This window comes from Nonomuraea sp. CA-141351 (assembly GCF_050944675.1).
Lineage (GTDB): Bacteria > Actinomycetota > Actinomycetes > Streptosporangiales > Streptosporangiaceae > Nonomuraea.
In genome coordinates this window covers 1,051,028-1,163,379 of sequence record NZ_CP191982.1, presented here as the reverse complement: position 1 = coordinate 1,163,379, position 112,352 = coordinate 1,051,028, and the positions used below count along the sequence as shown (strand labels likewise).

112 protein-coding genes (1 of these 112 cut by a window edge) are annotated in these 112,352 nt (G+C 69.5%); 41 read left to right on the top strand and 71 right to left on the bottom strand.

The features are described 5' to 3' along the window. The 5 genes from ACQPWU_RS06045 to ACQPWU_RS06025 form a co-directional block, all read left to right on the top strand. Positions 1-2,061 carry the 3' portion of a xanthine dehydrogenase family protein molybdopterin-binding subunit gene (locus tag ACQPWU_RS06045; RefSeq protein ID WP_433445165.1) on the top strand. Its footprint begins 348 nt before the window's first position, so the window shows 2,061 of its 2,409 coding nt (coding positions 349-2,409); its start codon lies off the left edge, out of view; the stop codon is at positions 2,059-2,061. Next, the gene (locus ACQPWU_RS06040; protein ID WP_433437479.1) at positions 2,058-2,912 is read left to right on the top strand and encodes an FAD binding domain-containing protein; all 855 of its coding nucleotides are present in this window, start codon (positions 2,058-2,060) and stop codon (positions 2,910-2,912) included. The genes ACQPWU_RS06045 and ACQPWU_RS06040 overlap by 4 nt, the downstream gene beginning before the upstream one ends. A 77-nt stretch (positions 2,913-2,989) precedes the next feature. After that, entirely contained in the window at positions 2,990-3,694 is a 705-nt protein-coding gene (locus tag ACQPWU_RS06035; RefSeq protein ID WP_433437477.1) for an SRPBCC family protein, read from the top strand. A 92-nt stretch (positions 3,695-3,786) separates the two neighbouring features. Beyond that, positions 3,787-6,402, top strand: coding sequence for a bifunctional glycosyltransferase/CDP-glycerol:glycerophosphate glycerophosphotransferase (locus ACQPWU_RS06030; RefSeq protein ID WP_433437476.1), 2,616 nt, complete (start codon positions 3,787-3,789; stop codon positions 6,400-6,402). 64 nt (positions 6,403-6,466) lie between these two features. Then, complete coding sequence (locus ACQPWU_RS06025) at positions 6,467-7,489, top strand: glycosyltransferase (protein ID WP_433437474.1); 1,023 nt, start codon at positions 6,467-6,469, stop codon at positions 7,487-7,489. On the opposite strand, the gene ACQPWU_RS06020 is transcribed toward ACQPWU_RS06025, so the two are convergent. Genes ACQPWU_RS06020 through ACQPWU_RS06010 form a run of 3 tightly spaced genes read right to left on the bottom strand, consistent with a single transcriptional unit; the run spans position 7,486 to position 10,857 of the window. Continuing rightward, positions 7,486-8,523 carry a sulfotransferase family protein gene (locus ACQPWU_RS06020; protein ID WP_433437472.1) on the bottom strand — a complete coding sequence of 346 codons (1,038 nt, stop codon included), beginning with the start codon at positions 8,521-8,523 and terminating at the stop codon, positions 7,486-7,488. The two genes, ACQPWU_RS06025 and ACQPWU_RS06020, sit on opposite strands and share 4 nt — an antisense overlap. A 21-nt stretch (positions 8,524-8,544) precedes the next feature. Beyond that, positions 8,545-9,363, bottom strand: a complete 819-nt coding sequence (locus ACQPWU_RS06015) for a CDP-alcohol phosphatidyltransferase family protein (RefSeq protein WP_433437470.1) — start codon at positions 9,361-9,363, stop codon at positions 8,545-8,547. A 48-nt stretch (positions 9,364-9,411) separates the two neighbouring features. After that, the gene (locus tag ACQPWU_RS06010; protein WP_433437467.1) at positions 9,412-10,857 is read right to left on the bottom strand and encodes a glycosyltransferase family 2 protein; all 1,446 of its coding nucleotides are present in this window, start codon (positions 10,855-10,857) and stop codon (positions 9,412-9,414) included. A gap of 147 nt (positions 10,858-11,004) precedes the next feature. On the opposite strand from ACQPWU_RS06010, the gene ACQPWU_RS06005 reads away from it, so the two are divergent. Continuing rightward, positions 11,005-11,496 carry a GNAT family N-acetyltransferase gene (locus ACQPWU_RS06005; protein WP_433437465.1) on the top strand — a complete coding sequence of 164 codons (492 nt, stop codon included), beginning with the start codon at positions 11,005-11,007 and terminating at the stop codon, positions 11,494-11,496. After that, entirely contained in the window at positions 11,493-12,536 is a 1,044-nt protein-coding gene (gene pseI, locus ACQPWU_RS06000) for a pseudaminic acid synthase (protein ID WP_433437463.1), read from the top strand. Before ACQPWU_RS06005 ends, pseI begins: the two co-directional genes overlap by 4 nt. Here pseI and ACQPWU_RS05995 read toward each other — a convergent pair. Next, a complete protein-coding gene (locus ACQPWU_RS05995; RefSeq protein WP_433437461.1) occupies positions 12,517-13,482 on the bottom strand; it encodes a PseG/SpsG family protein in 966 nt (321 codons plus the stop codon). The two genes, pseI and ACQPWU_RS05995, sit on opposite strands and share 20 nt — an antisense overlap. Beyond that, a complete protein-coding gene (locus ACQPWU_RS05990; protein WP_433437459.1) occupies positions 13,479-14,207 on the bottom strand; it encodes a cytidylyltransferase domain-containing protein in 729 nt (242 codons plus the stop codon). Before ACQPWU_RS05990 ends, ACQPWU_RS05995 begins: the two co-directional genes overlap by 4 nt. Positions 14,208-14,310: 103 nt before the next feature. Here ACQPWU_RS05990 and pseB point away from each other — a divergent pair, with 103 nt between their 5' ends. Both pseB and ACQPWU_RS05980 read left to right on the top strand, forming a co-directional pair. Further along, positions 14,311-15,285, top strand: coding sequence for a UDP-N-acetylglucosamine 4,6-dehydratase (inverting) (pseB, locus tag ACQPWU_RS05985; protein WP_433437457.1), 975 nt, complete (start codon positions 14,311-14,313; stop codon positions 15,283-15,285). Continuing rightward, positions 15,285-16,409 (top strand): DegT/DnrJ/EryC1/StrS family aminotransferase, encoded by a 1,125-nt coding sequence (locus ACQPWU_RS05980; RefSeq protein ID WP_433437456.1) that lies wholly within the window; start codon positions 15,285-15,287, stop codon positions 16,407-16,409. Before pseB ends, ACQPWU_RS05980 begins: the two co-directional genes overlap by 1 nt. Here the strand turns inward: ACQPWU_RS05980 and ACQPWU_RS05975 are convergent, their stop codons facing one another. From ACQPWU_RS05975 to ACQPWU_RS05965, 3 genes are read right to left on the bottom strand one after another with little or no spacing between them, the layout of a single operon-like run. Then, positions 16,410-18,296: a glycosyltransferase family 2 protein gene (locus ACQPWU_RS05975; RefSeq protein ID WP_433437453.1), complete on the bottom strand. Its 1,887-nt coding sequence runs from the start codon at positions 18,294-18,296 to the stop codon at positions 16,410-16,412. Between the two features lie 40 nt (positions 18,297-18,336). Continuing rightward, the gene (locus tag ACQPWU_RS05970; protein ID WP_433437452.1) at positions 18,337-19,935 is read right to left on the bottom strand and encodes a hypothetical protein; all 1,599 of its coding nucleotides are present in this window, start codon (positions 19,933-19,935) and stop codon (positions 18,337-18,339) included. Then, entirely contained in the window at positions 19,932-20,585 is a 654-nt protein-coding gene (locus tag ACQPWU_RS05965) for a hypothetical protein (RefSeq protein ID WP_433437450.1), read from the bottom strand. The genes ACQPWU_RS05970 and ACQPWU_RS05965 overlap by 4 nt, the downstream gene beginning before the upstream one ends. Positions 20,586-20,929: 344 nt before the next feature. On the opposite strand from ACQPWU_RS05965, the gene ACQPWU_RS05960 reads away from it, so the two are divergent. The 7 genes from ACQPWU_RS05960 to ACQPWU_RS05930 all read left to right on the top strand — a co-directional run bounded on the left by ACQPWU_RS05960 (position 20,930) and on the right by ACQPWU_RS05930 (position 27,812). Beyond that, positions 20,930-21,178, top strand: coding sequence for an acyl carrier protein (locus tag ACQPWU_RS05960; protein ID WP_360686195.1), 249 nt, complete (start codon positions 20,930-20,932; stop codon positions 21,176-21,178). Then, a complete protein-coding gene (locus tag ACQPWU_RS05955) occupies positions 21,153-21,911 on the top strand; it encodes an SDR family NAD(P)-dependent oxidoreductase (protein WP_433437448.1) in 759 nt (252 codons plus the stop codon). The genes ACQPWU_RS05960 and ACQPWU_RS05955 overlap by 26 nt, the downstream gene beginning before the upstream one ends. Further along, positions 21,911-23,227, top strand: coding sequence for an AMP-binding protein (locus tag ACQPWU_RS05950; protein WP_433437447.1), 1,317 nt, complete (start codon positions 21,911-21,913; stop codon positions 23,225-23,227). Before ACQPWU_RS05955 ends, ACQPWU_RS05950 begins: the two co-directional genes overlap by 1 nt. A gap of 34 nt (positions 23,228-23,261) precedes the next feature. Beyond that, a complete protein-coding gene (locus ACQPWU_RS05945; protein ID WP_360686186.1) occupies positions 23,262-24,287 on the top strand; it encodes an acyl-protein synthetase in 1,026 nt (341 codons plus the stop codon). Continuing rightward, positions 24,287-25,507, top strand: a complete 1,221-nt coding sequence (locus tag ACQPWU_RS05940) for an acyl-CoA reductase (RefSeq protein WP_433437446.1) — start codon at positions 24,287-24,289, stop codon at positions 25,505-25,507. Before ACQPWU_RS05945 ends, ACQPWU_RS05940 begins: the two co-directional genes overlap by 1 nt. Positions 25,508-25,593: 86 nt before the next feature. Next, positions 25,594-26,265 carry a polysaccharide deacetylase family protein gene (locus ACQPWU_RS05935; protein WP_433437444.1) on the top strand — a complete coding sequence of 224 codons (672 nt, stop codon included), beginning with the start codon at positions 25,594-25,596 and terminating at the stop codon, positions 26,263-26,265. A gap of 8 nt (positions 26,266-26,273) precedes the next feature. After that, positions 26,274-27,812, top strand: a complete 1,539-nt coding sequence (locus ACQPWU_RS05930) for a hypothetical protein (RefSeq protein ID WP_433437443.1) — start codon at positions 26,274-26,276, stop codon at positions 27,810-27,812. A 128-nt stretch (positions 27,813-27,940) separates the two neighbouring features. Here the strand turns inward: ACQPWU_RS05930 and ACQPWU_RS05925 are convergent, their stop codons facing one another. From ACQPWU_RS05925 to ACQPWU_RS05905, 5 genes are all read right to left on the bottom strand, one after another. Next, complete coding sequence (locus ACQPWU_RS05925) at positions 27,941-28,351, bottom strand: ATP-binding protein (RefSeq protein ID WP_433437440.1); 411 nt, start codon at positions 28,349-28,351, stop codon at positions 27,941-27,943. Between the two features lie 388 nt (positions 28,352-28,739). Continuing rightward, positions 28,740-29,294 carry a PIN domain-containing protein gene (locus ACQPWU_RS05920; RefSeq protein WP_433437438.1) on the bottom strand — a complete coding sequence of 185 codons (555 nt, stop codon included), beginning with the start codon at positions 29,292-29,294 and terminating at the stop codon, positions 28,740-28,742. A 3-nt stretch (positions 29,295-29,297) separates the two neighbouring features. Next, positions 29,298-29,753 (bottom strand): excisionase family DNA-binding protein, encoded by a 456-nt coding sequence (locus tag ACQPWU_RS05915; RefSeq protein WP_433437436.1) that lies wholly within the window; start codon positions 29,751-29,753, stop codon positions 29,298-29,300. A gap of 196 nt (positions 29,754-29,949) precedes the next feature. Next, positions 29,950-30,426: an ATP-binding protein gene (locus ACQPWU_RS05910; RefSeq protein ID WP_433437434.1), complete on the bottom strand. Its 477-nt coding sequence runs from the start codon at positions 30,424-30,426 to the stop codon at positions 29,950-29,952. A gap of 728 nt (positions 30,427-31,154) precedes the next feature. Then, the gene (locus tag ACQPWU_RS05905) at positions 31,155-32,060 is read right to left on the bottom strand and encodes a CHRD domain-containing protein (protein ID WP_433437433.1); all 906 of its coding nucleotides are present in this window, start codon (positions 32,058-32,060) and stop codon (positions 31,155-31,157) included. 471 nt (positions 32,061-32,531) lie between these two features. On the opposite strand from ACQPWU_RS05905, the gene ACQPWU_RS05900 reads away from it, so the two are divergent. Then, positions 32,532-33,182, top strand: coding sequence for a protein-L-isoaspartate(D-aspartate) O-methyltransferase (locus ACQPWU_RS05900; protein WP_433437431.1), 651 nt, complete (start codon positions 32,532-32,534; stop codon positions 33,180-33,182). A gap of 243 nt (positions 33,183-33,425) precedes the next feature. Here ACQPWU_RS05900 and ACQPWU_RS05895 read toward each other — a convergent pair whose 3' ends face one another. Beyond that, positions 33,426-34,328 carry a hypothetical protein gene (locus ACQPWU_RS05895; RefSeq protein WP_433437430.1) on the bottom strand — a complete coding sequence of 301 codons (903 nt, stop codon included), beginning with the start codon at positions 34,326-34,328 and terminating at the stop codon, positions 33,426-33,428. A 1,101-nt stretch (positions 34,329-35,429) separates the two neighbouring features. After that, positions 35,430-37,034, bottom strand: coding sequence for a glutamine-hydrolyzing GMP synthase (gene guaA, locus ACQPWU_RS05890; protein WP_433437428.1), 1,605 nt, complete (start codon positions 37,032-37,034; stop codon positions 35,430-35,432). A gap of 41 nt (positions 37,035-37,075) precedes the next feature. Between guaA and ACQPWU_RS05885 the strand changes: the two genes are divergently transcribed. After that, the gene (locus tag ACQPWU_RS05885) at positions 37,076-38,026 is read left to right on the top strand and encodes a hypothetical protein (protein ID WP_433437426.1); all 951 of its coding nucleotides are present in this window, start codon (positions 37,076-37,078) and stop codon (positions 38,024-38,026) included. Here the strand turns inward: ACQPWU_RS05885 and ACQPWU_RS05880 are convergent. Together ACQPWU_RS05880 and ACQPWU_RS05875 are read right to left on the bottom strand one after the other, a co-directional pair. After that, positions 38,017-38,838: an SDR family NAD(P)-dependent oxidoreductase gene (locus tag ACQPWU_RS05880; protein WP_433437424.1), complete on the bottom strand. Its 822-nt coding sequence runs from the start codon at positions 38,836-38,838 to the stop codon at positions 38,017-38,019. The genes ACQPWU_RS05885 and ACQPWU_RS05880 overlap by 10 nt on opposite strands. Positions 38,839-39,063: 225 nt before the next feature. Next, a complete protein-coding gene (locus ACQPWU_RS05875; protein ID WP_433437422.1) occupies positions 39,064-40,557 on the bottom strand; it encodes a DUF885 family protein in 1,494 nt (497 codons plus the stop codon). Between the two features lie 79 nt (positions 40,558-40,636). Between ACQPWU_RS05875 and ACQPWU_RS05870 the strand changes: the two genes are divergently transcribed. After that, on the top strand, positions 40,637-41,380 hold the full coding sequence (locus ACQPWU_RS05870) for an N-acetyltransferase (RefSeq protein WP_433437421.1): 744 nt from the start codon (positions 40,637-40,639) through the stop codon (positions 41,378-41,380). Between the two features lie 6 nt (positions 41,381-41,386). Here ACQPWU_RS05870 and ACQPWU_RS05865 read toward each other — a convergent pair whose 3' ends face one another. The 4 genes from ACQPWU_RS05865 to ACQPWU_RS05850 form a co-directional block, all read right to left on the bottom strand. Then, positions 41,387-42,364, bottom strand: a complete 978-nt coding sequence (locus ACQPWU_RS05865; RefSeq protein ID WP_433437419.1) for a PLP-dependent cysteine synthase family protein — start codon at positions 42,362-42,364, stop codon at positions 41,387-41,389. A 138-nt stretch (positions 42,365-42,502) separates the two neighbouring features. Continuing rightward, on the bottom strand, positions 42,503-43,246 hold the full coding sequence (locus ACQPWU_RS05860) for an MBL fold metallo-hydrolase (protein WP_433437418.1): 744 nt from the start codon (positions 43,244-43,246) through the stop codon (positions 42,503-42,505). Between the two features lie 20 nt (positions 43,247-43,266). Continuing rightward, the gene (locus ACQPWU_RS05855; protein WP_433437416.1) at positions 43,267-43,851 is read right to left on the bottom strand and encodes a TetR/AcrR family transcriptional regulator; all 585 of its coding nucleotides are present in this window, start codon (positions 43,849-43,851) and stop codon (positions 43,267-43,269) included. Positions 43,852-43,867: 16 nt separating this feature from the next. Beyond that, a complete protein-coding gene (locus ACQPWU_RS05850) occupies positions 43,868-45,373 on the bottom strand; it encodes a succinic semialdehyde dehydrogenase (RefSeq protein WP_433437414.1) in 1,506 nt (501 codons plus the stop codon). A 73-nt stretch (positions 45,374-45,446) separates the two neighbouring features. On the opposite strand from ACQPWU_RS05850, the gene ACQPWU_RS05845 reads away from it, so the two are divergent. The 3 genes from ACQPWU_RS05845 to ACQPWU_RS05835 all read left to right on the top strand — a co-directional run bounded on the left by ACQPWU_RS05845 (position 45,447) and on the right by ACQPWU_RS05835 (position 51,190). Beyond that, positions 45,447-47,675, top strand: coding sequence for a protein kinase domain-containing protein (locus ACQPWU_RS05845; RefSeq protein ID WP_433437412.1), 2,229 nt, complete (start codon positions 45,447-45,449; stop codon positions 47,673-47,675). A 32-nt stretch (positions 47,676-47,707) separates the two neighbouring features. Further along, positions 47,708-49,783, top strand: a complete 2,076-nt coding sequence (locus ACQPWU_RS05840; protein WP_433437410.1) for a beta-propeller domain-containing protein — start codon at positions 47,708-47,710, stop codon at positions 49,781-49,783. 159 nt (positions 49,784-49,942) lie between these two features. After that, the gene (locus tag ACQPWU_RS05835; protein WP_433437408.1) at positions 49,943-51,190 is read left to right on the top strand and encodes a S8 family serine peptidase; all 1,248 of its coding nucleotides are present in this window, start codon (positions 49,943-49,945) and stop codon (positions 51,188-51,190) included. Positions 51,191-51,251: 61 nt separating this feature from the next. Here the strand turns inward: ACQPWU_RS05835 and ACQPWU_RS05830 are convergent, their stop codons facing one another. From ACQPWU_RS05830 to ACQPWU_RS05820, 3 genes are all read right to left on the bottom strand, one after another. Beyond that, positions 51,252-51,731 carry a DinB family protein gene (locus ACQPWU_RS05830; protein WP_433437407.1) on the bottom strand — a complete coding sequence of 160 codons (480 nt, stop codon included), beginning with the start codon at positions 51,729-51,731 and terminating at the stop codon, positions 51,252-51,254. Then, positions 51,728-53,404 (bottom strand): glycerol-3-phosphate dehydrogenase/oxidase, encoded by a 1,677-nt coding sequence (locus ACQPWU_RS05825; protein WP_433445164.1) that lies wholly within the window; start codon positions 53,402-53,404, stop codon positions 51,728-51,730. The genes ACQPWU_RS05830 and ACQPWU_RS05825 overlap by 4 nt, the downstream gene beginning before the upstream one ends. A gap of 363 nt (positions 53,405-53,767) precedes the next feature. Beyond that, positions 53,768-54,538, bottom strand: coding sequence for a DeoR/GlpR family DNA-binding transcription regulator (locus tag ACQPWU_RS05820; RefSeq protein WP_433437405.1), 771 nt, complete (start codon positions 54,536-54,538; stop codon positions 53,768-53,770). Between the two features lie 130 nt (positions 54,539-54,668). Between ACQPWU_RS05820 and ACQPWU_RS05815 the strand changes: the two genes are divergently transcribed. From ACQPWU_RS05815 to ACQPWU_RS05800, 4 genes are read left to right on the top strand one after another with little or no spacing between them, the layout of a single operon-like run. After that, a complete protein-coding gene (locus tag ACQPWU_RS05815; RefSeq protein WP_433437403.1) occupies positions 54,669-55,541 on the top strand; it encodes an SIS domain-containing protein in 873 nt (290 codons plus the stop codon). Further along, positions 55,538-56,674 carry an N-acetylglucosamine-6-phosphate deacetylase gene (nagA, locus tag ACQPWU_RS05810; RefSeq protein ID WP_433437402.1) on the top strand — a complete coding sequence of 379 codons (1,137 nt, stop codon included), beginning with the start codon at positions 55,538-55,540 and terminating at the stop codon, positions 56,672-56,674. The genes ACQPWU_RS05815 and nagA overlap by 4 nt, the downstream gene beginning before the upstream one ends. Further along, positions 56,671-57,579 carry a 1-phosphofructokinase family hexose kinase gene (locus ACQPWU_RS05805; protein ID WP_433437400.1) on the top strand — a complete coding sequence of 303 codons (909 nt, stop codon included), beginning with the start codon at positions 56,671-56,673 and terminating at the stop codon, positions 57,577-57,579. Before nagA ends, ACQPWU_RS05805 begins: the two co-directional genes overlap by 4 nt. Positions 57,580-57,589: 10 nt before the next feature. Further along, positions 57,590-58,414, top strand: coding sequence for a class II fructose-bisphosphate aldolase (locus tag ACQPWU_RS05800; protein ID WP_360686111.1), 825 nt, complete (start codon positions 57,590-57,592; stop codon positions 58,412-58,414). Here the strand turns inward: ACQPWU_RS05800 and ACQPWU_RS05795 are convergent. The 6 genes from ACQPWU_RS05795 to guaB are packed head-to-tail and all read right to left on the bottom strand — an operon-like array spanning position 58,404 to position 64,124. Further along, positions 58,404-58,838 carry a GNAT family N-acetyltransferase gene (locus ACQPWU_RS05795; RefSeq protein ID WP_433437398.1) on the bottom strand — a complete coding sequence of 145 codons (435 nt, stop codon included), beginning with the start codon at positions 58,836-58,838 and terminating at the stop codon, positions 58,404-58,406. The genes ACQPWU_RS05800 and ACQPWU_RS05795 overlap by 11 nt on opposite strands. Next, entirely contained in the window at positions 58,835-59,611 is a 777-nt protein-coding gene (locus ACQPWU_RS05790) for a phosphotransferase family protein (protein WP_433437396.1), read from the bottom strand. The genes ACQPWU_RS05795 and ACQPWU_RS05790 overlap by 4 nt, the downstream gene beginning before the upstream one ends. Positions 59,612-59,637: 26 nt before the next feature. Continuing rightward, on the bottom strand, positions 59,638-60,318 hold the full coding sequence (locus ACQPWU_RS05785; RefSeq protein ID WP_433437394.1) for an SDR family oxidoreductase: 681 nt from the start codon (positions 60,316-60,318) through the stop codon (positions 59,638-59,640). Next, a complete protein-coding gene (locus tag ACQPWU_RS05780) occupies positions 60,315-61,511 on the bottom strand; it encodes an RNA polymerase sigma factor (protein WP_433437392.1) in 1,197 nt (398 codons plus the stop codon). Before ACQPWU_RS05780 ends, ACQPWU_RS05785 begins: the two co-directional genes overlap by 4 nt. Before the next feature lie 5 nt (positions 61,512-61,516). After that, on the bottom strand, positions 61,517-62,638 hold the full coding sequence (locus ACQPWU_RS05775; protein ID WP_433437390.1) for a GuaB3 family IMP dehydrogenase-related protein: 1,122 nt from the start codon (positions 62,636-62,638) through the stop codon (positions 61,517-61,519). 4 nt (positions 62,639-62,642) lie between these two features. Continuing rightward, positions 62,643-64,124: an IMP dehydrogenase gene (gene guaB / locus ACQPWU_RS05770; RefSeq protein WP_360686095.1), complete on the bottom strand. Its 1,482-nt coding sequence runs from the start codon at positions 64,122-64,124 to the stop codon at positions 62,643-62,645. Positions 64,125-64,730: 606 nt separating this feature from the next. Between guaB and ACQPWU_RS05765 the strand changes: the two genes are divergently transcribed. Together ACQPWU_RS05765 and ACQPWU_RS05760 are read left to right on the top strand one after the other, a co-directional pair. Beyond that, positions 64,731-65,741, top strand: coding sequence for a LuxR C-terminal-related transcriptional regulator (locus tag ACQPWU_RS05765; RefSeq protein ID WP_433437387.1), 1,011 nt, complete (start codon positions 64,731-64,733; stop codon positions 65,739-65,741). Positions 65,742-65,780: 39 nt separating this feature from the next. After that, positions 65,781-66,158, top strand: a complete 378-nt coding sequence (locus ACQPWU_RS05760) for a DUF5319 domain-containing protein (protein WP_090930411.1) — start codon at positions 65,781-65,783, stop codon at positions 66,156-66,158. 109 nt (positions 66,159-66,267) lie between these two features. Here the strand turns inward: ACQPWU_RS05760 and ACQPWU_RS05755 are convergent, their stop codons facing one another. Further along, positions 66,268-66,903, bottom strand: coding sequence for a sigma-70 family RNA polymerase sigma factor (locus tag ACQPWU_RS05755; protein WP_091102327.1), 636 nt, complete (start codon positions 66,901-66,903; stop codon positions 66,268-66,270). 611 nt (positions 66,904-67,514) lie between these two features. Here ACQPWU_RS05755 and ACQPWU_RS05750 point away from each other — a divergent pair. Beyond that, positions 67,515-68,222 carry a type IV toxin-antitoxin system AbiEi family antitoxin domain-containing protein gene (locus ACQPWU_RS05750; protein ID WP_433437385.1) on the top strand — a complete coding sequence of 236 codons (708 nt, stop codon included), beginning with the start codon at positions 67,515-67,517 and terminating at the stop codon, positions 68,220-68,222. A 137-nt stretch (positions 68,223-68,359) separates the two neighbouring features. Continuing rightward, a complete protein-coding gene (locus ACQPWU_RS05745) occupies positions 68,360-69,103 on the top strand; it encodes a nucleotidyl transferase AbiEii/AbiGii toxin family protein (protein ID WP_433437384.1) in 744 nt (247 codons plus the stop codon). Between the two features lie 923 nt (positions 69,104-70,026). On the opposite strand, the gene groL is transcribed toward ACQPWU_RS05745, so the two are convergent. Further along, positions 70,027-71,646, bottom strand: coding sequence for a chaperonin GroEL (groL, locus tag ACQPWU_RS05740; protein WP_433437382.1), 1,620 nt, complete (start codon positions 71,644-71,646; stop codon positions 70,027-70,029). Positions 71,647-71,717: 71 nt separating this feature from the next. Next, positions 71,718-72,029 carry a co-chaperone GroES gene (groES, locus tag ACQPWU_RS05735; protein ID WP_113700125.1) on the bottom strand — a complete coding sequence of 104 codons (312 nt, stop codon included), beginning with the start codon at positions 72,027-72,029 and terminating at the stop codon, positions 71,718-71,720. A 251-nt stretch (positions 72,030-72,280) separates the two neighbouring features. Here groES and ACQPWU_RS05730 point away from each other — a divergent pair, with 251 nt between their 5' ends. After that, on the top strand, positions 72,281-73,456 hold the full coding sequence (locus tag ACQPWU_RS05730; protein ID WP_433437380.1) for a class I SAM-dependent methyltransferase: 1,176 nt from the start codon (positions 72,281-72,283) through the stop codon (positions 73,454-73,456). Between the two features lie 189 nt (positions 73,457-73,645). Beyond that, complete coding sequence (locus ACQPWU_RS05725) at positions 73,646-75,502, top strand: hypothetical protein (RefSeq protein ID WP_433437378.1); 1,857 nt, start codon at positions 73,646-73,648, stop codon at positions 75,500-75,502. Between the two features lie 141 nt (positions 75,503-75,643). On the opposite strand, the gene tsaD is transcribed toward ACQPWU_RS05725, so the two are convergent. The 12 genes from tsaD to ACQPWU_RS05665 form a co-directional block, all read right to left on the bottom strand. Next, entirely contained in the window at positions 75,644-76,675 is a 1,032-nt protein-coding gene (gene tsaD, locus ACQPWU_RS05720) for a tRNA (adenosine(37)-N6)-threonylcarbamoyltransferase complex transferase subunit TsaD (protein WP_433437376.1), read from the bottom strand. Beyond that, positions 76,668-77,099: a ribosomal protein S18-alanine N-acetyltransferase gene (rimI, locus tag ACQPWU_RS05715; RefSeq protein WP_433445163.1), complete on the bottom strand. Its 432-nt coding sequence runs from the start codon at positions 77,097-77,099 to the stop codon at positions 76,668-76,670. Before rimI ends, tsaD begins: the two co-directional genes overlap by 8 nt. An 11-nt stretch (positions 77,100-77,110) precedes the next feature. Continuing rightward, a complete protein-coding gene (gene tsaB, locus ACQPWU_RS05710) occupies positions 77,111-77,755 on the bottom strand; it encodes a tRNA (adenosine(37)-N6)-threonylcarbamoyltransferase complex dimerization subunit type 1 TsaB (RefSeq protein ID WP_433437374.1) in 645 nt (214 codons plus the stop codon). 48 nt (positions 77,756-77,803) lie between these two features. Beyond that, entirely contained in the window at positions 77,804-78,733 is a 930-nt protein-coding gene (locus tag ACQPWU_RS05705; protein ID WP_433437373.1) for a phosphotransferase family protein, read from the bottom strand. A 33-nt stretch (positions 78,734-78,766) separates the two neighbouring features. Then, positions 78,767-79,306 (bottom strand): class F sortase, encoded by a 540-nt coding sequence (locus ACQPWU_RS05700; RefSeq protein WP_433437372.1) that lies wholly within the window; start codon positions 79,304-79,306, stop codon positions 78,767-78,769. Between the two features lie 3 nt (positions 79,307-79,309). Continuing rightward, entirely contained in the window at positions 79,310-79,948 is a 639-nt protein-coding gene (locus ACQPWU_RS05695; protein WP_433437371.1) for a hypothetical protein, read from the bottom strand. Between the two features lie 210 nt (positions 79,949-80,158). After that, the gene (gene tsaE, locus ACQPWU_RS05690) at positions 80,159-80,617 is read right to left on the bottom strand and encodes a tRNA (adenosine(37)-N6)-threonylcarbamoyltransferase complex ATPase subunit type 1 TsaE (protein WP_433437370.1); all 459 of its coding nucleotides are present in this window, start codon (positions 80,615-80,617) and stop codon (positions 80,159-80,161) included. Further along, positions 80,614-81,744, bottom strand: a complete 1,131-nt coding sequence (locus ACQPWU_RS05685; protein WP_433437369.1) for an alpha/beta fold hydrolase — start codon at positions 81,742-81,744, stop codon at positions 80,614-80,616. Before ACQPWU_RS05685 ends, tsaE begins: the two co-directional genes overlap by 4 nt. 45 nt (positions 81,745-81,789) lie before the next feature. Continuing rightward, entirely contained in the window at positions 81,790-82,923 is a 1,134-nt protein-coding gene (gene alr, locus ACQPWU_RS05680) for an alanine racemase (protein WP_433437367.1), read from the bottom strand. Between the two features lie 29 nt (positions 82,924-82,952). Then, positions 82,953-84,464 (bottom strand): NAD(P)H-hydrate dehydratase, encoded by a 1,512-nt coding sequence (locus ACQPWU_RS05675; protein ID WP_433437366.1) that lies wholly within the window; start codon positions 84,462-84,464, stop codon positions 82,953-82,955. 9 nt (positions 84,465-84,473) lie between these two features. After that, the gene (locus ACQPWU_RS05670) at positions 84,474-84,824 is read right to left on the bottom strand and encodes a holo-ACP synthase (protein ID WP_433437365.1); all 351 of its coding nucleotides are present in this window, start codon (positions 84,822-84,824) and stop codon (positions 84,474-84,476) included. A gap of 13 nt (positions 84,825-84,837) precedes the next feature. Further along, positions 84,838-86,241, bottom strand: a complete 1,404-nt coding sequence (locus tag ACQPWU_RS05665; protein ID WP_433437364.1) for an alkaline phosphatase PhoX — start codon at positions 86,239-86,241, stop codon at positions 84,838-84,840. Between the two features lie 195 nt (positions 86,242-86,436). On the opposite strand from ACQPWU_RS05665, the gene coaA reads away from it, so the two are divergent. From coaA to ACQPWU_RS05635, 6 genes are all read left to right on the top strand, one after another. After that, a complete protein-coding gene (coaA, locus tag ACQPWU_RS05660; RefSeq protein WP_433445162.1) occupies positions 86,437-87,339 on the top strand; it encodes a type I pantothenate kinase in 903 nt (300 codons plus the stop codon). Positions 87,340-87,493: 154 nt separating this feature from the next. Then, the gene (locus ACQPWU_RS05655; RefSeq protein ID WP_433437363.1) at positions 87,494-88,420 is read left to right on the top strand and encodes a DUF389 domain-containing protein; all 927 of its coding nucleotides are present in this window, start codon (positions 87,494-87,496) and stop codon (positions 88,418-88,420) included. Between the two features lie 39 nt (positions 88,421-88,459). Next, entirely contained in the window at positions 88,460-89,368 is a 909-nt protein-coding gene (locus tag ACQPWU_RS05650; protein ID WP_360687355.1) for an ABC transporter ATP-binding protein, read from the top strand. After that, positions 89,361-90,221, top strand: coding sequence for an ABC transporter permease (locus ACQPWU_RS05645; protein ID WP_433437362.1), 861 nt, complete (start codon positions 89,361-89,363; stop codon positions 90,219-90,221). The genes ACQPWU_RS05650 and ACQPWU_RS05645 overlap by 8 nt, the downstream gene beginning before the upstream one ends. Further along, positions 90,218-91,132: an ABC transporter ATP-binding protein gene (locus ACQPWU_RS05640; RefSeq protein ID WP_433437361.1), complete on the top strand. Its 915-nt coding sequence runs from the start codon at positions 90,218-90,220 to the stop codon at positions 91,130-91,132. The genes ACQPWU_RS05645 and ACQPWU_RS05640 overlap by 4 nt, the downstream gene beginning before the upstream one ends. Beyond that, the gene (locus ACQPWU_RS05635) at positions 91,132-91,848 is read left to right on the top strand and encodes an ABC transporter permease (RefSeq protein WP_433437359.1); all 717 of its coding nucleotides are present in this window, start codon (positions 91,132-91,134) and stop codon (positions 91,846-91,848) included. The genes ACQPWU_RS05640 and ACQPWU_RS05635 overlap by 1 nt, the downstream gene beginning before the upstream one ends. A 45-nt stretch (positions 91,849-91,893) precedes the next feature. Here the strand turns inward: ACQPWU_RS05635 and glmM are convergent, their stop codons facing one another. The 3 genes from glmM to rplM are packed head-to-tail and all read right to left on the bottom strand — an operon-like array spanning position 91,894 to position 94,237. Next, positions 91,894-93,240 (bottom strand): phosphoglucosamine mutase, encoded by a 1,347-nt coding sequence (glmM, locus tag ACQPWU_RS05630; protein ID WP_433437358.1) that lies wholly within the window; start codon positions 93,238-93,240, stop codon positions 91,894-91,896. Positions 93,241-93,242: 2 nt separating this feature from the next. Next, positions 93,243-93,767: a 30S ribosomal protein S9 gene (gene rpsI / locus ACQPWU_RS05625; RefSeq protein ID WP_433437356.1), complete on the bottom strand. Its 525-nt coding sequence runs from the start codon at positions 93,765-93,767 to the stop codon at positions 93,243-93,245. A gap of 26 nt (positions 93,768-93,793) precedes the next feature. After that, complete coding sequence (gene rplM / locus ACQPWU_RS05620; protein ID WP_360687334.1) at positions 93,794-94,237, bottom strand: 50S ribosomal protein L13; 444 nt, start codon at positions 94,235-94,237, stop codon at positions 93,794-93,796. A gap of 306 nt (positions 94,238-94,543) precedes the next feature. On the opposite strand from rplM, the gene ACQPWU_RS05615 reads away from it, so the two are divergent. The 3 genes from ACQPWU_RS05615 (at position 94,544) to ACQPWU_RS05605 (ending at position 98,905) form a co-directional block, all read left to right on the top strand. Then, entirely contained in the window at positions 94,544-95,302 is a 759-nt protein-coding gene (locus ACQPWU_RS05615; RefSeq protein WP_433437353.1) for a CAP domain-containing protein, read from the top strand. A gap of 75 nt (positions 95,303-95,377) precedes the next feature. Further along, positions 95,378-96,517, top strand: coding sequence for a hypothetical protein (locus ACQPWU_RS05610; protein ID WP_433437351.1), 1,140 nt, complete (start codon positions 95,378-95,380; stop codon positions 96,515-96,517). 105 nt (positions 96,518-96,622) lie between these two features. After that, the gene (locus tag ACQPWU_RS05605) at positions 96,623-98,905 is read left to right on the top strand and encodes a hypothetical protein (RefSeq protein ID WP_433437350.1); all 2,283 of its coding nucleotides are present in this window, start codon (positions 96,623-96,625) and stop codon (positions 98,903-98,905) included. Here the strand turns inward: ACQPWU_RS05605 and truA are convergent. The 23 genes from truA to rplN all read right to left on the bottom strand — a co-directional run bounded on the left by truA (position 98,870) and on the right by rplN (position 112,291). After that, on the bottom strand, positions 98,870-99,769 hold the full coding sequence (gene truA / locus ACQPWU_RS05600; protein ID WP_433437348.1) for a tRNA pseudouridine(38-40) synthase TruA: 900 nt from the start codon (positions 99,767-99,769) through the stop codon (positions 98,870-98,872). The genes ACQPWU_RS05605 and truA overlap by 36 nt on opposite strands. Positions 99,770-99,842: 73 nt before the next feature. Then, positions 99,843-100,385: a 50S ribosomal protein L17 gene (rplQ, locus tag ACQPWU_RS05595; protein WP_433437346.1), complete on the bottom strand. Its 543-nt coding sequence runs from the start codon at positions 100,383-100,385 to the stop codon at positions 99,843-99,845. A 156-nt stretch (positions 100,386-100,541) separates the two neighbouring features. Further along, positions 100,542-101,558 carry a DNA-directed RNA polymerase subunit alpha gene (locus ACQPWU_RS05590; RefSeq protein WP_138670590.1) on the bottom strand — a complete coding sequence of 339 codons (1,017 nt, stop codon included), beginning with the start codon at positions 101,556-101,558 and terminating at the stop codon, positions 100,542-100,544. Between the two features lie 97 nt (positions 101,559-101,655). Then, positions 101,656-102,282: a 30S ribosomal protein S4 gene (gene rpsD, locus ACQPWU_RS05585; RefSeq protein ID WP_360687316.1), complete on the bottom strand. Its 627-nt coding sequence runs from the start codon at positions 102,280-102,282 to the stop codon at positions 101,656-101,658. A 23-nt stretch (positions 102,283-102,305) separates the two neighbouring features. Next, a complete protein-coding gene (gene rpsK / locus ACQPWU_RS05580) occupies positions 102,306-102,710 on the bottom strand; it encodes a 30S ribosomal protein S11 (RefSeq protein WP_020542285.1) in 405 nt (134 codons plus the stop codon). A gap of 42 nt (positions 102,711-102,752) precedes the next feature. Next, entirely contained in the window at positions 102,753-103,133 is a 381-nt protein-coding gene (gene rpsM, locus ACQPWU_RS05575) for a 30S ribosomal protein S13 (RefSeq protein WP_043623489.1), read from the bottom strand. Positions 103,134-103,355: 222 nt separating this feature from the next. Next, positions 103,356-103,469 carry a 50S ribosomal protein L36 gene (rpmJ, locus tag ACQPWU_RS05570; RefSeq protein ID WP_003956441.1) on the bottom strand — a complete coding sequence of 38 codons (114 nt, stop codon included), beginning with the start codon at positions 103,467-103,469 and terminating at the stop codon, positions 103,356-103,358. A 25-nt stretch (positions 103,470-103,494) separates the two neighbouring features. Then, complete coding sequence (infA, locus tag ACQPWU_RS05565; protein WP_012887858.1) at positions 103,495-103,716, bottom strand: translation initiation factor IF-1; 222 nt, start codon at positions 103,714-103,716, stop codon at positions 103,495-103,497. A gap of 285 nt (positions 103,717-104,001) precedes the next feature. Next, positions 104,002-104,397, bottom strand: a complete 396-nt coding sequence (locus tag ACQPWU_RS05560; RefSeq protein ID WP_433437343.1) for a hypothetical protein — start codon at positions 104,395-104,397, stop codon at positions 104,002-104,004. 103 nt (positions 104,398-104,500) lie between these two features. Beyond that, a complete protein-coding gene (locus tag ACQPWU_RS05555) occupies positions 104,501-104,932 on the bottom strand; it encodes a DUF1707 SHOCT-like domain-containing protein (protein WP_433437341.1) in 432 nt (143 codons plus the stop codon). 18 nt (positions 104,933-104,950) lie between these two features. Next, entirely contained in the window at positions 104,951-105,760 is an 810-nt protein-coding gene (map, locus tag ACQPWU_RS05550) for a type I methionyl aminopeptidase (RefSeq protein ID WP_433445160.1), read from the bottom strand. A gap of 112 nt (positions 105,761-105,872) precedes the next feature. Further along, positions 105,873-106,523 (bottom strand): adenylate kinase, encoded by a 651-nt coding sequence (locus ACQPWU_RS05545; protein ID WP_360687306.1) that lies wholly within the window; start codon positions 106,521-106,523, stop codon positions 105,873-105,875. After that, positions 106,523-107,827 carry a preprotein translocase subunit SecY gene (gene secY, locus ACQPWU_RS05540; RefSeq protein ID WP_433437339.1) on the bottom strand — a complete coding sequence of 435 codons (1,305 nt, stop codon included), beginning with the start codon at positions 107,825-107,827 and terminating at the stop codon, positions 106,523-106,525. Before secY ends, ACQPWU_RS05545 begins: the two co-directional genes overlap by 1 nt. Before the next feature lie 167 nt (positions 107,828-107,994). Then, positions 107,995-108,450 carry a 50S ribosomal protein L15 gene (gene rplO, locus ACQPWU_RS05535; RefSeq protein ID WP_357616913.1) on the bottom strand — a complete coding sequence of 152 codons (456 nt, stop codon included), beginning with the start codon at positions 108,448-108,450 and terminating at the stop codon, positions 107,995-107,997. A gap of 2 nt (positions 108,451-108,452) precedes the next feature. Next, a complete protein-coding gene (gene rpmD, locus ACQPWU_RS05530; RefSeq protein ID WP_080043226.1) occupies positions 108,453-108,635 on the bottom strand; it encodes a 50S ribosomal protein L30 in 183 nt (60 codons plus the stop codon). A gap of 2 nt (positions 108,636-108,637) precedes the next feature. Further along, positions 108,638-109,267, bottom strand: a complete 630-nt coding sequence (rpsE, locus tag ACQPWU_RS05525) for a 30S ribosomal protein S5 (protein ID WP_091090115.1) — start codon at positions 109,265-109,267, stop codon at positions 108,638-108,640. A gap of 25 nt (positions 109,268-109,292) precedes the next feature. Then, positions 109,293-109,676 (bottom strand): 50S ribosomal protein L18, encoded by a 384-nt coding sequence (rplR, locus tag ACQPWU_RS05520; protein WP_185070632.1) that lies wholly within the window; start codon positions 109,674-109,676, stop codon positions 109,293-109,295. Positions 109,677-109,678: 2 nt separating this feature from the next. Next, entirely contained in the window at positions 109,679-110,221 is a 543-nt protein-coding gene (gene rplF / locus ACQPWU_RS05515) for a 50S ribosomal protein L6 (protein ID WP_433437336.1), read from the bottom strand. 16 nt (positions 110,222-110,237) lie between these two features. Continuing rightward, positions 110,238-110,636: a 30S ribosomal protein S8 gene (gene rpsH, locus ACQPWU_RS05510; protein WP_113700182.1), complete on the bottom strand. Its 399-nt coding sequence runs from the start codon at positions 110,634-110,636 to the stop codon at positions 110,238-110,240. A 216-nt stretch (positions 110,637-110,852) separates the two neighbouring features. Then, positions 110,853-111,038, bottom strand: coding sequence for a type Z 30S ribosomal protein S14 (locus ACQPWU_RS05505; protein WP_020542298.1), 186 nt, complete (start codon positions 111,036-111,038; stop codon positions 110,853-110,855). Positions 111,039-111,042: 4 nt separating this feature from the next. Next, positions 111,043-111,618, bottom strand: coding sequence for a 50S ribosomal protein L5 (rplE, locus tag ACQPWU_RS05500; protein ID WP_433437334.1), 576 nt, complete (start codon positions 111,616-111,618; stop codon positions 111,043-111,045). Then, positions 111,618-111,911, bottom strand: coding sequence for a 50S ribosomal protein L24 (rplX, locus tag ACQPWU_RS05495; RefSeq protein ID WP_360687383.1), 294 nt, complete (start codon positions 111,909-111,911; stop codon positions 111,618-111,620). Before rplX ends, rplE begins: the two co-directional genes overlap by 1 nt. 8 nt (positions 111,912-111,919) lie before the next feature. Further along, positions 111,920-112,291, bottom strand: a complete 372-nt coding sequence (gene rplN, locus ACQPWU_RS05490) for a 50S ribosomal protein L14 (protein ID WP_043623452.1) — start codon at positions 112,289-112,291, stop codon at positions 111,920-111,922. Between the last annotated feature and the right edge of the window lie 61 nt (positions 112,292-112,352).

Genomic DNA, 112,352 nt, shown 5'->3' with positions numbered 1-112,352 from the left:
GTCCGGTACGTCGGCGAGGCCGTGGCCTGCGTGGTCGCCACCGACCGCTACCGCGCGGCCGACGCCCTCGAGGCGATCGACGTCGAGTACGAGCCGTTGCCCGCGGTCCTCGACATGAACGAGGCGCTGGCGGCCGGCAGCCCGAAGGTGCACGAGGCGGGCAACAAGGCGTTCAGCGTCAAGATCAACTCTGGTGACATCGAGGCCGCGTTCAGGGACGCTCCCGTCGTCATCGACCGGACGTACCGGCAGCAGCGGCTCATCCCCAGCGCGATGGAGCCGCGGGCGGTGCTGGCCGACACCGACGGCGAGGCGTTCACCATCTGGTCGTCCACGCAGATCCCCCACGTCCTGCGGGTCATGCTGGCGGTGGTGACCGGCATCCCCGAGCACAAGATCCGCGTGATCGCCCCCGACGTGGGCGGCGGGTTCGGCTCGAAGCTGCAGGTCACCGCGGAAGAGGTGCTCTGCCTGCTGCTCGCACGCAAGCTCGGCAAGCCGGTCAAGTGGACCGAGTCCCGCTCCGAGGGCAACCTGACCGTGCACCACGGCCGCGACCAGATCCAGCACATCCGGCTGGCCGCCGACGCCGACGGGCGCATCCGCGGGCTCCAGGTCGATCTGCTGGCCGACATGGGCGCGTACCTGATGCTGGTGACGCCTGGCATCCCGATGCTCGGCGCGTCGATGTTCAACGCGATCTACAAGATGGACGCGTACGAGTTCGGCTGCACGGGCGTGTTCACCACCAAGATGCCCACGGACGCCTACCGGGGCGCGGGGCGTCCCGAGGCCACGTTCGGCATCGAGCGCGTGATGGACGAGCTGGCCGCCGAGCTGAAGATGGACCCGGTGGAGGTGCGCAGGCGCAACTGGATCAAGCACGACGAGTTCCCCTACACCACGATCTCGGGCCTGACGTACGACTCGGGCAATTACGAGGCGGCCACGGAGAAGGCACTGGCGCTGTTCGGCTACGACAAGCTGCGCGCGGAGCAGGCCGACCGGCGTGACAGGGGCGACCCGGTGCAGCTCGGCATCGGGGTCAGCACGTACACGGAGATGTGCGGCCTGGCGCCGTCGAGGATGCTGGGCGAGGCCAACTACGGCGCGGGCGGCTGGGAGCACGGCGCGGTGCGCATGCTGCCCACCGGCAAGGTCGAGGTCATCACCGGCACCTCGCCGCACGGGCAGGGGCACGTGACGTCGTGGAGCCAGATCGTGGCGGACGCGCTCGGCGTGCCGTTCGAGGACGTCACGGTGCTGCACGGCGACACGGCCATCGCGCACAAGGGCATGGACACGTACGGCTCCCGCTCGCTGGTCGTCGGCGGCGTGGCCATCGTGAAGGCCTGCGACAAGGTCAAGGAAAAGGCCCGCAAGCTGGCCGCGCACGTGCTGGAGTGCTCGCCCGACGACCTGGAGTTCCGGGCCGGGGCGTTCAAGGTGCGGGGCACGGACCAGCAGAAGACGATCCAGGAGCTGGCCTACGCCGCGTTCACGGCCCATGACCTGCCGGAGGGCGTGGAGGCGAGGCTCGACTCCGACGCCACGTTCGACCCGGAGAACTACTCCTTCCCGCACGGCACCCACCTGTGCGCGGCGGAGGTGGACACCGAGACGGGCATGGTCAAGATCCGCTCGTACGTGGCGGTGGACGACGTCGGCAAGGTCGTCAACCCGCTGATCGTCGAGGGCCAGGTGCACGGCGGCATCGCGCAGGGCATCGCGCAGGCGCTGTTCGAGGAGGCCGTCTACGACGCCGAGGGCAACCTGCTGACCACGACGATGGCCGACTACCTGCTGCCGTCGGCGGCGGACCTGCCGACGTTCAACCTCGACAGGACCGAGTCCCCGGCGACCAGCAACCCCTTGGGCGCCAAGGGTGTGGGCGAGGCGGGCACCATCGCCTCGACTCCGGCGGTCGTGAACGCCATCGTGGACGCCCTGCGCCCGCACGGCATCCACGACATCGAGATGCCGTGCACGCCCGAACGCGTCTGGCGGGCCCTAAAGGAACGGGCGCTGGAAGAACGGGCGCAGGAAGGAGTGCGGCCATGATCCCCGCGCAGTTCGACTACGTGCGTCCGGAATCGCTGGACGAGGCCTGCCAGGCACTCGCCTCCGACGAGGACGCCAAGGTGCTGGCGGGCGGGCAGTCGCTGCTGCCGCTGCTGCGGTTGCGGCTGGCCTACCCGTCGACGCTGGTCGACGTGGGCCGGCTGCCCGATCTGAAGGGCGTGCACGATCGCGGCGACCACGTCTTCATCGGCGCGATGACCACGCACGACGAGGTCGTGCGCTCGGGCGTCGTGCGCGCCGACTGCCCGCTGGTGGCGCTGGCCACCGCCACGGTGGCGGATCCGGCGATCAGGCACCGGGGCACGTTCGGCGGCTCGCTGGCCCACGCGGACCCGGCAGGCGACCTGCCCGCCGTGGTGCTGGCGCTGGACGGCGTGTTCGTGGCCAGGTCGGCGCAGGGCGAGCGGGAGATCCCGGCCGCGGAGTTCTTCGTCGACTACCTGGAGTCGTCGCTGGACGCCGGCGAGATCCTGGTCGGGGTGAAGATCCCGAAGCTGGGCGCGGAGTGGGGCTTCCACTACGAGAAGTTCCACAGGACCGCGCAGGCGTGGGCCATCGTCGGCGTGGCCGCCGCCGTCAAGCGCTCCAACGGGTCGATCGCCGAGGCCAGGATCGGGCTGACGAACATGGGCCCGACGCCGCTGCGCGCCCGCGCCACGGAGTCCGCCCTGGAGGGCGTGGAGCTGGGCGACCAGGTACGCCAGGCGTGCGAGGAGGCGGCGGCCGGCACCTCGCCCCCGGCCGACCTGCACGCCCAGCCCGACTACCGAAGACATCTGGCCAAGGTCCTGACCCACCGAGCGGTACGCACGGCGGCCGGATCACCCTGAGCCGGTAAGAGGGGGCGCCTCTTCCGGGGCGCCCCCGTCCAGACGTAGTGTCGCAAGCACCGGGAAGGAGCGTATCGATGGCGATGCGGTTCGAGCACGAGTTCACTGTTCCAGTCCCGATCGAGCAGGCGTGGGCGGTGCTGCTCGACGTCGAGCGGGTTGCGCCGTGCCTGCCGGGGGCGACGCTGGACATCTTCGAGGGCGACGAGTTCACCGGCAGGATGAAGGTCAAGGTCGGCCCGATCGTGGTGACCTACAAGGGCTCGGCCAGGTTCGAGGACGTGGACAAGGACTCCTGCTCGCTCACCATCCAGGCGTCGGGCAAGGAGGCCAGGGGCTCGGGCACGGCCTCGGCCACGGTCAAGGCACGGATGACGCCGAGCGATGAAGCCACGACGGTGAACGTGGAGACGACGTTCAACGTGACCGGGCGGCCGGCCCAGTTCGGGCGCGGCGTGATGGCCGAGGTCGGCGGCAAGCTCATTGACAAGTTCGCGGCCAACCTGGCCGAGCTGCTCTCCGAACCCACGGTCGAGCCCGTCCCGGCGCCCGCCCTCGCGGCGAGCCACGAGGAGGAGCGGCACCTGAGCGCGGTGCCGGCGCCGCTCGAGCAGGAGGTGCGGCCCGCGGGCACGACACGCACCTCGCGCACACCTGAAGAGGAGGCACTCGACCTGCTGGAGATCGCGGGTCAGCCGCTGCTGAAGCGCCTGGCGCCCATCGCAGGCGCACTGGCCGCCCTGTTTGTCATCGCTTGGGTGATTCGTCGGCTTATGCGCTGATTTTCCAGCAAACACTCCATCAAGTCCGGACACTTCCCCCGGCCTGGGGGAAGTGCCATTCCCGCAGGTGATTGGACCAGCGGGGGGTTGGGATGCCGGACTGCACCGTTGTCGTGATCTCGTACAACGACGCGGCCCGCCTGCCCAGGGCCGTGCGTTCCGTGCTCGGCCAGTCGCTGCGCGACCTCGAGGTGATCGTCGTCGACGACGCCAGCACGGACGGCACGCCGGACGTGGCCGCCCGTCTCATGGAGCACGATCGCCGGGTGCGGTACCTGCGCAGGCCCGTCAACAGCGGGGGCTGCGGCGCGCCCAGGAACGACGGGATCGACGCGGCGACCTCGCCGTACGTGATGTTCCTCGACAGCGACGACGAGCTGCCCAGGCACGCGTGCAAGAGCCTGCTCGCCGAGATCGAGCGGACCGGGGCCGAGTTCGTGTCGGGGCAGATCTCGCGGCTGTTCGAGCCGAGCGGGCGGCTGAAGCCGTACTATCCCTCGCTCTTCGCCGGGCGGCGGGTGGTGGAGGGGATCCGCCGGGAGCCCGAGCTCTTCCTGGACTGCTTCAGCACGAACAAGCTCTACGACATGCGCCGGCTGCGGGAGCGCGCCGTGCACTTCCCCGAGGACATCCTCTACGAGGACCACGTCTTCGCGGCCGAGTTGTACGCGGTCTCGCGCAGGTTCGCGATCGTGCCGTGGGTGGTCTACCACTGGCACCGGGCACTGACGAACGACTCGATCTCGCAGCGCATCGGCGACATGGACAACGTGCGGCAGCGGATCGTCGCGGCCCGGCTGAGCGACGACATCCTGCGGGAGCGCGGCGCCGAGGACCTGGTGCCGCACAGGCAGCGCCGGTTCCTCCGGCAGGACCTGCGGGTCTACCTCAATCCGCTGCCCGCGCGGGATCTGGTGTGGGTCAAGGAGTTCGCCTCGGTCGTGCGGCCGTACCTGGAGGAGATCCCCGGCTGGGTGCTGGACGGGATCGAGCCGCTGGACCGGGTCTGCTGCGAGCTCATCCTCGACGACAGGCCCGAGGAGCTTCGCGTGGCCGCGGGCTCGCTCACCGGAGTGAGGGCCGCGCCGCGGGCGGCCGTGCAGCTCGACGGGCACACGTACTGGGGGACGTCGGTCTCGCCCGGCATGGACATCACGAAGCTCCGCCTGGCCGAGCTGCCCTTCTCCGAGTCCAGGCTGCGGCACGAGGTGTCGGACCTCTCCTCGGAAGGCGAGCGGGTGCGGATGGTCGTGCGTACGTACGACCCGTTCGGGGCGCTGCCGCTGGACTGGACGGCGTTCCTGCAGCTCGGAGCCCGAAAAATCCCGATAAAACCAGAGCCGTCAGGCGAGGGTGGGTACGTCAGCGAGGTCACCTTCACGCCCACGGGCAAGTGCGAGCCGCGCATCGGCTTCACCAGGACCTGCGACGGGCACACCACGACGGACCGGCTCATCGCCGACCCGCGTACCAAGCCCATCGAGCTGCCCGGGTGCACGGTGACGGTCGAGGGCTACGCCGCCTACCTGTGCGTACGGCCCGGCCCCCGGCCGGTCTTGTGGCGGGCCGCGTGGGCGCTGGTGAGGCGGCTCAGCACGCCGGAGAACAAGCTGCGTGCCTACAAGCTGCTCATCAAGGTGCTGCCGCCGCGGCGGAACCTCGCGCTGTTCGAGTCGGACGTCGGCAAGGGCTGCGGCGGCAGCCCGCGGGCCATCTACGACGAGCTTCGGCGGCGCGATCTGCCGATCGACGTGGTCTGGTCGGTGGCCAGGGGGCGCGGAAACTTCCCGCCCGGCACGCGGCTCGTACGCAGGGGAAGCTGGGCCTACATCTGGACGATGGCCAGGGCCGGGATCTGGGTGGACAGCCACGGCTTCCCGCTGGACTACCCGAAGCCGCGTGGCACCCGTTACCTGCAGACCTGGCACGGGCAGGGCATCAAGTCGATCGGGTTCGACGCGCCCGACCTGCGTGGCGACTTCGACCGGCCGCGCGCGCAGTGGCGGGCCGCGGTCGCGCGGTGGGACGCGCTGGTCTCGCCGAGCGCGGAGTTCTCACGGCTCTTCCTGCCCTCCAACGGGTACACGGGCAAGGTCTACCGGTACGGGACGCCGCGCTGCGACGCGCTGGTCAGGGGTGAGGCGGCCGGGGACGTGCGGGAGCGGCTGGAGATCCCGCGCGGGCGGAAGATCCTGCTCTACGCGCCCACCTACCGGGACCGGGAGAAGGGCAGCGGCAAGTCCGTACGGGTCGATCTGGAGCTGCTGGCCGCCGAACTGGCCGACGAATGGGTGCTGGTGCTGCGTACGCATCCGATCGAGCGCTACTGCCCGCCCGAGCACCTCAAGCACTTCGTACGGGACGCCGGGTCGTACCCCGAGATCAACGACCTGATGCTGGCCTCGGACGCGCTGCTGACCGACTACTCGTCGGTGATGTGCGACTACGCGATCACCGGTAAGCCGATGGTGTTCTTCATCGACGACTGGGACGCCTACCGGCTGTCGGAGCGCGGCGTCTACCACGACCTGCCCGCCATCGCACCTGGCCCGTGCGTCACGACCACCGAGGAGCTGGTGGCCGTGATCAGGCGGCTGCCCGAGGCCCACGCGGCCTTCGCCGGACGGTACGCGGCCTTCCGCGCCCTGTGGTGCGCCGACGAGCGCGGCGACGCGGCCGCGCGCATAGTGGAGGATTTCTTCAAGTGAGCGAGCGCAGCGAGGGAACCAATGGACACAGCAGTTTGCTCACAGGACCGACGGAGGAGGGCCTGTGAGTGTCGTCTTCGCCTGCCTCGACGCCGACACCCTGGGCGGCGTCCAGCAGGTGACCCATACGCTCGCCCAGGGGCTGGCCGGGCGCGGGCACGAGGTGCACGTGATCGGGCTGGAGCGGTCCCGCTCCCCGTTCCGGTACGTGGACCGGCCGCTGTACCACCGCTACGTGATCGGGGCGGGGCGGCGGCTGAGGAGGCTGCTCGGCGCCATCGAGCCCGGCTACGCCGTCATGACCTCGCCGTCCGTGGTGGCCCGGCTGTCGGAGCTGCTCCCTCCGGAGTTCCGGCCGATCGGGCAGTACCACGGCTCGTACGACCACGCCCGCGGCTGCTGGCACCTCGCCTCGATCAGGCGCCACTACCTCCAGCTGGACCAGGCGGTCTTCCTCAGCGAGGACGACGCCCGGCTGTTCTCCGAGCACGCGCTGCTGCCCAACACCTGGACGCTGCCCAACCCCCTGCCCTACTGGCCGGATCAGCTCTCCTCGCTCACCGCGCCCCGCGTGCTCGGCGTGGGCCGTTTGGAAGGGGTCAAGCGGTTCGACCGGCTGATCAGCGCGTTCGCCCGCTCGGGCCTGCCGCCGCCGTGGGAGCTGCACCTGATCGGCGACGGCGCGGAGCTGGAGCGGCTGCGCGAGCACGCGCGCGGGGAGGGTGTCGGGGATCGTGTGGTCTTCAGAGGGCGGGTGCCGGCTGCGCGGATGCCCGCCGAATACCTGAACGCGTCCATCCTGGGCCTGACCAGCGAGCACGAGGGCCTGCCCATCGTGCTGCTGGAGTCGGCCGCGCACGGAGTGCCGTCGGTGGCGTTCGACGTGTCAGGCGGCGTGCGCCGCGCAGGACCCGTGCCGGTGCCGCCGGGAGACGTGGACGCGTTCGCCGGCGTGCTGGGCGAGCTGGCCGGTTCCCACGATGAGCGGCGGCGGCTGGGGTCCGACGCGCGCGCACGGGCCGAGGCTTTCCGCCTCGACCACGTGCTGGATGGCTGGGAGCGGCTTTTCGCCCACATCGAGCGTTAGACGGGCTCGGCCATCTCCGTGCGCTGCTGGGGCACGCCCGCCAGGGACCGCTGACCCGAGGTGAGCATCGCGGCCACGGGGCTGGGCTCGCGCAACCGGTTGAGCCGGTCGCGCACGTGCTTGCGCATGCGACTGGCCTTGCGCTTCTGCATCGTCCTCTGGCCGGCCGTCACGTGCTCCTTGGACGGCTTGGGCGCGCCGCTCAGCTCGTACCCCATGGACTCGAGGCGATCGCCGAGCATGTGCTCTGCCAGCGCGATCTCCCAGTCGTCCAGCCGCTTGGCCCAGCTCCCGACGCGGCTCCTGGTGACCTCGCCGTGGGTGTTGCTGTGCCAGACCTTGTGCTGCGGCACCGCCACGCTGGCCGCCTCGCGCGGGGAGACCATCGCCGGCGAGAAGTCCTCGTCCAGGAAGTGGCAGAGCTTCTTCAGCTCGGTCGAGGGGTCGTCGGTGAGGTCCTCGTAGCGCAGCTCGTAGTAGGTGTCCTCGCTCAGCGTCCGCCTGAGCCGGCCGCCCGCGTCGATGGCCTCGGCCCAGGTGGAGATGGCGTGGAAGGAGTCGAGCGTGTACCAGGGCATCTCCTTCAGCGAGGCCACGCAGTCGCGGCCGTCCCTGATGAGGTGGATGAACTGGGCGTCGGGGAAGAGCCTGAGCAGCAGGTCCACCTGCTTGACGTAGCTGGGCCGCTTGTCGCCCCATCGGGCCTTGTCGAACCGGTCGGCGTACATGCGGAAGGCCGTCCCGAACACCGATCCCAGCGAACCGGGACCCTCCACGACCTGCCTGACGAACTCGTCCTTGTCGATCTTGAGCTCGCGGAACTTCGTGCTGCGGTCGGTCGCGATCCACTGCGCCAGCGCGCGGCGGCGGGAGGCGATCCGCAGGTCCCCCCACGTGCGGCGCCGGTAATAAGCGGGAATGAGGAAGCGCGTCTCCGGAGGCACCGCCATGCGGGGGTGCGAGTGGAGCATGAGCTGGAGCATCGTGGTGCCGGACCGCGGACATCCAATGACGAAGACTGGCCGGTCGGACATTTCGTAGTAACCCCCGAAAACTTAGACGAGAACGTGCTCTCGGCTCTCCTGAGAGGAGGGCACGCCGTGCCTGCGCGTGAAGCGCCACATCCGGTAGACAAGGAAGATCTCGTTGACCAGCAGCAGCACCCCCGCCAGCGCGGCGAGCGGGATCAGCGCCCATGCCCCCGCAAGGGGCGCGACCACGAACACCGCCGCGTGGAACTCGATGCCGCTGATCAGGTGCGAGCGGACCCGGTGCCGGGCCAGGAACCTGTTGAACCGCCTGGAGAAGCTGCGCGGCCGCCGAGTCCTCTCGGCGAGCGACACCCGGTCCAGGGGATCGATGAGGTCCTCGTCGGGCTCCCGCTCCCCCCGCTCCTCCCTGACCGCCTCGCGTACGCGCTTCATCTGCGGGGCGTTGACGTACCTGAACAGGTCCAGCACGGCCACCGCCGCCCCGAGGAGGATGTAGCGCACATCCGATGTGAGGGCGTACTGCCCGTATGCCAGCCCCCCGGCACACAGGACCACCCTGACCCGGTCCCCCACGTAGTCGAGCCAGAGGCCGAACGGCGTGCCCGTGCCCTTGAGCCGGGCGATTTTGCCGTCCACGCAGTCGATCATGAAGCTCAGATAGAAGACGATGGCGCCCGCTATGAGCTGGTTCGTCGCAAAACAGATGGCCGACACCGCGCCGAGGACCAGCGAGAAAACGGTGAGACCGTTGGGCGTCAGCTGGGTGTGGTTGGCGACGGGGAGGGCGACCCGGCAGGCGACCGGGTCCACGAAATACACGGTCCACCAGGAGTCTCTCCGCTTGCGTGTCTCGTAGACGTCATCGAGCGAATAGGTCCTCATGGACTCCAGCATGACGACGCGACGCGCCCGAGCGATTACTCTCTGGAACTACTGGGGCATGTCCATGCCGCTTCTTGACCATCCCGGCACGGTGAACCGCCACGCGGAGTTCGCCTCGCCGTCCCTGGCCCAGGCCTTGAGCACCAGGCCGCGGGCCTCGGCGCGCACCTGGAGGCGCCAGCTCGGCCCCCCTCCCTCGAGCCGCTCGGGGTCGATGGCCGCTGCCATGCCGTAGCGGCCCGTGCGGCGCACCTCCAGCGGCACCCGGCGACGGCCGTCACTGAGCCACAGGTTGACCTTGTCCACCTTGCGGTCGACCCGGTGGATCGCGACCTCGCCGCTCAGGCGGTACTCGGCGCCGGTCCAGTCGCACTCCTCGACCCTGGCGATCAGCTTGAGCTCGTCACGGGCGTCGAACACCTCGTCGGGGATGCGGAGCCGGCGGCGTTTGCGGAAGAAGGGGTAGTCGCCGTACCAGTTGGTGTTGCGCCACCCGCGCGGCACGACGCGGGTGCCGTCCTCGCGGGTACGCCGGAACTCACGCACCTCACACAGCTCGCTCACCATGCCGTGCCTGAGCAGGTGCAGCTCCAGGCGGCGCAGCGATGGCGCGGTGGCCAGCGACTTCGGGCTCAGCTCGGCCAGCCACACGTGGGCCAGCTCCAGCAGCGGCCCGCTCCCCTCGCACTCCTCCAGAGCCTGGAACAGGAACACGATGTCCTTCTCCAGCACCAGCGCGTCGAAGCCGTCGAGCAACTCGGGCGCCCGCTCGTCGAGGAAGGCGCGCACCGCGCGGATGGCGGCCAGCCGTTCGTACAGGTTGGACAGCTCGGCCCGGCGCTGCGTGATCGAGGCCTCCCCCACGTCGCGCTTGCGCCAGTGGTAGACCACGTCGCCGATCATGTCCACGCTGGTGGCCAGGACGTGTGCCTGCATGGCGACGGGCACGTCCTCGTAGATCCCCGCGGAGAACGCCAGGCCGCAGCGCTCCCAGAAGTCGCGCCGGTAGACCTTGTTCCAGACCGTGCGATCCCTGATGAGCACCTGTTTGTCGGTGATGTGGGTGCACAGCTGCGGCCGCCTGAACGCCTTCTCGTGCAGGATCGAATCCTCCAGCACGCCGTCCACGAGCCGCCCCACCGCGCCGCACGCGAGGTCGGAGCCGGTCTCCGCGAGCGCGCCGACGAGCAGCCGGTACGCCTCGGGCGGCACGACGTCGTCGCTGTCGGCGAAGGCGAGATACATGCCGCGGGCCTGCCGGATCCCCAGGTTGCGCGCCGGCCCCGGCCCCATGTTCCGCTGGCCGACGAGGACGAAGCGGCCGTCCATCGCGGCGAAGTCCTCGGCGATGCGCCGGCTGCCGTCGGAGGAACCGTCGTCCACCAGGACGACCTCGATGTCGTCCAGCGTCTGCGCGGCCAGCGACTTCAGGCATTCCGTGATGTACGGCTCCACGTTGTAGACCGGGACGACCACACTGAGCAGGGGGATCATTCCGATTTGCTCCTTGGCTCTCGGGACGGGTTCCAGGGGCAGCATGCCCCGGCCGCCGGGCGGATTCCGCAGCCCTGATCAGCTCTTTACCGGACGCATAATCCGCTACGTTGGGCAATGAGGCGAGCACGAGCAGTAGGGGGAGCGGTGCTGAGAAGAGTCCAGGACGACGATCTGCCGGTCATGCGCCGATGGCGCAACCATCCACGCGTGCGGGCGGCCAGCTTCACCACGCACGAGATCTCCGAGTACGAGCACGCCCGCTGGTGGGAGGCCACCCGCGCCGACACGCGCAAGCGGGTGCTGATCTACGACCACGAGGAGACCGCCGCGGGCGTGGTGACCTATTCGGGCCTGTCGCCCGAGAGCGGCACCTGGAGCTTCTACCTCGACCTGGACGGGCTGGAGCAGTCGGGCGCGCTGCTACGGGCGTGGATCGGCCTGGAGCAGGAGGCCATCGAGTACGCCTTCGGGCCGCTCGGGCTGACGACGCTGCGCGGCGAGGTGCTGGCCTGCAACGAGCCGGTCAGGCGGCTGCACAGGCGGTTCGGGTTCGTGGAGGTCGGGGCCTACCTGCGGGACGTCGACGGCGTGCCGCGAGATGTTGTGACCATCCGGCTCAGGAAGGAGCACGCATGATCTCCATCGCGGGGCGGGCGATCGGGGCGGACCATCCGCCGTTCGTCGTCGCCGAGATGTCCGGCAACCACAACGGGAGCCTGGATCAGGCGCTGGCCATCGTGGACGCGGTGGCGGCGAGCGGGGCGCACGCGCTGAAGCTTCAGACGTACCGGCCCGACACGCTGACCATCGACTGCAACGGGCCCGCGTTCCGCATGGGCGACGGGCACGAGCTGTGGGGCGGCGAGACCCTCTACCGGCTCTTCGAGCGCGCCCACACGCCCTGGGAGTGGCACGAGCCGATCTTCGAGCGGGCCCGCGAGCACGGGCTCATCGCGTTCTCCTCGCCCTTCGATCCCACGGCCGTCGAGTTCCTGGAGAAGCTGGGCGTGCCCGCGTACAAGATCGCCTCTTCGGAGATCGTGGACCTGCCGCTGATCCGGCTCGCGGCCGCCACCGGGAAGCCGCTCGTCATCTCCACGGGGATGGCGTCGATCGGCGAGATCCACGCCGCGCTGGCGGCCGCCCGCGAGGCGGGCTGCACCGAGCTCGCCGTGCTGTCCTGCACGGCCTCCTACCCCGCCTCCCCCGCCGAGAGCAACCTGCGGTCGCTGCCGCTGCTGGCGGCGCTCACGGGCGAGGTGGCCGGGGTCTCCGACCACACGCCGGGCATCGGGGTGCCGCTGGCGGCGGTGGCGTTGGGGGCGTGCCTGATCGAGAAGCACGTCACCATGTCCCGTGCCGAGGGCGGGGTCGACGCGGCCTTCTCGCTGGAGCCCGCCGAGCTCGCGGCGCTCGTGGTGGAGAGCGGGCGGGCGTGGCAGTCGCTGGGGAGCGTGACCATCGGGCCGCGGCCGTCCGAGCGGGAGGGGCTGCGGTTCCGCCGATCCCTTTACGTGGTGCGGGACGTGCGCGCGGGCGAGGCGGTGACCCCGGAGAACGTACGCTCGATCCGGCCCGCGGGCGGCCTGTCCCCCGACGCGGCCGGAGAGGTGATGGGGCGGCGCTTCACCCGCGATGTGCCGTTCGGCACGCCGCTCAGCTGGGATCTGATCTGAGGAGGGCGTCGGCGACGCGTTCCCTGCCCCTGCCGTCCACGAGGCCGCTGCCCCGCCGCCCGTGCTCCTCTCTGGCGGTGGGGTCGGTGAGCAGGCGGGCCAGCACGCCGACGGCCTGGGCGTCGGCCGCGCGCCCGAGCCCGGCCGCGACGCCCCGGCCCACGAGCTCCTCATAGCCGATGAGCTGGTTGTCGGCCACCCAGCTCAGGGCGGTGGGGACACCGAGGTAGAGCAGCTCCCAGATGGCCGATCCGGCGGCGGTGACCACGAGGTCGGCCTCGGCCATGAGGTCCGGCAGCCGGTCGGTCGGCGGGATCACGGTGATCGGCCCGTCCGCCTCGAACGGCGCCGGGCTGACGACCGTGGCCTCGAACTCCGCCCCGGTCGCTCGCAGGGCCTCGGCCCAGGCGGGGGCCACACCGGCGCTGTCGGTGCCGCCGAAGAAGCACAGCACGCGCGGCACCGGCCCCGGTCGCCGCGTCCGCCTGCGCCGCCGGACGCTGTCCCGCAGGAGCACGTAACCCGCCCCGGCCAGGCGCCGGGCGGGCTGGGGGAAAGGGCGGCGCTCGGCGCCGAGGTTCTGGTCGAGGTAGAGATCGGCCTCCTGGCCCCGCGGGTCGCCGTCCACGATCGCCAGCACGGCCAGGCCCGCTCCCCTGAGCGCCGCCCCCGTGCCGTCCGGCAGTTCGTACGAGTCGAGGACCACGGCGTCAAGGCGGAGCTCGCGGGCCAGCGCCGCCAGACGTGCCGGCTGCCCGGGAGCGGGCACCAGCGGTAGCCCACGCTCCCGGAGCTGCGCCCGCGCCCAGTCCGAGCCGCGCACCTCACCGAGGAACACCACCGGCACGCCCCGCGCGCACAGCTCCTCGGCCAGCGCCACGCACCTCACCAGGTGGCCGACGCCGCTCCTGACACCGGCGTCGCACCGGAAGCCGACGCCGCTCACGCGTCCTGGAGGGCCTTCTGCCGTACGTGGGCGTTGAGCCCGCACACCTCTGGCCGCTCGCGCAGCCAGCCGACCACCGTCCCGAACGGCAGGCACCGGTCGCCCAGCGCGTCCACCACCCGGGAGATGAGCCGCCAGTCGTCCTCCGTGTCGAGCGTGACCCGCAGGTCGTCGGCGACCGGCTGGTAGGCGAGCCCGAGCAGCCGCGCGTCGCCCGGGTGCGAGTAGACGTAGGAGGTCACGTGCGTGCGGTGGAACCCGGCGGCCTCGGCGTCGGCCCGCTCGAGCGCGGCCCTGCTCACGATCTCCACGTCGAGCCCGCGCGGCAACGTGCGCGCCAGGCCCGTGCTCAGATAGCCGAGCCCGCGCACGGCGCGGAACACCATCGCCGCCTCCCTGATCACGGCGGGATCCAGCAGCGGGCAATCCGCCGTGAACCTCATCACCGCGTCCCCGCGCCGCCCGGCCAGCGCCTCCATGAACCTCGTCAGCACGTCGTCCACGGGCCCCCGATGCCACGCCACGCCGAGGCGGCGGCACTCGGCGACCACCGCGTCGTCGGCCTCCTCGGTCGTGGTGGCCACCACGAGATCGTCGAGCACGCCGGCCTCGCGTACGGCCCGGACCACCCACCCCAGCACCGACCGGCCGCCCAGGTCCCGCAGCACCTTGCCCGGCAGGCGCGTCGACCCCATGCGCGCCTGAACAATCCCGACAATACGCACCGAAGCCCCATTCCCCCGTGTGACCCTGTGTGGTTAGTCGATCGCGCTATGCTACCGCCTGCTCAAACGACTACAGCGCGTAAACGCGATTTCAGGGGGCCACGTGAGCATTCTCAGCGGATCGTCGATTCTGATCACCGGAGGCACGGGGTCCTTCGGCAAGGCGTTCATCCGCCACGCGCTCGACTCGCTGGGTGTGCGGCGCCTGGTGGTCTTCTCACGCGACGAGCTCAAGCAGTACGAGCTCAGGCAGCTCTTCAGCGACGACGACCGCCTGCGCTGGTTCATCGGCGACGTCAGGGACCGCGACCGGCTGACCCGCGCCATGCACGGCGTCGACCACGTGGTCCACGCGGCGGCGCTCAAGCAGGTGGACACGGCCGAGTACAACCCGTTCGAGTACGTCCGCACCAACGTCGCCGGATCCCAGAACGTCGTCGAGGCCGCCATCGACTGCGGCGTGCGCAAGGTGGTCGCGCTCTCCACCGACAAGGCCTCCAGCCCGATCAACCTGTACGGGGCCACGAAGCTGGTCGCCGACAAGCTCTTCGTCTCGGCCAACCACTACGCCGCCGCCCACGAGACCCGCTTCTCCGTCGTCCGCTACGGCAACGTGGTCGGCAGCAGGGGCTCGGTGGTGCCGTTCTTCCTGCGCCTGGCCGAGCAGGGCGCCAGCCTGCCGATCACCGACAAGCGCATGACCAGGTTCTGGATCACGCTCGACCAGGCCGTCAGGTTCGTGGTGGACTCGTTCGACCAGATGCGGGGCGGCGAGCTCTACGTGCCGCGCATCCCCAGCATGCGCGTCACCGACCTGGCCGAGGCGCTGGCGCCGGACAGCCCGATCTACGAGATCGGCATCCGGCCGGGCGAGAAGCTGCACGAGGAGATGATCGCGCCCGACGACGGCCGCAGGACGCTGCGCCTGGCCGACCGGTACATCGTCCAGCCCACGATCGCCACGTGGGGCTACACGCCGCCGGGCGGAGAGCTGCTGCCGGAGGGCTTCACCTACCGCTCCGACACCAACGACCAGTGGCTCTCGGTCGACGACCTGCGCGCCATGGCGGCAGGCTGATGCTCCCCTACGGGCGGCAGTCGATCGCCGAGTCCGACGTCGAAGCGGTCGCCGAGGTGCTGCGCGGCGACTGGCTGACCACCGGACCCGCCGTGGGCCGGTTCGAGGCCGAGCTGGCCCGCTGGACGGGCGGCGTGCCGTGCGTGTCCGTCACGTCGGGGACGGCCGCGCTGCACGTCGCCTACGTAGCCGCCGGGGTGCGGGCGGGCGACGAGGTGGTCACCTCGCCGCTGACGTTCGTGGCCACGGCGGCCACGGCCGCGCTGCTGGGCGCGCGGGTGCTCTTCGCCGATGTGCAGCCCGACACGGGCAACCTCGACCCCGACGCCGTCACCGCGCTGGCCGGCCCCAGGACGCGGGCGGTCACGGCGGTGGACTACGCGGGCCATCCCGCCGACTACGACGAGCTGCGCACGGCCGCCGACTCGGCCGGGGCGGTGCTGGTGAGCGACGCGGCGCATTCGATCGGGGCCGCGTACAAGGACCGGCCCGTGGGCGCGCTCGCGGACCTGACCACGTTCTCCTTCTTCCCGACCAAGACCGTGACGACGGCGGAGGGCGGCGCGGTCGCGGCGGCCGACCCCTCGCTGCTGCTGCGGGCCGACCGCTTCAGGAACCACGGCCTCGTCAGGGACCCGGCCGAGCAGCGAGAGCCGGACGTGGGCGGGTGGCATCAGGAGGTGCACGAGTTCGGGCTGAACTACCGGCTGCCCGACGTGCTGTGCGCGCTCGGGCTCAGCCAGCTCAGGCGTCTCGGGAGCTTCCGTGAGCGGCGGTCGGAGCTGGTCGCGCGCTACAACACGCTGCTGCGCGACGTGCCAGGGCTGACGTTGCCGGCCCAGCGCGCGTACGTGCGGCCGAGCTGGCACCTCTACCCGGTCAGGGTCCGCGACGGCCGCCGGCGCGAGGTCTACGAGCGCATGCGGGCCGCCGGGATCGGCGTGCAGGTCAACTACGTGCCGGCGTACTGGCACCCGGTGTTCGAGGACCTCGGCTACCGGCGCGGGCTCTGTCCGCTGGCCGAGGCCTACTACGCCGAGGAGCTGTCGCTGCCGCTGTTCCCCGACCTGACCGACGCCCAGCAGGACCGGGTCGTGGAGACGCTCACGGGCATCCTGGCCTGACTAGCGTTCGGCCAGCAGCAGGCAGCCGTCCTCTCCCCGGTCGATGAGGAAGCGCCGGTCCGCGACGGTCGCGACCGGCCGCTCCTTGGTCCGTACGAGCGGCCGGATGGGTTTGCCCTGGTCGATGACGACCTCCCACCACGACTCGTGACCGACGCTCTCGTCGATGTCGGCCAGCGGCACCCGCGCGTGGAAGTCCTGGCCCGCCAGCGTCACCGGGAAGTACATCTCCTCGCCGTCGCTCCTGCGCTGCAGCCTGACCACCGGCTCCCCATCGCCCAAGTCGGACAGCTGTCCCGAGAACACCAGGTCGCCGCCGTCCACCCGGCACTCGCCGATGACCGCCTTCGCCGTGCGGAGACGCATGCCCCACGCGCCCCTGGGGCTGCGTACGGGCACCAGCCACACGCCCTCCCTGCGCCGCGGCGCGGGGATCAGGGGCGGCAACCAGCGCGGACCCGCGACCCGGCCGTCGAGCCGCAGCCCGTGTCCCCTGAGCCGCACGCACAGGTCCCAGCGGCCATGCCTGGCGAGCTGCGCGGCCGTCAGCGCGGCCGGGTCGAACGCGAACCTGAACGGGAACGCGTGCTCCGGCAGCGCGCCGCCGTCCTCCTGCTCGACGCTCTCCCAGGTGGGCACGCTCTCCTCGTCGCAGAGCAGCACGCTCTCGCCGGTCCTGCGCTCCTCCAGCCGGACCTGGACCCGCATCCGGCGCAGCTCTCTCACGTCGAACCTGCCCAGCCCCACACGTCCCACGCCGTGGAGCACGCCGTCGCGCCAGTCGAGACTCACCAGCCTGGCGACCGGGCCCAGCTCGCCGGAGACCTCCGACAGCTGCTCCGGCATCGACGGGTGCCTGCCGTACCAGCGCTTGCGCAGGAGCCCGGCCGAGCCCACCCGGGGCTGCAGCTGTCCGCAGCGGTCCTGGGCGAAGACGTAGGCCAGCTCGGACAGGCGGCGCTGGTGCAGCAGGTGAACCTGGAGGCGCAGCGCGTACGGGATGCCCTGCCAGGCCTCGCGCGACACGCCGTCGAGGTAGCGGACGGCCAGGTCCACCAGGGCCGGGTCCGCCGCCGCGCCCATGGTGGCCATGGCCTCCACGGCGACGGACATGTCGATGTCCAGCGTGTCGCGGTCGAAGTCCGTCTTGAGGCCAGGCGCCCCTCGGCTCAGCACGGCCGCGGTCTCCAGCACGGACAGGAGGCGGTCACGCAGGTTGTCCGGCTCCAGGCTGCGCTGGGTGATCGAGGAGCCCGGCTCGTCTCGTTGCCGCCAGTGGTAGACGATCGCGGCCAGCACGTCCACCGAGCCCGCTCCCACGTGCGCCGCCATGGCGACGGGCTGGTCCTCGTACATCCGCTCGGGGAAGCTCAGGCCGAGGCGGTCCCAGAAGGAGCGGCGGTAGACCTTGTTCCACAACATGCGGTCGCGGATCAGCAGCGGGTGGCGGGTGATGTGCGTGCCCTTGACGGGCCTGGCGAACGCCTCCCTGTGGGCCCACGACGGTATGAGCAGGTTGCGGTAGAGACGCATGACGTTTCCGCAGGCCAGGTCGGAGCCCGTGGATTCGAGCGAGGACACCAGGCGTTTGAACGCGTCACGCGGCACGGTGTCGTCGCCGTCCACGAACGCCAGATAACGGCCGGTCGCCCGGCGCACGCCGACGTTGCGGGCGCGGCCCACACCCTGGTTGTCCTGCCTGATGAGGCTGATTCGGCGGTCATCGGCCCGCCTGGACTCGACGACCGCCGAGCCGCCGTCGGCACTGCCGTCGTCGACGCAGATGACCTCCAGGTCGTCCAGCGTCTGGGCGGCGATGGAGTCCAGGCAGGGCCCGATGTACTTCTCGACGTTGTAGAACGGGACGATCACCGAAAGAACCGGCACACGCTTTCCTCTTTCTGGGTGGTTATCCGTTTCTCTGTGGTTATCCGGACAGCAGGCGGATGACCCTGCGGGCGACCTTGCGGGGACGGGCCAGGCGGCGGGAAAGGCGGTATCCGAGCGTCTTGCGGTAGGCGGAGGCCTTGCGCTGGCTCCTGCGCAGCTTGGCCTTCGCCCTGACCAGCTCGCGCTCCCGGTAGGAGAGCTTGGTCTCCAGTCGGGAGATCCTGGCCAGGGCCGCGGTGAGCTGGTCCGCCAGGCGGTCGCGGGCCCCGAGCAGGTCCCTGTACGTGGGCACGTGCTCCTCGCCGGCGCAGCCCAGCTCCGCGTCCAGCTTGCGGGCGCAGTCGAGGTCGCCCTGGTCGCAGGGGCGGTCGGCCATGCCGCACAGGGTCAGCGTGAGCTGGTCGGCCTCCAGCGGCCACGGCCACGGGTGGTGATGGCCGGCCGCCAGCAGCCTTACCGCGAACCGCCACAGGATCCTGCACAGGACGACTCTTGGCACCGGCGGCGAGGACGGGCCCGCCAAGGGGTTGATGGCCGCGAACCGCTCGCCGTCGTACACCAGGCTGTCGGTCGCGGCCGACACGTCGCCACCCGCCTCCAGCCATTCGGCCAGCTCTTTCAGCAGCTCGCGCACGGTCTTGACGTCCTCGCGGGCGCACGCCTCGACGAGGATCTCCTCCACGACCCTGCCCGCCGGGATCTGGCGCTCCTCGCCATCCGGGAGGCGTCTGGCGCCGTCGTGGGTGAGCTCGTACAGCGCGGTGCCCTCCTCGACGAGCCCGAGCGGCAACTCCACCCCATCGTCGTGCGGCGGGCGTGTCGCCACCGCCAGCCACAGCGGCGCCAGCTCCTCCCCCAGGCGGTGCCTGAACACCAGGCGGGTCAGCCGGAGCGGGTCGGCCACCAGCATGCGGTCGCCGCCCCGCGCGCTCAGCGGGAACGTGAGCGCGTCCGGCAGGTCGGCGGCCAGCGCCTCGCGGGACAGCAGCGCCCGGGGGGCCTGCCTGACCGGATACGCCGCGTAGCACCGTCCCACGCTCAGTCCCGCCGACTCCAGCCCTCGGTCGAGAGCCGCGGGACCGCTGGGGTAGGTCGGGTCGAAGCCGTGTGGCGCCCACTGGTCGTCGCTGCCCTCCCGGTCCGCGGGCCTGGCCTCCAGGAACCGGTCGACGCCCAGATCGTTGCGTACGCCGAGCACCAGCCGCCCCCCGGGCGCCATCAGCCCGGCCAGCGCCCCGAGCGACTCGCTCCAGGCCGCCGCGGGCGCCTCCGCGGAGTGCGTGCGCAGCAGCCCGTCCAGCGCCAGCACCAGGTCGTACGGCTCCTCCGCGGCGAACACCTCCAGCCGCCCGCAGAAGACCGCCAGCCCCGGATGCCGTTCGCCGAGAGCGCAGGCGTCAGGGTAGGAGCGCAGCAGCACGGCGGCCGATGAGGCCCGCGCGACCACCTCGTCCACCAGTCCCTGTGGATGCGGCCCGACCAGCAGCACCCGGCCGCTCGCCGGGACGAGCCGCCTGATCAGCTCGAGTGCCGCGCCCCGCCAGTCCGCGATGCCGCCCATGTTGGACATGTCGGACCACAGCAGCATCTCCCCGCCGATCAACCGGACGTTCTCGGGCGCCTCATTCGCGTTCATACAGACCGCACCCGCTTCCATCCGAACATTCGCAGTAGCTCCTCCGGTGTCGCCTGATATTCGAATCCCAGCTCGCGCCGCGCCACCTCCGCCGCCAGCTCACGGTCGACGTGGGTGCCGTGCAGCTCGGGCCAGAGCCGCATGCGGCGCGCCGTCCCGCCGTACTCGGGACGCTCGTCCTCGAACTGCATCGGATCCCCGTACACGGCCACCTCGCATCCCACCGAGGCGCCGTAGAACAGCGCGCTGCCGAGCCGGTTGGAGGCCACCCTGCGGTGGCGCCGCAACTGGACCAGCTGCTTGCGCAGGAAGTCGCGACCCTTTCCCTCCCAGCGGGAGCCGCGCTCGCCATGGCAGATGACCCGGAACCCCCTCGATTCGTACGCCCGCCGAATGTCCGGATTCGCGAATTCCAGCCAATAAAGGCAGACCGTGACCCGCCCGTCCTCGACATTTCGGATTTCGTCGGCCAGGCGGGCGTGGTCGCCGCTGACGGAATGCTTTTCCCAGCCATGAAAGGGATACCAGATCGTACCCTTGCGCTCGGGGACCACGCCCAGCTCAGGCTCCAGGCAAAGAAGGTAAATCCAGGGCGCGCCGATGAGGTAGTGTCCTCTGCGGCCCATGGACCAGCCGCGGCGGCGCAGCACGTCGGACCAGACGAAACGAGGATATCCGGGGCTGCACCAGTGGTCGTTGGGCGGAAATCCGTGGAGATAGTTCCAGCCGTGCTGGAGGAACCCCTGGATGCGTTTCGGCGACTCCTCCGGCAGGCCGCAGTATCTGCTGAGAATACGCGAATGCCCATACCAGTGATTGGATTCGTCCATCATTCCCCCCGTACGGTGGACCGTGTCCCGTCCGACATTCCCAGCCCACAACGAGCGCCACGCGCCGTTATACGGTTCCATTACTGGAGACGGGGTCTTGGTTTTTCCTCGCCCTCAGATCCCGCTACACTGTGTCGCGCCTTGAAGACAGAGAGTGAGTGATCATGAGTCATCTCGGTCGCCTGCGGACCGTCTTCCGCAGCGCGCTCAACCTCCCGGCCGACGCCGACGTCGACGGGCTCGAATACCGCGCCATCCCCCAGTGGGACTCCCTGGCCCACATGGCGTTGATCGCCGCGATGGAGGACGAGTTCACCATCATGATCGACACCGACGAGATGATCGACATGAGCTCGTTCGCCAAGGCGTCCGAGCTGCTGGAGAAGCATGGCATCGGCGTCGCCGCCGTCTGAGGCCAGGGTCGTCCTGGTCACCGGCTCGACGACGGGCATCGGCCGGGCCGTCGCGGTCACGCTGGCCGCGACCGGCCACGGCGTCGTGCTCCACGGGCGCGACGAGGAGCGGGCCGCGAAGGCCGCCGCCGAGGTCGCGGAGGAGACCAGCGGACTCACCGACTCGGTCGCCTGCGACGTGGCCGACTCCGGGGCCGTCTCGGCCGTGATGCGGCAGATCTACCAGCGGCACGGCCGCCTCGACGCGCTCGTGATCAACGCCGGTGTCCACGCCGCCGGCCCGCTCGGCATGACCCGCCACGACACGGTCGATCGGCTCTTCCAGGTCAACGCCGTGGGCGCGACGTACACCCTGCAGTCCTCGCTCAGGCTCCTGCGCCGCGGCACCTATCCCGCCGTGGTGCTGGTCTCCTCGATGATGGGCCGCATGGGCGGCGCCGGCCAGGCGCTCTACTCCGCCACCAAGGCGTCCATGATCGGCCTCACCCTGGCCGCGGCCAAGGAGCTGGGGCCGACCGGGATCAGGGTCAACGCCGTGGCCCCCGGCTACATCAAGACCGACATGCTCGCCACGCTCGACGAGAACGCCCGCACGGCCACGGTCGCCGCGACCCCGCTCAGGCGGCTCGGCACGCCCGCCGACGTCGCCGGCGCCGTCGCGTTCCTGCTCTCGCCGGCCGCCGCTTTCATAACCGGCCAGGTCATCGGCGTGGACGGCGGGCTGGTGCTGTGATGTTCCCGCACCCACAGGCCCGCCTCGTCGTCGCGGGAGAGCCGGCGAGCCTCAGCGGCGACGAGCTGCTCCACCACGTCAACCGCACCGCGGAGGCCCTGGCCCGGCTGCAGCCCGGGCCGCTCTTCTGCGGCATGCGCAACAACCTCACGTCGGTCCTGCGCTATCTCGCCGCGTGGAGGTCGGGCCGGCCGGTCGCGCTGCTCGATCCCGACCTCTCCCCGGCGGCGCTGGCCGAGCTGGTGGGCCGGTTCAGGCCGACGGCGCTGCTCGGGTTCACGCACGCGGCCGACGGCGCACGACCGCCGCGCCTCGACGGAGCCCACGCGCCGGAGCCGCATCCCGACCTGGCCGTTCTCCTCGCCACCTCGGGCTCGACGGGCAACCCCAAGCTCGTACGCCTGTCGCGCCAGGCCGTGCTGGCCAACGCCGCCGCCATCGCCGCGGCGCTGTCCATCACCCCCGACGAGATCGCGCCCACCAGCCTGCCGCTGCACTACAGCTACGGGCTGTCGGTGCTCAACAGCCATCTGGCGGCGGGGGCGACCGTGATGCTGACGGAGGCGGGGCTGCTCGAGCGGTCGTTCTGGACGCATCTTGACGCGCACCGATGCACGTCGCTGGCCGCCGTCCCGTACCAGTACGAGATGCTGCGGCGGCTGCGCTACGACCGCTCCGAGCACCCGACGCTGGCCACGCTCACCCAGGCCGGGGGGCGGCTCAGCCCGGAGCTGGTCAAGGAGTTCTCCGGCCAGGCCGATCGGTTCTTCGTGATGTACGGGCAGACCGAGGCCACGGCCCGCATCGCCGTCCTGCCCCCCGACCGGCTGGACGACAAGCCCGGCTCCGCCGGGCCGGCCATCCCCGGGGGCCGGTTGGCCGTCGACGAGGGCGAGATCGTCTACCACGGGCCCAACGTCATGATGGGCTACGCGGAGACGGCCGCCGACCTCGCCCGGGGCGACGACCTGGGCGGCGTCCTGCGTACGGGCGACCTGGGGCGGCTCGACTCCGAGGGGTTCCTCTACATCACCGGGCGGCTGAAGCGGATCGCCAAGGTCTTCGGCGTGCGGGTCAATCTCGATGACGTCGAGCGGCTGCTGCGCGGCTCGGTCCCGGTGGCGGCCACCAGCGGCGACGACCGGGTGACGGTGTGGGCCGAGGGCCTCGACGCGGCCGGCTGCGCGGGGCTGGCGCGGCGGCTGGGGGCCGAGCTGCGGGTCCATTGGAGCGGGTTCGACGTGCGCGGCATCGACAGCCTGCCCCTGCTGTCCACCGGCAAGGTGGACTACCGGGCCCTGGAGTCGCGCACATGACGGCCGGGCTGCGCATCGAGGCGGGGGGTGGCGGGTGAGCGTTTTCGGCCTGGCCGAGCCCGAGCGGGAGGCGGTGCTGGTGAGCGAGCTGGCGGCGCTCACCGAGCGGCACAGGGAGGCGTGCCTGCCGTACCGGAGGATTCTCGACGCCATCGGCGCGCAACCCCCGTACGAGCGGCTCGTCGACCTCCCCTGGCTGCCCGTGCGGCTGTTCAAGACGCACGAGCTGCGCAGCGTGCGCGAAGATCAGGTGTTCAGGGTGCTGACCTCCAGCGGGACCACCGGGCAGCAGCCCAGCCGGGTCTATCTCGATCGTGAGGCGGCCGCCGCGCAGACGCGGATGCTGGCGGCCACGCTCAGAGAAGTGCTCGGCGAGCGGCGGCTGCCGATGCTGGTCGTGGACAGCCGCTCCGTCGTGCGTGATCCCACGCTGAGCGCCCGGGGCGCCGGCGTGCTCGGGATGATGAACTTCGGCAGGGACCACACGTTCGTGCTCGACGAGAAGGGGCGGGTGGACGCGGAGGCGGTCAAGGCGTTCCTGGCGCGCCACGGGAGCGAGCGGTTCCTGGTCTTCGGGTTCACGTTCATGGTCTGGCTCCATCTGCGCGGTCTCGGGGCGGACCTTTCGCAGGGGGTGCTGATCCACTCCGGCGGGTGGAAGCGGCTGGCCGAGCAGGCGGTGGACAACGCCGAGTTCCGACGGCGGCTGGCGGCCGAGTGCGGGCTCACCCGAATCCACAACTTCTACGGGATGGTCGAGCAGATCGGCACGGTCTTCCTGGAAGGTCCCGACGGCGATGGGCTTTACTGCCCCGATTTCGCCGATGTCGTGATCCGTGATCCGGAGACCTGGCAGGAGGCGCCCGTCGGCGAGCCGGGGCTGATCGAGGTAGTCAGCACGCTCCCCACGTCATACCCCGGTCATGTCCTGATGACCGAGGACCTGGGCGTGGTCCGCGGCGTCGATGACGGGTGCTGGCCGGGCAAGCGGTTCGAGGTCCTGGGCAGGCTGCCCAGGGCGGAGGCACGCGGCTGCAGCGACACCATGGGGCAGGGCTGATGCTGGACGACCCGAAGCTCGATGTCCGCTTCCCCGCCGTGGGCCACGTGCCGGTCGAGGGGCTGCTCGGGGAGCTGGGCAGCGGTCTGGACGTGGGCGACGAGCGCGTGCGCGAGTTCCTCGCGGCCTTCGGGAGGCGGCTGCTGCGGCCCGCGCTGGCGCGGCGCCACCCCGAGCTGGGCTCGCTCGGCTTCTTCCTGCGGCCCAGCGAGCTCGCCCGCACCGTGGACGGGCTGGGAACCGAGCACGTCCGCGTGCCGCGCGGCCTGGTCTTCCACATCCCGCCCGCCAACGTCGACACCGTCTTCGTCTACTCCTGGGCCCTGTCGGCCCTGATGGGAAACCGCAACATCGTCCGCCTCTCCCCCCGCTCCGGCGCGGTCGCCGAGGTCATCCTGGAGACCCTGCACGAGGCGCTGGCCGACGCCGATCCCGTCATAGCGGCCACCCAGCGCATCGTCTCCTACGGCCGCAGCGACGGCATCACCGCCGCGCTCTCCGCCGCCTGCGACCTGCGGGTGGTGTGGGGCGGCGACGGCACCGTACGGGAGATGCGGCGGCATCTGCTCGCCCCGCACGCCCGCGACCTGGTCTTCCCCGACCGCTCCTCGTTCGCCGTCGTGCGCGCGGCGGCCTGGCTGTGCGCGCCCAGGGCCACGCGGGTCACCGTGGCCGAGGGGTTCGTGAACGACACCTACTGGTTCGACCAGGCCGCCTGTTCCTCGCCCAGGACCGTGTTCTGGGTGGGTGCGGAGGGCGACTGTGACGCGGCGCGGGCCGACTTCTGCGAGCACGTGGCGCGGGTGGTCGCCGTACGCGGGTGGGGGGTCGACGCGGCGATGGCCGTGGAGAAGCGGGTCTCCACCTACGGGCTGGCCGCCGACGGGCTGGCGGAGAGCATCGAGTTCCGGGGCAACGCGCTGGCCAACGTGACGCTGGCGGCGGCGGCCGCGGCACCGAGGCGGTGGCTGGGAGCGGGAACGTTCGCGCACGCCAGGCTCGGCTCGCTGGCGGAGCTGGTCCCGCTGGTCGAGCGGCGGGATCAGACGATGACGCACTTCGGGTTCGGCAAGGACGAGTTGGAGGGCCTGGCCAGAGAGCTGGCCGGGCGCGGGGTCGATCGCATGGTGCCGGTCGGGAGCGCGTTGAGCTTCCATCGAGTGTGGGACGGGTTCGATCTCCCGGCCGAGTTCACGCGACTGGTGACCGTCGTCAGGTGACGCTGTTCCTCCGTACCGGCAGCGTATTCAGAACGAGACGTACTGGTGTGCCACGGTCTGGGGACATTGGCCCTAGGCTGTGACCCGTGGTGATTCATGCCCTGCTCGCGGTCACGCTGGCCATGACCTCGCTGCCCGCTCAGGCGACTACGGTCGACTGCGCCCGGGTCAAGTGCCTGGCGCTGACGTTCGACGACGGCCCGGGCGTCAAGACGCCCACCCTGCTCAAGACGCTCAAGAAGGCGGGGGTCAAGGCGACGTTCTTCCTGGTGGGCAAGCAGGTGGAGCTGCGGCCGGAGATCGCCAGACAGGCGCTCGCGCAGGGGCACGCGATCGGCAACCACACCTACTCCCACAACTCGCTGCCGGCCCTGTCCGACAACGAGATCCTCGAAGAGCTCAAGACCACCCAGGACGCGATCGAGCAGGCCACCAAGCTGCGGCCGAAGATGTTCCGCCCGCCCTACGGGCACACCGACGACCGTGTGCTCGGACTGGCCGACCAGGTGGACCTGGCCCAGGTGCTGTGGACGGGCACGACGCTCGACTGGAAGCTGCGTGACACCAAGAAGATCAAGGCCGCCGTGCTCAGGCTGGCCAAACGGGACGGCGTGATCCTCATGCACGACACGGTCCCGGAGACCGTGAAAGTCATGCCCGAGATCCTCAAGGAGCTCAAGAAACGCGGCTACCACCTGGTCACGGTCCCGACGCTGCTACGCGGCAAGGGGCCGGAGCCTGGAGTCAGCTACCCCTGATCAGGACCATGGGAAAGCGGAGGCCGTGGGTCGCACTCGCGACCTTCCTCATCGTGCAGGCCGTCCTCGGATGCTGGTGGGCGGCCTTCTACCCCGGCCTGTTCAGCCGCGACTCGGTCCTGTATCTCAGCCACACCGTCGTCGGGCCCTGGGTGGGCGACCACTCGGTGCTCTACGACTCGCTGCTGTGGCTGAGCTTCACCAAGACCGGTGACCTGGGCGCCGTCACGTTCGCGCAGACCACCGCCATGGCGGCGGCGCTGACGTACCTGGCGCAGTCCTTGAAGGCACTCGGCGCTCCCCGCCTGCCGACCACTCTCGTCGCGATGCTGATGCCGCTGGCGCCGCCCGTGGGCGCGTTCTCGGTGACGTTGTGGAAGGACGTGCCGTTCACGATCTGCGCGATCGCCATCGCCGGAGTGTGCGCGCGAATCGCGGCCAGGCGCGCTGTCACCGTGCCGGGGCTGGTCGGGCTCGGGGTGCTGTTCACGCTGCTCGGGCTGTTCCGTGCGAACGGCTTCCTCGTCGTGGGCGTCGCCGTCGTCGCGCTGCTGTTGATCGTCAAGACCATGCGCGTACGGCTGCTGCTGGCCGGCACCTTCGCCGCCGCCCTCCCGCTCGTGCTCACGAACCTGGTGTTTCCGCAGTTCGGCATCGTCGCCCCGTCCAAGACGTACGTGTACCACACGGCCTTCGGCGACATCGCGGTGGCGTACCGGGACCACCCCCAGCTCTTCACCGAACAGGACAAGGCGCTCATGGCTTCCGTGGCGCCCCTGACGCGGTGGTGGGAGGGCGGCACCTGCTACACGATCAACCCGCTGATCTGGCGGCGGGACTTCAGCTGGCAGCAGGCCGACGCACACGCCTCCCAACTCCTCGGCCTGTGGAAACGGCTGCTGACCTCCGACCCCGGCATGATCGTGGACGCCCGCCTGTGCCGGGGGGCGATCGCGTGGAGGCCCGTGCAGGACGATCTCGCGATCGGGGGGATGACGTACCGGTTCTCGCGGCGGCCCAATGCCGACACTTACGTGGGGCCGAACAAGGTGCCCGACTTCCCCGGGCGGTGGGTCTACTCGCTGCGGCCGCTGTCGTCGGAGCTGAACCGGGTGGCCGACCCCTGGCTGACCGACACGCTGGCGCCGCAGTACGACTGGCTGCTGTGGCGGGGGGCTCTGTGGGCCTACGTGTCCTATCTGGCCGTGGGGCTGGCGGCCTGGGCGCTCCGGAACCGGTACGTGCTGGGGGTGGGGGCCGTGGTTGCCGGGCAGCAGCTGGCCATTCTGGCCAACATCTCGGCGCAGGACTTCCGGTACATGGCCTCGCCCATCTTCATCGGGGTGCTGCTGGTGCCGCTGCTGCTGGGGAGTGTGGGGCGGTTGGCGGTCGCCTCGGTGCGGCGGGTCGGGCGCGCGCCGCTCCCCGTACCGGCGGAACCTGAGACGGTTGAGTCCTCAACGAGCGAGCCCGCGCCGAGTGAACGTTCGTCGAGTGAGCCCCCCGCGCAGGACGAGCCGGACGTTCCTGGACACGGGCCCGGCTAGACGCCGGCGGCGACACCAGGACGTCATGGCCCCTGATAGTCGCCGCCTGTGACAGGACAAGTGTCCAGGGAGTACTCGCGGTCGGTGATGATCTGCTGGAGGGATGCTTCCATCAGGAATGCCAGGGTTCAGGCGGCGACCGCGAGGGCGTCCGGGGAGTCGGCTTCGGCGTGGGCGAATGCCGGTAGTTCGAACCAGATCGCCTTGCCACGGCGCGTGTGGACACTGCCCCAGGAGCCGGAGAGCACGTCGACCAGGAACAGTCCACGTCCGCGCTCGGCATCCACATCGACGGTGCGCATGGTCGGCAGTTCGGGGTTGGCGTCCTCGACCTCGCAACGCAGCAGACCGTCCTCGGCGAAGAAGCTGAGGCGGACCTGTCCGTACGCGTGATCCAGCGCGTTGGCGACCAACTCGCTGACAAGCAGTTCCGCGACCTCCACCTGCTCATCAAAACCCCAGTCGGCGAGCTTCTCACGCGTCAGCCGGCGCGCACCGCGCACCGAGCTGAGGTCAGGCGACAGCCACCACGAGGCCATCCGACACGCCTGCGAGCGACGGCCGGTCACCGCGGTCGAGATCCTGCTCCACAAAACCCTGCTCATTGCCCTACATCCCGAGCGGCAGCTGACGTGCTGCCCGTCCGGTCCCCCCGGTCCTCTCTTCAAGTGAGCCTGGATCCGCTCACACCACGAGAATGCCCCAGCGAACCACCCGGAGGTGAGGTGAGAAATCCCTATATAGGTACCTAATCCGGACTACGTAGGTATGACAGGGAAGGAGTCTCGCCTCAGGCCCGTTCGACAGGCGACTCCCCGTTGACCGCACCATGCCACCGTCCCGCACACCAGGACGGGCGTCGGCCAGCGTGGGCCGCTGCGTCGCGCCTCAGCTCGGTGAACACATTAGGGCTGCGACTACGGGCGGCTAGCCGGCACGTAGGGCCGCGACCGACTCCACAAGGCCCGCGGTCTCCAGAGCGTCGAGTATGTCCTCGACCGTTTCGGGCGGATTGACCCGTGAATCCGCTATTTGCTGGACGCAAGCCCACACGACCCGATCGTCAAGGTCGATCTGATCCAGTACGAAGTCATCCGGAGATTTAGCCTCAATACCCCAGTCAGCCAAAGTATCGGCGGGAAAGTCCTTGAGGTTGGAAGTGACGATCACCTGCGCGCCCACCTTGATCGCGGCAGCCAACACATGCCGATCATCTGGATCGGGCAGTTTCAGCCCTTCGACCAGCGGCTCATAGCCTTCCACCAGACTGTCGCGGACAGCGGAGTTCATGAGAAGGCGTAGCTTGCCCAGCTTCTCCGGTGCGATGTCCGGCCGGTTGACAGCGAGATTACGCTGCATCTCGTCAAGGATCTTGTTCGTCCATTTGGCCTGCATCCGGCCCGTCATGGCGAGGCGGATAAGCAGATCACGGAGTGTGTTGCCGTACAACACATTGGCGTCATAGACCACCACGAAGGTCATGCTTCAGATGCCCAGCTCTTGGCCCAGCGCCGCGAGTTCGTCGGCGGCGGTCCGGCGCTTGGCGTCGTCATGACGCTTGTAGTCCTGTAGTGCCTCATACGTGACGCGGCGGTGTTTGCCCACCAACCGGAAGGGGATCTCGCCCGACTCGAGAAGCTTGATCAGGTAAGGACGGGAGACGTTCAGCATGTCCGCCGCCTGCTGGGTGGTCAACTCGGCATGAGACGGGATGACGGTCACGCCCCGCCCTTCCGCCGCCTGGGCGAGGATGAAGACGAGCAGGCTCACCGCCTGACGAGGCAAGATCAACGCATCTTCCCCGCCATGCTCTCCCGCGACAGGGATGGACGTCTGCTCAGGATGCCGCATGAGATAGTCCTTGATCCGGCGCACGGCACGCCCGGCTATCTCAGCATCGATGGTTCCGGGTTCGACTCGCTTGGCCTGGACGTCTGCCATCGTTCACCCCCTATCGCAGTATCCGCAACGAACGAAGCAAATGCAAGCAGGGCAGCCCTTTGCCATTTCGCTGACGCTCCAGGTGTAGGCGACTCTCCATGACGTAATCAGCCCGGGAGCTGCGTTCCGCCTGCCAGCGACGACCAGTCCAGGTGAGCCACACAGCGGTACAAAGGGGGGTCGGGGATGTCAGGGTTCAGGCGGCGACCGCGAGGGCGTCCGGGGAGTCGGCTTCGGCGTGGGCGAATGCCGGTAGTTCGAACCAGATCGCCTTGCCACGGCGCGTGCGGACACTGCCCCAGGAGCCGGAGAGCACATCGACCAGGAACAGTCCACGTCCACGCTCGGCATCCACATCGACGGTGCGCATGGTCGGCAGTTCGGGGTTGGCGTCCTCGACCTCGCAACGCAGCAGACCGTCCTCGGCGAAGAAGCTGAGGCGGACCTGTCCGTACGCGTGATCCAGCGCATTGGCGACCAACTCGCTGACAAGCAGTTCCGCGACCTCCACCTGCTCATCAAAACCCCAGTCGGCGAGCTTCTCACGCGTCAGCCGACGCGCACCGCGCACCGAGCTGAGGTCAGGCGACAGCCACCACGAGGCCATCCGACACGCCTGCGAGCGACGGCCGATCACCGCGGTCGAGATCCTGCTCCACAAAACCCTGCTCATTGCCCTACATCCCGAGCGGCAGCTGACGTGCAGCCCGTCCGGTCCCCCCGGTCCTCTCTTCAAGTGAGCCTGGATCCGCTCACACCACGAGAATGCCCCAGCGAACCACCCGGAGGTGAGGTGAGAAATCCCTATATAGGTACCTAATCCGGACTACGTAGGTACGTAGCTCAGGGACGCCAGTGCAAGGTGGGGTTGTGGGTAAGTGCGGGGACCATTCCGCCTTTCCAGGCCAGCCACATACAGGCGCACGCCGGTAGATGATCATCCTTGATCCTGAGTCCCCTGCTGGAGGCATGCTGTTGGGTGTCGCCAACACCCCAAGCGATCTTGACTGAGGTGGGCATTGCCGTGCCATGCTGAGGTATGGAGGCACTCATCGTCGGTCTGGTGGTACTGGTCATCGTCTGGTGGGTCCGCCGTCCGCGAGGGCACGCGTTCGAGTGCAACCACTGTCACGGCACGGGCAAATGGCTCACGATGCCAGATGACCCGAACGTACTGGAACGCTGGGTCACGTGCGACATCTGCCAGGGGCGGGGTCGGGTTTGGCACTAGGTTCTGATACCTCCCATGCCGGAGGCATCTTCTAGGCCGGCGGTCGGCAGGCGATCAAGCTGGTTGCAGTGCGAAGGGGTCGAACTCGCGGCACTGGTCGTCGCCTGAGCCGTCACACACGGACTCGCCGCACGGGGCGGAACGCCGCACGGCGAATCCGTGTCTGTTCGCTACCAGCCGCTCCGGTGGAGCTGGCCGCGCACCGCGCCGCCGGGGAACTCGCTCGTGTGCAGGTTGACGTACCAGCCCTTGGGGTTGTGCTTGATGCCACTGGCGACCTTGGCCGTGGTGGTGCCGGTGCCGGCGATGCCGTTGATGCCGGCGGGGAGGCCGCTCTTGGCGGCGAAGAAGTCAACGACCACCGGGCCGTTCTTGCCCTTCACGCCGCGGTGGATGTGGCCGTTGGTCGGCTGGGCGATCCGCTTCCAGGCGGTGGCGAAGTGCACCTGGGTGCCGTTCACCCAGACGAGCCACGCGGCCCGCCCGTCCTTGTCGCCGACCTTCGTACCGGGCGCCGGCACCTCCTGGCGGCCGTCGGCCAGCGCGGTAAGCGTGGTGTGCGAGCCGCCGGCCAGCACCGACTCGAGCGACACGGGACGGATCCGGTGCAACTGCGCGCGGACGGCGCCGCCGGGGAACTCGCCGGTGTGCAGGTTGGCGTACCAGCCCTTCGGGTTGTTCGTGATCCTGCCGAGCAGGCCCGAGTCCTTGACCGCGACGGTGCCCTTGACGGCAGTGAGCGAGCCGGGCAGCGCCACGCCGAAGAACGGGATCTTGACGTCGCCGTTCTTGCCGGCCTTGCCCTGGTGGATGTGGAACGCGGTCGGGGCGGCCACCTTCTGCCACCGGATCGCGTAGTCGACCTCCTGCCCATGGATGCGGAACACGGCGATCGCGCTGCCGTTCCCGTCACCGACCTTCGCCCCCGGGGCGGGCACTTCGTTCTCGCCCAGCAGCGTCGCCGCGAGGTACACGTCGGTGCTCGTCTCCGCCTGCGCCATGGCGGGGCTGAAGGAGGCGGCGACCAGCGCGGTGGCGAGCGCGAGGCCGGGGACGGTGAGGATGCGCTTCGTCATGATTGACCCTTTCAGTTACCTCAGATGTGGTTCGACGCACGGTTGTACGACCCGCCTCTGGCGCCGGGTTCAATCCTGGAATGTGTATAAATACGCATTCGGGCTGGTCAGGAGTGGCCCGGCCGCCCCTTCTGGCTGGGATCCACGCGGGATTGAACGGCCGCGGATGAACCCTCTGGTTCGGACTCGCGTACCTCTCGAAGATCGGACTTCTTGCCCACGTCACGTGAACCGGAGGGAGTGGTCGCATGCGAAGTCCATCGGGGGAAGACGATTCAGACCGTGGTTGGGAGCCGTTTCCCTAGGTGGGAGCATCGCAGTCGTTCTGTGGGGCTCTCCGTTGACGGCGCAGGCCGACACGGTGAACGTCTACCTCGGTACGGTAGGCGGTATCGAACCTGACCTGCGGGGAAGCAGGTGGGCATGGCTCGGAGAAGCGCGCCGGCGGGGATCCGCGAGCGGTGACCGCCGATGGAGTACGACACGCTGGTGGAGGCCGCCCAGTGGGCCGGGGTGGAAGATCCGCGGCTGCTGGCCGCCATCGCCGCCACGCCACGTGACCGGTTCGTGCCGCCGCGCTACGCCTCACGGGCTCCGCACGACGAGCCGATCCCGATCGGCCACGGCCAGCCCACCTCGCAGCCGTCCCTGATCGCGCAGATGATCGACGCCCTGGCACTGTCGGGTACGGAGACGGTCCTGGAGATCGGCACCGGGTACGGCTACCAGACCGCCCTGCTGGCGTGCCTGGCCCGCCAGGTGTATTCGATGGAGCGCCACGCCGACCTGGCCGAGCACGCGCTGGCCAACCTCGCCGCGGCAGGGATGACCAACGCCGAGGTGGTGGTCGGCGACGGCACCGCCGGCCTCCCGGAACACGCGCCCTTCGACGCCATCGTCGTGTCCGCCACAGCCCGGACGGTGCCCGCCCCGCTCGCCGGGCAACTGGCCGAGGGCGGGCGCCTGGTCATGCCGATCCAGGAGGATCTGAACGAGATCGTCACGCTCTTCGCCAAGCGGTACGGCCGCCTGGTCCAGGAGCGCCTGCTGACCCCTGCCCGTTTCGTCCCCCTGATCGGCGAGCACGCGGACGACCCGGGCATGGAGCCGCCCGAACGCTAGGCGCCCGCGTGCCCGGGTTCCATCATGAGGTCCCTGCGCCCTACCCCCTTAGATGGTCAAGGAGGCGCCGTTGCGGCGGCCGGCCACGTGCGGGTCAGCGGGCGTCACCCTGGAGGCGCCGGCCACGTGCGGCGGTAGGCGCCCACCGTGCGCCGCCGTACAGGATGGGGATTTTGTGCCGCGAACGGACCCGCACAAGATGGGTCTGCGCCACGAACGACCCGGCACCTGGATGACGTCCGATCACTGACCCTTCTTGGCGCCCTCGGCGAGGGAGCCGCAGGTGAATCCCTTCTCCCGGTCGGGCTGGAGCTGGATGTCGACCAGGATCGTGCTCTCCGAGAACTTCCGGAAGGTCTGCATCTTGTCGCAGTCGTAGAACGCGTAGCCGCCCTCGAACTCGCCCAGCAGCATCATCCAGCGCCCGTCGTAGAGCGTCTTGCCGCTGCTGTCCTGGAGCTTGGCCCACTGGTCCTGGAAGCCAAGGGTGTTGAGGAGGGTGTTGGACTGGCCGGTATTCTGCACTTCCACCGCACCGAAGACCATCTGGATGATGAGCAGGTATCCCAGCCCGACACCCGTGAAGGCGCCGATCATCACCTTCATGCCGGCGCGGCCCATCGACTTACGGCGCAGCAGGCGGAAGGGCACCACGTAGGCCAGAACGCCCAGCGCGACCGCGAAGATGACGTCTCCGCTGTCCAGTGACTCTGACTCCCCCACTGACACGTACGAGAAGAAGCCCAGGTAGGACAGGCCGGCCCACACTCCGGCGATCACCGCGACGATCCATGGGCGTTCCCTGAGGGCCCTGAAGAGGCGCCCTGCCCGGCCCCGGGTGATCAGGTTGAGCAACCAGCCGAGTCCGACGAGGAAGCCAACGCCCGCGGCGAGGAGCAGGAGCAGCGGAAGCAGGGTGCCCAGGAGCCGTCCGAGCAGCACGGACTGGTCGAGTCCGGCCTGCTCGGGCGTGATGCCGAAGACGGCGTACATCTCCTGGAAGCCCATGTACAGCACCGCGTACAGCGTGACGCCGGCCGGAACCACCACCGAGCCGATCTTCTCGAGGACGTCAAGGATGCCACCCTTGTCCGTTTCCTCTTCTCCTTCGGCCTCTTTGGCCGGGGCAGTGTCCTCCCTCTCCACCAAAGCCGAGTCAGGAGGAATCGGACGATCTAACGGATAAGACTGATAAGTCATGATAATTCGGAATTCCTGTGTGTATGCCAAATACGCCTAAAAGCCGCACAATCGGACAAGTGGCGATCCCGCCAAGAGTAGGGGATGAAGCCTCCCCTAAGGCAACACTTCAACTAACTTCCGACGAACCCTATGACCTTCCGGCCCACGTCACGCGGGCGCGGACCCCCTCGCATGCCCCCTCCCCAAAAGGAATGATCATAATTTACTCCCACCTTTTCGGGACCCGTCCCGAAGTAAGCCCGGCCATTGACGGCATTACGGATTCGTTGGGGCTAGCAGTTCCCAGCCATCCGTCAGGTCTGCTCCCGAAAGCCAGGTGCGCATGGCCGTTTCCCACAGTCGAGCCTCGTTTCGCTGATCGACGCGCTCATCCGCGTGAAACGCGGTCCCAAAGACACGTCAGACTAGCGCCGGCCGATCCTGATCTTGGAGGGGGTCGGCGGCCCCGGCTCTACGACGGACACGGCCCCCTCCCGTCCCGTCCGACCGTCCGGGGTGGGGCCGCAGGACGTAGGCAGGCCCGCCCTCGGGTGTGGGTCCTGCCGGAGGCAGCCTCTGGGAGCGACGGATGGACTCGTCTTCTGCGAGGAAAGCGTATGATCACCATCAACCGCGACCGGGGAGAGCTCCCACGCCGCGTCGTCGGCGAAGACCGTGAACTTCGAGCCGACCAGGTCCAGCGTCGAAACACCCTCCGACACCCGCAGGTGCGGCAGGCATGACCCCACCGAGCCGTCCAGGCAGGCGGCCACGTCCTCCGTCGACACGTCGGCCGGGCGGCGGCCGAGCTGGTCACGTGATTGAGCCGCCGCACGTAGCCGGCTCGAACCCCATCATCCGGTACGGCTGCGCACGGTGGGCGCCACCCGCCACACGTGGCTGAGGGCCTCCAGGGTGACGCCTGCTGACCCGCACATGGCCGGCCGCCGCAACGGCGCATTCTTGAGCGGCCGGGTGGCAAAGTGCCGGCCGCCCGGCGAAGCCGCCGCTCGGCAGCCCACCGTAGGGGCTGGAGGGCTTAACCCGCGTGCCCAGGAAAGGGAGTCACTCCCACTCGATGGTGCCGGGGGGCTTGCTCGTCACGTCGACCACCACGCGGTTGACCTCGCGGACCTCGTTGGTGATCCGGGTCGAGATGCGCGACAGCACGTCGTAAGGCACGCGCGCCCAGTCCGCCGTCATCGCGTCCTCAGACGTCACCGGCCGCAGCACCACGGGGTGCCCGTACGTGCGCCCGTCCCCCTGCACGCCCACCGAGCGCACATCCGCCAGCAGCACCACCGGGCACTGCCAGATCTGCCGGTCCAGCCCGGCCCGGGACAGCTCCTCGCGGGCGATCGCGTCGGCCTCGCGCAGCAGGTCGAGGCGCTCGCGCGTGACCTCGCCGATGATGCGGATGCCGAGGCCGGGGCCGGGGAACGGCTGGCGCCAGACCATGGCGGCCGGCAGCCCGAGCTCCTCGCCCGCCCGGCGGACCTCGTCCTTGAACAGCGCCCGCAACGGCTCCACCAGCTTGAACTGCAGGTCGTCGGGGAGGCCGCCGACGTTGTGGTGCGACTTGATGTTGGCGGTGCCGGTGCCGCCGCCCGACTCCACCACATCGGGGTAGAGCGTGCCCTGGACCAGGAACTCGACCGGCCCGTCGGCCATGATGGCGCGCTGCTCGTCCTCGAAGACGCGGATGAACTCGCGGCCGATGATCTTCCGCTTCTCCTCCGGGTCGGAGACGCCCTCGAGGGCCTTGAGGAAGCGGTCGGCGGCGTCGACCACGCGGAGCTTCACGCCCGTGGCGGCCACGAAGTCGCGCTCGACCTGCTCGGCCTCGCCCTTGCGCAGCAGGCCGTGGTCGACGAAGACGCAGGTCAGCCGGTCGCCGATGGCCCGCTGAACGATCGCGCCCGCCACCGCGGAGTCGACGCCGCCCGACAGCGCGCAGATCGCGCGGCCGTCGCCGACCTGGCGGCGCACGGCCTCGATGGAGTCTTCGACGATGTTGAGCATGGTCCACGACGGGCGGCAGCCGGCCGCGTCGAGGAAGTGCTTGAGCACCGTCTGGCCGTGCTCGGAGTGGAGCACCTCGGGGTGGAACTGCACGCCGTAGAGGCCGCGCCCAGGATGCTCGAAGGCGGCGACCGGCGTCTCGCGCGTCGAGGCGGTCACCGTGAAGCCCGCGGGGGCGGCCGCGACGCTGTCGCCGTGTGACATCCAGACCGTCTGGGCGGCCGGCAGGCCGGCGAAGATGATGCCCTCGCTGAGCACCTCCAGCGCGGTGCCGCCGTATTCGGCGACGCCCGTGCGGGCCACCTCGCCGCCCAGCGCCTGCGCCATGGCCTGGAAGCCGTAGCAGATGCCGAACGTGGGCACGCCCGTGTCGAACAGCCCGTGAGGCACCGGCGGCGCACCTTCGGCGTAGACCGAGGAGGGGCCGCCGGACAGGATGATCGCCTTGGGCTTCTTCGCCAACATCTCCTCGACAGACATCGTCGAGGGCACGATCTCGGAGTAGACGTGGCACTCGCGTACGCGTCTGGCGATCAGCTGCGCGTATTGTGCGCCGAAGTCGACCACCAGCACTGTGTCGAATTCAGACACCGTGAGAAACCCCCCAAAGGCGAAATGCGGTAACCACAGTCTATCGGCCCTGTGCATTACACCTGGCCTGCCAACGACACTCGTGCTAACACAGAACGATGGATCTTGCCTGGCCGGTGACCGCGTGGGCCCTGTGGGTGACCGCGCTGGCCGCCGCCTTCAAGGTGTCCAGCCGCGAACGGCTCCTGGAGGCACCCCGGTACGAGGTGCCAGCGCCCGTGGTCGAGCTTTTACGCGGGATGCGGTCTCAGGACGTGTTCCAAGCGGCGCTGTTCGACCTGGCGGGCCGCGGGTGGGTGACGATCGAGGGCGACCGCCTCTCATCGACGCCCCCGAGGCAGGCGCCGCTCCGGCCATATGAGCGATGGGTCCTGGAAAGGGTGGCCACCCGGCTGGGAGGCAAGCCGTATGCGCCGGTGACAGCGCTCATGCCTGAAGGGTCCGATCTGGACAGCGATCTTGTCCCGCTCGTCCGGCAGACAGCCATCGAGCTCGGGCTGGCGCGGAGGCGCTGGCAGACCATGATCGTGCCGCTGCTGCTGGCCATGGGGCTCGTGGTCCCCTGGTACGCCACCATTTCGGCGGCCGGGCTCTCGTGGCCGGGGATGATCGCGACAATGGTGTCGTTCGTGGCCGGGGGAAGCCTGCTCATGGCCGGAAGGGGTTTCCTGCCGACCGAGGCCGGGCGGGAGATCGCCGGGTCCGATCGCGCGCCGCTGGACCCGCGGCAGCAGTGGATCTACACCGGCAGCGGATGGCGCGGCGCCGAGATCGAGCCGCCCGGTTCCTCCGCTCCCGTCCCCAAACAGCAGGAGGTCTCCGGTTACATCGTCAAGCGCTGGGCCGTCAACGACATGGACCCCGACTCGATGAGCAGCAGGCGCGCCTACTACGTCGCCCTCCACGACGGCAGCTCGGAAAAGGCCACGTCATACCTGGTCAAAGAGGGTGTCTACCATGACGTGCTGCCGGGCGACTTCGTCCGGCTGCTGGTCAAGCCGCGCACCGGCAGGGTGGTGCGGATGCTCGGCCACGAACGTCACTGGTAGGGCGGCAGGTCGCCGGTGAGCAGGCTCTCGGTCTGCTGCCGCAGCCAGGCGGCGTACCTGGGATCGGTCAGCACCAGGAACCGCTCCTCCCGGATGGCCTCCACGACCAGGTCGGCCACCTGGGACGGCTCGATGCCACGCTCCGCCGCCCTGCTGACGGACTCCTGAACCTCCACCTCGTCCTGGGTGGGGGTGTTGACCAGCGTGGGAGGGCGCAGGCGGGCCGAGTCGGCGATGCGCGTCCTGACCGCGCCGGGGCAGAGCGCGGTCACGCGGAGCTTGGAGCCCGTGGCGGCCAGGTCTTCGGCGAGGGCCTGGGACGCGGCCAGGGCGGCGTGCTTGGTGACCGCGTACCCGCCGGCCCCGGGCGTGGCGAACAGCCCCGCCACCGACACCGTGTTGACGATGTGCCCCTCGGTGTCCTGCTCGATCATGCGCGGCACGAACTCTCGGATGGCGTGCAGCACGCCCCACAGGTTCACGCCGAGCAGCCAGGCGAAGTCCTCCTCACCCCTGGTCCACATGTGGCCGCCCTGGAAGACGCCGGCGTTGTTGCAGAGCACGTGCACGGCGCCGAACTCGCCGAAGCAGCGGTTGGCCAGGTGTTGTACGGCCGCCGCGTCGGAGACGTCGGTGACCTGCGTGAGCACCTTGCCGTCGCCCGCCTGGGCGGCCGTCTCCGCGAGGCCGCCGGGATCGACGTCGGCGAGCATCAGCGTCATGCCCTCGGCCGCGAACCTGAGCGCCAGCGCCCGCCCGATTCCGCTGGCCGCGCCGGTCACCACGGCGATCTTTCCGGAGAGCTCCTGCACAGGCCCAACCTCCTCGCTCGCGCCCGACGCTACCGGAGGTGTCGTCGCCGCCCTAGAGCACGCCCTGGAGAATGCGTCCCCCACCATGTGGGACCAACACCCCCTCCGCACTTCGGTTGAGGCCCTTTGGGGGACGGAAGGAGGCGGGCGCCCCCGCTACCTCCGCACTTCGGGGAGGGGAGGGAGGCGGCACTGGCCGGCGCTCCCTCTCCGCTCCCGGCGGTTCTAAAGGATGCGGTCGATCAGGCCGAGGGGCGGCGAGCCGAGGTCGAGCAGGGCCTTGTGGAAGCGCTGCAGGGTGAAGCCCGCGCCCCACTCCTTGCGCGCCCGCTCCCGCAGGTCGAGGATGAGCAACTTGCCCCAGGTGTAACGCCCGTACGTCGGGTCGAACGACGCCCGCCTGGCCTCCGACAGCGCCGCGGGCCCCGCCAGATGCGTGTCGGACTCGAAACGCCTGGCCCCCTCCTCGACCGTCATCTGCCCGGTGTGCACGCCGATCGCGCAGGCGAGCCGGGTGACGCGGATCAGCGCCTCCACCCACACCCCGATCTCGAACCGCGGGTCGTCCGCCTCGAAGCCCTCCTCCACGCACAGCTCCTCGGCGTAATGGGCCCACCCCTCGATGAACGCCATCGACTGCAGCAGCCTGCGCACGTCCGACTTCGCCCGCCGCAGCGCGCGGGCGTGCGAGAAGTGCCCGGGCGCGACCTCGTGCACGTTGATCGCCGGCAGCGTCGTCCGGCTGAAGACCTCCAGCCACTCCTCCTGGTCCCGCTCCGGCCAGGACGGCTCCGGCGGCGTGATGTAGTACCAGGACGGGCCCTCGGGCTCGCCGGGCGAGTTCCACGCCATCATGGCCATCGCCCAGCGCCGCGACTCGGGCGCCAGCCCCACCTGGCATTCGCCGTCGTGGTAGGGCACGAGGTCCTTCTCGCGGGTGAACGCGATGGCCTTCTCCGTGCCGATCCGCGCCGCCTCGATCACGCCGTCCGCGTCGGGGTGGTCCTTGACCAGCTCACGTACGACGTCCAGCGGCGCCCTGCCCTTCTCCCCCAGCTTGGCGCAGGACTCGGCGAGCAGCGCCATCAGCCGGTCCCGCTCGGCGTCCGCCCGCTCGGCCAGCCTGCCCAGATCGACCGGCAGGCCCTCGGCCGTGCCCATGAGCCTGGCCAGCGCCTCACCGCCGAGCGCGGCGTCGGGGTCGCCCTCGGCCGCGGCCCGCTCGACGTGGGCCACGAGCCGTCCGTGGGCCTCGAGCGCGGCCTCGTCCGTGACCCCGGCGGCCAGCCCCTTGACCGCCGCCAGCAGGGACGTCGCGACGGGTGCCGGGACCTGGTCGAGCGAGGCGATCGCCTGGTCCACGGCCTCGGGCCAGAGCGCGAGGTGGGCCGCCTTGGCCGCGGCGCGCTCCTCCTCGGGGGCGTAGTCGCGGTCGTAGCAGGCGAGGTCGAGGTTCGAGAGGTGGATCAGCGGGTTCTTGCGATGCAGCTCCAGCTCGCCGAGCTGGGTACGCAGGCTCTCCTCGAACACCTGTAGGTGCTCGGCGTCATGCGCGTCCGCGGGCGCGGGCCCCTCACCGAGCCGCGCCAGCCCGGATCGCACGCCCTCGGGTGAGAGGTCCTGGATCCGGCCGTCGTACTCGTGCCTGCCGCCGCCCTCGCGCGCCTCTGCCACGATCAGGTCGGTGATGGCTCGCAGCCTGGCGTCAAGTTCTGTCATGCGGCCGACGGTAGCGCACGCTTTCTGCCCCGGATTATTCGCGCGCATACCGGTCGGCCGTAATGTGAGAATGATCCACATGGCTGTCAAGATCACGACGCTCGCGGAGCGTCCGGAGTTCGCGCCGTCGTTGTTCGAGATGGTCCATACGTGGCAGGAGTTCGTGCTGCAGGACCCGATCGCGGACCTGTTCTACCCCTTCGCCACCACTACCCATGCCGAGCACGTGCTGGTGGCCGAGGACGAGGCGGACCCCGGGCGGCTGGTGGCGCGCGGCAGCATGACCCCGTTCCTCATGGAGGGCTCCGAGCTGCCCGACGACGGGTGGGACGGTGTGATCAGGTCCGGCTGGCTGGCCCGCGAGCGCGGCAAGCGGCCCGACGGCATCTCCGCTCTGGAGATCAGCGTCCGCCGCGACCTGCAGGGGACGGGCCTCTCCTCGGTGATGCTGGCGGCCATGCGCGACCACGCCGCCCGCCTCGGCTACCCCGAGCTGGTGGCGCCCGTCAGGCCCAACAGGAAGCACCTCGAACCGCACACCCCCATGTCCGAGTACGCCTTCAGGACCCGCGCCGACGGCCTGCCCCATGACGACTGGTTGCGGGTGCACGTGCGGGCGGGCGGGAAGATCGTCAAGGTGGCGCCCCGGTCGATGGTGGTGGCGGGCACGCTGGCGGAGTGGCGTGCGTGGACGGGCCTGCCGTTCGACCGCTCGGGCCCGCTGGAGGTGCCGGGCGCGCTCACCCCGGTGCACTGCGACGTGGAGCACGACCACGCGGTGTACGTGGAGCCGAACGTCTGGGTCACCCATCCCCTGAGCTGAGCGATGTCAGACGCCGGTACGGCTCCGCAGCTCGTCCGTGTACTGGCCGGCGTCCAGCCCCTTTCCGGCGGCCCACGCCTCATCGTGGTACGTCGCCAGATGGCGGTCGGCGGCGTCTCCGAGCAGCGACACCACCGTGCCGGTCTCGCCCCTGGCCCGCATGCGCTCGACCAGCTCCAGCGCCGCCCAGAGCGCCGTGCCCGACGAGCCGCCCACCGGCAGCCCCGTGACCTCTCTGATGTGCCTGGCCGCCGCCACGCTCGCCGCGTCGGGCACGGGGATGACCAGGTCGACGAGGTCAGGCCGGAACCCGGGCTCCATGCGGGGCCGCCCGATGCCCTCGATCCGCGACGGCATCCCCGTCGCGTAGTCGGGCACGTCGAGGGTCCATCCCGGGAAATATGCCGAATTATCGGGATCCGCCACCGCGACCCGGCAGGGCACATCGTGGGCGCGGATCCAGCGGCCGAGCGTGGCGGACGTGGCTCCCGTGCCCGCCCCCGTCACCACCCAGTCGGGCCGCACCTGGGCGAACAGCTCCTCCCCCAGGTCGTGCTCGGCCGCGCCCCCGAACTGGTCGAGGAAATGGCCCGGGATCTCGCGCGCCGCGTCGTAGATCGCCGGCGGCGGCGTCACGAACCTGCACTCCCCGCCCAGCGCCTCCACCGCCCGGGCGCGCGCCTCGCTCCGCTCGCCCGGCATGACCACGATGTACGGCAGCCCGAGCCGCCGGGCGAACCAGGCCTGCGCCACGGCCGCGTTGCCGCCCGTCGCCTCCACCACGGTCGTGCCCTCGGTGACCAGCCCGTCGAGGATCGCCCGTCGGAGCAGCGCCCTGGCATGCCGGTGCCGCAGGCTCCCGGTGGGCTGCGCGGACTCGTCCTTCAGCAGCAGCCTGATCCCGGGCGCCTGCACCGGGAAGTCGATCAGCGGGGTGGGCTCCCCCGCCGCCAGTACGTCGAGCGCTCGCGCGTTCCAGCTCACCGCTTCACCCTGCCAGACGTGGGCCGGGAAGGCCGCGCCCGTTCGCCACGAGCCGATCCGCACGGGCGGTCAGGCCGGCCGCGCACAGCCGGGCAGAGGAGCCTCGCGCGCCGCTCGGGAGCTAACGGCGGAAGCAGGTCAGGGGAGCTGTGTGCGCTCGCCGGGAGCAAGCAGGCGCAGCCGGTCGCCGAACCCGGCGAACGCCTTCTCCACCGTCTCCCGCCCCTGCGTGAAGTGCGCCCAGTGCTCGAAGTGCAGCGGCACCACGTACCGGGCGCCCAGGATCTCGGCGGCCGCGACCGCGTCGTCGCTGGTCAGCGTCAGGTATCCGTCCACCAGCGGCGTGCGGGCCCCGCCCGCGAACAGCAGCGCCACGTCCACCGGGCCGACCCGCCCGGCGACCTCCCGCACGACGTCGAGCGAGGCGTTGTCCCCGCTCACGTAGACGGTCGGCAGCCCCTCGCCGCTGAGCACGAACCCGGTGACCTCGCCCACCAGGTGCTCGGTCCCGTCCGGTCCGTGCTGCGCCGGGACCCCGGTCACCTCGAGCCCGTCGCCCACCGTGACAGACGTCCAGTTGGGCAGCGCACGCACCGAGCCGCCCAGCCGCGAGGCCGCCGACCCCGTGGAAAGGATCAGTGGCACGGACGCCAGGTAGTCCCGTCCGGCCTTGTCGAGGTTGTCCGGGTGCTGGTCGTGCGAGAGCAGCACGGCGTCCACCGGCCCCAGCGAAGAGACCTCGACGGCAGGCCCCGTGGTCTTGGTGAGCGCCCGGTTCCCGATCGGGTAGTCGCCGGGCGCGTCGAACGTGGGGTCGGTCAGCAGGCGTACCCCGCCGATCTCCAGGACCGCCGTCGGCCCTCCGACATAACGAATATCCATGGGCACCAAGGTACGACCGGTCATTTCGCCACGAGCCCGCGGATGACCCGCCACGTCGACCGGTGGCAGAGCGCGCGGAAGTCGGCCTCCTCCATCCCGATGCGCCCGCTCAGGTACTGCTGGACCAGCCCCTGCGCGCTCGACGTGACCGTCATCGCGGTCTCCAGCGGGTCGTCCTCGCGCAGCCGCCCCGAACGCATGCCCTCCTCGACGAGCCCCGTGACGACGCTGAAGGGCGGGCCCTGACCGTCGCGGAAGTCCTCGGGGAAGCGCCGCGCTCCCGCCCAGGCGTCCAGGATCAGGAACTCGTACAGATGCGGGCTTCCGAGCGCGAAGTCGAGGAAGTCGTCGAGGGCGGCCGAGACCCGCTCGTCCCAGTCCCCCGAGGAAGAGCGCCGCGTCCACATCGCGGCCAGCTCTCCGGCGCTGCGGTCGGCGACGGCGCGCAGCAGGGCGTCCCTGTTCGGGTAGTGCCGGTAGATGGCCATGGCCGTGATGCCCACGGCGTCGCCCACACGCCGCATGCTGACCGCGCCGGCGCCCTCCTCCAGGAGGATCCGCTGCGCGACGGCCACGATGCGCCCGGCCGTGCCCTGATCGTTCATGTTTACAGCGTAGACGTCACTTCAGGCGGAGCCGCCGCATCGCCTTGAGCGTGGTGGCCAGGGTGGCGGCCCACTTCTCGTACGGCAGCCCGAAGGGCGGCTCGAAGCCCAGCCAGCCGGCCTGCGAGGCCACGGTCTTGGACTCGGTGTAACGCAGCAGACCCTCCGCGCCGTGCCGGCGGCCCAGGCCGGACGCCTTCATGCCGCCCATGGGGGCGTCGTAGGAGGCGTAGGCGGAGGCGTACCCCTCGTTGATGTTGACCGTGCCGGCCTTGACGCGGGCGGCGAGCGCGCGGCCGCGCGGGAGGCTGGAGGTCCAGATGGAGGCGTTCAGGCCGTAGATGGTGTCGTTGGCCAGCTCGACCACCTCGTCGTCGGAGGAGAACGGGTAGAGCGCGACCACCGGCCCGAACGTCTCGTTGCGGCACAACTCCATGTCCTCGCCAACGCCGGTGAGCACGGTCGGCTCGTAGAACAGCGGGCCCAGGTCGGGCCTGGCCTTGCCGCCGGTCAGCAGGGTCGCGCCCTTGGCCAGGGCGTCGTCGACGTGGGCGCTGACCGTGTCGAGCTGGCGCTGCGAGGTGAGCGAGCCCATCTGCACCGACCAGTCGTGCCCCGCGCCGAGTTTGAGGCCCCTGACCTGGGCGACGAAGCGCTCGGCGAACGCGTCGAAGACGGACGCGTGCACGTACAGGCGCTCGATGGACAGGCAGAGTTGCCCGGCGTTCGCGAAGCAGGCCCGGATGGCCCCCTGCACGGCCATGTCCAGGTCCGCGTCGCCGAGCACCACCATCGGGTTCTTGCCGCCGAGCTCCAGCGAGCAGCCGATGAGCCGCTTGGCCGCCTCCTCGGCGATCTTCCTGCCGCCGCGCGTGGAGCCCGTGAACCCCACATAGTCGGCGTGGTCGAGCAGCGCGTCGCCGATCTCGGCCGGCTCGCCGAGCACCACCTGCCAGATCTCCCGCGGCATGCCCAGCTCGGCCAGCAGGTCGATGGTCCACAGCGTGGACAGGGCGGTCTGCGTGTCCGGCTTGTGCACGATCGCGTTGCCGGCCAGCAGCGCGGGCACCGCGTCGGTGACGCCGAGCGCGAGCGGGTAGTTCCACGGGGAGATCAGCGCGACCACGCCCTTGGGCCGGCGCAGCTCCGCCACCCGGGTGGCGACGGGGAAGATGCCCTTGCGGGCGCGCGGGGCGAGCAGGCCGGGCGCCCGGCGGGCGTAGTAGAGGCTGCAGCCCGCGACGTCGAGCACCTCCTCGAAGGCGTGCTTGCGGGCCTTGCCGGTCTCGTTCTGGACGATGTCGAGGATCTCGTCTCTACGGTCGAGAATCGCGTCGTGCAGCAGCAGGAACGGTTTCGCCCGCTCCGCCGCGGGCCTGCGCGCCCATTCGGCCTGGGCCGCCCTGGCCTTCTCGTACGCCCTGCGGACGTCGTCGACGTCCGATACAGGCAGCTCGACGAGGGTTTCGCCGGTAAATGGGGCGATGATGTGCCGTGTCCTACCGCTGGACGTCACGTGCATGCCAGAAGGATATTCCGCCTGGCTACCGGCGGGTAGTTTTTGCGGATGCGCGGCATAGGGACAGAATCCCTTCATGGCTACCTTCGCTCCGCTACGCCCCGGAGATCCACAGCGGTTAGGGGGCCTGGATCTCCTCGGCCGGCTCGGTGAGGGCGGTCAAGGCGTCGTCTACCTCGCCAAAGGCCACAATGACTCGCGCGTGGCCGTCAAGTGGCTGCGGCCCGACCTGTCGGGCGACCAGGTGAGCGTCGAGAGGTTCCTGCGCGAGGTCCAGGTGGCCCAGCAGGTGGCGCCGTTCTGCACCGCGGCGGTCCTCGGCACCGGGGTCGAGCAGGATCGGCCGTACATCGTCAGCGAGTTCATCGAGGGCCCCTCGTTGCAACGGGTCGTGCAGGAGGAGGGGCCGCGCACGGGCTCGGTCCTGCACCGGCTGGCCATCGGCACCGCCACCGCGCTGGCCGCGATCCACCAGGCCGGGATCGTGCACCGCGACTTCAAGCCGGCCAATGTGATCATCGGCGCCGACGGGCCCAGGGTGATCGACTTCGGCATCGCGCGGGCCCTGAACGCCACCGCGACGATCAGCAGCATGGTCGTGGGCACGCCGGCGTACATGTCGCCCGAGCAGGTCATGGGTCATACGGTCGGGCCGGCCTCCGACATGTTCGCGTGGGCCAGCGCGATGATCTTCGCCGCCTCCGGCCAGGCGCCGTTCGGCAGCGACACGATGCCCGCGGTGATCAACCGCGTCCTCAACCACCATCCCGACCTGAGCGTGCTCGACGGTCAGCTGCGTGACGTGGCGGCCGCGTGCCTGGCCAAGGATCCGGCGCAGCGGCCGACGGCCGAGCAGGTCATCATGCGGCTGCTGCGGCATCCCGCGCCCGGCTCCGCACCGGCCTCCGCGCCGGACCCGGGCATCCTCGCGCAGGCCGCCGCCGAGGCCGCCCCCACGCCTGCGCCCGCCTCCCCCTTCGCATCGCCGTCGGGGCCGTACACGGGTCCGCCGTCAGGCCCGTACGCGGGCCCGCCGTCAGGGCCGGCCCCACAGGGCCCGCCGTCCGGCCCCGCCCCGTACTCGGGCCCGGTCCCGCGCACGGGCTCCGTCGCCCCGTCCCCGCAGCAGCCGTGGCCTCCTCCGGGCCCTTACGGGCAGCAGCCCACCCATCCGAGCTGGGTGGACCAGTCGCGCCCGCCGCAGAGGAAGAGCAGGGCCCCGCTCATCGCCGGCATCACGGTGGCGGTCGCGCTGCTGATCCTGGCCGGCGTGGTCGTGATCATCCAGGTCGACAAGCGCTCACTGGCCGGCCCCGCCGAAACTCCGACGCCCGGCCCGGCCAGGTCCAAGACGACCACCAGCCGGCCCTCCAGCCAGTCGTCCGTGCCGACGACGGGCGACAGGTTGTCGATCCCCGGCGCGGACGACATGTTCCTCTTCGAGAACCCGCACGACGCGGTCGTCCTGACGTCCTACGAGGTCTACGACAAGAAGAAGGACGACTGGATCGACTACGCCAGAACCTCGCTGCACGGCTCGTACACGAAGTACGCCGCCAACTGGGAGTCCATGGTCTCCCCTGACGGCCGCTACCTCGCGACCAGGGGCAGGAGCTACAGCTCGGACGACTTCGACTTCCTCGTGATCACCGACAGACGGTCCGGCCAGCGTACGACGATCAAGACCGTCAAGGAGCCGCTGATCAGCAGCATCAGGGCCTGGTCGAAGGACGGCTCCAAGATCCTGCTCAACACCGAGAAGAAGAGCGGCAAGGACTGGCTCTATCTCGGGTTCGTGCTGGTGGACGTGGCCAAGAAACAAGCCACCACCGTCAGCGTCTCCGACACCTCAGTGCGCCAGACGGCCTTCGGCTTCGACGGCGACGACGAGGGCACGGTGAACGTCTACGGCGACGAGAAGAACCGCGGCCTGCGCTTCTTCAACGACGAAGGCAAGGCCACGCGCTCCGCGACGAACATCGGCACGCTGTCCGCCGGCACGCAGGACATCTTCTCGCCCTCGGGCAAGACGTTCGTCACCAACTGCCCCAACGGCGGCGACGGTGACCACTGCATCTGGGACTCCGCCTCGGGCGATCGCATGCGCAAGTTCTCCTCCGACTGCGACAAGGTCCTCGGCTTCTACGACGAGACCCACCTCTACTGCTGGGAGCAGGACAACGGCGCCAACGACGAGATCCAGGTCGTCGACTTCAACGGAAAGCTGGTGCGCAAGCTGGTGGAGGTGCCCGACGAGGTCGACTTCAGCCCGGTCTTCACCGTCAACCCCAACAGGGGCTCCTGAACCATCCGGCCGGGACAGCCGTCAATGAGGGCATGAAGACGCTGATCCGTACGGCCGCGACCGCCGCGGCGCTCGCGACGGTAACGGTCGCCTGCACCTCCACGGCCGGAGGCCCGCCTCCGAGGCTGAAGACGAGCCCGCTCGGTGCGATCCGCCTAGTGGCCTACTCCAGCTGCGACGACCTGCTGTCCGGGCTGCGCGAGCACGCCGCCCAGAATGTCTCCGCGTACGGCTTCGGCAACGTCATGCCCTTCGCGGCCCTGGCGGAGGACGCCCGCTCGGCCATCCCCAACGCGAAGGCGGACGTCCCCGAGCACTCCACGACGAACGTGCACGAAGCCGGCGTGGACGAGCCCGACATGGTCAAGACCGACGGCAACCGGGTCATCACCGTCTCGAACGGCATCCTGCGGATCATCGACACGGCCACCAGGAAGGTCACCGGATCGCTCAAGCTGACGGAGGGCGACCAGCCCGGCCCGCCCGCCGACCTGCTGGTCTCTGGCGACCGCGCGCTGGTGCTGATGCGCGGCGGCGACATCATGTACAAGGCGAGGGACTTCGTCCGGCCAGGCGAGACGAAATACGTGCTGGTCGACCTCTCGGGGCAACCCAAGGTGCTGAGCACGATCAAGCCGCAGGGCTCGTACGTGGACGCCAGGATGGTCGGCTCCACGGTCAGGCTGGTCACCCGCAGTCAGCCGGACATCGCGTTCCCCGAGATCAAGGAGGACGCCTCGGAGGCCGAGCGCGTCAAGCGCAACCAGGAGGCGGTCCGCAAGGCCCCGGCCGACGCCTGGCTCCCCAAGATCGAGATCACGGACGCGTCAGGAACCGTCAAGAAGGACACCGTGAAGTGCGAGCGGATCAGTCACCCCGCCGACTACACCGGCACGTCGCTGCTCACCGTGCACACCATCGACCTCGCGCAGGGCGTCACCGCGGCCGGCACCGACCCGATCGGCCTCGCGGCCGACGGCGACACCGTGTACGGCACCGGCGGCAGCCTCTACGTGGCCAGCAACCCGCGCTGGTGGATGCCGGTGCTCCGGCCGGTGGAGGACACCCCGGCGACCACGCAGACCTCGTCGGGCGTCGCCCCGGCCGAGGAGCCCACGCCCACGGAGCCCAGGCCCAGCACGGACCCCGCGCCCACGGATGCCCCTTCTGAGTCCAGCCCCACTGAGTCCAGCCCCACTGAGTCCAGCCCCACTGAGTCCAGCCCCACTGAGTCCAGCCCCACTGAGTCCAGCCCCACGGTGTCCGCTCTTCCCGAGCCCACCCCGACGGTTCCGCCGGAGGAGACGGAGGTCCACCGGTTCGACATCTCCTCGCCCGGCGCGCCCTCCTACGTGGCCTCGGGCAAGGTCCCCGGGCGCCTGCTGAACCAGTACTCGCTGTCGGAGTACGACGGCCACCTCCGCGTCGCGACCACGCTCACCTCTCAGGACGGCCAGAACAGCTCCAGCACCGTGTACGTGCTCAAGGCCGACACCATGGCCAAGACGGGCGAGGTCGGCGGCCTCGGCGAGGGCGAGCGCATCTACTCCGTCAGGTTCATCGGCCCGGTGGGCTACTGCGTCACGTTCAAGCAGGTAGACCCGCTCTACACGCTGGACCTGCGTGACCCGGCGGCGCCCAAGGTGACGGGCGAGCTGAAGATCACCGGCTACTCCGCGTACCTGCACCCCGGCGCCGAGGGCCGGCTGATCGGCATCGGCCAGGAGGCCAGCGAGAAGGGCAGGACGCTGGGCACGCAGATCTCGCTGTTCGACGTCAGCGACCCGGCCAACCCGCGCAGGCTGTCGCAGCTGTTCCAGAAGGACTCGGGCTCGACGGCCGAGTGGGACCCGCACGCGTTCCTGTACTGGCCCAAGACCGGCCTGGCGGTGATCCCGCTGTTCCAGCAGACCGAGTCGGGTGCCCTGGTGCTGAAGATCGACGACTCCGGCGTGTCGAAGCTCGGCATGATCAAGCATTCGGTGAACCAGGCCGGGATCGAGCGCGCGATGGTCATCGGCGACTCGCTCTGGACGCTCTCGTACGACGGCGTCCAGGTCAACGACGCCGCCACGCTGGCACAACAGGCCTGGATCCCGCTGCGTTAAGCAAGAAAAGGTGCTGATTTCGTACGAAATTGGCACCTTTTTCCATGGACAGCCCTTCACAGGTGATGAAAACTTTACTAACCACGTAATGTCGGATTGGTCGGTCTTGTCATCTCACAGGACCCTCCACTCCCTTCACCAGGAAGGGCTCCCGCTGCCATGCGATCACGCACCCCCCTGCTCGCATTGCTCGTCAGCGCGCTGGCGTTAACCATGACGCCGCTGCCCGTCTTCGCCGCGGCGCAAGAGGCCGCGCAGGAGACGTACATCGTCCAGCTCAAGCCGACCATGCGGGCGGCACCCCGCTCCGCCGCCCAGGACCAGGTGTCCCAGTACGGCGGCGAGCTCGTCGGCGTCTACGAGCACGCGTTCAAGGGCTACACCGCCCGCCTGAGCGCGACCGCCGCCGAGCGGCTCAAGCAGAACCCGAACGTGCTCAGCGTCGAGCCGGATGCCGTGGTGACGACATTCGCACAGACCACGCCCACGGGTGTCAGGCGCATCTTCGGCCCCAGCAACCCGAACCTGGACATCGACGGCGTCGATGACGTACGCATCGACGTGGACGTCGCGGTCGTCGACACCGGCGTGGACTACACCCACCCCGACCTGAACGTGGTCGCCCGCGCCAACTGCGTGACCGGCCTCTGCCTGAACAACTCAGGCACCGACGACAACGGCCACGGCTCGCACGTCGCGGGCATCATCGGCGCCAAGGACAACACCGTCGGCTCCGTCGGTGTCGCACCCGGCGCCCGCATCCACGGCGTGAAGGTGCTCAACTCGGCCGGCTCCGGCACCCTGTCCGCCATCGCCGCCGGCATCGACTGGGTCGTGGCGCGCGCGTCCACCATCGAGGTCATCAACCTCAGCCTGGGCTGCAGCGGCTGCTCGAGCAGCGCCATCAGCAGCGCGATCACGAACGCCGTCAACGCCGGCATCGTGGTCGTCGTGGCCGCGGGCAACAGCCACGCGAACACGTCCTCGTTCTTCCCCGCCAACCACCCGGACGTGGTCACCGTCTCGGCGCTGACCGACAACGACGGCCTGGCCGGCGGCGCGGGAGGCAGCACGCTCTCGTGCCGCAGCGAGACCGACCAGGACGACACCTCGGCGTTCTACTCCAACTACGGCTCCACCGTCGAGATCACCGCACCGGGCACCTGCATCTACTCGACGTGGATGAACGGCGGCTACAACACGATCAGCGGCACCTCGATGGCCAGCCCCCACGTGGCGGGCGCGGCCGGCATCCTCACCTCGGGCACGCGCAAGCCGACGAACAGGGCGGGCGCGCTGGCCGTACGGAGCAAGCTGATCTCCACAGGCAACTCCAACTGGACCGACGACTCCGGTGACGGCGTCAAGGAGCCGCTGCTCGACGTGCACGACTCCACGCAGTACTAAAAGACCATCCTGGAAAGGGCGGTACGCGGATCCCGCAGCGCCGCGTGCCGCCCCCTTCTCTTCAGGCTTCGGCCAGCTCGCGGGCGATGTCGAGGTGCCCGGCGTGCCGCATGTACTCCTCCAGCACGTGGAACATGATCCACCCCAGCGTAGGAGGCTCCTTGGGCGGCTGGAACCTGCCGATCCGCGAGGCCACGTCGGACAGGCTCGCCCCCGCCACGATCTGCCTGGACAGCTCGCACTGCGCCAGGTAGACCTCCTTGACCTCCGCCGGCGACTCGGTCGCGACGAGCGCGCCGTCCGCGTCGCGGTCTCCATTCGGATTCGCCACCTGCTCGCCCGCGAAGTCCCACTGGAACCAGCGCCGCTCCACGTTCGCCAGGTGCTTCAACATCGCCACCGGCGTCCACCCGGACGGCACCCGGCTCAACCCGGGCTCGGGAAACCCGTCCAGCTTGCGCAGGATCTCCTCCCGGTAATAGTCGAGATAGCCCTCCAGCAACTGGCGAGGGTCCGACAACTTCTTGGAGGGTTCACTCATGGGGAATGCTCCGGTAGGACGACGGGGACGATCTCCGGCGCGCCGAGCCTGATCGCGTCGGCCTCCTGGTCGGAGTCCTGCTCCTGCGAGCGGCGCTCGGCCTCTACGCGCTTTGCGTAGTATTCCACCTCCCGCTTCACCTGCTCGCCGTCCCAATCGAGCGGCCCGGCCAGCAGTTCGGCCGCCTCCTGCGCCACGGCCAGGCCGCGGTGGAAGGTCTCGATGGAGATGCGCGTACGCCGGGTCAGCACGTCGTTGAGATGTCTGGCTCCCTCATGGGTGGCGGCGTAGACGATCTCGGCGCGCAGGTAGTCGTCGGCCCCCGACAGCGGCCTCCCCAGCGACGGGTCGCCCTCGATCAGCTCCAGCACCTCGTCGATCATCGAGCCGTAGCGCTGCAGCAGGTGCTCGATCCTGGCCACGTGCAGCCCCGAGTTCTGGGCCAGGCGGTGCCTGGAGTTCCACAGCGCCTGGTAGCCCTCGGCGCCGGCGAGCGGGATGCGGTCGGTGCACGAGCCCGGCACCCGCTGGTCCAGCCCGTGTACCACCGCGTCCACCGCGTCCTTGGCCATGACCCGGTACGTCGTGTACTTGCCTCCGGCGAGCATCACCAGGCCCGGCACCGGGTGCGCCACCACGTGCTCCCTGGACAGCTTGGACGTGTCGTCGGACTCGCCGTACAGCAGCGGCCGCAGCCCCGCGTAGACGCCTTCGACGTCGTCGCGGGTCAAGGGGGTGGACAGGACGGCGTTCACGTGGTCGAGCAGGTAGTCGATGTCCGCGCGGGAGGCGGCCGGGTGAACCTTGTCCAGCGTCCACTCGGTGTCGGTGGTGCCGATGATCCAGTGGCGGCCCCAGGGGATCACGAAGAGCACCGACTTCTCCGTACGCAGGATGATCCCGGTCAGCGAGTGGATCCGGTCCCTGGGCACCACGAGGTGGATGCCTTTGGAGGCGCGTACGTGGATCTGGCCGCGGCCGCCGACGAGCTGCTGGATGTCGTCGGTCCAGACGCCGGTGGCGTTCACGACCTGCTGGGCGCGTATCTCCAGCCCGTCGCCCAGCTCCAGGTCGCGCACGCGTACGCCGGTGACCCGCTCGCCTTCCCGCAGGAACCCCACCACCTGCGCCCGCGGCGCGATGCGGGCGCCGTAAGTGGCGGCGGTGCGCAGCAGGGTCGTCACGTAACGCGCGTCGTCCACCTGCGCGTCCCAGTACTGTACGGCGCCCGTGAAGGCGGTCTTCTTCAGCGCCGGGGCCAGCCGCAGCGCTCGCGACCTGGACAGGTGCCGGTGGCCCGGCACGCCGCGGGTGATGCCGGTCGCGATACCGAGCGTGTCGTAGAGCGCCACGCCCGCGCCGACGTACGGCCGCTCCCACACGAAGTGAGTCAGGGGAAAGAGGAACGGCACCGGCCTGACCAGGTGCGGCGCGATCCGCTGCAGCAGCAGCGCACGCTCCTGCAGGGCCTCGCGCACCAGCTCGAAGTTGAGCTGCTCCAGGTAGCGCAGGCCGCCGTGGATGAGCTTGGACGAGCGAGAGGACGTACCGGAGGCGAAGTCCCTGGCCTCGACCAGGGCCACGTCGAGCCCACGGGTCGCGGCGTCGAGCGCGATCCCCGCCCCCACGACACCGCCGCCCACCACGACCACGTCGAAGTCCTGGGCGGCCATGCGCTCCAACGCCTCGGTCCGCTCCGCTGGCCCGAGCCGAGCCACGCACCTTGCCGGTGTCATATTTCCCCCTGGTACGGCTTCGTCGCCTGCGCTCCATACCTACCCTCGGGGCCCTTCCCCTGTAACGCCACCGCCCAGCCCGGTGCAGGTCCACCCCGCACCCGCCCTCCTCTCCGCCCTTCGGCTGAGGCCCGTTCGGGGCGAGCCCCCCGTCGTCCCTTCCGTCCTTCGGACGAGAGAAGGGGCGCCGGCCGCTCTCGGAGGCCCTCCTCTCCCCCATGGGCCAGAAGGGACGACGGCGGGGCGGCCGTGCGCGGCGCTCACCCGACCCGCAACGCCCTCGCAAGCGACGACGGCGGGTCAGGCGCGGACGACCTTCACCCCGGCGTCCGTGAGCTCCCCGGCCAGCGCATCGGAGAGCTGAGCGTCGGTGACCAGCGTGTCGATCTGACCAATGGGGCAGATCCGCGAAAACGCCCGCTTGCCGATCTTGGAGGAGTCCGCCACCACGACGACCTGCGCCGCCCGGCTGATCAGCAGGTTGTTGACGCTGGCCTCTCCTTCGTGATGCGCCGAAGCGCCCACCTCGACGTCCAGCGCGTCCACGCCCAGGAACGCCACATCCAGCGTCACCTGCTCCAGCACCCCGGTCGCCAGGGGCCCGATGAGCTCGTACGACTGCTGCCTGGCCACCCCACCCGTCACCACGATCTTGACGTGCTGCCGGACGGTCAGCTCGGCCGCGATGTTCAGCGCGTTCGTGACGATCGTGAACCCGCTCTCCAGCGTCGACATCGTCGCCAGCGTGCGCGCCAGCTCGGACGTGGTGGTGCCGCCGTTGAGCCCCACCACGGCCCCGGGCGTCACCAACTGGGCCGCCGCGTTGGCGATGCGGTGCTTCTCGTCGGCATGCCTGGCCGTCTTGTACCGCAGCGGCAGGTCGTAGCTCACGCTCTGCGCGACCGCCCCGCCCCGCGTGCGCATGAGCATCTGCTGCTGCGCGAGTTGGTCGAAATCCCGCCTGATCGTCGCGGTGGAGACGTCGAGCGCCTGGGCGGCCTCCTCCACCGACAGCCTGCCCTCCTGGGCCAGCAGCTCGAGGATGGCGTTCCAGCGGTCGTAGCGGGACACGAGGCCTCCTAGGGGCAATGGGGACAAGGGCAAGCGTGGCACAACGGCCCAGGCCAGAGCGACTGGTGTCCATTAATGCACTTTCCTGGTATAAAACCAGCAGAAACAATCAATCGCCGGGAGGCAAAGGGTGACCACCCACACCGAAGCCGAGATCGCGTCCCAGCCGTCGTGCTGGCGCCGCGCCGTCGCGAGCGTTCCCGCCGACGCGTTGCCGCGCCAGGGCGAGCGGGTCGCCGTCGTCGGCTGCGGCACGTCGTGGTTCATCGCGATGGCGTACGCCGTGCTGCGCGAGCGGGCCGGGCACGGCGAGACCGACGCCTTCGCCGCCTCCGAGGTCCCCGCCGGCCGCTCGTACGACCGCGTCCTCGCCCTGACCCGTTCCGGCACCACGACCGAGGTGCTGGAGCTGCTCGCCAGGACGACCACGAAGACCACGGCCATCACCGCCGACCCCAACACGCCGATCATGAAGGCCGCCGAAGAGGTCGTCGTGCTCGATTACGCCGACGAGCGGTCGGTCGTGCAGACCAGGTTCGCGACCACGCAGCTCGCCCTGCTGCGCGCCAGCCTCGGCGAGGATCTCACGCAGGCCATCGATGACGCCGAGGAGGCCCTGGCCGCGCCGCTGCCGGACGAGCTGGTGAAGGCCGAGCAGTTCAGCTTCCTCGGCACCGGCTGGTCGGTCGGCCTGGCGCAGGAGGCCGCGCTGAAGATGCGTGAGGCGTCCCGCTCGTGGACGGAGGCGTACCCGGCGATGGAGTACCGGCACGGCCCGATCAGCATCGCCGCCCCCGGACGCGTGACGTGGATGCTCGGCACCGCGCCCGAGGGCCTGCGCGGGCAGGTCGAGGAGACCGGCGGGACGTTCTTCGAGACCGCGCTCGACCCGATGGCCGAGCTGATCCGGGCGCAGCGGGTGGCCGTCGCCAGGGCGTTCGCCCAAGGGCTGAACCCCGACGAGCCCATGCACCTCACGCGATCTGTGATCCTTTCTTCATGAGCCTTACTCTTGCCGACGCCAGGATCGTGACCCCTGAGGGAGTCCACGAGGGGTGGCTGACCATCGAAGACGGCCGCATCACGCATGTCGGCCGCGGATCCGCCCCAAGTCAGGGCCTGAGCGTGGGCGGGCGGCACGTCATCCCGGGGTTCGTGGACATCCACAACCACGGCGGGGCGGGCGGCTCGTTCCCGACCGGCGAGCAGGACAAGGCACGTGAGGCCGTCGAGCTGCACCGGCGCCACGGCACCACCACGACGATGGCCAGCCTCGTCACCGACTCGCTCGACGGCCTGACCCGGGCCGCGTCGGCGCTGGCCGAGCTGTGCGAGGAAGGGCTGCTGGCCGGCATCCACTTCGAGGGCCCGTACATCTCCAAGGCCCGCTGCGGCGCGCACGACCCGACGCTGCTGCGCGAGCCGTCGCCGCGGGAGTTCGCGCAGCTGGTGAAGGCGGGGCGCGGACACGTGCACATGGTGACCATCGCGGCCGAGCTGCCCGGGGCGCTCGACACGATCCGCATGGCCGCCGCGGAAGGCGTGATCGCGGCGCTCGGCCACAGCGACGCCGACTACGACACGACGCTCGAAGGCATCGAGGCGGGCGCGAGCGTGGCCACCCACCTCTACAACGCGATGCCGCCGCTCGGCCACCGCGCGCCCGGCCCGGTGGCCGCGCTGCTCGACGACGAGCGGGTGACGGTCGAGCTGATCAACGACGGCGTGCACGTGCATCCGGCCATGCTGCGCCTGGCGTACGAGGTGGCGGGCCCCGGCCGGACGACGCTGATCACGGACGCGATGTCGGCCACCGGGCTCGGCGACGGCGACTACGTGCTCGGCCCCATGCGGGTGCGGGTGGACAACGGCGTGGCCAGGCTGGTCGAGGGCGGCTCGATCGCGGGGTCCACGCTGACCATGGACGTCGCGTTCCGGCGCAGCGTCCAGGAGGTCGGGATGTCGCTGCCCGACGCGGTCCAGGTGGCATCCCTGACGCCCGCGCGGGTGCTGGGGCTGGCCGACAGGATCGGCTCGATAGCCGTGGGCAAGGCGGCCGACCTGGTCGTGCTGTCCGACTCGCTGGAGGTGGCCGGGGTGATGAAGGACGGCGTCTGGGTCACGGAGCCCCGATGATCCTCACCGTTACGCTCAACGCCGCTCTCGACGTGACCTACCAGGTCCCGGACGTGGACTGGGACGGGGTCAACCGGGTCAGCGCGGTCCACAGGCGGGCGGGCGGCAAGGGCGTCAACGTGGCCCGGGTGCTGGCCGCGCTCGGCCACGACGTGCTGGTCACCGGGCTGGCGGGCGGGCCCACCGGGCAGGCGATCGAGGACGACCTGCGGGCGGCGGGCCTGCCCGGCGCGCTGTGCGCCATCGCCGCCGACTCCCGCACCACGCTGGCCGTCTCGGAGCAGCGGGGGACGCGCACCGCGCTGTTCAACGAGCCGGGACCCGAGGTCACCTCCGGCGAGCTGGCGGGCTTCGTGCGGCGCTACGAGTCGCTGCTGGCCACAGCCGACGCGGTCGTGATCTCGGGCAGCCTCCCCCGCGGCGTCCCCGCCGACACCTACGCCACGCTGGCCTCCATCGCCGCGGACCGCGGAGTTCCGGCGATCGTCGACGCCGACGGCGACCCCCTGCGCCACGCCCCCAAGGGCCGTCCCTCCGTGGTCAAGCCCAACAAGGAGGAGCTGGCCAGGGCCGTGCCCGGCGGCACCCCGGCTGAGGGCGCCCAGGCGCTGCGCAGCCAGGGCGCCGAGGCCGTGGTGGTGTCCATGGGCGCCGAAGGGCTGCTGGCGGTCACCGGGGAGGGAACGTTCACGGCACGCATGCCGTACGAAGTGAGGGGCAACCCGACGGGGGCGGGCGACTCGCTCGTCGCCGGGCTGGCGCTGGGCCTGGTGGAGTCGGCGCCGTGGCCCGACAGCCTCAGGCGGGCGGCGGCGCTGGGCGCGGCCGCCGTGGCCGCGCCCGTGGCCGGCGACTTCGACCCCGACGTGTACGCCGACATACATCCCCAGATCATCATCACGTAAGGAGCACGTCATGCCCCTCGCCGCCATCGGCGACATCGTCAGCCAGTCCCCCGCAGGGGTGGGCGCGTTCAACGTGATCCAGCTCGAGCACGCCACCGCCATCGTGGCCGGCGCCGAGGCCCTGGGCCTGCCGGTCGTGCTGCAGATCAGCGAAAACTGCGTCCGCTACCACGGCGCGCTGGAGCCCGTCGCGCTGGCCTCCCTGGCGGTCGCCAGGCGCGCCGAGGTGCCGGTCGCCGTCCACCTCGACCACGCCACCGACCGGGCGCTCGTGGAGGAGGCGGTGGAGCTGGGCCTGGGCTCGGTCATGTACGACGCCTCGGCGCTGCCCGACGAGGAGAACGTCCGCTCGACCGCCGAGGTCGCCGCCTGGTGCCACGAGCGAGGCGTGTGGGTGGAGGCCGAGCTGGGCGAGGTCGGGGGCAAGGACGGTGTGCACGCCCCCGGCGCGCGTACCAAGCCGCACGAGGCGGTCGACTACGTGACCAGGACCGGCGTCGACGCGCTGGCCGTGGCCGTGGGCACCTCCCACGCCATGACGACCAAGGACGCGGTGCTGGACCTGGAGCTCATCGCCGAGCTGCGGGCCGCGGTGCCGGTGCCCCTCGTGCTGCACGGCTCGTCAGGGGTGCCCGACGACGTGCTGCGCGAGGCCGTACGGAACGGCATGAAGAAGATCAACATCGCGACGCACCTGAACAAGGCGTTCACCGGCGCCGTACGCGACTACCTGGCCCACGACGAGCGCGTCGTCGACTCCCGCAAATACCTCAAGGCCGGGCGGGACGCGGTGGCCAGGGAGGTCAGCCACCTCCTTGGAGTCCTCACAGGGTGAGCTGCTTGCGCATCATCACCGCGGAGCGGCCCTCGACGCCCTGACGGCCGGTCTCGACGTAGCCGAGCGACTCGTATAGCGCGATGTTGGCGGCCATCTTGACGTTCGTGTAGAGGCGCAGCGCGGGCAGCCCCAGCCTGCGCGCCTCCTCCTCGGCGTACGCCATGAGCGCGCGCCCGAGGCCCTCGCCCTGGCGGTCGGGGCGCACGGCGACGTTCTCCACCAGCAGGACGCCGTCCTCGGGGACGAGCACGATGAGCCCGTCGAGCTCGTCGGTGACGTGCACCCGGCCCGCGTCGATGAGCGCGGCGTAGTCGGCCTCCATCGGCAGCGGCCGCATGCCGATGACCTCGATCCACGGCGAGTAGGCGTCGTGCACCAGGCGTTCCACGACGGCCTTGTCGGCGCTCCCTGCCAGTCTCATGCACCCAATGTTGCCAGCACGCGTTCGACCTGTCGCCGGAAGGTGCCCGGCGGATTGCGTGGGTGCTCGCGCGAGAGCAGGAACAACCAGACCATGGCATGCACCTTGCGGCATTCGCGCAGCCGCCGCTCCTCCCGCGGGCTCAGCTCGAACCGGTGGGCGATCTCCACCTCGCCGTCCACCCACATCGACACGTGCTCGGCCATCTCCGCCAGCTCGAAGGCCAGGTCGCTGCGCCCCGAGTCCTCGTAGTCGACGATGCGGACGCGTACGCCGTCCCACAGGAAGTTCGCCAGGTTGCCGTCGCCCGCCCCGAACGCGGGCGTGATCCCCGACTCGCCCGGCGACCAGCCCTCCAGCCACCGCAGGCCCTCCTTCACCGCCCGGTCCGCCAGCGGGTCCCTCGGCTCCCAGCTTGCGCCGCGCCGCCGTACCCAGTCGGCGACCGCCTCGAGCTGCCACGGGCGCAGAGGGACGGTCTGGAGCACGTCGGGCGGCACCGACGTGTGCAGCTCGGTGAGCGCCTCGACCAGCGCCGCGACATGCACGGTCTTCGCGAGCAGCCCGCGCAGCGGCACCCCGTCGATCCGGGACATCGTCACCACGCCGTCCTCGTAGCCGATCGGCTCGGGGGCCAGGCCTGGGGCGTACTCGGCCAGCAGGTTCAGCGCGCGCCACTCGCGCTCGGCAGCGCCGGGCTTGGTGTCCATGTAGCGCTTGATGACCACGTCGCCGGCGAAGGCCAGCTCGTGCGTGTGGCGAAGGTCGGCCATGCCCGCATGCTAGGCCACGCCCATGATCACCAGGGCAGCGCGCGCCCGTCGCGGAAGAACCCTCCGGCCGGCCCGCCGTCCGGCAGATCGACCGCCCACAACACGCTCTTCGCGCCCTCCGCGACCGGCCGCCCGCCAGGGCCGCCCATGTCGGTCGCGACCCACCCGGGGCAGACCGCGTTGACCAGGATCCCCTCGCCGCGCAGCTCGGCGGCGAGCATCTTGGTGAGCGCGTTGAGCGCGGCCTTGGAGACCGCGTAGGCAGGCGTCCCCGCCCCCATGGAGGCCAGCGACCCGGCCTCGCTGGAGACGTTCACCACCCGGCCGTGCTCGCTTGCCCGCAGCAGCGGCAGCAGCGCCTGCGTCACCCGCCACGCCCCCAGCAGATTCGTGTCCAGCGCCTCCTGTACGACGCCCAGATCCGCGCCGGAGGCCCGCTGCCAGGTGTCGTAGTGAATGGCCGCGTTGTTGACCAGCACGTCGACCCGATCGTGAGCCAGCTCGCGGGCGAACCTCTCGACGGACCCGGGATCGGACACGTCGAGCTGCCGGGCCTCCACCGCCCCGTGCAGCCCGGCGGCGGCCTTCTCGGCCTTCCGCAGGTCCCTGGCCGTCAGCACCACGGTGTCGCCGGCCAACGCGAGCTGCCGGGCCACCTCGAGCCCGATCCCCCGGTTGGCCCCCGTGACCACGCAGATCCTTGTCATGACCCCGCCCGTCTCCGCAGGAAGTCCCGCTCCACCTCATTGCCCGCCCGCGCGATCGCCGCCTCGTACGCCGCCGCGGCCTCCTCCTCGCGCCCGAGCCGCCGCAGCAGATCGGCCCTGACCGCGTGGAACAAGTAGTAATCATCGGGCCCTTCGAGCAGCCCCAGCGCCGCTTCGGGCCCCTCCACCTCGGCCACGGCCACCGCCCGGTGGACCGCCACGACCGGCCCGGGATCGAAGGTCGCCAGCAGGTCGTACAGCTGCACGATCTGCCGCCAGTCCGTGTCCTTCGCCGCCGTCGCGTCGCTGTGCACGGCGTTGATCGCAGCCTGGATCTGGTACGGGCCGGGCTCGTTGCGCCGCAGGCACCACCGGACCATCTCCTGCCCCTCGGCGATGAGCGCGCGATCCCAGGACTCCCGGTCCTGCTCGGCGAGCGGCACCAGCTCGCCCCCTTCGGACGTACGGGCCGCGCGCCGCGACTCGGTCAGCAGCATGAGCGCGAGCAGCCCCATGACCTCGGGCTCGTCCGGCATGAGCTCGGCCAGCAGCCGGCCGAGCCGGATGGCCTCGGCACACAGGTCCTCCCGGACCAGCCGATCGCCGGAGCTGGCCGTGTACCCCTCGTTGAAGATCAGGTAGACCACGGCCAGCACCGCCCGCAGCCGTTCGGGCAGATCGGCCTCCTCCGGGACCCGGTACGGGATCCGGGCACCGCGGATCTTGCTCTTCGCCCTGACCAGGCGCTGCGCCATGGTCGGCTCCGGCACCAGGAACGCGCGGGCGATCTCCGTCGTCGTCAGCCCGCCGAGCAGCCGGAGCGTGAGAGCTACCCGCGCATGCGTGGCGAGCGCGGGGTGACAGCAGGTGAAGATCAGCCGCAGCCGGTCGTCGTGTACGGCCCCCACGTCCTGGGGCTCGCCGGCGGCCTGCAGCAGCGCGGCCTGCGCATATTTGCCAGGCCGCGCCGACTCCCTGCGCAACCGGTCGATGGCCCGGTTACGCGCGGTCGTGATGATCCATCCAGCCGGGCTGGGCGGCACCCCAGAGGACGGCCACTGCTTCACCGCCACGCTGAAGGCCTCCTGCACCGCCTCCTCGGCGACGTCGATGTCGCCGAAGACACGCACGAGCACGGCGACCGCCCTGCCGTACTCCTCGCGGAACACCCGCTCGACCGCGGCCTCCGACATGAGCGTCAGCGCTGGATCGGAGCCACCACGACCTCGACCCGCTGGAACTCCTTGATGTCCGAGTAACCGGTGGAGGCCATGGTCCGCTTCAGCGCGCCCATCAGGTTCATCGAGCCGTCCGCCACGCTCGACGGCCCGTGCAGGATCTGCTCGAGCGTGCCGACCGTGCCGAACTCGACCCGGCGCCCACGCGGCAGGTCCGGGTGATGCGCCTCCGAGCCCCAGTGGAACCCGTGGCCGGGGGCCTCGGCCGCCCGCGCCAGCGGCGAGCCCACCATCACGGCGTCGGCCCCGCACGCGATGGCCTTGGCGATGTCGCCGGAGGTGCCCATGCCGCCGTCGGCGATCACGTGCACGTAACGCCCGCCCGACTCGTCCATGTAGTCGCGCCGCGCCGCCGCCACGTCGGAGATCGCGGTGGCCATCGGCACGGCCACCCCCAGCACGTTGCGGGTCGTGTGCGAGGCGCCGCCGCCGAAGCCCACCAGCACGCCCGCCGCGCCCGTGCGCATGAGGTGCAGGGCCGCGGTGTACGTCGCGCAGCCGCCCACGATGACCGGCACGTCGAGCTCGTAGATGAACTGCTTGAGGTTGAGCGGCTCGGCCCGGCCCGACACGTGCTCGGCCGACACGGTGGTGCCGCGGATGACGAAGATGTCGACGCCGGCGTCGATCACGGCCTTGTGGTACTGGACCGTGCGCTGCGGTGACAGCCGCACAGCGGCGGTCACGCCGGAAGCGCGGATCTCCTCGATCCGCCGGCCGATCAGCTCCTCCTGGATGGGGGCCGCGTAGATCTCCTGGAGCCGCTTGGTGGCCGCCGCCGCGTCGAGGGCGGCGCACTCCTCCAGCAGCGGGGAGGGATCCTCGTACCGCGTCCAGAGCCCTTCGAGGTCGAGCGGCGCGAGACCGCCGAGCCGGCCGATCTCGATCGCGGTGGCCGGTGACACCACGCTGTCCATGGGGGCGACCACTACCGGCAGCTCGAACCGGTAGGCGTCGATCTGCCAGGCGATCGAGACCTCCTCCGGGTCCCGGGTGCGCCGCGAGGGAACCAGGCCGATCTCGTCAAGCGAGTACGCCCGCCGCCCGGCCTTACCCCGGCCGATCTCCACCTGCTGAGTCATGAACTTACCTTCTGTGATAGTTCGGAGCTTCCACGGTCATCTGGATGTCGTGGGGGTGGCTCTCCTTGAGGCCCGCCGACGTGATCGGCATGAGCTGCCCGTCGGTGTGCATCTGCACGATCGTGCGGCAGCCGGCGTACCACATGCCCTGGCGCAGGCCCCCGACGAGCTGGTGGGCGACCGCCGCGACCGGGCCGCGGTAGGGCACCTGGCCCTCGATGCCCTCGGGGATGTACTTGTCCTCGCCGCCGACGTCGGCCTGGGCGTAGCGGTCCTTGCTGAAGGAGGTGCCGCCACGCTCGCGGTTGCGCACGGCGCCGAGCGACCCCATGCCGCGATACGACTTGAACTGCTTGCCGTTGATGAAGATCAGCTCACCCGGGGACTCCTCGCACCCGGCGAGCAGCGAGCCCAGCATGACCGTGTCCGCGCCGGCCGCGATGGCCTTGACGATGTCGCCGGAGTACTGGAGGCCGCCGTCGCCGATGACCGGCACGCCCGCGGGCCCGCACGCCCTGGATGCCTCGTAGATGGCCGTGACCTGCGGCGCGCCGACCCCGGCCACCACCCGCGTGGTGCAGATCGAGCCGGGCCCGACCCCCACCTTGACCGCGTCCGCACCCGCGTCGACCAGCATCTGCGCCCCGGCCCTGGTCGCGATGTTGCCGGCGACGACCTCGACCTTGCTGTTGGCCTTGATCTTGCCGACCATGTCGGCCAGGCCCTTGGAGTGACCGTGGGCCACGTCGACGACCACCACGTCGACGCCGGCCTCGATCAGCGCCTTGGCCCGCAGCTCGGCGTCGCCACCGACGCCGACGGCCGCCCCCACGATCAACCGGCCGTCGGCGTCCTTGGTGGAAAGCGGGTACTGCTCGCTCTTGGTGAAGTCCTTGACCGTGATCAGGCCGCGCAGCCTGCCGTCGGAGTCGACCAGGGGCAGCTTCTCGATCTTGTTCTGCCTGAGCAGGGCGAACGCCTCGTCGCGCGACACGCCCACCGGGGCGGTGACGAGCGGCATCTTGGTCATGACCTCGCGTACGAGGCGGGACTGGTCCGTCTCGAAGCGCATGTCGCGGTTTGTCACGATCCCGAGCAGCGTGCCGTCCACGTCCGTCACGGGCACACCCGAGATCCGGTACGTGCCACAGAGCCGCTCGACGTCGGCCAGTGTGTCGTTGGGGCTGCAGGTCACCGGATTGGTCACCATGCCGGCCTCGGACCGCTTGACCAGGTCGACCTGCTGGGCCTGCTCCTCGACCGACAGGTTGCGGTGCAGGATGCCGATGCCGCCCTGGCGGGCCATGGCGACCGCCATGCGGGCCTCGGTGACGGTGTCCATGGCCGCGGAGACCAGCGGGATGGACAACGTGATGTTGCGGGACAGGCGGGAGCTGGTGTCGGCCTCGCCCGGTTGCAGGTCTGAATATGCGGGCACCAGCAGCACGTCATCGAAGGTCAAACCCATCTCGGTGAACTTGGACATGCTGCGGCCCCCTCCTGCCGTTGCTCTGATTGAGCCAAGTCTAGGCCCTGCCTCCAAACCGCGCCCCAGCGCCCACACCGACGCCCACCTCGAGCCCCGCACACCCCGGACCCGGCTACGCCCGCACCCCCGCCACGCTGCCCCGACGCCCCCCATCGCGCCTCACGCCGCCACCCCTCACGGCCCCGCCGACGCCCCCTCCACACCGCGCCTCGCCGGCGTGGCACCCATGCCCTCAGCTGATGCCGGAAGGGATGCCGGGAGCACGATGACCCCCACGGCCCGTCGTACCCCCGGCATGAAAAGTGCCGGGAGATGGGCCGGTCGGTGATCCGTCCCATCTCCCGGCCACCGGCATCCGGGTGAGGCAGCGCCCTACGCCACCGAACCCCCCTCCGCGTCCTGATGGCCGGTGCCACCGCAGCCCTCGCAGGATGCCGACGCTAGGTAAAGAGTGCGTTACTCAACGGCACAACGCAATGTGAAAAGGTGCAAGTGCACGAAGTTGCACTTCGCCTCCGCCTAGTCGCAGCAACGGGGGGACACGAGCCTAATGCGGGGTTATTCTCACGGCACGCCCGTGTCCCCCCGCCGGAGCCGCCCCAAATGCGCAACCATCCCCGTACAGTGTCTGATCCTTTTGAGACACTGGGCCTCGACTCGGCGCAGACCGCGCTGTACTCCGCGATACTGCGCCTGCACCGAGCGACCCTCACCGATCTCGCCCAGGCCATGGACGGTCCCGTCGAGAAGGTCGGCCGCCAGCTGAACGACCTCGTCAAGCTGGGCGTGGTCGACGAGCAGTCGGGGGAATACCTGGCCAGACACCCCGCGGCGGCCCTGGGCAGGGTGATCGCCGAGCGGCTCGACCGGCTGGCGGAGGAGAGCCGCAGGATCGACACCGCGCTCGGCTCGATCCGGTCGCTGATCCGCGACTATGACGCCGGGCGCGACTACCAGAGCGGCCCCTTCACGGTGGAGATGGTGAACGGGGCGGACGTGCTGTACGAGAGCGTGGTCGGCATAGCCGTACAGTCCCCGCCAATGGAATTAATGACCGCGCTTCCGGACGAGCGCACGATGACAGACTTTGCCCGGAAATTTGCGGATCCGTGGATTGATGCGCAGAAACGAAAACTTCTCACGGTTCACGCGATCATCCCGGTATCGACCTTGGTTTTGCCCGGCGTACGCGACCAGCTCATGCGCCTGCTCGAGACGGGCGGCAAGGTACGCACGCTGGACCGGGTGCCGAGCTGGTTCATGACCGCGGGGTCGGAGGTCGCGGGCCTGCCCCCGTTCTGGGGCGGCAACCTGCCCGATCACGCGTACAACTTCTGTCTCATACGCACGCCGATCGTCGTGGGCCTGCTCCGGACGCTGTTCAGAGAGCTGTGGGCCAGGGCCGTGCCGCTGCCGTGGGGCCGCAGGAGCGAGGGGATGATCCAGGTCCTCCGCCTGGCGGCCCAGGGCATGTGCGACGACTCCATAGCCCGCCAGCTAGGGGTTTCGGTCCGAACGGTCAGGGCGAGGTTCGCGGACGCCATGACGGAGTTGGGTGCTCAATCACGCTTCCACGCAGGTGTGGAAGCCGCCCGGCGCGGATGGCTGAGGTAATGTCCACCGCTCAGGCCGCTTCGGTCATATGGTGGGAAGGTGCTGGAAGACGTCCCCCGCGACCCGTTCGCGGACGACCCGAACGACCCTTCCTCGGCGATGGGCGCGCTCGACGACGCCGAGCCACTCACCGCGGCCGAGCGTGACGAGGCCATCACGGACCTCGCCGACGTCGAGGTCTTTCGTTCCCTGCTGGAGCCGCAGGGAGTGCTGGGTCTCGTACTCGACTGCCCTGAATGCGGCGAGCAGCACTTCTTCGACTGGGAACTGCTGCGCGGCAACCTACGACAAATGATCGAGAAGGGCCAGCCGCAGGTCCACGAGCCGGCCTTCCACCCGGACCCGGCGGACTACGTCAGCTGGGAGTACGCCAGAGGCTATGTCGACGGCGTCATCGACACGGAGGAGCGCCGCTGACCGACATCATCGAGCAGCGCGGCCAGCAACCGCACTGCTCGATCGCCTGAATCAGGCGTCTCTCCACGACCGAGCGCATCGAGCAGCGCGTCGGTCTCTTCCTCTGGCGTCAAGCCGACTCCAGCTCGGCCATCTGCCGCAACCTGGCCAGCGCCCGATGCTGGGCGACGCGTACTGCACCCGGTGACATACCGAGTACATTACCGGTCTCCTCAGCAGACAACCCCGACACCACCCGCAACAGCAGCAACTCGCGCTGATTGTCGGGCAGCCTGGCCAGCAGCCTGCGCGCGTGCTCGACCTCTATGTAGCGGACCACCGTCTCCTCGGGCCCCGGCCCGTCGTCCGGGCCGTCGGGCAGATCCTGGGTCGGTACGGCCGAGCGCACCGAACTCCGCAGCGCGTCGGCCACTTTGTGCGAGGCGATCCCGAACACGAAGGAGGCGAACGGCCTGCCCATATCCCGGTATCGCGGCAGCGCGGACAGGACCGCGATGCACACCTCCTGGGCTACGTCATCGGCAATGTGATATTGCCCTGAAACCCTGCCCAGCCTGGCGCGGCAATACCGCACCACCATCGGACGCAACTCACCGAGCAGGGATTCGATCGCAGTGCGATCCCCCTGCACGGCGAGGCTCGTCAGTTCTCTAAGGTCGGAGTCATCCGTCCGTGCCGGAAGTCTCGACGCGAGCCTTACCCCAATTTTGGCGTCGGCGACGCTTCCCTCGCTCACGATAGGCATGATGCCCTCACTGATCCGGCCTGTCGTCATGGCGAACGGCTACGGATTGGTCACATTGAAGCGACGATAACCACCAGTAATCGAATGACCACACTAAGCCTTAATCACTGACATAATATTTCACCCCATAACCCAGAATGGACGACAATTGTCAGACCCCCGACGCTTATCCCTCACTCCCGGTTTACTCCAATAATCCACCTTTTCCCCCACTTCCCCCCAAAACGCCGCGAGCCGATCCCAGACTCCAAGGGTTGCCCGAGGATGCCCGGGGAACCGCATGGCCCTCCGCAGGGGATGCGCTTCGCGCGAGCCGGCTCCAGACAGCGCCCCCCAGAGAGGCAAGCCCCCTTTCGACCCCCGGAAGGCGAGGTCCTCGCACAGGGGCGGTACGCGCGCCGGGAGCTCGGGCAGCGCTCTGTGGGGGCGAGCCCCACACCCCCAGGCGGGGAACTGCCGGTCCCCGCACCCCTCGGACGCAACCCCGACGACCGCCTGGTCAGGACGGCCTCCTTCTGAATGAGGTTCATTTCGGCAGGCGAGCTCCATCGTCCGCCGCCGCAATACCCGCCCAGTCCACCCGTGACATCGGACGAGCGCAGATCACCTCGGTGTACGTCGACGCGGCAGAGATGCCTCAGCTACATAATATTTTTAGTTTTATGGAAAGAAAGCGCATCAAACTAAAAGGGAATCTTAGGAGCTACACTGACACCGTGGGCTCAAGTGCAGACACGCCTCGTGTGCGGTTGTGGCGGAGGGCGGCTCGCCAGCGTGGTTACTTCACGGCGGCCCAGGCCCTCGAAGAGGGCTACTCCTACCAGTCGCAGTACTACCAGCTCCACCGCGGCCACTGGACACGCATCGATCGCGGCGTCTACCGCTTCCGGGAATTCAACGATCTGCCTGCTGGAGAACACGATCATCTGGTTCGCTGGACACTCTGGAGCCGGGGTCGTGCAGTCGTGTCACACACCACCGCACTCAGCGTCCATGATCTGGGCATCGCCAACCCCGCCCTGATCCATCTGACGGTCCCCCCCGGATTCCGTGGCCAGCATCCCTCAGTGGTCCTCCACCGAGCGGAGCTGACAAGCGACGAGGTGGAAGAGCACGAGGGATTTAGGGTGACGAAACCCACGCGAGCCGTTGCGGAGTCAGCCGAAGATTCCGCTGATCAGGATGTGATCGACTCCGCTGTCGCCGAGCTGCTCGATCGTGGCGCCGCAACCAAGGGCCAGCTGTTGAGAGCCGCGCAGCGGCTCGGCTCCCGAGCCGAGCTTGCGGTGGAGCGGGCTATTCGCACGGAGTCAGCATGAGACGCTATGCCAACCCGGTGGATCTCCGGCGTGCCTTGGAAGCCCGACTCAAGAGTCAGGCCGACGAAACTGGAACCGATCTCGGCCGCCTGCGAAGGATCGCGGCATTCGATCGGATCTCCGCAAGATAGTCAGTCGTGGACCACCGCTGGGTGCTCAAGGGCGGCACGTCTCTCGAATTTCGTCTGGGCGGCCGGGCGCGAGCCACCAAGGATCTCGATCTGGCGCTCAGGGAAGGCCTTTGTGACGGTGACGCCCTGCGGGAGGAGCTGATCGAGACCCTGGCAATCGACGTAGACCGAGACGGGTTCGTGTTCTCCGTTGGGAAGCCCGTCGCCTTGGACGCAGATTCAGCTGGGCGCCCTGGCTGGCGCTTCTCCGTGGACTGTGCGCTGGGCGGCAAGACGTTTGCTCAGATCCGGCTGGATGTCGTGCTGCGTGGCGAAGAGCTGGCGGCGACTGAGCGCATCATGCTGCCGGGTGTGCTCGCCTTCGCCGACATCCCACCTCGCTTGATCGATTCAGTCGATCGTCGTCAGCATTTCGCCGAGAAGCTGCACGCCCTCACCCGGGACTATGACTCCCGGCCCAATACCAGAGTGAAGGATCTTGTAGATCTCGTCTTGTTGATTGAGGACGGGCTTCTAGCCGATCATAGGCTGATCGAGGTGGTGAACCACGTCTTCACCGTACGAGCCACCCACCCGGTTCCGCTGCTGATTCCTGATCCACCTCCCGCCTGGCAGTCCGGCTATCCCAAGCTCGCCGAGGGCCTCACCTGCGCCAACCCGGTCCTTGCCAGCGCGCTCGAGCTGCTTCGCACCTTCTGGGCACAGGCAGGGAATTCGCGCGCTCAAGACGGCACAACGCACGGCTCGTAGGCCGATCCCCTGATCCTCAGGGCGTGCACGTGCGCTGGGTGGCGGACAGGACGGCCCTTCTCGCACACACGCCGGTGCGCCCTGGGGGTTCCAGCTCGACACCCAAGATCATGGAAATTCCCCGTTCGATGTCCATCCCGTCGGACAGCACCCGTAGGGCCGAGGCCGCCTGTTCGGCTTCGATGCCCTCGAAGCGCAGCGTGCGAGCTCGGCGGCCGACTCCGGGTCGGGCGTGCGGAGGCGCAGGCTTGTGGGCCGGCGAAGGAGGCGAACGGGCTGTCGCACAGAATCTGTCCCTCGTGCAGGATCGTGAGGGCGTCGGCCACGCTTTCGAGCTCGCGCAGCAGGTGGGTGGACACGACCACCGCGGTGCCGCGAGGTGCTGCAGCAGGAGCCGCGCGTCATGGCGCGGGTAGCAGCAGCGGACCTGAAGAGCAGCGGGGTGAACCCCGCATGAGCCGCACGCCTCAAGAGCGTCCGTACGAACCCGAAATGAGCTGCACGTCCGAAACCCCGCCGTACGAACCCGGCATGGGCAACACGCCCGAATAGCCGCCAGGCGCGGGGCTCACCAGTCGGCTCGCCGCTCTCTAGCTGGCCGCCTTCCGCGAGCGCTGGGGGTCCGACTTGGAAATCGAGATCCGGGCCGCGGGCATCCGTACGTGGCCGAGCCTGGCCGCAGGCGTCGCCGACATGTGGCTGCACCCCGCGCGGCGCTCCCGCGTACCTGGCTGGTCAGCGTCGTGGGGCGCGTACCGGTGGCGGTCACCAGCTCAGAGATGGTACGGCCGTCGCCCTCGGCCAGGTTGGCCAGGAGCGTTGAAATCTGAGGCGGCCAGTTCCGCACAGGGCTTCGGACCCTGCAAAAGCCGCACGGCCCGCACCCCTGGGGGTGCGGGCCGTGGCGACAGAAGGGAGACGGGTCAGTGGCCGTGGCCGTGACCGTGACCCTGGCCGGCGGCCGGGGCCTCCTCCTCGGGCTTGTCGACGACGAGCGCCTCGGTCGTGAGCAGCATGCCCGCGATCGACGCCGCGTTCTGCACCGCGGAGCGCGTGACCTTCACAGGGTCGATGACACCCTGCGCGATCAGGTCGCCGTATTCGCCGGTCGCGGCGTTGAAGCCGTGGCCGGCCTCCAGCTCGGCGACCTTGTGCGTCACCACGTAGCCCTCGAGACCGGCGTTCTCGGCGATCCAGCGGGCCGGCTCGACCAGCGCGCGGCGGACGACGCCGACACCCGTGGCCTCGTCGCCCGACAGGCCGAGGTCGTCGAGAACCTTGGAGACGTGGATCAGCGCGGAACCACCGCCGGAGACGATGCCCTCCTCGATCGCGGCGCGCGTCGCGGAGATCGCGTCCTCGAGGCGGTGCTTCTTCTCCTTCAGCTCCACCTCGGTGGCGGCGCCGACACGCAGCACGCACACACCGCCGGCGAGCTTGGCCAGGCGCTCCTGCAGCTTCTCGCGGTCCCAGTCGGAGTCGGACTGCTCGATCGCGAGCCTGATCTCCTTGACGCGGTCCTCGATGGCCGCCTGGTCACCGGCGCCGTCGACGATGGTGGTGTTGTCCTTCGTGACGACGACGCGGCGGGCCTGGCCGAGCACCTCGAGACCGACGTGCTCCAGCTTGAGGCCGACCTCCTCGCTGACGACCTGGCCGCCGGTGAGGATGGCGATGTCCTGCAGCATCGCCTTGCGGCGGTCGCCGAAGCCCGGGGCCTTGACGGCCACGGAGGTGAACGTGCCGCGGATCTTGTTCGTCACCAGGACGGCCAGGGCCTCACCCTCGACGTCCTCGGCCACCACGAGCAGCGGCTTCTTCGTCTGGGCGATCTTCTCCAGCAGCGGCAGGAAGTCCGCGATGGAGGAGATCTTGCCCTGGGTGAGCAGGATGTAGGCGTCCTCGAGGACGGACTCCATCCGCTCGGGGTCGGTCACCATGTACTGGGAGACGTAGCCCTTGTCGAACTGCATGCCCTCGGTGAACTCGAGCTCCATGCCCATGGCGTTGGACTCTTCGACGGTGAGCACACCGTCCTTGCCCACCTTGTCGAACGCCTCGGCGATCAGGTCGCCGATCTGCGCGTCCTGAGCGGAGATCGTGGCGACGTTCGCGATCTCCTTCCTGTCCTCGACCGGACGGGCGCTGGCGAGCAGCCTGTCGCTGAGCTCCTTGGCGGCCTTGTCGATGCCGCGCTTGAGCGACAGCGGCGAGGCGCCGGCGGCCACGTTGCGCAGGCCCTCGCGGACCATGGCCTGGGCCAGGACGGTCGCGGTGGTGGTGCCGTCACCCGCGATGTCGTTGGTCTTGGTGGCTACTTCCTTGGCGAGCTGGGCGCCGAGGTTTTCGTAGCGCTCCTCCAGCTCGATCTCACGAGCGATGGTCACACCGTCGTTCGTGATCGTCGGCGCACCGAACTTCTTGTCGATGACGACGTTGCGGCCACGCGGGCCGAGGGTTACCTTCACGGCGTCCGCGAGGGCGTTCACACCGCGCTCGAGCGCGCGGCGGGCGTCCTCGTCGAACTCCAGGATCTTCGCCATTGCTGAAAGTCCTCTCCTAGCGTCGAAAGCCCCGGCCGCCCTGAAGAGCGCCCGGGGCCCGACACACCGGCTTACTTCTCGATGATCGCGAGAACGTCGCGGGCGGAGAGCACGAGGTACTCCTCGCCGCCGTACTTGACCTCGGTGCCGCCGTACTTGCTGTAGAGGACGATGTCGCCCTCAGAGACGTCGAGCGGAATCCGCTTGTCGCCGTCCTCGTCCCAGTTGCCCGGGCCCACCGCGAGGACCCTGCCCTCTTGCGGCTTCTCCTTGGCGGTGTCTGGGATGACCAGGCCGGATGCGGTTGTCTGCTCAGCCTCAAGCGGCTGAACCACAATGCGGTCGCCGAGCGGCTTAACGGGAACCTTAGTGGCGGTCGTCACGATCGGACCTCCCCTTCAGATTTGAATGATCTAGAAGAGGCGACCAGCTGGGCCTGCCGTCGCGGGTGTCAGACCTGCCTCGTCGCACGTTGGCACTCTCAAGGGGAGAGTGCCAACAGGAAACATATGCAAGAGGGGCTTGACAGTCAACACGAACGCGTCTGCTGAGAGCGATCAGGCCCCCAAATGTGCCCGTTCCACACTACGTCCACGGTTCGACTCGCTCGGGCGTGGCGCTAACGTCGGGTGATGTGGACCTCGACGCCTTCAACGAGCTGCTGACCCCTCGCGGACAGCAGGCCCTCGCGGAGGCAGGGGAGCTGGTGGGCGCGGATCCGGTCGCGGCCGCCACGAAGCTGCGCAAGACGTACGACGCCGCCCTCACCTCCGCCGCGCTGACCCAGGCCGGGCTGAGGGAGCGCGCCAGGGCCAAGTTCGGCGAGGACGCCGAACGGATGTACTTCACGCCGCACGGCCTGGAGCAGTCCACCCGGGCAGAGGTCGCCGAGCACCGCGCCCGCCGTCTGACCGGATCATGGCCGAATCCGCCCCGCGTGGTCGACGCCTGTTGCGGCATCGGCGGCGACTTCCTCGCGCTGGCCCGCGCCGGCTGCACCGTGACCGCCGTGGACACCGACCCGCTGACCGCCGCCGTGGCCAGGGCCAACGCCGAGGCGCTCGGGCTGGGCGGCAGAGTGACGGTGTCCGTGACGGACGCGGCCGACGTCCGGCCGGAGGAGTACGACGTGCTGTTCGCCGACCCGGCCAGGCGGACGAGCCGAGGCAGGACATTCGACCCCATGGCCTACTCCCCGCCCTGGCCGGTGGTGCTCGACCTGATCTCGAGGGCCGCCCGCGCGTGCGTCAAGGTCGCCCCGGGCATCCCGTACGAGTTCATCCCGGGCGGCGCCGAGGCCGAGTGGGTCTCGTACAAGGGCGAGGTCAAGGAGGCCGCGCTCTGGACCGGCCTCCATGGGGCGACGCGGCGCGCCACCCTGCTGCCCGGCGGGCACACGCTGACCGCCACAGGAGCCGAGGCCCCGGTCGGCCCGGCCGGCAGGTACGTCTACGAGCCGGACGGCGCGGCCATCCGGGCGCACCTTGTGGGCGAGGTGTCCGAAATGGTGAACGGACGCCTGCTCGACCCGATGATCGCCTACATCACCGGCGACAATCCGATCGACACCCCATGGGCAACCAGATACGAAATAACAGACGTTCTTCCATTTTCACTGAAAAAGCTGCGCGCACTACTCCGTGAGCGGCGAATCGGCAATGTCACCATCAAGAAGCGTGGCTCGGCTGTCGACATCGAACGCCTCCGGTCAGACCTCCGACTAAATGGCCAAAAATCAGCGGTAATCATCCTTACCAGGATCATCGATAAGCCATCAGTCATCATCTGCGACACCGCCCTACCTGCATGAACCCTGACATTCTTCCGTTAACGACGATCTTTCAATTCGCCGCTGACGGACCTTGATCGAAAGACTAAGGTGGGCGGGCGGGAGTGCTCCCCCTGACGCGGTCAGCCGCGTTCTCGCTCTTTCAATCTGCAAATCGGACCTATCCCCACCGCTGCGCGGCAGACCGTCGGCGAGCCAAAGGAGCTTTCGGTGGACCATTCCAACCACACCACCCTTCTCCAGGCAGGAGGCCAATCCGGCATCTCCGAGAGGATGCGGGATCTGCTCGCGCGTGCCGCACAGGATCACGTGTACGAGCAGCGCACACAGGGGGCAGTACTAGACGAGATCCGCCAGCGGCTCGAAGGCATGGAGTGGCTTCTGCGCGAGGTGCGCGAGCGCGAGCTCGGCGGCCTCAGCGGCACGCTGCACGCGGTCAGCGGGCGCCTCGACGACATCGCCGCCAAGCCCCCGATGTGGGCGGAGGGGCTGGCCCAGCACGTCGAGGCGGTGCGCGACCACGTGGACGCCGTCGGGGAGAAGGTGGGCCACGTGGACGCCCACCTCGGCCCCGTGGCCGAGCTGCCTGGCCTGTGGGCCGACCTGGGCACAGTGGGCGAAAGTGTGGACGAAGCCCTCAACCGCCTGCAATCGGTGCTCGACTCCACCGATGGCATCACGAGGGGGATGTCCGACTTCGCCACCAAGCTGGCCACCCTCAACACCAGCATGGAGGCGGCCGCGAGCCGCTTCACCAGGCTCGACAAGTCGATGGCCGAGCTGACCACCCGTACCGACCGGGTCGAGGTCGTGGTCAGCGACATGTCAGAGCACCTGACGGCCCGGCTGAACGAGCAGGACCAGCATCTGGCCACACGCCTGGACGAAACCGACGAGCGCCTGAGCACGAGGCTCGACGAAACAGACCAGCGCCTGAGCGCGAGACTGGGCGAGACCGACCAGCGCCTGACCAAGAGACTCGACGACACCGACCAGCGGCTCACCGCTCGGCTCGACCAGACCGACCAGCGGCTCACCATCCGGATGGACGAGACCGACCAGCGCCTGGCCACCAGCCTCGTCGAGGCGGACGAACGGCTCGCCAGCCGCCTCAAGGAGTCCGACGACCAGCTCTCCAGCCTCCTGTCCGACGTGGAGCTGCGGCTCGCCACCAGGCTCGACGAGGCCGACCAGCACCTCGCCGTCCAGCTCGGAGAGAGCGAGCAGCGCCTCAGCGCCAGGCTCAGCGGCGTGGACGCCCGGCTCGACCGGGTGGAGGGCAAGCTCACAGGCCTCGACTCCAGGCTCACCGGGTTCGACAGCCGGCTGGAGTCCGCCGACGAGTGCCTGGCCGACATCGACACCAGGCTCGACGGGCTCGACGGCAGGATGGGCGGCGTCGACAAGCGGCTCACGTCCGTGGACAGCCAGCTCGGCGGGGTCGACAAGCGGCTGGGCACGGTGGACGGCCACCTGGGCCGCCACGACGACAGGTTCGACGCGCTCGACGTACGCATCGACGCCCGTTTCACCGCGCTCGACGAGCGCATGGTGACGAGCGACCAGCGGCTCAACGAGACGGCCACCCGCAACGAGGGCCGCTTCAACAAGCTCGACACCCAGATCGACGCCATCGACGAGCGCCTGATCGAGGCCGAGGAGCACCTGAGCAGCCGCTTCGACGGCATCGACACCCGCTTCAACGGGCTCGACACCCACATGAACGGCCTGGCGGCCCGCGCCGAGCAGACCGGCGCGCACCTGGAGTCCGTCGACGACCGCATCGAGGCCGTCAGCGAGCGCGTGGGCCGGCTCCCGGACGCTCTGGCCACTCAGGGCGAGCTGCTCCAGACGCACACGGGAGACCAGGCAGAACGCCTCGCCGCCGCCACGAACGTCCTCACAGAGCTCGTCACGTCCCGTCCCGACCGCGACCAGCTCGCCGAGACGGTCACCGGCATCGTCCAGCCCGCCGCCGACGACCTCACCAAGCGCCTGGGCGCCCTGGAGGAGACCATGCTGGCCCTGGCCGAGGCCCTGCTGCGCCCGAGCCGCACCAAGGACTGAAGGGGCCGTCGGACGGGACGGGGGCGTAGGCGGCCCCCGTCCTGTGCGCGCCGGCCGTCCGCACGCGGATCCGGCCGGAAAACGGCAGGGCCAAGCGCGAGCTCGGGTGGACTCCCGTCTACCCGAGCGTGCGGGAGGGGCTCACACGTGGACTGTCGTGATCGGCAGCGACGAGTCGGCGGGGATCTCCAGGGTCGAGGGGGAGATCCCGGCCGCGACCAGGTTGGAGCCCAGGGCGGCGACCATGGCGCCGTTGTCGGTGCACAGCCCCGGACGGGGCACCCGCAGGCGCACGCCGGCGGCGTCGCACCGCTCCTGGGCCAGCGCGCGCAGCCGCGAGTTGGCCGCCACGCCGCCCCCGATCAGCAGGTCGTGCACGTCGTACTTCCGGCACGCCTGCAGTGCCTTGCGGGTCAGCACGTCCACCACGGCCTCCTGGAAAGAGGCGGCCACGTCGGCCACGTGGACGGACTGCCCTGACGCCTCGCGGGCCTCGACCCAGCGGGCCACGGCCGTCTTGAGCCCTGAGAAGGAGAAGTCCAGCGTGCCGTCGTCGATCTTGCCGCGCGGGAACGCGATGGCCGTGCCCGAGCCGTCGCGGGCGGACCTGTCGATGTGCGGCCCGCCGGGGAACGGCAGCCCCAGCACCCGCGCGACCTTGTCGAACGCCTCACCCGCCGCGTCGTCGACCGTCGAGCCGAGCGAGATCACGTCCTGGGCCACGTCGGGCACCAGCAGCAGCGACGAGTGGCCGCCCGACACCAGCAGGGCGATGCACGGCTTGGGCAGCGGCCCGTGCTCGAGCTGGTCGACGGCGACGTGAGCGGCCAGGTGGTTGACACCGTAGAGGGGGACGCCGAGCCCGAGCGCGTACGACTTGGCCGCGGCCACCCCCACCAGCAGCGCACCCGCCAGCCCAGGGCCCGCGGTGACGGCGACGGCGTCGATGTCGGAGAACTTCAGGCCCGCCTCGGCCAGCGCCGCCTCGACGGTCGGCGTCATGGCCTCCAGGTGGGCGCGTGAGGCCACCTCGGGCACCACGCCGCCGAAGCGCGCGTGCTCTTCCATGCTGGAGGCGATCGAGTTGGCCAGCAGGGTGTGGCCTCTGACGATGCCGATGCCGGTCTCGTCGCAGGAGGTCTCGATGCCCAGGACCAGGGGTGCGTCAGTCACCAAGCTTCCTTCTCATCATGATCGCGTCGGTGCCGTCGTCGTAGTAGCGGCGGCGGGTGCCGATCTCCTCGAACTCGTAATGCCGGTAAACCGCCTGCGCCTGCGGGTTGTCGGCGCGTACCTCCAGGAAGATCTCCCGCGCCCCCCTGCGCTGCGCCTCGGCCAGCAGCTCGGTCAGCATCGCGCCGCCGATGCCCGTGCCACGGTACTGCTCGAGCACCGCGATGGTCTGCACGTCGGCCTGGTCGGCCGCGGCGGCGAGCCCCGCGTAGGCGACGATCTCGTCGTCCACGAGCACCACCACGTAGTGGCGCGAGCGCGGCACGTCGGCCAGCTCGCCACGCATCATGCCCTCGCTCCACGCGTCGAGCGGGAACGTGACCTGCTCGATCGCCATGACCGCCGGCAGGTCGGCCTCGGTCATCTGCCTGATTTTCACGCCGTCACCCTCTTGGGCGCCCCGGGCACCACGGCGTCGGGCCTGCGCAGGTAGATCGGTCTCGGCGGGCCGAGCGGCGTGCCCTCGGCGAGGCGCTCGGCCGCCAGCGCGGCCAGTGCCCCCGCGTACGGGTACGGTGGCGCGTCGTTCGTCCCGAGGATCTCCGGGTAGAGCGCGGCGCCGGCTCCCACGACCGGCATCTCCTCCACCGGCACGTCGGCGGGCCGGTCGACGAAAGGCCCGTCGAGCCTGGTGCGCATATTGGAGTATCGCGCCCAGAACACCTCTTTGCGCCGCGCGTCGGTGGCCACCAGGAACGGCTCGGCCAGCCCGCTGCCGTAGGCGACCGCGTCGAGCGTGCACACGCCGTACGCGGGAACGCCCAGCGTGGTGGCGAGCCCCTGCGCGGTCATCAACCCCACGCGCAGCCCGGTGTAGGGGCCGGGGCCGCTGCCGGCCACGATGGCGCTCACGTCGCGCAGCGTCGCGCCCGCCTCGCTCACGACGCGCTCGATGGTGGGTATGAGCAGCTCGCCGTGACGCCGGGCGTCGATCGTCGTGTGCTCGGCGAGCACCCGCTCGCCGTCGTGGAGCGCGGCGGTGACGGCGGGTGTCGCGGTATCAAAGGCCAGGACCAGCACGGCTGTCTAGCCTACCCGCCGAACAGGTCAGGCCCAGCCCGTATGCACTTATGCCCAGCCCGTACGGTGCTTGAGCCAGTCGAGCGCCACGACCCCCTGAGCCCGCTGGAACGCCCTGACCGTGGGCAACCCCGGCGGATCAGGCAGCCGCCCGTGCTCCACGAAGTATCCGGTGAGCGCGGCCACCATCGCGGTCACGGCGGGATCGGGATCGGTGAACAGCTCGTGCGGCATCGGCCCGCCCTGCATGCCGATCGACGGCAGCATGCACACCAGATCCACCCAGGGCGCACCCACGCAGGCCCATGGCCAGTCCACGACGTAGACGTGATCTCCGGCGAACAGGATGTTGTCGGCCCGCAGGTCGCCGTGGACCAGCGTGTCGCCCGCCGCCGCGGCGGTCCAGCCGGACTCCAGCTCGGCGAGCTCCTCCAGGTGGCACGCCGCCCACGGGTCGAGCCCGTCGGCGCCCCCCTCCAGCAGGTTGCGCCAACCGCGGAAGGACGCGCCCAGGGTCTCTCCGATCGGCGGCAGCTCGATCGGCGACGGGGTGAGCGCGGCCGACATCCGTTCGACGGCGTGGAGCACCAGGTCGAGCTGGTCGCGCCGCCACGGCATCTCGGGGTGCTCCCCTTCGACGTCCTCGAAGACCAGCGCGACCCAGCCCTCCAGCTCGAACCCGGTCAGCAGTCTGGGGGCGGGAACCGACTCCGGCAGGGCCGCGGCGATCCTGAGCTCGCTCCGGTAGAGGCGGACGGAGTCGGGGTTCGGCTCGGGGCCGACGGCCTTGACGAAGGCGCGCCTGCCGTTCTCGGTGCGGAGCCGTACCGCGGCCGCCGGGGAGAAGCCTCCCGGCTGGGTGACCGCCTCGGCCACGCGCCCGCCCAGGAACTCCTCCACCGCCGCGCGCACCTGCGGGTGCACCTCGTGCCAGGGCACCCGTACGCCGGACGCGGGCGGGTTCGTGTCTACGCTCATGCCCCTATGGTCTCGGAGGGGTGCAAGCCGTTTTCAGGCTTTGGAGGCGTACACGATGATGTTGTCCACATACTCGCCCTTGGCGTAGTCGAACTTGCCGCCGCAGGTGACCAGCTTGAGCCCGTCATCGACGTACACGCGCCTGGTGGGGAAGCTGTCCTTGTGCACCTGCTCGATCGAGTCGACCTTGTAGCTCACGACCTTGCCGTCGCTGCGCTCGACCTTGACGGTCTCGCCCTTGCGTAACTGCCTGAGCCGGTAGAACACGGCGGGGGCCGTCTTGGTGTCGACATGGCCGATGATCACCGAGGCGCCCTTCTCGCCGGGCACGGCGCTGCCGGAGTACCACCCGGCCACCTTCGGCTTCTCGTACGGCGGCAGCTCGACCTCGCCGTCCTTCGACAGCCCGAGCTTCATCAGGGGCGCCTCGAGGTCGATAGCGGGGATGTCGATGCTCTTGGGCACAACACCCGCGGTAGGGGTGGTGGTGGTCGTCTGCATGCTCTTGCCGAACGCGACAAGCACGAGGCCCGTGGCGGCGCCCGCGAGCACCACCCGTCCAGGACGGGCCATCGCCTACGCCCGGCTGCGACGCTTGACCGCCACGCCGATGCCCGCGGCCAGCGCCAGGCCGATGAGCACGCCCGCGGGACCGATCGGGACCGAGGAGTCGTCGCCGGCGTCCATCCCGTACGTGCCGCCGCCGCCCGCCTTGGGCGCCTTGCTCGGCACGGTGGACGATACGGGCTCGGCCGCGGCGACTCTGAGCGTGGCCCGGCCCATGTCGTTGGTGCCGTCGCACTTGACGTCGACCCGGTAGGAGCCGCGCCGGACCGTCCCCGAGACCTGCGCCTCGCCGCGTACCCAGGGCGAGCCGTTGGCGGGCGTGGCGGTCGCGGTGGGGGTGACCGACGCCGCGGGGACCGGGTTGAGCACGACGCCGTTGATGAACGCCTTGGACGTCGCGGTGCCGGTGTGCGCGGGGCCGCCGGTCGGGACGGGGCAGTTGGCCAGGATCCACACCTTGGAGGTCTCGCCGGCGGTGATGCGGTCGGGGTTGAGCTGGACCGAGATGGTCTGCCTGGTGACGGTGGGCTGCGGGCTGCTCGTCGTGGTGGCGGTCGGCGTGGCTGTGCCCCCGGCTGTGGGGGTGGCCGTGGGTGTGGCTGTTGGATTGGTTTCGGCGGAGGCCGCGCAGCCGGTCAGACCGACCATGACGATGGCTCCCGCGTAAGCGACTCGCCTGATCCCGAGCACCGGCCGCACCCCACTTTGCCGTTTTGCAACCCAGCATCCACCAGAACTATGGATGTCGCCCCTCCTGATACCCAGAAAATCTGGGCCAATCCCTGACCAACGATCATGATTTATCTCGTTGGCCTGGTACGTCAAGGGTGCCAGGATTGCCGAAAAATGACCGGTGTTTTAGTCTTCCAGCGGTTCAGACGGCGTGTCGGCCCACCTGGGGCCCACGCCTCGCAGGGTCACGAGGCGGGCCTCCTCGCCGGCCTCGCGGTCGATGTGGATCTCCAGCCGGTCGTCGGCCAGGCCCTCGACCAGCCCTTCGCCCCACTCGACGACGGTGATGGACTCCTCCAGCGAGGCGTCCAGGTCGAGGTCGTCCACCTCGAGGTCGCCGCCCAGCCGGTACGCGTCCACGTGCACGAGCGGCGGCCCCTGGCGCAGCGAGGGATGCACCCGGGCGATCACGAACGTGGGCGACGTGATCGGGCCACGTACCTTGAGCCCTTCGGCGATGCCCTGCACGAGCGTGGTCTTGCCCGCGCCGAGCGAGCCCGACAGGATGAGCAGGTCTCCTGGGCGCAGCAGCGCGGCCAGTCGGGCGCCGTACGCGCGCATGTCCTCGGCGGTCGCGAGCCTCACAGCAGCTCCACCCTCTTGAGCAGGTCGCGCAGCGCGTCGTTGACCACGCCCGGCCGCTCCAGCTGAATCAGATGGGACGTGTCGGGCACCTCGGTGAGGTGCGCCTTCGGCAGCGCGGCCGCGATGGCCTTGCTGTGGTCGGGCGGGGTCAGCCAGTCGCGCTCGCCCACCAGGATCGCGGTGGGCACCGAGTCGAGCACGTGGAGCGCGGAGAGCTTGTCGTGGTTCATCAGCGCGGGGTAGAAGTCGGCGAACACCTCGGTCGGCGTCGCCCTGATCATCGATTCGGCGAAGTCGACCACGGTCGGGCTGACGTTCTTGGAGTCGCCGAAGCCCATGTAGCGGGTCATCAGGAACGCGATGTCACTGCCCACGCTACGGGTGCGGTCGACCAATGCGCCGCGCTTGCCCAGCATCGAGATCGTGGTGGGCGCGATCTTGTGCACCGCCTTGGACACCATCGCGGGCAGGCCCAGCGTGAGCTCGGCCAGCTTGCCCGCCGAGGTGGCGATGAGCGCCACACCGCGGATCTTGTCCTCGAACAGCCCGGGATGGCGGTCGGCCAGCGCCATGATCGTCATGCCGCCCATGGAGTGGCCGACCAGCACGCACGGGCCCGGCACGAACCGCTCGATCACCTCGGCCAGGTCGTCGCCCAGCCGGTCGATCGTGCTGCCGTCGGCGCCCGCGCGCTCCGAGCGCCCGTGGGAGCGCTGGTCCCACAGGACGATGCGGTAGTTCTCGCGCAGGTCCTTGCGCTGGTAGTGCCAGGACTCCAGGCTGAGGCAGTAGCCGTGACAGAGCACGACGGTCAACTCCGCGTCGTCCTTATGGTCGCGACCGCTTCGGGGCTCGTTGGCATCGTTACTCTCGCTCTCTCCCCCCGAGCTCCTTCGCTCCTCCGGCCCGTCGATCTCCACGTGCAGCGCTCTCCCGTCGGAGGTGACGAGCGTGCGTTCCCTCCCCCGCAGCTCACCGAACGGCTCGCTGGCCTCGGCGTCGGGGCGCAGCCTGATCCGGCCGACCGCGTAGCGCTTGGCCAGTGCCGCTGCCGCGACACCGGCGGAAGCCGCACCGACGAGCGCGCCGGCGATTCCTACCCTGCGCCGTGTTGTCGTCGTCGTCATGTCCCCGATCCTTCTCCGCTCATGCCCGCCGGGAGGTGCCCGTCGTCACTCCGAACGCCTGTGCTCGTAGACCCGCGGCACGCGCGAGCCGATCCTGGTCACGATCTCATGCGTGATCGTGCCGAGAGTATCCGCCCACTCCTGAGCGGTCGGCTCGCCCCCGTCACCTGGCCCGAACAGCACGACCTCGTCCCCTGCCGACAGGGGGTCGTCTCCCATGTCGATCATGAACTGGTCCATGCACACCCGGCCGGCGATCAACCTGCGCCGCCCGCCCGCCAGCACCTCGGCCCGCCCCGTCGCGTGCCTGAGAATGCCGTCCGCGTATCCGAGCGGCACGAGGCCCAGCGTGGTCTCGCGCTCGGTGACGTAGAGGTGAGCGTATGACACACCCGAACCCTCCGGCACCCGCTTGACCAGGCCAATCTGCGCCACGAGCGTCATCGCCTGCCGGAGGCCGAAGTCGCCCAGCTCGGGGACGGGGCTCAGGCCGTACATCGCGATGCCCGTCCTGACCATGTCGAAGTGCGCCTCGGGGAGGGTCACGGTGGCGGCGGAGTTGGCGAGGTGCCTGATCACGCCGGAGCCCGCCGCGCCCACCTGCTCGGCCATCTTCAGCGCCGTCTTGTACGTCTCCAGCTGCTGCCCGATCGACGGGTGGCCCGGGATGTCGGCGCACGCGAAGTGGGACCAGAGCCCGACGATCTCGATCACGCCCTCGGCCCGCAGCCGCATCGCCTGATCCAGCAGCCCCGGCCAGCCGGCCAGCGGGGCGCCGCCCCTGCTCATGCCGGTGTCCGCTTCCAGATGCAGCTTGGCGACGCGCCCCGTACGCCGGGCCGCCGCGGCGATCTCCTCGAGCAGTTTCTCGTCGGAGGCCGACACCTCGATGTCCTTGCCGAGCGCCTCGTCCAGCGGCTCGCCCGGCGTGATGAGCCACGCCAGGATCGGCGCGGTCACGCCGCCCTCTCTGAGTGCGAGCGCCTCCCTGACGAAGGCGGTGCCCAGCCGGCTCCCCCCGCCCTCCAGCACGGCCTCGGACGCCGGCACGAGGCCGTGCCCGTACGCGTCGGCCTTGACGGCGCCCATCAACTCCGCGCCGCCGGCCTGTTCTTTGAGCAGGGCCACGTTGTGCCTGATCGCATCGAGGTCGACCCGTGCCTCGGCTGGGGTGGCCATCGGGGAGTACATCCTTCTAGTGTGGCAGCTCACGCACGTGGTCGAGTGCGATTCCCACCCCTGACGCCCCCATGACGACCGACTTCCACCCCTGCCTCCTCGCCGCTCACCAAGCGAATCGCCTCCGGGACCGCCGAGGCCACATCGGCGGCGGCCAAGGGGGCGCCGTCGGCGGCGAGGCGGCCGGCGAGCCCGTGCAGGTACGCCCCGCAAGACCCCGCGTCGTAACAGCTCAACCCCTGGGCGAGCAGTGCCCCCGCCACACCCGACAGCACGTCACCGGTCCCCCCGGTGGCCAGCCAGGACGTGCCGGTGGCGTTCACCCGCACCGGCCGGGAGTCCTCGGCCACCACCGTGGTGGACCCCTTGAGCAGCACGGTCACCCCCAGTTCGCCCGCGGCCCGCCGAGCGTGCTCCAGCCGGGCCGCCTCGATGGCGTCGCGGTCGACGCGGATGAGCCGCGCCAGCTCCCCGGCATGCGGCGTGATCAGGACAGGCGCGGACCGCCGCAGCAGCGCCCGGTCCCGGGCCACCACCGTCAGCCCGTCGGCGTCGATCAGCACGGGCACGTCGGACGCGAGCACGCCGGCGACCAGCTCGTGCGCCCACTCCCCGGTGCCCAGCCCAGGCCCGATCACCCAGGCCTGCACCCGCCCCACGTCGTCGATCGAAGGCCGGTCCAGCTCGGTGACCACCGCCTCGGGCCAGTGCGAACGCACCTGCGCGACCGGCGCGCTCGGCCCCACGTACCGCACCATCCCCGCCCCGGCCCGCAGCGCGCCCCCCACGGCCAGCACGGCGGCGCCGGTGAACAGGTCGCTCCCCGCCGCGACGCCCAGCACACCCCTGCGGTACTTGTCCGACTCCTTGCCCGGGCGCGGCAGCAGGACGTCCACGTCGGCCGAGGTCAGCGCCGCGACGTCGGGATCGGGCAGGTACGCGCCAAGCCCGATGTCCACCAGCTCGACCCTCCCCGCCTGCTCGGCGCCCGGATCGACGAGCAGCCCCGTCTTGTACGCCCCCATGGTCACGGTCACCCGGGCCCGCACCGCAGTGCCGTCCACCCGCCCGCTGCTCGCGTCCACCCCGCTGGGCACGTCCACCGCCACGATGAGGCCGCGGGCCGCGTTCGCCTCCTCGACGAGCTCCCTGTACGGCTCCCGCAGCGCCCCAGTGGCCCCGATCCCGACGAGCCCGTCGATGATCAGGTCCGCGTCCTCCAGCGAGGCCCGGTCGACGACCCGCCCCCCGGCCTGACGGAACGCGGCGAGCCCGGCCTCGTGCGTCTTCGACCCGGCCAGGATCGCGCCCGCCCAGGCGCCGCGTCTGGCCAGGCGTTCGCCCGCGTAGAGCGCGTCACCGCCGTTGTCGCCGCTGCCGACGAGGAGCACGACGCGTTTGCCGTACACCCTGCCCAAAAGGTCGGCGCAGACGGCGGCGAGCCCCGAGGCGGCCCGCTGCATGAGCGTGCCCTCGGGCAGCCGCGCCATCAGCTCGTGCTCGGCGCCCCGGATCTGGTCTGCGGTGTAGGCAGTGTGCATGATCCGAAGCTATCCCTCCGCGATCACATAGGCCACGGCCACGCCCGCGTCGTGGCTGAGCGAGATGTGCCACCGCTTCACCCCGAGGTCGTACGCGACCTCCGCGGCCCTGCCGGTGATCCGCAGCTCCGGTTTGCCGGCCTCGTCGCGGCGCACCTCGGCCTCGCGGTGGTCCAGCCCCGCCGGGGCGCCGAGCGCCTTGGCCACGGCCTCCTTGGCGGCGAACCTGGCGGCCAGCGACTGCACCGGCAGCTCCCGCTCGCCCTCGGTGAACAGCCGCTCCCTGAGCCGCGGTGTCCGCTCCAGCGACGCCTCGAAGCGGGCGATGTCCACGACGTCCACGCCGATGCCCAGGATCATCACCCCAGCGTACTCAGAACAGCCCCCGCTCCCACGGACCCCAGATGGCGAAGGACCTGCCCTGTTTGGCCTGCACGTTGACGTACAGCGTGTGGCCGCCGGGCCCGAACGTCGAACCCGCGAACTCCGCGCCAGGATCGCCGGAGATCGGCTCCAGGCGGCAGAAGTCGAAGATCTCCCCCGACTTCGTGAGCCCCCGAAGGTAGTTGTCGCCGTCGCCGTCCTCGCACAGCACGAGCGTGCCGCGTCTGCTGGCGGTCACGTTGTCCGGCAGGTCGAGCACGGCCGAGCGCGGCGACTCGTAGACGAGCTTGAGCCGCCCGCTCCACGTCTCGTACGCCCACACCTGCCCCCGCCCCTTACCGAACCCGGACGGCGGCGTGTCGCCCTGCGCGGTGGCCCCGCCTTGAGTGGAGACGAAGTACACGACGCCCTGGTGGAAGACGGTCCCCTCCAGCCTGGAGAAGATGGCCGCCCCCGCCTCGCGCCCCTGCCGGCCCACGGCCTGTACGGCCTCGTCGTTGTCCGGCCTGCCGGTGAAGGCCGGGTCAGGCTCGTCGATGTCCACCCAGACGGTCTCGTACGCCGTCCCCGGCTGCTGTCCCACGGACAGGTCCTTGCGCTTGGCGCCCTTGACGGCGAGCATCTGCAGCCTGCCCCCGTCGAGCAGCCGCCCGGCCTGTACGGGGTGCTTCGGCGGCAGGTACCGGTAGAACCCGGAGGGGAAGGAGAAGTTGTCCTCGGTCATGTAGAGCGCGCCCGTCGAGGGGTCGAACGCCACCGACTCGTGCGGGAAGCGGCCGGCCGACCTGATCGGCCTGGCGGTGGCGGCGCGGTTGACCGGCACCTCGAAGATGTAGCCGTGCTTCTGCGTGAGCTTGGAGTTGTCGCCGCCGGAGAAGTCGCCGGCCACGTCGGGGCCGTTGACCGTCTCCTCGCAGCTCACCCAGGCCCGCCACGCCATGGGGCCGCCCGAGCAGTTCATCATGGTGCCGTTCAGCGAGGGAGCGCTCTGGATCACCTCGCCGTAGCGGGTGACGCGTAGGGTCGAGGTGCCGCCCCCGGCCATCGGGTCGTACGCCTTGTCCTTGTCGCCGAACGCGCCGACCGGGCCGTTGACCTCGTGGTTGCGGATGAGGATGGCGCTGCCGTGCGGCCCGGAGAAGGCCGCCATGCCGTCGTGCCTGCCCGGCACGGCCGATCCGTCGCTGAACTTCTCGCCCGCGGCGCTGAAGGAGCGGTACTTGAACCCGTCGGGCAGGTGCAGCCGCACCTTTCCGTCACGTAGATCTTTTACGGGCCTCAGCCGCGCGTACCCCTGCACCGGCTTGACGCCTCCCTGCGCTCCCGCGCAGGCGACTCCGGCGAAAGGCCCGGCGACGGCGATCACATTGGCGATGAAGCGACGACGGTCCATGAGACCTCCCAGCCCCGAACAGTAGCCGCAGGCACAGCCTCATATCCGTCATTCGCCAAGACGCATCTTCCTTCCCCGAACTGGGTCTCGGTAATCCCACGTCTTTATCCACAGGCTGTGGATCTCGTGGGGAGAGCCCCGGCCATGATCCGGTTTGTTCCTCATCGCTACGCTGCCTAGGTGAACAACGGCTACGTGGAACTGAGCAGGGAGCAGTGGAGCGAGCTCCGCAAGAACACGCCCTTGACTCTCACCGCAGACGAGCTGGAAGAGCTACGCGGCCTCGACGATCCCATCGATCTCACCGAAGTCACCGACATCTACCTCCCCCTCACCCGGCTGCTCAACCTGCACTTCACCGGGTCCAAGCAGCGCAGCAGCGTGCTGAGCGCGTTCCTCGGCCATCCCGATCAGCGCGTGCCGTACATCCTCGGCATCGCGGGCAGCGTCGCCGTGGGCAAGTCGACGACGGCGCGGCTGCTGCACACGCTGCTGGCCCGCTGGCCCGAGCACCCGCACGTGGAGCTGATCACCACCGACAGCTTCCTCCACCCGAACGCGGTGCTGGAGGCCAAGGGCATCATGCATCGCAAGGGCTTCCCGGAGAGCTATGACCGCAGGGCGCTGGTCAGGTTCGTGGCTGAGGTGAAGGCGGGGTCGGCGGAGGCGCACGCGCCGGTCTACAGCCACCTGGAGTACGACATAGTGCCCGGCGTCACCCAAATCGTGAAAAATCCGGATATCTTGATCATCGAAGGGCTCAACGTCCTCCAACCGGCCCCGCCCACCTCCCTCGCGGTCAACGACTACTTCGACTTCTCCATCTACGTGGACGCCAAGGTCGAGGACATCCGCACCTGGTACGTCGACCGCTTCCACAAGCTCCGCCGCACCGCCTTCGAGGACCCGAAGTCGTACTTCCGGCACATCGCGGAGCTTTCGTACGACGAGGCCACCGCCTTCGCGGTCAACGTCTGGCGCGACATCAACGAGCGCAACCTGGTCGAGAACATCGCCCCCACCAGGGGCCGCGCCGACCTCGTGCTCAAGAAGGGCGCCGACCACTCGGTCAGACGAGTACGCCTCCGCCAGACCTGACGACCTCCTTACGCGTCCCGAACGCCCGGAGTACTGACGGTCTACGTGACACGTCCCGCCTCCCTTCCCCGCCCAAAGGACTCCTGCCGAAGTACGGAGGGGCAGGGAGGCTGGGTCAATACGGCATCAACCGCGATAGACCACAATGGCGTGCGTGCTTCATCTCCGACTGATCAGCCCCGCCGCACGCACCGAAGAGGCGACGACGGTGTTGGAGGACTGCCCAGGCGTCACCAACATCGTCGTCCTGCCCGGCGCGGCCCGCGAGCCGGCCGGCGACGTGATCCTCTGCGACGCGGCGCGCGAGTCGGCGAACGAGGTGCTGAGCAGGCTCAAGTGGCTGGAGACTGAGGGCTCCATCGCCATCGAGCAGGTCGACCTGTCGCTGTCCAGCGCCGCGACCCACGCGGTGGACGAGGCGCCGGGCGACCCCGACGACGCCGTGGTGTGGGAGGAACTCGCGCACAAGGTGCGCGCCGACTCCCGCATCACGTGGGCGTACCTCACGTTCCTGGCCATCGCCACCCAGATCGCGGGCATCGGCATCCTGCAGAACTCGCCCATCCTGATCGTCGGCGCGATGGTGCTCGGGCCGGAGTTCGGCGCGGTCGCGGCCATCTGCTTCGGCCTGCTGCACGCCAGGTGGCACCTGATCATCGCCTCGTTCAGGACGCTCGTCGTCGGGTTCGCGGTGGCGATCGCGATCACGTTCGCCTGCGCGCTGGTCTCGAACTGGCTGAGCTGGATCGACATCGGCAACCTCGCCAGGAACGAGGAGGTCCAGTTCATCGTCAAGCCGGACCGGTGGTCGTTCATCGTGGCGCTGCTGGCCGGCGCGGCCGGGGTGCTGTCGATCACGGCGGGTAAGTCGTCGGCCCTGGTCGGCGTCTTCATCTCGGTCACCACGGTGCCCGCGGCCGGTTACGTGGCCGTCGCCCTGGCGCTGGGCGACTGGAACGAGGTCTCCGGCTCGGTGTCGCAGCTGGCGGTCAACATCCTCGGCATGGTCATCGCGGGCACCGGCACGCTGCTGGTCCAGCGGAAATTCTGGCCTCAAGTAGGACGGCGTTCATCCGTCTGAACGAGGCGGCGGCCCCGTGCGCCGGGTACGGTCAGGCACATGCACATCCTCGCCACCGAGGGGCTGACCAAACGCTTCCCCACCGTCACCGCGGTCGATCAACTCACGGTCACCGTGGGGCCCGGGGTCACCGGTCTGGTCGGGGCGAACGGCGCGGGCAAGTCGACACTGATCAAGATCCTTCTCGGCCTGCTGCCGCCCACCAGCGGCACCGCCAAGGTGCTCGATCTCGACGTGACCGCGCAGGGCGCCGAGATTCGCAGGCTCGTCGGCTACATGCCCGAGCACGAATGCCTCCCGCCCGACGTCTCCGCCACCGAGTTAGTCGTCCACCTCGCACAGATGTCCGGCCTGCCGCGCGCTGCCGCCCGCGAGCGCGCGGCCGACGTGCTCCGCCACGTCGGCCTGGCAGAAGAGCGCTACCGAGCCGTCGGGGGCTACTCCACAGGCATGAAGCAGCGCGTCAAGCTGGCCCAGGCCCTCGTGCACGACCCCAAGCTGATCTTCCTCGACGAGCCCACCAACGGCCTCGACCCGCGCGGCCGCGACGAGATGCTGACGCTGATCAGGCGCATCGGCACCGAGTTCGGCATCAGCGTGCTGGTCACCTCCCACCTGCTGGGCGAGCTCGAACGCATCTGCGACCACGTGATCGTCATCGACGCCGGGCGGCTGCTGCGCTCGTCCGCGATCGGCGAGTTCACCCAGGCCACGCAGACCGTCACGGTCGAGGTCGATGAGGGCCTGGAGCCGCTGGCCGCCCGCCTGACCGAGGTCGGGCAGACGGTCTCTCAGCAGGGCCGCATGCTGGTGGTCAAGGTGCTCGGGCCCGAGACGTTCGACGCGATCAGGGACGCCGCCGTCGACCTGGACCTCTGCCTCATCCGCCTCGAGCAGGGACGCCACCGCATCGAGGACGTCTTCAGGGAGGAGGTCGCAGGTGTCTGAGATCTACGACATCGGCTATCGCCACTACGACGGGGTCCGGCTGGGCCGCGGTCACTCGACGCGCGCGCTGGCCGTGCACAGCCTGCGCGGCATCTTCGGGCTCGGGCGCACGGCCCGCAGCAAGATCATGCCGTTCTCCCTCTTCGTCATCATGCTCCTGCCGGCCGTGGTGTCCGTCGCGACGATGGCCCTGGCGCAGCAGCGCATCCTCCCCTACAGCGCCTACGCCGTCATCATGCAGGCCGTCGTGGCGGTCTTCCTGGCCTCTCAGGCGCCCACCGTCGTCGCGCCCGACCTGCGCTACCGCGTGCTGCCGCTGTACCTGTCGCGTCCGGTCTCGATCGCCGAGTACGTGGGCGCCAAGGTGGCGGCGATGACCGTGGCGCTCTTCCTGCTGCTGGCGGTGCCGCTGACGTTGGTCTACGTCGGCGAGCTGGTGGTGGACATGCCCGGACCACCGGCCACCGGGGAGTTCCTCGGCGCGCTGGTCATGGCACTGGTGCTGGCGGTGCTGCTGTCGGCGTTCGGGCTGGCGCTGGCCTCGTTCACCCCGCGGCGCGGGCTCGGGGTGGCCTCGGTGATCGTCGTCTACCTGCTGTCGTCGGCGTCGGTGCCGTTGATCTACGGGACGCTCTACTCCTCCGGCTACGAGTCCGCGGCCGCCTGGGCCTGGCTGGCCAACCCGTTCTGGCTGGTGGACTCCGTACAGTCCTGGCTGTTCAACACCCCGCCGCACTCCATCGAGAGCGCCGCCTACCCGAGTGGCCCGGCCTCGGCGGCGATCCTCGTGGTGCTGGTGGGGATCGCCCTGGTCGCCCTCGCGCTGCGCTACAGGAAGGCGGCCTCACGGTGAAGATCGAGCTGTCGCAGGTTTCCCGCTGGTACGGCAACGTGGTGGCGGTCAACGACGTCACGATGACGATCGGTCCCGGCGTCACCGGCCTGCTCGGCCCCAACGGAGCGGGCAAGTCCACGCTCCTCCACATGATGGCGGGCTTCCTGGCCCCGTCGAGCGGTTCGGTCACGCTGGACGGGACCCAGGTCTGGAAGAACCATCACATCTACCGAAATATCGGCCTAGTCCCGGAACGGGAGGGTGTGTACGGCTTCCTCACCGGCTGGCAGTTCGTCCTCTCCGCCGCCCGCCTCCACGGGCTGGGCGACCCGATCGAGGCGGCCCGCAAGGCCCTGGCCACGGTAGAGATGGAGGAGCCCAAGGACCGCCGCGTGGAGACGTACTCCAAGGGCATGCGCCAGCGCGTCAAAGTGGCCGCGGCGCTCGTCCACGACCCGCCGGTGCTCCTGCTCGACGAGCCGTTCAACGGCATGGACCCACGCCAGCGACTCCACCTCATGGACCTGATCCGGGCCATGGGCACGGCGGGCAAGACGATCCTGTTCAGCTCCCACATCCTGGAGGAGGTCGAACGGGTCGCCCAGCACATCGAGGTCCTGGTGGCGGGGCGGCACGCGGCGTCGGGCAACTTCCGCGAGATCAGGCGCCTGATGACCGACAGGCCCCACCTGTTCATGATCCGTTCGAGCGACGACAGGAAGCTCGCCGCCGCCCTCATCCGCGACCAGTCGACGGGCGGCATCACCCTTCGCCCGGACGGCCTGGAGGTCCAGGCCGCCGAGTTCCGCCGCTTCGCCCGGCTCCTCCCCCGGGTGGCCCAGGCGGAAGGCGTACACCTGCACCAGGTCTCCCCGGCGGACGAGGACCTGGAGAGCGTCTTCTCCTACCTGATCAACCGGAGCACCTGATGAATCCAATAGTCGCGGGGATCACCTATCGGGCCCTGCTCGGACGCCGCCGGATCATCCTGCTCCTCCTGCTTCCGCTGGCCCTGATCGGCCTGGCGGTGCTCTTCCGCATACTCGGCGGAGACGACCAGAGAATGGCCGTCAACCTGATGCAGAGCTTCGCCATCAGCACCGTGCTCCCCCTGCTGGGCCTGATCGCCGGCACGGGCGTCATCGCTCCGGAGATCGACGACGGCACGATCATCCACCTGATGTCCAAGCCGATCTCCCGTCCGGTCATCGTCCAGACGAAGTTCCTGGTGGCGGCCTCGCTGATGGCCCTGTTCGGCGCCGTGCCCACATATCTGGCGGCCTGGATCCTGGCCGGCAACGAGGACGGCATCGCCCCGGGCTTCGCGCTGGGGGCCCTGGTGGCCGGCGTCGCCTACGCCGCCGTCTTCCTCCTGCTGGGCGTCATCACCCGGCACGCGGTCACGATCGGCATCATCTACGCGCTGGTCTGGGAGAGCGTGGTGGGCGGGTTCATCCCGGGCGCACGCAAGTTCTCGATCCAGCAGTGGGGCCAATCGGTCGCCGACCAGATCTCCGACTCGGCCTTTCTCAAGACCGACGTCGCCCTGAGCTTCGCCGCACCTGCCCTCGTCGTCGTCACGGTCGTCGGCGTCGTGTGGGCCGGCCGGCGACTCCGGGTCTTCTCGCTCACCGGGGACGAATAAGCGAACGGCCCGCGGGGTCACCCCGCGGGCCGTTCGAAGCGTCGCTCAGACGCAGGCCGTACGTACGACGTCGGCGAGGCGGTCCGCCACCTGGGTGGCGTGCTCCTCCGACGCGGCCTCCACCATGACCCGGATCATCGGCTCCGTGCCGCTCGGCCTGATCAGGACCCGGCCGGTCTCCCCCAGCTCCGCCTCCGCCGCCGCGACGGCGGCCAGCAGGTCGGGAGCCGAGGACTTGCCCTTGTCCACGCCCTTGACGTTGATCAGGATCTGCGGCAGCGGCGTCATCACCGAGGCCAGCTCCTTCAGCGAAACGCCCGACTTGGCCACCACGCCCAGCAGGTGGAGCGAGGTGAGCAGGCCGTCGCCGGTGGTCGCGTGGTCGAGCATGATGACGTGGCCCGACTGCTCCCCGCCCAGGTTGTAGCCCTCGGACTTCATGCGCGCGAGCACGTAGCGGTCGCCCACCGCGGTCTCCACCACGGTGATGCCCGCATCGCGCATGGCCAGCTTGAAGCCCAGGTTGGACATCACGGTCGCCACCACGGTGTCCTTGGCCAGCAGGCCCTCGCCGTGCATGGCGGCGGCGAGGATGGCCATGATGTGGTCGCCGTCGATGATCGCGCCAGTGTGGTCGACCGCCAGGCAGCGGTCGGCGTCGCCGTCGTAGGCCACACCGAGGTCGGCCCCGCGCGACACGACCACCTGCTGGAGCTTGTCCAGGTGGGTGGAGCCGTGGCCGGCGTTGATGTTGAGGCCGTCGGGCCTGGCGCCGATGGACTCGACCCTGGCGCCCGCGCGCACCAGCGCCTCGGGAGCCACCATGTGTGCGGCGCCGTGCGCGCAGTCGACCACGATGTTGAGCCCGTCGAGCGCGGCGTTCATCGTGGTCAGCACGTGAGAGATGTACCGGTTGGCCTCACCGTACGCTTCCCGCACCCGACCCACGCCAGAGCCGATGGGAAAGGTCCACTCCTCGCCCAGGCGCCGTTCGATCTCGTCCTCGACCGCGTCGGACAGCTTGAAGCCGCCACGGGCCAGGAACTTGATGCCGTTGTCAGGCGCCGGATTGTGCGAGGCCGACAGCATGACGCCGAGGTCGGCGCCGAGCGCGGCGGTGAGGTGGGCGACGGCCGGGGTGGGCAGCACGCCGAGGCGCAGCACGTCCACACCAGACGCCGCGAGGCCGGCGACCACGGCGGCCTCGAGAAACTCTCCCGAGGCACGCGGGTCCCGGCCTACGACCGCCACCGGTCGGCGCCCGGTGGCGGCGAACGCGCCGGCATCGCCGAGGACGTGAGCCGCCGCGACCGACAGGTCCATGGCGAGCTCCGCCGTGAGGTCGCGGCCGGCGACCCCACGGACCCCGTCGGTGCCGAAAAGGCGCGCCAACTTTAGCGCTTGCTGTACTGCGGAGCCTTGCGGGCCTTCTTGAGGCCGTACTTCTTCCGCTCCGTGGCGCGGGCGTCACGGGTGAGGAAGCCGGCCTTCTTCAGCGGCGGGCGGTTGACCTCGACGTCCAGGATCGCCAGGGCGCGCGACAGACCCATGCGCAGCGCGCCGGCCTGGCCGGTCACGCCGCCGCCGTCGATGCGCGCGATGACGTCGAACGCCTCCTCGGCGCCGAGCACCACGAAGGGCTCGTTGACGATCTGCTGGTGGACCTTGTTCGGGAAGTAGACGTCCAGCGAACGACCATTGATCGTCCACTTGCCGGTGCCGGGGACGATGCGCACGCGGGCGATCGCCTCCTTACGGCGGCCGGTGCCGTACGAGTTGCCCGTGGTGACGGGCTTGCGCACGGGCACATCAGCGCTGGCGGCGGACTCGGTGGTGTACTCGGACGGGAAGTCCTCGCCGGAGATTTCCTCCAGCTCGGCCTCGACGACGGCCGTCTCGACACCGGTGGGCTCAGCCACGGTTCTCCTCTAAATCTTTCGAACTACTACTGGGCGATCTGGGTGATCTGGAACTGCACCGGCTGCTGGGCCTGGTGCGGGTGCTCAGGACCCGCGTAGACCTTCAGCTTCTTCGCCATCTTCCGGCCGAGGGAGTTCTTGGGAAGCATGCCCTTCACGGCCTTCTCGACGGCCTTGTCCGGCCGCTTCTCCATGAGCTCGCCGTACGTGACGGAACGCAGACCGCCCGGGTAGCCCGAGTGGCGGTACGCCTTCTTCTGCTCAAGCTTGTTGCCGCTGAGCGCGATCTTGTCCGCGTTGATGACGATGACGAAGTCACCGGTGTCGACGTGGGGAGCGAAGATCGGCTTGTGCTTGCCGCGGAGCAGGGTCGCGACGTGGCTGGCCAGCCGGCCCAGCACGACATCGGTCGCGTCGATGACGTACCACTGACGCTGGACGTCGGCGGGCTTCGGTGAGTACGTGCGCACGGTCGTAGCCTTCTTTATGCTCGCGTCTTCGGCGCTGTCGGATGTGACAGCTACATTGGTCGGTCGGTGCGGGCACACGACGGCCCGGACCTTCCGTCTCCTCAACACGGGAGATGACGCCGGACGCGCCGCGCATTGGTCTCACGGACCTATGCACACAACGAACCTAAGCTACCCGCCCAAAGGCGCGCAGGTCAAAATGACCGGTAACCCGCTGTGAGTTTACCTGACCGCAGAACGGTTCGGTTTCGTTTCCCTGGGACCCCTTCTTTCCCAGGACCAGACATCCCTATCGTTAGCGGCGGTATGTGGCAGAACTCTCACCCCCGGCAAACCCAGCAGGGCGCTCGGCGCCGGAATCACCTGGGGGTGCTCGCCTGCCTCATGGCCGTGCTGTTCACGGGCGTACTGATCGGCCGGCTTACCGACGACACCGAGCCGAGCCGCCACGTCTACCTCAACGAGACCATCCCGCCCGCGGCCGCCACCGCCAACCCCGCGCCGACGACGGCCAAGAAGGCGCAGCAGCAGACCGAGATGATCCCCAGGACGCTCACCACCAAGGCCCAGCCGCGCGGCAGGACCACGCCCAGGGCCACCAGGACGCCCGAGGGCCAGGTCCCCGGGTTCAACACCCAGGACAACCCGGCGATGCTCAGCGACGGCAGCACCGGCGTGCAGGTGATGCCCGGGCTGGCGGCCAAGGTCGTCTCGCTCACCAACTCCGCCAGGTCCAGGCACGGCTGCGGGGCGCTCAGGGTGGACGGAGGGCTGAGCCGCTCCGCGCGTACGCACTCGCTGGAGATGGCGAGCACCAGGCAGCTCACACACAACTCCCCCGACGGCTCCTCGCCGTGGGACCGGATGGAGCGCGCCGGATACCACTGGGGCGCCGCGGAGAACATCGGTGCCGGGTACAGCACCCCCGAAGAGGCGGTGAGCGGCTGGCTCGGCAGCCCTGACCACCGCAAGAACATCCTCGACTGCGACCTGAAGGCCATCGGCGTGGGCGTCGCGTCCGGCCCGGACGGGCCATGGTGGACTCAGGACTTCGGAACCCGATGACGCACATCACGGTAATGTCGCCGCATGGGTTTTCCCGAAGGACGTGAAAACGGCGCCCCCTACGGGATGGGGAGCATGTTCCAACCCGCGGGCGGCGCTCAGGATGCTCAAGGCCGCCGCCGCGCTCAGGGCGGTCCGGGCGGTCCTCCTGCTCAGGGCGGTCCCGGTGGTCCCCCTGCGCAGGGCGGCCCCGGCTTTCCCGGTGGCCCGGGAGGTCCCGGCTTTCCCGGCGGCCCGGGGGGCCCCGGCGACGCCGGCGGCCCTGGCGCTCGAGGTGCTCACGCCGGTCCGGCCGCACCCGGCGGCCCGGAGGGTCCGGGCGCTCCGGGCGGGCCGGATGCTCCCGGCGGCGCCAACGCTCCGCGCGGTTCCCGCCGCTCCCGCAAGGGGCGCGCCGCCAATGACTCCGACAAGGACTCCGACAAGGACTCCGACAAGGAGCCGCAGAGCAAGCCCGAGAAGGCCCCGCAGAGCCGGATCGGCTGGAGCCCGTACGACGAGGGCCCGCGCTCGCGCGCCCCGCTGTGGTTCGCCATCGGCGGCATAGCGGTGCTCGGCCTGCTCGGCGGCGGCCTGGTGCTGATGTACAACGCCGACGAGCCCGTCACCACCCAGACCGCCGCCCCGCGCCAGACCGCCGCGCCGCTCCCGTCAGCGCCGCCCGGCAAGTACGGCTTCGCGGCCGAGCGCTCCACGGACCCCGAGCCGATCACGGTCACAGAGATCTTCGGCAAGAAGGGGAAGTTCAGCGTCTCGGGCCGGTCGTACGAGATGACAGTCACCAGCAAGGACAAGAAGTGCAGTGACGGCGCTCTTGGCGACGCCCTGAAGAAGGCGCTCAAGGACGGCAAATGCACCCAGCTCGTACGCGCGAGCTTCCGCGACAAGGCCGGCAAGGTGATCGGCACGATCGGCGTGGCCAACCTCAAGTCCAGCAAGTCGGCCGCCAGTGTGGCCAAGGTCGGCAGCACGACCAACTACGTGAAGCCGCTGGCGGGCAAGGACAGTGTCACCAAACAGCTCGGTTCGGGTGCCGGTGGTGCCAAGATCTGGACGCACGGTCACTACGCGATCATGGTCTGGTTCCAGAACAAGGACGGCACGAAGCCGGACAAGAAGGGCTCCAAGCAGGTCTTCGCCGCGATCAACGACATCACCAAGGCGACGGTCTTCAAGGCCCTGGACAACCGCACGCTGACCGGAAGCCCCCTCTAGCAAAACGGGCTTTGTACGCGTTAGGCAGCCAAACGGGATGCGGGATCCCACTGGGAACGCCCATACCGACATAACGATCTCGCTACTCTCGCTAGGCTCCCCCCTATGCGTGGCCAGGAACCCGGGTCCGAGCACGATCGCAGGGAAGCCGACAGCTCGGCCGCCCCAGCGACGCCACCGCCGAGCTTCGGGCAGATCAGCGAGCAAGACGCGCCATCGGCGTTCGCCTCTGCCGACGAGGCGGCGCGTGGCTCCGCCGACGGCGAGGCACGTGACTCCGCCGGCGGCAGAGCACGTGGCTCAGCCGACGACGTGACGTCCGCCTCGTCCGGCCGGCCGGCATCCGCGCCGCACGACGACGCGGCGCACGCGCCCTCCGACCGCTCGGCGCAGGCGCCCTTCAGCCCCTCGGCGTCCGCGGGCGCCGGGGGACGGCCTGCCATCCCCGTCTTCCACGGACCGCCGCCGAACCTCTCCGACCCGGACGAGGCGCCCGGCGCGCAGCCGTGGGAGGTCTCCGGAGACGACGCCGCGCCGTACGACTGGTTCGACGAGGCCGAGCCCACCCGACCGGGCGGGCTACGGCCGCTCGTCCCGCTCTCCGACGAGACCCGCCCGGGCCCTGCACCAGCCAACCGGCCCTCCGCCGAGCCGGACCGCCCAGGCCTTCCACCGGCCGACCGGCCTTCCGCAGAGCTGAACCACCCGGGCCTTGCGCCGGCCGACCAGCCCTCCGCCGAGCCGGGCCACGCGGGCCACGCACCCTTCGGACAAGCGGAGCATCCGCCGGAGCGGGCCGACCAGACGCGGGCCGGCCACGTACGCGCGATCCGGCCATGGGACGAGCCGGAGGCGGAGGCGGAGCCCGACGCCTGGCCGGTGGAGCCGGTCGTGCCCGGCGCGCCGTCCTGGGAGCCCCCGCCGGCGTTCACCGCCGCCGCCGCGGGCATGCCGGTGTGGCCCGCGCCCGTCAGCGACCCGCGCGCCATGCCGCCGTGGCCCGCCGCGACGGGCGAGCTGGTGGCCGAGCCCGACAACGACGACCCGAACACCCCCTTCGACCCGAACGCCACCAACCCGGAGGGCTTCACCCGCCCGGCCCACTACTTCGACCCGGAGACAGCGCGAAGGGAAGCGGCCCAGCGATCGTCCGCCGAACAGCCGGAAGCCACACGGCCGGGAGCCGTCTCCCCGCCGCGGCGGGAAGGCGCCCAGCACCCGCCTGCCTCCAGCGCCGCCAAGCCGGACGACGCCGCGCCGTCCAAGCAGGCGAGAGCCCCCCTCCCTGCCCCCATCGCCCCGCCGCAGGAGGAGACCCGGCCACTCGCCCACGAGGGCACCGCAAGGCCACCGGCGCAGTCCCCTCACGACACCAAGCAGCCGGCCCACTACTTCGACCCCAAGGCCGCCGAACGCGACATCCCGCCGGTCTGGCTCCCCGACCCTTCCAACCCGTCGGCCCGCCCGGCGGAGCCCGGCGACGTACCCGTCTGGCCGCCCAACCCCCCGGCCGAGGCCAAGCTGCCCGATCTCCCGTTCCCCCGCGACACCTGGGGGCAGAAGTCCCTCCCTCCGGGAGGCGGCCCCGCGTTCCCGAGTGGAGCGTTCAAACAGCCCCCGTTCCAGACCCCGCCCCCGCCGCCCGCCCCGCCCGGCAGGAGCAAGCGCGCCCTGTTCGTCACGCTGGGCGCCCTCGCCCTGGCCGGGGTGGCCACCGGCGGTTTCTTCGCCTACCAGGCGGTGAGCTCCCCGACACCCACCACGGCCGCGGCCCGGCCCAGCGCGTCCGGACAGGCGAGCTCCGAGCCGCCATCCGCCGCACCGTCCGCGGCACCCACCGACGCGCCCGGCGGCACGTCGATCCTCAACTCCGAGCAGACCGACCCGCAGAAGCTGTCGCTCTCCGAGGCGTTCCCGAAGAAGAAGGTGAGCGCGGCGGGCACGACGTTCACCAGGGTCAAGGCCGACGTGGAAACGAGCTGCGACAAGGTCGCCACGGGGGCCTTCGCCGACGCGCTGCGGAAGCAGAAGTGCGGCCGCGTGCTCAGAGCCACGTACGTCGACAGCAAGCGCCGCTACGCCGTCACCACGGGCATAGCGGTCCTCCCGGACAAGGACGCGGCCGCCGCCGCCGACCAGGCCAAGGACCTCTCCCACAACGTCTGGTTCCGTCCGCTCCCCGGCGCCGCGGGCTCGGGCGGCGAACGCGTGCACATCGCCGGCGGCTACGCCTCCGGCCTGGTGTGGGGCCGCTACATCGTCTTCAGCTACGCCACGTACGCCGACGGCCACACGCCCGAGTCCAAGGACAAGACGCTGCCCAAGGTCAGTGGGGCGCTGCGCGACCAGACGTCACTCGTCCTCGAACGCCGCGTCACCAAGGGCTGACTGCGGCTCACGGCGATCAGACGCGGTACGCACTCGCCGCGTGGCCTCGGCCCGCGCGGCGAGCTCCGCCTCCGCCGGGTAGCCCACCTCTTCCAGGCACAGCCCGTGCGCGGGCGCGACGTGCACCCCGGAGTCGCGTGCGGCCCGCGTCAGCACCTCGCCCGGCCACTCCACGGGCCGCCTGCCGTCGCCCGCCGAGAGCAGCGACCCGACCAGCGCCCGCACCATCGAGTGGCAGAACGCGTCCGCCACGACGGTCGCCACCAGCACCCCGTCCGGCTCGCGCACCCACTCCAGCCGCTGCAGCTCCCTGATCGTGGTGGCCCCTTCGCGCTTCTTGCAGAACGCCGCGAAGTCGTGCTCCCCGAGCAGCCGCGCCGCCGCCGCGTTCAGCGCGCCGACGTCCAGGGACCGGTTGTGCCAGACCACCTCATACCGCCGCAGCGGGTCCACGCCGCCCGCCATATCGCTCACCCGGTACGCGTACCGCCGGAACATCGCCGAGAAACGTGCGTCAAAGCCCCCAGGAGCCACGGAGACGCGAAATACGCGTACGTCCGGGGGCAGGACCCCGCCCAGCCGCCTGACAAGCGCAGAGAGCCGCTCATCGACGCTCAGCGGTCCGCGGTTCCCGTCGAGCTCGGCCAGAGAGCCCTCCGGCACGTCCACGTGAGCGACCTGGCCGCGCGCGTGCACCCCGGCGTCGGTACGGCCGGCCACCGTCAGCATGGCGGGCTCTTCGAGGCGCAGGATCCGGCCCAGTGCCTGCTCGATCTCGCCCTGGACCGTGCGGCGTCCCGGCTGCCTGGCCCATCCGGAGAAGTCGGTCCCGTCGTACGCGAGGTCTAGGCGGAGCCGTACCACGATGATCCTCCTTCAACTGAAAACGGGCCCGCACCCCACAGGGGTCCGGGCCCGTTTTGTCTGGCCTGAAAGATCAGGCCTCGTCCTTCTTCGCCTCGGCCTCGGCGGCCGGAGCCTCCTCCGCGGCGGTCTCCGCGGCGGGGGCCTCGGGAGCCTCAGCGGCCTCCTCGGCCTTGGGGGCCTCGGTCTCCTCCGCGGCGGGCGCCGGGGCCGTAGCGGCGGCCGGAGCCTCGGTGCGGCGGGTCGTGACGGCGTTCAGCGGCTCGGTCACCAGCTCGATGACCGCCATCGGGGCGTTGTCGCCCTTACGCGGACCGACCTTGGTGATCCGGGTGTAGCCACCCGGACGCTCGGCGAACGTCGTCGCGATCTCGGTGAAGAGGTGGTGTACGACGCCCTTGTCCTTGACGACGGTCAGGACCAGGCGACGGTTGTGGATGTCGCCCTTCTTCGCCTTGGTGATCAGGCGCTCCGCCAGCGGACGCAGGCGCTTGGCCTTGGTCACCGTCGTGCGGATCTTGCCGTGGCGGAACAGATCGGTGGCCAGGTTGGCCAGGATCAGCCGCTCGTGCGCCGGACTGCCGCCAAGACGTGCACCCTTGGTGGGCTTGGGCATTTTATTCTCCTTGTGGTTAACCCGCCCCGGCCGTACCAGGTACCGGAGTCGGGCCGGCGCCGCAGCTTCTCCGCGACGCCGTTACGTTCACCCGTATCCCGTCGCCTCGGGGACCTCAGCCCTCCGAAAGGCGCGCGGACAGGACCGCGGGAAGTGTCAGTACTGCTCGGTCTCGACGTAAGCGCTGTCGTCGTCGTCGTAGCCGCCCCCGGCCACCGCGCTCGGGTCGAACCCGGGCGGGGAGTCCTTGAGCGCCAGCGTCATCTCGTGCAGCTTCTGCTTGACCTCTTCGATCGACTTGGCGCCGAAATTCCTTATGTCGAGCAGGTCCTGCTCGCTGCGGGCGACGAGCTCGCCCACAGTGTGGATGCCCTCGCGCTTGAGGCAGTTGTAGGAGCGAACGGTGAGGTTCAGCTCCTCGATCGGCAGCGCCAGGTCGGCGGCCAGGGCGGCGTCGGTCGGCGACGGGCCGATGTCGATGCCCTCGGCCTCGACGTTGAGCTCACGGGCCAGGCCGAAGAGCTCGACGAGGGTCTTACCGGCGGAGGCCACCGCGTCGCGGGGCTTCATGGCCGGCTTGGTCTCGACGTCGAGGATGAGGCGGTCGAAGTCGGTGCGCTGCTCGACTCGGGTCGCCTCGACCTTATAGGTGACCTTGAGCACCGGGGAGTAGATCGAGTCGATCGGAATGCGACCGATCTCCTGGCCCGGCTGCTTGTTCTGGGCGGCGGAGACGTAGCCGCGACCGCGCTCGACGGTCAGCTCCATCTCCAGCTTCGCCTTGCCGTTGAGCGTGGCGATGCGGAGCTCGGGGTTGTGCACCTCGACACCGGCCGGCGGCGCGATGTCGGCGGCGGTGACCTCACCCGGACCCTGCTTGCGCAGGTACATCACGACCGGCTCGTCGTGCTCGGAGGAGACGACCAGTTCCTTGAGGTTGAGGATGATGTCGGTGACGTCTTCCTTGACCCCGGGAACGGTCGAGAACTCGTGCAGCACGCCCTCGATGCGGATGCTCGTCACGGCCGCGCCCGGGATGGACGACAGCAGCGTGCGACGGAGCGAGTTGCCGATGGTGTAGCCGAAGCCCGGCTCCAGCGGCTCGATGACGAACCGGGACCGGGTGTCGTCAATCGACTCTTCGAGAAGAGTCGGGCGCTGAGCGATCAGCATGTGTGGGTCTCCCCTTTTTTCGTGTGGCGCCCGCTATATGACGCCACTCCGATAAACAGCGTAGTTGAGGTGCGGAAATCCGCACCTCAACTCAGGCTCACTTCGAGTAGTACTCGACGATGAGCTGCTCCTGGACCTGGGTGTCGATCTGCTGGCGAACCGGCAGCTGGTGAACCAGGACGCGGAGCTTCTCCGGCACGACGCCGAGCCACGCGGGAACGGTGCGCTCGCCCGCGGTCGCCCGAGCGACCTCGTAGGGCATCAGGTTGCGCTTGTTCTCGCGGACCTCGATGATGTCGTGCTCGCGAACGCGGTACGACGGGATGTCGACCTTCTTGCCGTTCACCAGGAAGTGCCCGTGACGGACCTGCTGGCGGGCGGCGTCACGCGACTGCGCGAAACCGGCGCGGTAGACCACGTTGTCGAGCCGGCTCTCCAGGATCTGGAGCAGCACCTCACCCGACTTGCCGGTCTTGCTCGCGGCTTCCTCGTAGTAGTTGTGGAACTGCTTCTCGAGGACGCCATAAATGCGGCGGGTCTTCTGCTTCTCGCGAAGCTGAAGCTGGTACTCGGACTCCTTGGGACGTCCGCGGCCGTGCTCACCCGGCGGGTAAGGACGGATCTCGATGGGGCACTTGGCGGACTCACACTTGCTGCCCTTGAGGAAGAGCTTGGTCTTCTCGCGACGGCAGAGCTTGCAGTCCGCGCCCGTGTAACGAGCCATTTCTCTGTATCTCCTGGGCTAATTCAGACGCGGCGGCGCTTCGGCGGGCGGCAGCCGTTGTGCGGAACCGGGGTGACGTCCTGGATCGAACCCACCTCGAGGCCGGTGGCCTGCAGCGAGCGGATCGCGGTCTCGCGGCCGGAGCCGGGACCCTTGACGAAGACGTCGACCTTGCGCATGCCGTGCTCCATGGCGCGGCGGGCGGCGTTTTCCGCGGCCATCTGCGCGGCGAACGGGGTGGACTTACGGGAGCCCTTGAAACCCACGTGGCCGGCGCTGGCCCAGGAGATCACGTTCCCGTTGGGGTCCGTGATCGAGACGATCGTGTTGTTGAACGTGCTCTTGATGTGGGCGTGCCCGTGAGCGACGTTCTTCTTCTCCTTGCGGCGCACCTTCTTGGGCGCGCCCTGACGGCTCTTAGGAGGCATTGCTTGCCATTACTCCTGAGGTCTTCGGTCCGCGGCTGTGGACTACTTCTTACCGGGCTTCTTCTTACCGGCCACGGTCTTCTTCTTGCCCTTGCGGGTGCGCGCGTTGGTCTGCGTGCGCTGACCGTGGACGGGCAGGCCCTTGCGGTGCCGGATGCCCTGGTAGCAACCGATTTCGATCTTGCGACGAATGTCGGCCTGGACCTCGCGGCGCAGGTCACCCTCGATCTTGAAGTTCGCCTCGATGTAGTCACGCATCGGGACGAGCTCGGTGTCGGAGAGCTGGTGGACGCGGAGGTCGCCGCTGACACCGGTGGCCTGGAGGATCTCCTGGGCGCGGGTGCGGCCGATTCCGTAAATGTAGGTGAGAGCGATCTCCAGCCGCTTGTCGCGGGGGAGGTCGACGCCAACCAGGCGAGCCATGGTCGGGCATTCTCCTTCTTTGTGGCGGAGGTCTTGCGCCGCACTACCCCTCCCCAATGCCCGGGGTGAGGGCCCCGGCCTCCGACCGGGGGTTTCCCGAGTGGTTCGGACCCTCGAAAGAGTCCGCCTGCTCAAGTGTGAGACGCGATTACTGACTCAGGCTCCTCATGCGTCGAGCCCGCTCCCTCATGTCGGGGCGGACTCGGAGGAGCCTTGCGGCGACTAGCCCTGGCGCTGCTTGTGGCGCAGGTTGTCGCAGATCACCATGACGCGACCGTGCCGGCGGATCACCTTGCACTTGTCGCAGATCTTCTTGACGCTCGGCTTTACCTTCATTGTCCTTCGTGATTCCTCAGACGTCTTACTTGTATCGGTAGACGATCCGCCCACGACTAAGGTCGTAGGGGCTCAGTTCAACGACTACCCGGTCGTCCGGCAGGATCCGGATGTAATGCATCCGCATCCGCCCGCTGATGTGGGCCAGGACCTTATGGCCGTTGTCGAGCTGCACCCGGAACATCGCGTTCGGGAGCGACTCGACCACAGTGCCCTCGATCTCGATGGCGCCGTCTTTCTTGGCCAAAATTCCTCGCGTTTCACTGATCGATCGTCTGAGGCTCCGGTTCACTAAGCAGCCGCGACCTCACGCTTCGGAGAGAGCGGCGACCGGCAACGGTCACCGACGCGTGATAGTCATAGTGAGCCGACTAAGGAGTGTACGACACCTGAGCTCAAAACGCGAAACGCGTGCCAGGCGTCCTGACACAACCATGTGAGAGTTTACCCCACCTTCGCGCCGCACAGTCCCCGGCAGCGAAAGACCCGCCGGGGGAGAGATCCCGGCGGGCCTTTCAGGGGGACAGAGGACTCAGTAGATGCGGTGCACCGGCCCGCAGTACGTGGACGGGCTCCCCCAGCAGGTGTACGTGTAGAGCTTCTTGATCCCGTACTTCGACCAGGTCGCCTGGTACGAGCCGTCCCACCCCTGGTAGAACTTGTGCCAGCCGCCGCCGGAGTAGTACTTGAACCAGACGTACCCCTTCTTCGGGGTGGCCTCCTTGCCGTACCAATGGGTGTAGACCTTGCCGTTCTGCTTCCAGGTCTTGCCGTAGGTGTAGGCCTTGTGGCTGCTCGAGTAGTACTTGCCCCAGCTGCTGATCGACCCGGTGGTCGACTGGGTGGACGCCTGGGCGGCGGGGGCGACGGCGAGGCCGGTGACGGCGATCGAGCCGGCGAGGGCGGCGGCTGCGAGGACCTTGCGCATTTGGATTTCCTCCGTGAGTCGTGTTCTCGACACCACTCACGTTAGAAATCCAGACATATCCGTACTGCGGAGGAATGCACACAGTGCACTAGTGCACAAAGCCCTACCGGTGCTTCTTGGGCGGAGGCCCCCCGAAGACGGTGCTGACCAGGAGGATGACGCCCCACGGGCCCATCACCCACAGCGGCCAGGGATAGATCACGTGCTCCGCCGTGATGCTCACGATCAGCCAGATCACCCAGTTGATGCCGCTGGCCGTGGCCCAGGCGCCCCAGGCAGCCTTCATGCCGGGATGCATGCCGCCGCGCCGCTCGGGGCTCTTGGACACCTTGGCGGGCGGGTGGCGCAGATCCACGTCCGGCAGGTCGGACGTCAGCTTGGCCAGCTCCCCGTACGTCTTGCTCGTGTAGAGCTGCTCCAGCCGCTCGTTGAACTCGTCCATCGTGATGCGACCCTGCGCGGCGTGCTCGCGGAGGATGGCGGCGACGCGGTCGCGATCGGCGTCGGAGGCTCGCATCTCGGGGCTGTTCGCCATCCCACCCACTCCCGGGGGTCAGTTCTGCAGTTGGGACAGGCGCTCTTTGCCCCCGTCCAGGGCGGTTAGCACCCAAGGACCATTATGTGTCACCGCGACGCTGTGCTCGAAGTGTGCGGAGTGCTTGCCGTCGATCGTCACCACGGTCCAGTCGTCGGCCAGCACGCGGGTGCGCTCGGTGCCCAGGTTCACCATGGGCTCGATCGCCAGGCACATGCCCTCTTCCAGCGCCGGGCCCCGGCCGGGCCTGCCGTGGTTGGCGATCCACGGGTCCATGTGCATCTCGGTGCCGATCCCGTGGCCTCCGTACTCCGGAGGGATGCCGTAGCGGCCCTGCGACTTGACGTACCGCTCCACCTCGTAGCCGATGTCGGAGAGGTTGCGGCCGATCTTCAGCGCGGCGATGCCGCGCCACATGGCCTCTTCCGTGATCCGCATCAGCTCGGTGAGCTTCGTGTCCACCTCACCGACCGGGACGGTGACGGCCGAGTCGCCGTGCCAGCCGTCCAGGATCGCGCCGCAGTCGATGGAGATGATGTCACCCTCGCGCAGCTTGCGGGCGTCCGTCGGGATGCCGTGCACCACCTCGTGGTTGACCGACGCGCAGATCGTCGCGGGAAAGCCCTGGTAGCCCTTGAACGACGGGATCGCTCCCTCGTCCCTGATCGCCTTCTCGGCGATGACGTCGAGGTCGAGCGGCGTCATGCCGGGCTCGACCGAGTGCTTGAGCAGGTCGAGCGTGCGCCCGACCACCAGGCCTGCCGCCCGCATCTTGTCGAGCTGCTCCGGCGACTTGATCTGGATGCCGTGTCTGTTGCGTTTGAACATCTTCTGCCCCCCTGGGTCACTCAACGGGCCACCTGGGGGCCCAATTCCCCCACAATAACCGCGAGGTGGCACGGAAACCCGTGCCACCTCCGCAAATCGGTCGTACTTGGTACTAACCCATGAACGGGCGGATCGCCTCCATGGCCCGCTGAGTGACCTCCTCGACCGGGCCCGTCGCGTCCACACCTACGAGAATGTCCTCGTCGGCGTAGTAGGAGACCAAGGGCGCCGTCTGCTCCTGGTAGACCTCCAGGCGGTGCCTGACGGTCTCCTCCTTGTCGTCGTCACGCTGGAAGAGCGTGCCCCCGCACGCGTCGCACTTGTCGTCCTTCTTGTCGTCGAACTCGACGTGCCAGATGCGGCCGCACTGGCTGCAGGTGCGCCGACCGGCCAGCCGCCTGACCACCTCGTCGTCGTCGACGACGAGCTCGAGCACGAGGTCGAGCGCCAGGCCCCAGTCCTTGAGCATGTCGCGCAGGATCTCGGCCTGCGCCACGTTCCTCGGAAAGCCGTCGAGCAGGAACCCGTCCTGCGCGTCCTCCTCGCCCAGACGGTCACGGACCATGGCGATGGTGACCTCGTCGGGTACCAGATCACCACGGTCCATGTACGTCTTGGCAAGCTTGCCAAGCTCCGTGCCCCCCGAGACGTTGGCACGGAAAATGTCACCTGTCGAGATCTTCGGGATGGACAGGTTCGATGCGATGTACTGGGCCTGCGTCCCCTTACCCGCTCCGGGGGGCCCGACCAGAACGAGACGCACTACCGCAGGAAACCTTCGTAGTTACGCTGCTGCAGCTGGCTCTCGATCTGCTTAACGGTGTCCAGACCGACGCCTACCATGATCAGAATACTCGTCCCTCCGAACGGGAAGTTCTGGCTCGCACCGGACACCGCCAGCGCGATGATCGGGACCATGGCGATCAGACCCAGATAGAGCGAGCCCGGCGCGGTCAGACGAGTGAGCACGAAGTTCAGGTATTCAGCCGTCGGCCGGCCGGGGCGGATGCCCGGAATGAAACCACCGTACTTCTTCATGTTGTCGGCGACTTCAGTGGGGTTGAACGTAATGGACACGTAGAAGTACGTGAAGAAGATGATCAGCACGAAGAACGTGCCCATGTAGATCGGGGTGTCGCCCGTGGCCAGGTTCTGGGAGATCCAGCGGATGGCCGCGTTGTCGGTGGACTGGAAGAGCGACGTGAGCAGCTGCGGCAGGTAGAGCAGCGAGGACGCGAAGATGACCGGGATGATGCCGGCCTGGTTGACCTTCAGCGGGATGTACGTGGACGTGCCGCCGTACATCCTGCGCCCGACCATCCGCTTGGCGTATTGGACGGGGATGCGACGCTGCGCCTGCTCGACGAAGACCACCGCGGCGATCATGAAGATGCCGACGACCATGACCACGGTGAACGTGAACTTGTTCGCCTGGAAGATGTTGGTCAGCTCGGACGGGAAGACCGCGACGACCTGCGTGAAGATCAGGATGGACATGCCGTTGCCGACACCCCGGTCGGTGACGAGCTCACCGAGCCACATGATCACCGACGTACCGGCGGTCATGATGACCACCATCGTGATGATCGAGAAGATGTTGTCGGGGTCGCGCAGGACGTCCTGCTGGCAGTTCGGGAAGAGCTGGCCGGTGCGGGCCAGCGCGATGAAGGCGGTCGACTGCAGGACGGCGAGCCCGATGGTCAGATAACGCGTATACTGCGTGATCTTGGCCTGGCCGGCCTGCCCCTCCTTCTTCAATGCCTCGAGGCGTGGAATCACGACGACGAGCAGCTGGAGAATGATGCTCGCGGTGATGTACGGCATGATGCCCAGCGCGAACACCGACAGCTTCAGGAGCGCACCGCCGCTGAAAAGCTGCACCATCCCGTAGATGTTGCCGGCGGCTCCGTTACGGGCCTGCTCGAAACAGGCCGCGAGGTTCTGGACGTGAACTCCCGGAGTCGGAAGAACCGAGCCGAGACGGAAAAGCGCGATGATGCCCAGCGTGAAGAGCAACTTCTTGCGCAGGTCCGGTGTCCGGAACGCCCGGGTAAACGCGGTCAGCACGGTCCCTCCTGCGCGCCTTTACGGCGGTGTGAGTATGCGATGGTGCGGGGATCTGCCATCTCAAGTCTTAGGTCTGACGAGCCGGACAGAAGCCTGCCGTCTCGCGAACTCTAACGCACTACGGGCGTGGGGGCATTTGTCAAAGCCCCCACGCCGCGTAATAGCTCTTACAGCTCGGTAACGGAACCACCGGCAGCCGCGATCTTCTCCTTCGCGGAGGACGAGAAGGCGTGAGCCTGAACGTTCACCGCAACGGAGATCTCGCCGGTGCCGAGCACCTTCACGAGCTGGTTCTTACGGACAGCACCCTTGGCGACCAGCGCCTCGACGGTGACCTCGCCACCCTCGGGGAACAGCTCGCCGAGCCTGTCCAGGTTGACGACCTGGTAGGTCGTCTTGAACAGCGCGTTGGAGAAGCCCTTGAGCTTCGGCAGACGCCTCTGCAGCGGCACCTGGCCACCCTCGAAACCGAGGGGGACCGTCGTACGGGCGTGGCTGCCCTTGGTGCCGCGACCGGCGGTCTTGCCCTTCGACGCCTCGCCGCGACCCTTGCGGATCTTGGCCTTGTTGGCGCCAGGGGCGGGACGCAGGTCGTGAATCTTGAGCGGAGCCTTGTCAGTCATGACTAGTCGACCTCTTCCACCTCGACGAGGTGCGTCACCACGGAGACCATCCCGCGAATCTCGGGCCGGTCCTCCTTGACGACGACGTCGCCGATTCGCTTCAGGCCAAGCGAACGCAGCGAGTCACGCTGGTTCTGCTTGCCACCGATCTTCGAGCGAACCTGAGTGATCTTCAGGCGTGCCATGACTAGCTCACCGCCTTCGCGGCCGCCGCCTCGGCGAGACCCTCGCGCTGAGCCTTCAGCATCCGGGCCGGGGCGACGTCCTCGATCGGCAGGCCACGGCGGGCGGCGATCTCCTCGGGCCGCGAGAGGCCCTTCAGAGCCGCCACGGTGGCGTGCACGATGTTGATCGGGTTGTCGGAGCCGAGCGACTTCGACAGCACGTCGTGGATGCCGGCGCACTCCAGCACCGCACGCACCGGACCGCCGGCGATGACGCCGGTACCGGCCGAGGCCGGACGCAGGAAGACGACACCGGCCGCCTCCTCGCCCTGCACGGTGTGCGGGATGGTGCCCTGGATCCGAGGCACCTTGAAGAAGTGCTTCTTCGCCTCTTCGACGCCCTTGGCGATGGCCGCGGGCACTTCCTTGGCCTTGCCGTAGCCGACGCCGACCAGGCCGTTGCCGTCACCGACGACGACGAGGGCGGTGAAGCTGAAGCGACGACCACCCTTCACGACCTTGGCCACTCGGTTGATCTTCACTACGCGCTCGATGTACGAGACGCCCTTGTCGGCGGCGCCACCGCGGCGATCGTCACGACGGTCCCGCCGCTCGCCACCGGTGCCGCCACCGCGACGCGGAGCTGCAGCCATCAGTGGTTCCTCATCTCAGTTGCCATCAGAATTCGAGCCCGCCTTCGCGGGCGCTGTCCGCCAGAGCCGCGATACGGCCGGCGTAGCGGTTGCCACCGCGGTCGAAGACGACCTTGGTGATCCCGGCTTCCTTGGCCCGCTGAGCGAGGAGCTCGCCGACCTTCTTCGCCTTCTCGGTCTTGTCCGCCTCCAGCGTGCGCAGCGCCGCGTCCATGGTGGACGCGCTCACCAGCGTGTGGCCGACGGAGTCGTCCACGATCTGGACGAACATGTGACGCGTCGAGCGGTTGACGACCAGGCGCGGACGCTCGGCCGTACCGACGACGAACTTGCGGACGCGGCGGTGACGGCGGGCCCGCGAGACGGTGCGGGCAGCCGTGTGCTTGCTGAACGCAGTCTTCGGAGCCATGCCTACTTACCAGCCTTTCCGACCTTGCGGCGGATCTGTTCTCCCTGGTAGCGCACGCCCTTGCCCTTGTACGGGTCGGGCTTGCGCAGCTTGCGGATGTTGGCCGCGACCTCGCCGACCTTCTGCTTGTCGATGCCGTCCACGTGGAACAGGGTCGGCTTCTCGACGCGGAAGGTGACGCCCTCGGGGGCGTCCACGATGACCGGGTGGCTGAAGCCCAGTGAGAACTCCAGCTGCGTCGGGCCCTTGGCCTGGACGCGGTAACCGACTCCGACGATCTCCAGGGACTTGGAGTACCCCTGGGTGACGCCCTGCACCATGTTGGCGATCAGCGTCCTGGACAGGCCGTGCAGCGCACGGACCTTGTTCTCGTCGTTCGGCCGGGAGACGGCGATGGCGCCGTCCTCGTCACGAGCGACCGTGATGGGGTCGGCGACCCTGTGATTGAGCGTGCCCTTCGGGCCCTTGACCTGGACATCCTGACCGTCGATCGTGATGTCTACGCCGCCGGGCACAGGGATGGGCAGCCGTCCGATTCGCGACATGCTGTGTTCCTCCCCTCTACCAGACGTAGGCGAGGACTTCCCCGCCCACACCACGCTTGCCGGCCTGCTTGTCGGTCATGAGCCCGGCGGACGTCGAGATGATCGCGACGCCCAGCCCGCCCAGGACTCGAGGCAGGTTGTCCTTCTTCGCATAAACCCGCAGACCGGGCTTGGAAACCCGGCGCAGGCCCGCGAGCGAACGCTCACGGGTAGGCCCGAACTTGAGCTCCACCACGAGGTTCTTGCCAACCTTGGCGTCTTCGACGCTCCAGGACTGGATGTAACCCTCCTGCTGGAGGATCTCGGCGATGTGCGCCTTGATCTTCGAGTACGGCATCGACACGCTGTCGTGGTATGCCGAATTCGCGTTACGCAGACGTGTCAGCATGTCTGCGATCGGGTCGGTCATCGTCATGGCCAGTGGCCTTCCTCGCCGCGGTTTCCAGTCGGCCAAGCAGCGTTCATGGTCGAGTCCGCCTCAGCTCGCCCCAGGGGGCCGCTTCGGCTACCTCTCCGTGCTCTGCCGGTGGACCTTCGGCGTGGTCACGGACGCGGGTGCGTCCTTTTCCTACATGAATATGTGTGGCGGGCGATCACCCAAGGGGCGACTCGAGGCCGCCCCTAAGGTTATCTACCAGCTCGACTTGGTGATGCCGGGCAGCTCGCCCCGGTGCGCCATCTCGCGGAAGCACACGCGGCAGAGCCCGAACTTGCGGTAGACGGCGCGCGGCCGGCCACAACGCGAGCACCGGGTGTACGCCCGGACCTCGAACTTCTGCTTGCGCCCCGCCTTGGCGATCAGCGACTTCTTCGCCATTGGATCAGGCCTCCTTGAAGGGGAAGCCGAGGAGCTTCAGCAGCGCCCGGCCCTGGTCGTCGTTCGTCGCGGTGGTCACGATCGTGATGTCCATGCCCCGCGGACGGTCCACCTTGTCCTGGTCGACCTCGTGGAACATGACCTGCTCGGTCAGACCGAACGTGTAGTTGCCGTTGCCGTCGAACTGCTTGGGCGACAGGCCGCGGAAGTCCCTGATACGCGGCAGCGCCAGCGACAGCAGCCGGTCGAGGAACTCCCACATGCGGTCGCCGCGCAGCGTGACGTGCGCACCGATCGGCATGCCCTCGCGCAGCTTGAACTGGGCGATGGACTTGCGCGCCCGGACGACGGCCGGCTTCTGGCCCGTGATCACGGTGAGGTCGCGGACGGCGCCCTCGATGAGCTTGGAGTCGCGAGCCGCCTCGCCGACGCCCATGTTGACCTTGATCTTGGTCAGCGCCGGGATCTGCATGACGTTCTCGATGCCGAACTGCTCGCGAAGCTGGGCCGCGATCTCCTCGCGGTACTTCGTCTTGAGTCGCGGCGTCGGGCGCTCGGTCTCAGTGGTCGTGGCAGTCATCAGCTGTCCTCACCCGTCTCGTCGGCCTTCTTCTCGTCGGCCTTCTTGTCGGCGGGCTTCTCGTCCTTGAGCTTCTTCACGTTCGAGACGTGGATCGGAGCCTCCATGGTCTGCACGCCGCCGGTCTTGGCGCCGCGCGGACCCTGGTGGGTCTCCTTCGTGTGCTTCTTGATCATGTTGACGCCCTCGACCACCACGCGGTCCTCGCGCGGGAGCGCGGCGATGACGCGACCCTTGGCACCCTTGTCCTTGCCGGCGATGACCTGAACCAGGTCACCCTTCTTCACGGACAGCTTCGACATCACAGCACCTCCGGAGCGAGCGAGATGATGCGCATGAACTTCTTGTCACGCAGCTCACGGCCGACCGGGCCGAAGATACGAGTGCCGCGAGGGTCACCGCTGTCCTTGATGATGACGGCGGCGTTCTCGTCGAAGCGGATGTAGGAGCCGTCGGGCCGGCGGCGCTCCTTGACCGTGCGGACGACGACGGCCTTGACCACGTCGCCCTTCTTGACGCCCGTGCTGCCGGGCAGCGCGTCCTTGACAGTGGCGACGATGACGTCGCCGATACCGGCGTAGCGTCGGCCCGAGCCGCCGAGCACACGGATGCAAAGGATTTCCTTCGCCCCCGTGTTGTCGGCGACCTTGAGCCGCGACTCCTGCTGGATCACGTTGAACTCCTGTTAGTCGCGCCGGTTCTCATTTCTGAGCCTGGCGGAACCTGTCATTGTC

What these genes read in the sequence shown, in the direction of transcription:
- ACQPWU_RS06040 (WP_433437479.1), top strand. Translation starts at nt 2,058, where the DNA reads ATGATCCCCGCGCAGTTCGACTACGTGCGTCCGGAATCGCTGGACGAG.
- ACQPWU_RS06035 (WP_433437477.1), top strand. Translation starts at nt 2,990, where the DNA reads ATGGCGATGCGGTTCGAGCACGAGTTCACTGTTCCAGTCCCGATCGAG.
- ACQPWU_RS06030 (WP_433437476.1), top strand. Translation starts at nt 3,787, where the DNA reads ATGCCGGACTGCACCGTTGTCGTGATCTCGTACAACGACGCGGCCCGC.
- ACQPWU_RS06020 (WP_433437472.1), bottom strand. Translation starts at nt 8,523, where the DNA reads ATGTCCGACCGGCCAGTCTTCGTCATTGGATGTCCGCGGTCCGGCACC.
- ACQPWU_RS06015 (WP_433437470.1), bottom strand. Translation starts at nt 9,363, where the DNA reads ATGAGGACCTATTCGCTCGATGACGTCTACGAGACACGCAAGCGGAGA.
- ACQPWU_RS06010 (WP_433437467.1), bottom strand. Translation starts at nt 10,857, where the DNA reads ATGATCCCCCTGCTCAGTGTGGTCGTCCCGGTCTACAACGTGGAGCCG.
- pseI (WP_433437463.1), top strand. Translation starts at nt 11,493, where the DNA reads ATGATCTCCATCGCGGGGCGGGCGATCGGGGCGGACCATCCGCCGTTC.
- ACQPWU_RS05980 (WP_433437456.1), top strand. Translation starts at nt 15,285, where the DNA reads ATGCTCCCCTACGGGCGGCAGTCGATCGCCGAGTCCGACGTCGAAGCG.
- ACQPWU_RS05970 (WP_433437452.1), bottom strand. Translation starts at nt 19,935, where the DNA reads ATGAACGCGAATGAGGCGCCCGAGAACGTCCGGTTGATCGGCGGGGAG.
- ACQPWU_RS05960 (WP_360686195.1), top strand. Translation starts at nt 20,930, where the DNA reads ATGAGTCATCTCGGTCGCCTGCGGACCGTCTTCCGCAGCGCGCTCAAC.
- ACQPWU_RS05955 (WP_433437448.1), top strand. Translation starts at nt 21,153, where the DNA reads ATGGCATCGGCGTCGCCGCCGTCTGAGGCCAGGGTCGTCCTGGTCACC.
- ACQPWU_RS05950 (WP_433437447.1), top strand. Translation starts at nt 21,911, where the DNA reads ATGTTCCCGCACCCACAGGCCCGCCTCGTCGTCGCGGGAGAGCCGGCG.
- ACQPWU_RS05940 (WP_433437446.1), top strand. Translation starts at nt 24,287, where the DNA reads ATGCTGGACGACCCGAAGCTCGATGTCCGCTTCCCCGCCGTGGGCCAC.
- ACQPWU_RS05930 (WP_433437443.1), top strand. Translation starts at nt 26,274, where the DNA reads ATGGGAAAGCGGAGGCCGTGGGTCGCACTCGCGACCTTCCTCATCGTG.
- ACQPWU_RS05925 (WP_433437440.1), bottom strand. Translation starts at nt 28,351, where the DNA reads ATGGCCTCGTGGTGGCTGTCGCCTGACCTCAGCTCGGTGCGCGGTGCG.
- ACQPWU_RS05920 (WP_433437438.1), bottom strand. Translation starts at nt 29,294, where the DNA reads ATGACCTTCGTGGTGGTCTATGACGCCAATGTGTTGTACGGCAACACA.
- ACQPWU_RS05915 (WP_433437436.1), bottom strand. Translation starts at nt 29,753, where the DNA reads ATGGCAGACGTCCAGGCCAAGCGAGTCGAACCCGGAACCATCGATGCT.
- ACQPWU_RS05910 (WP_433437434.1), bottom strand. Translation starts at nt 30,426, where the DNA reads ATGAGCAGGGTTTTGTGGAGCAGGATCTCGACCGCGGTGATCGGCCGT.
- ACQPWU_RS05905 (WP_433437433.1), bottom strand. Translation starts at nt 32,060, where the DNA reads ATGACGAAGCGCATCCTCACCGTCCCCGGCCTCGCGCTCGCCACCGCG.
- ACQPWU_RS05900 (WP_433437431.1), top strand. Translation starts at nt 32,532, where the DNA reads ATGGAGTACGACACGCTGGTGGAGGCCGCCCAGTGGGCCGGGGTGGAA.
- guaA (WP_433437428.1), bottom strand. Translation starts at nt 37,034, where the DNA reads ATGCACAGGGCCGATAGACTGTGGTTACCGCATTTCGCCTTTGGGGGG.
- ACQPWU_RS05885 (WP_433437426.1), top strand. Translation starts at nt 37,076, where the DNA reads ATGGATCTTGCCTGGCCGGTGACCGCGTGGGCCCTGTGGGTGACCGCG.
- ACQPWU_RS05875 (WP_433437422.1), bottom strand. Translation starts at nt 40,557, where the DNA reads ATGACAGAACTTGACGCCAGGCTGCGAGCCATCACCGACCTGATCGTG.
- ACQPWU_RS05870 (WP_433437421.1), top strand. Translation starts at nt 40,637, where the DNA reads ATGGCTGTCAAGATCACGACGCTCGCGGAGCGTCCGGAGTTCGCGCCG.
- ACQPWU_RS05860 (WP_433437418.1), bottom strand. Translation starts at nt 43,246, where the DNA reads ATGGATATTCGTTATGTCGGAGGGCCGACGGCGGTCCTGGAGATCGGC.
- ACQPWU_RS05855 (WP_433437416.1), bottom strand. Translation starts at nt 43,851, where the DNA reads ATGAACGATCAGGGCACGGCCGGGCGCATCGTGGCCGTCGCGCAGCGG.
- ACQPWU_RS05850 (WP_433437414.1), bottom strand. Translation starts at nt 45,373, where the DNA reads ATGCACGTGACGTCCAGCGGTAGGACACGGCACATCATCGCCCCATTT.
- ACQPWU_RS05845 (WP_433437412.1), top strand. Translation starts at nt 45,447, where the DNA reads ATGGCTACCTTCGCTCCGCTACGCCCCGGAGATCCACAGCGGTTAGGG.
- ACQPWU_RS05840 (WP_433437410.1), top strand. Translation starts at nt 47,708, where the DNA reads ATGAAGACGCTGATCCGTACGGCCGCGACCGCCGCGGCGCTCGCGACG.
- ACQPWU_RS05835 (WP_433437408.1), top strand. Translation starts at nt 49,943, where the DNA reads ATGCGATCACGCACCCCCCTGCTCGCATTGCTCGTCAGCGCGCTGGCG.
- ACQPWU_RS05830 (WP_433437407.1), bottom strand. Translation starts at nt 51,731, where the DNA reads ATGAGTGAACCCTCCAAGAAGTTGTCGGACCCTCGCCAGTTGCTGGAG.
- ACQPWU_RS05825 (WP_433445164.1), bottom strand. Translation starts at nt 53,404, where the DNA reads ATGGCCGCCCAGGACTTCGACGTGGTCGTGGTGGGCGGCGGTGTCGTG.
- nagA (WP_433437402.1), top strand. Translation starts at nt 55,538, where the DNA reads ATGAGCCTTACTCTTGCCGACGCCAGGATCGTGACCCCTGAGGGAGTC.
- ACQPWU_RS05805 (WP_433437400.1), top strand. Translation starts at nt 56,671, where the DNA reads ATGATCCTCACCGTTACGCTCAACGCCGCTCTCGACGTGACCTACCAG.
- ACQPWU_RS05800 (WP_360686111.1), top strand. Translation starts at nt 57,590, where the DNA reads ATGCCCCTCGCCGCCATCGGCGACATCGTCAGCCAGTCCCCCGCAGGG.
- ACQPWU_RS05795 (WP_433437398.1), bottom strand. Translation starts at nt 58,838, where the DNA reads ATGAGACTGGCAGGGAGCGCCGACAAGGCCGTCGTGGAACGCCTGGTG.
- ACQPWU_RS05790 (WP_433437396.1), bottom strand. Translation starts at nt 59,611, where the DNA reads ATGGCCGACCTTCGCCACACGCACGAGCTGGCCTTCGCCGGCGACGTG.
- ACQPWU_RS05785 (WP_433437394.1), bottom strand. Translation starts at nt 60,318, where the DNA reads ATGACAAGGATCTGCGTGGTCACGGGGGCCAACCGGGGGATCGGGCTC.
- ACQPWU_RS05780 (WP_433437392.1), bottom strand. Translation starts at nt 61,511, where the DNA reads ATGTCGGAGGCCGCGGTCGAGCGGGTGTTCCGCGAGGAGTACGGCAGG.
- ACQPWU_RS05775 (WP_433437390.1), bottom strand. Translation starts at nt 62,638, where the DNA reads ATGACTCAGCAGGTGGAGATCGGCCGGGGTAAGGCCGGGCGGCGGGCG.
- guaB (WP_360686095.1), bottom strand. Translation starts at nt 64,124, where the DNA reads ATGTCCAAGTTCACCGAGATGGGTTTGACCTTCGATGACGTGCTGCTG.
- ACQPWU_RS05765 (WP_433437387.1), top strand. Translation starts at nt 64,731, where the DNA reads ATGCGCAACCATCCCCGTACAGTGTCTGATCCTTTTGAGACACTGGGC.
- ACQPWU_RS05755 (WP_091102327.1), bottom strand. Translation starts at nt 66,903, where the DNA reads ATGCCTATCGTGAGCGAGGGAAGCGTCGCCGACGCCAAAATTGGGGTA.
- groL (WP_433437382.1), bottom strand. Translation starts at nt 71,646, where the DNA reads ATGGCGAAGATCCTGGAGTTCGACGAGGACGCCCGCCGCGCGCTCGAG.
- rimI (WP_433445163.1), bottom strand. Translation starts at nt 77,099, where the DNA reads ATGACCGAGGCCGACCTGCCGGCGGTCATGGCGATCGAGCAGGTCACG.
- ACQPWU_RS05705 (WP_433437373.1), bottom strand. Translation starts at nt 78,733, where the DNA reads ATGAGCGTAGACACGAACCCGCCCGCGTCCGGCGTACGGGTGCCCTGG.
- ACQPWU_RS05700 (WP_433437372.1), bottom strand. Translation starts at nt 79,306, where the DNA reads ATGGCCCGTCCTGGACGGGTGGTGCTCGCGGGCGCCGCCACGGGCCTC.
- ACQPWU_RS05695 (WP_433437371.1), bottom strand. Translation starts at nt 79,948, where the DNA reads ATGGTCGGTCTGACCGGCTGCGCGGCCTCCGCCGAAACCAATCCAACA.
- ACQPWU_RS05685 (WP_433437369.1), bottom strand. Translation starts at nt 81,744, where the DNA reads ATGACGACGACGACAACACGGCGCAGGGTAGGAATCGCCGGCGCGCTC.
- alr (WP_433437367.1), bottom strand. Translation starts at nt 82,923, where the DNA reads ATGGCCACCCCAGCCGAGGCACGGGTCGACCTCGATGCGATCAGGCAC.
- ACQPWU_RS05675 (WP_433437366.1), bottom strand. Translation starts at nt 84,464, where the DNA reads ATGCACACTGCCTACACCGCAGACCAGATCCGGGGCGCCGAGCACGAG.
- ACQPWU_RS05670 (WP_433437365.1), bottom strand. Translation starts at nt 84,824, where the DNA reads ATGATCCTGGGCATCGGCGTGGACGTCGTGGACATCGCCCGCTTCGAG.
- ACQPWU_RS05665 (WP_433437364.1), bottom strand. Translation starts at nt 86,241, where the DNA reads ATGGACCGTCGTCGCTTCATCGCCAATGTGATCGCCGTCGCCGGGCCT.
- ACQPWU_RS05650 (WP_360687355.1), top strand. Translation starts at nt 88,460, where the DNA reads ATGCACATCCTCGCCACCGAGGGGCTGACCAAACGCTTCCCCACCGTC.
- ACQPWU_RS05635 (WP_433437359.1), top strand. Translation starts at nt 91,132, where the DNA reads ATGAATCCAATAGTCGCGGGGATCACCTATCGGGCCCTGCTCGGACGC.
- ACQPWU_RS05615 (WP_433437353.1), top strand. Translation starts at nt 94,544, where the DNA reads ATGTGGCAGAACTCTCACCCCCGGCAAACCCAGCAGGGCGCTCGGCGC.
- ACQPWU_RS05610 (WP_433437351.1), top strand. Translation starts at nt 95,378, where the DNA reads ATGTTCCAACCCGCGGGCGGCGCTCAGGATGCTCAAGGCCGCCGCCGC.
- ACQPWU_RS05605 (WP_433437350.1), top strand. Translation starts at nt 96,623, where the DNA reads ATGCGTGGCCAGGAACCCGGGTCCGAGCACGATCGCAGGGAAGCCGAC.
- rplQ (WP_433437346.1), bottom strand. Translation starts at nt 100,385, where the DNA reads ATGCCCAAGCCCACCAAGGGTGCACGTCTTGGCGGCAGTCCGGCGCAC.
- ACQPWU_RS05590 (WP_138670590.1), bottom strand. Translation starts at nt 101,558, where the DNA reads ATGCTGATCGCTCAGCGCCCGACTCTTCTCGAAGAGTCGATTGACGAC.
- rpsD (WP_360687316.1), bottom strand. Translation starts at nt 102,282, where the DNA reads ATGGCTCGTTACACGGGCGCGGACTGCAAGCTCTGCCGTCGCGAGAAG.
- rpsK (WP_020542285.1), bottom strand. Translation starts at nt 102,710, where the DNA reads ATGCCTCCTAAGAGCCGTCAGGGCGCGCCCAAGAAGGTGCGCCGCAAG.
- rpsM (WP_043623489.1), bottom strand. Translation starts at nt 103,133, where the DNA reads ATGGCTCGCCTGGTTGGCGTCGACCTCCCCCGCGACAAGCGGCTGGAG.
- rpmJ (WP_003956441.1), bottom strand. Translation starts at nt 103,469, where the DNA reads ATGAAGGTAAAGCCGAGCGTCAAGAAGATCTGCGACAAGTGCAAGGTG.
- ACQPWU_RS05560 (WP_433437343.1), bottom strand. Translation starts at nt 104,397, where the DNA reads ATGCGCAAGGTCCTCGCAGCCGCCGCCCTCGCCGGCTCGATCGCCGTC.
- ACQPWU_RS05555 (WP_433437341.1), bottom strand. Translation starts at nt 104,932, where the DNA reads ATGGCGAACAGCCCCGAGATGCGAGCCTCCGACGCCGATCGCGACCGC.
- map (WP_433445160.1), bottom strand. Translation starts at nt 105,760, where the DNA reads ATGTTCAAACGCAACAGACACGGCATCCAGATCAAGTCGCCGGAGCAG.
- rplO (WP_357616913.1), bottom strand. Translation starts at nt 108,450, where the DNA reads ATGACTGACAAGGCTCCGCTCAAGATTCACGACCTGCGTCCCGCCCCT.
- rpmD (WP_080043226.1), bottom strand. Translation starts at nt 108,635, where the DNA reads ATGGCACGCCTGAAGATCACTCAGGTTCGCTCGAAGATCGGTGGCAAG.
- rpsE (WP_091090115.1), bottom strand. Translation starts at nt 109,267, where the DNA reads ATGGCTGCAGCTCCGCGTCGCGGTGGCGGCACCGGTGGCGAGCGGCGG.
- rplR (WP_185070632.1), bottom strand. Translation starts at nt 109,676, where the DNA reads ATGGCTCCGAAGACTGCGTTCAGCAAGCACACGGCTGCCCGCACCGTC.
- rplF (WP_433437336.1), bottom strand. Translation starts at nt 110,221, where the DNA reads ATGTCGCGAATCGGACGGCTGCCCATCCCTGTGCCCGGCGGCGTAGAC.
- rpsH (WP_113700182.1), bottom strand. Translation starts at nt 110,636, where the DNA reads ATGACGATGACCGACCCGATCGCAGACATGCTGACACGTCTGCGTAAC.
- ACQPWU_RS05505 (WP_020542298.1), bottom strand. Translation starts at nt 111,038, where the DNA reads ATGGCGAAGAAGTCGCTGATCGCCAAGGCGGGGCGCAAGCAGAAGTTC.
- rplE (WP_433437334.1), bottom strand. Translation starts at nt 111,618, where the DNA reads ATGACTGCCACGACCACTGAGACCGAGCGCCCGACGCCGCGACTCAAG.